Raw genomic sequence first — 115,343 nt, 5'->3', positions numbered from 1 at the left:
CCACGCCAGCCCAGCGTAAACTCGAAGCCTTTGTTGTCGACGGTACCAATGTTGCGGTACAGCGCCCCTACGGCTACCGGCACCTGCGTCACCAAGTCGTTGGTGCGACGGTCGAAGTAGTCAGCCTCGAAGGTCAGGCGGTTGTTGAGGAAAGCGGTTTCAAAACCAATGTCCAGCTGGTTGATCTTCTCCCAGCGAATCTGCGACACGGTGGGGTTGGTTTCGGTTTTGCCAATGTTCAGCGACTCGCCGGGGCCGAAGATGGCGTTCAGGTTGTTGTTGATGCGGGCGTAGTACTGGTAGCTGGGCACGTTCACGTTGCCCACTACCCCGTAGCTGGCGCGCAGTTTCAGGTTGTCAAATACGCCGAGGTCCTTGATGAAGTCTTCCTCCGACAAACGCCAGCCGGCGCCAATAGCGGGGAAGTAGCCCCACCGGTCGCCCTGCGAGAAGCGCGAGGATCCGTCGGCACGGAAGGTAGCCGTCAGCAGGTAGCGGTCCTTAAACGCGTAGTTGGCGCGGGCCAGGCCCGACTGAAACGCGTACTCGCTGGCCGAGTTGTTGGCGATGTTGCCCTGGGCGTTGCCCACGTTCAGGTACCACAGGTCGTCGTCGTAGCCGGGCACGTCGTTGCGCTGGCCGAAGAGACTTTCGTTTTGGTCGCGCTGCATGGTGTAGCCAGCCAGCAAGGTCAGGCGGTGGTCATCGCCAAACTGCGTATCATAGGTCAGCGTGTTTTCCCACAGCCAGGTAGAGTTGGTGTTGGTCCGGCGGCCCAGGCGGCTACGGTCGTTGCGCTGGTTCTGCGACACGAAGTAGACAGGGGCATACACGCGGTTTTCGGTGTAGCCCAGATCGGTACCGAAGCTGGTGCGGAAAGTCAGGTTTTTCAGCAGGTTGGCTTCGCCGAACACGTTGCCAATCAGGCGGCCGCCTTTGTTGCGCTCATTGTTATAAGCCAACTGCGCTACCGGGTTGGCCACGTTCTGGTTCAGCGAGTAGCTGTAGTTGCCAGTGGTGGGGTTGAACACCTGCTGGGCGGGGTCGGCGTTATAGGCGTTGCCGAACACCGAGCCAGGCGTGATGTTCTCCTGAATGCGGCTGATGGCCACGTTGGCGCCTACCCGCACGCGGTCGGTGAGCTTGTACTCATTGTTGACGCGGAAGTTGATGCGCTCAAAATCCTGGCCTTTCACGATGCCCTGCTGCTTGTTGTAGCCCCCGCTGATGCTGTACGTCGACTTCTCCGAGCCGCCCGAAGCGCTCAGTTGGTAATCCTGAATAACGCCCTTGCGCAGAACCTGATCAAACCAGTTCACACCGTTACCATAGTCGTAGCCGGGGCCGCGGAAGAGGTTGGTAGCGTTGGGGGTAGTGTTCAGAATGGCTTCGTTCAGCAGCGTCTGATATTCGCTGGCGTTGGCCATATCCACGCGCCTGGCAATTTCCTGGTAGCCCGCGTAGGCGTTCAGCGAAATGCGCGCCTTACCCGACTTGCCTTTTTTGGTAGTCACGATAATCACGCCGTTGGCGCCACGCACACCATAAATAGCCAGCGAAGAGGCGTCCTTCAATACTTCAATCGACGCAATATCGTAGGGGCTCAGAAACTGGATGTTGTTGGTGAACATACCATCTACCACAAACAGCGGCTGGTTGGCGGCGTTGTTGTCGTCGCCGGCCGTGCGCACCGACGTCACACCCCGGATCCGAATGTTAGGTGCAGCGCCAGGAGCCCCTGAGGTGGAAGTGATGTTTACGCCGGCAATCTTGCCTTGCAGGGCCTGCTCGGCGTTGGCTACCGGGCGGTTGGCAATTTCTTCTGCTTTCACCGAGCCAATAGCACCCGTTACGTCGGCTTTGCGCTGCGTGCCGTAGCCTACTACTACTACCTCGTTCAAGGTTTTCGTATCGGCGCCCATCGTGATGTTGATGGCCGTGCGGCCGTCTACGGGCACTTCTTGGGTGTTGTAGCCAATGAAAGAAAACGTGAGGGTAGCATTATCAGGTACCGTGAGGGAGTAGTTGCCCTCCGCATCAGTCTGGGTGCCGTTAGCGGTGCCTTTCACTACCACGTTCACGCCGGGTAGGCCACCCCCCTTTTCGTCCAGTACGCGGCCGGTTATGGTGATGTCGGCTTGGGCGGGCTGCAATACAATACCGTTGTCCACCACTTCGTACTTCACCGCCACCGGCGACAAAATCGTGCGTAGTACCTCTACCAGCGGCTGATTTACAGCTTTTACCGACACCCGCCGGGTTGCCTTAATCACCTGCGGGCTGTACATGAAGTGCGTGTTGGTCTGCGCTTCCAGCTGCCCGAGCAGATCTTTTACGGTTTCGTTGTTGGCCTGCACCGTTACGGGTTGGTTCAGGATTTCCTGGGCTAGCGCTGGCCGGCCCCAGGCAATGCTGGTGCAAAGCATCAGGCCAAACAGTTGCAATAGCAGCACGCTTTTGAAGCGTTTGCCCAGCGGTGGGATTTGTAGAAGAGGACTCATACAGCTTGTTAGGGTTGGTGAGAAGGTTTGGGAATTAAGCGAAGCAGTAAAAAGAGTTAAACACAGTCGCAATCGTTTGCGGAAAGCCCAAAAAGAGGAGGGTGATGAAAGGAGTTGGAACCGTATTAGGATTTGCAGCCCTGGCTATACAGCTGCACGTGCGTGTCTACTGACTTGTAGGTAGCGCCCAGGGTCTTACACAGCAAACTTAAGTTACTGAATAACTGATCTTTTTGCAGTACAACGCTTACTGTGCAGTTTGCTAAGGCTGCCTTGTCGTAGAGAATTTCTACCCCGTAGGCGTGCTCCAAGGTGGCAATCACGTCGGCCACGGGCTGGTCGTCGAAGGAAAAGGTAGAGGGCGGGGTGAGCAAGGCAGGCTGGGCTACCAGATCCTTATGCAACTCGTGTGCAGCGGGCGAATACACTACCTGCTGGTTGGGGAGCAATTCCACAGCGGCGGGTACCGCCGCCACGGTGGCTGCCGCCAGCTTGCGGGGCTGCACACGTACTTTGCCGCGCAAGACCTGCACCCGCGTGTTGGGTTGGCCAGCGTAGGCTTGCACCGTGAAACTCGTACCCAGCACCGTGGTCAGCATTTGCTCGGTATACACCTCAAACGGCTGCTGCGGATTGTGAAACACATCAAACGTAGCTTCACCTGATAGAAATACCTGCCGGCGAGCTGCCACAAAACGGCGTGGGTAGCGCAAACGGCTATGGGGTGCCAGCACCACCGTGCTGCCATCGGGTAGGGTGAGCCGGCCGGGCTCGGTGCGTATGGTCCATTCCATTTGAGCGGTGGCCACTCCCGGCACGGCGGGCTCTATCCAGGAGCTTGGTAGCTGCTGTAGTGCCGCTAGGCCAAGCCCTAGGGCCAAAGCCGCTGCGGCGGCCCAGCGGGTAGGTGCGCGCACGTACCACGGTTTGGGGGCAGCAGTTAGCGGGATAACCGGCGTTTCCAAGCAGGTTTGTTGGGCAATGCGTGCCCACAGTGCGCTTTGCAATGCTTCCCGCTCCTGCACGGTCAGGGGGGTGCTAGTGGGTACGTGTTGTTCCAGGGTAGCGTACCAATGCTCTACTTCGCGCTGCTCTGCGGGCGTGCATTCGCCACGCTGGTACCGCTGCAATAAGTTTTGAAAGTACGCGTCTGGCATAAGAGAAGCCTTGGTTTGCTCGTATAGTCGAACAACCGCGCTTTTACCCTAGTGCAGTCATAAAAAAACCTGCTACTCAGACACGCACTAGGCCACTAATCACCCATTAACTAATTGACTATCAATATAAAATATTCAATAAAAATTTTTACTTTATCAACCAGAAAAAAGGCAGCAACGTCAAAAAATCTTTCAACCGTACACGCAATAGCTTCAGGGCGCGCGTGAGATGATACTCCACCGTTTTGGGCGATAAGTGCAATTGATCGGCAATTTCCGCTACGCTCTGGTGCTCCAGACGGCTCAGCCGAAATACTTCCCGCGTCGATTCAGGCAACTGGGTGATGCTTTCTGCCAGGGCCACCGACAGGTCATCGGCCGCCACTACCTCCTCAGTGCTTCGGTCCAACGCTAGCGGCTGTGCCTGCCGGTAGCTCAGGTAGCCCGCGTGGGTGGTGCGCACCCGCAGGTAGTCGATAATCCGGTATTGCAGGGCTTTATTCAGGTAGTGGGGTAGCTTTTCAATCTGGCTACTGGCGCGCTTTTGCCAGAGCGCCGCAAACAGGTCCTGCACCAGCTCTTCGGCGGCCTCGCGCGAGCCCAACTTGCGTTGCGCGGTGCTAAACAGCTGCCACCAATACCGCTCGTAAATCTCCGCGAAAGCCCGCGCATCACCGTCGCTCAGCGCCTGTACCAGGGCTGCGTCGTCGGATATAGCGTGCGATTTTGGAGTCATAAGCTATTGAAAACGGAGAAGCGAATGTACGGTAAGTAGCAGATTCACAGCGCGTATCTGTTGATTAATCATTTGTATTTATCTCTATAACAGCACAACCATAAAAAGCACAAGCCCGCGCCGGGTGCCGGCGCGGGCTTGTGCTTTTAGGTTTCGCTGAGTTGCGTTTTAAAGCCCATCAGTTGTCCATTGGCTGTCTTGCCCAACACATACACCGGTATCTGAGGGCCCTCGCCGATGCGGTATACCTGCGTATCGTCCAGCTCCTGTTTCAAGAACATCTGCAACGCTTTGAAACGGTTGGCGGCCTCAACGGAGCCTTGGGGACCATTATCGGCCGTTTGCTGGCGCAGAAATACCGTTAGCTCTTGCGTCTGCACAGGCTCTTCAGATGGTGCGCCTACCAGTTCGCGCACGGTTTCCGGAGTCAGCTCGGCCTGGGGCGCGGGGTAACGCACGGCTTCCAAGGGCGCTTCGGTTTCGGCTACGTAGCGTAGGCCCTGTGTGAGTTGGCGCAACTGCGCGAAGGGGCCATCGTTATCGGAAGCAGGAGCCGCCGCAGCAACGTTGCTGCCCACAGTTTCGCGCTCGGCCTTGCTTTCCAAAGGCGGGGTGTCCGCTGACCCTACCCCATCGGTATCGGTGGCAGGCACTTGGGCGGCAATGGCCGCCGCCAACTCCTGCATGCGCTCCTCGGGTACTTTAATTTTAGGGTTGGCGAAGTTCATGTCCGCCACGTGGTTCATCGGGATCAGGTGGATGTGCGCGTGTGGCACTTCCAGGCCAATCACGGCTACCCCGATGCGCTTGCACGGCACGGCGGCCCGCACGCCTTTCGCCACGCGCTGGGCAAACAGGTTGAGCGCCGCCAGCTCCTGCGGGGGCAAGTCGAAAATGTAGTCGGTTTCCTTTTTCGGAATCACCAGCGTGTGGCCTTCCACCAGGGGCGTGATGTCGAGAAAAGCCAGGTGCGCGTCGTCTTCAGCTACTTTGTAAGCCGGTAGCTCGCCGGCTACGATACGGGAGAAAATAGAAGGCATGTGGTAGGGGCACCTTGTAGGCGTCCGTGGTTAGGTAGAACGATGAGTGAGTATATAAATACGAAAAGGGAAAGCCAACGTCTGACCTCCCCTTCTCCCATGCTATGATGATGCGCTACCCCAGACCGGGCGCGTACAACGCATCCCTACCGCGAAATTTCCAGAATCTCGAATTGCAGCTTGCCAGCGGGCACGGTAATCTCGGCCGTATCGCCGGCCGACTTGCCCAGCAGGCCTTTGCCGATGGGTGACTTCACGGAGATTTTACCGGCCGCCAAGTTGGCTTCTTCCTCGGCTACCAGCGTATAGTCTAGCACCATGCCGTTTTTCAGGTTTTTCAGCTTCACTTTGCTCATGATGAGCACTTTGCTGGTGTCGAGGTTGCTCTCGTCGAGCAGGCGGGCGTTGCCCACAATTTCTTCCAGCTTCGCAATCTTCAGCTCCAGCAAACCCTGTGCTTCTTTAGCGGCATCATATTCGGCGTTTTCACTCAGGTCACCCTTGTCGCGGGCTTCGCGCAGGTCGTCGGCAGCTTTAGCCCGACCACGAATTTTCAGGTCCTGCAACTCGTCTTTGAGTTTCTGCAAGCCTTCGGGGGTATAATAATTAACAGTAGCCATGTCGGGTTGGTGGATTAGCTAAAAAACAAGGAGAACGGTCAGCAGCGCCGACCGTTCTCCGAAACAGGTTTCCTGCAAATATACACATTCGCCACAAACCAAGCACGGGCACCGGCTCGATCTGGTAGCAGCGAGGCAATGCGTCTACCCTGCGTGCCGGCGCAGGAAATCGTGGATTTTGCGAGCTAAAACCTCATTAATGCGGTGGTAGGATTGGTGCGTCCAGCCGCCGATGTGCGGCGTAAATAGCACGTTGGGGTCGGCTTCGAGCGCATCAAGGGTAGCGCGCTGGGTAGGCGTGAGGGTCGCTAGCTTTTCATTTTCAAGCACATCGAGGCCGGCACCGCGCACCTGGCCAGTAGCCAGTTGGCGCACCAAGGCGGCGTGGTCCAGCACCTCGCCGCGCGCCGTGTTCAGCAGCCAGATGGCGTTGCGGAATCCCGTCAGCATTTCCTCATTCACTACATGATGATTGGCCGCCGAATAGGGAATGTGCAAACTCAGCACCTCGGCCCGCTGTTGCAGTTCAGCCAACGAAACAAGGGTAGCAAACTGGTCGGGGGCGCAGTTGGGGTCGTGGTCGTATGCCAACACGGTGCAGCCGAAGCCCCCAAGACGACGGGCAAACGCCTTGCCCATGTGGCCATAGCCTATCAGTCCGATTACTTTGCCGCCTACCTCCTCGCCGCGGTTGGCCTCGCGCCGCCACTGCCCGGCGCGCACCTCGCGGTCGGCCCGGCCAATGTTGCGCAACACGCTCAGCAGCAAGCCTACGGCAAACTCGCCCACGGCGTCCTGGTTGCCCTCGGGGGCATTCAGCAAGGTCACGTTGGCCGCGGCCAAAGCCTCTTCATCAATATTATCGACACCAGCGCCGGCGCGGGCTACCCAGCGCAGCGCCGGGCCGTGCGCCAGCAGCGCGGCGGTGATGCGCAGCTTGGAGCGCACCATCAGGCCATCATAAGGATGCGCAGCCAGGGCGGCAGGCACTTCGGCGGCGGTAAGGTCGGGCCGGTAGTGAAGCTGCACCCCAATTTCTGCCAGCATGTCGGGTAGGCTGGGGTGCATTTCGTCGATGCAGAGACAGGTTTTCAAGTTAAGAATGAAGAGTAAGGATTAAAAGATAGGATCCGCTTTGAGAGAGTAGCGCCGTTTGTAAGCTTTGTCATCCTGAGCATGTGGCTTGATGCGCCACATGCTCAGGATGACAGGCGAGGTAGGGTCTATTGCTTATGCTGTTCCACCCACTTCGTCAGTTCGACAAACTCCCCTACCCCTAGTTGCTCGGCGCGCTTGTCGAACACGGCATCCGTAGTAGCCTCGGCGGGCATACCGAAAGGCTTAAGAGCATTGCGCAGCGTTTTGCGCCGAGTTTGAAAGGCTTGCTTCACTACCTGAAAAAACAGTTTTTCGTCGCAGCCCAGGTGCTCGGTGGCGTTGCGGGTGAGGCGAATAACGGCCGACTGCACTTTGGGCGGCGGGTTGAACACGTGCGGCGGCACCGTGAACAGGTATTCAACTTCATAGAATGCCTGCAACAGCACGCTCAGGATACCATAGGTTTTGGATCCGGGTCCTTCGGCCAGGCGGTCGGCCACTTCCTTCTGTATCATCCCTACCACCTCGCGCACCTGCTGGCGGTGGGCCAGCACCTGGAAGAAAATCTGGCTGCTGATGTTGTAGGGAAAGTTGCCGATGATGCTCAGCGGCTCGCCGGGGAACAGCTCGTCAAGATTCTGGCGTAGGAAGTCGGCGGAGATGATGCGGTCTTCCAGCGCCGGAAAGTGCTGCTGCAAGTAGGCTACTGATTCGCGGTCGATTTCCACCACCGACGTGCGGTAAGCCGGGTTTTGCAGGAGCGTGCCGGTAAGTACGCCCATGCCGGGACCAATTTCGAGCACCTCGCGCACACCGTTGGGTAGGCGCAGCGCCTCCACGATGCGCCGGGCAATGTTGGGGTCGGCCAAAAAGTGTTGACCTAAGTGTTTTTTGGCTCTAACAGAATCCACGGGCGAGGCGTTTAGGGAAAAGGCCGGGCAAAGTGCCTACCTTGCGAATTGCCAAAGATACGCCCGAAACCGCCGTTTTGAGCGGCTCTGTTGTTCTCGCTTTCGACTTTCAGTACTTCTCCTACTGTCTTTATGTCTCTCCAACTCACCTACGCGGCCACCGCGCCCGCTGCTGCCGACACCGTTTTCATCCTACCCGCCGGCACCACCACACTGCCCGATGCTGCCGCTACCGACCTGCCCGATGTGGCTCGACAGTACGTCAACGACCAGCTCGCTGCGGACAGCAAGCTCATCAGCCTCAACCACTTCACGCACCAGCATTACTTCGTGGTGGCCGCCGATAAGGCTACCCCTGCCCTCGCGGCCGAGGCCCTGCGCAAAAGCGGCCACCAGATGTACGCCCGCCTGAAAACCGACAAAGTAGCCGCACTCTACGTGCAGGACCTCACCTCCGACTCGGCCGGCGCCCTACCCCTGGCCGAGGGCATCGCCCTGAGTGCCTACCAGTTTGCAGGCTATAAGACCGATGAGAAGTCGCAGCAAGCCCCTACCCTGGCGCAGGTGTACCTCACCGGTTCAGCCTTCACGACTCAACTGGTCCAGGAGCTGCAAGCAGTAGTAGAGGGTGTGTTCCTGGCCCGCGACCTGGTGAACGCACCGTATAATAAGCTCAACGCTACGCAGTTTGCTGAACGCATGGCTGCGGCGGGCGAAGAAGCCGGCTTCCAGACCGAAATTCTGGATTTGGTGCGCATTGAAGCCTTGCGCATGGGCGGCTTGTTGGGCGTGAACCAAGGTTCGCCCGAGCCGCCTACCTTCACTATTATGGAGTACAAGCCCGAGGGCGCCACCAACGCCAAGCCGTTTGTGCTGGTAGGCAAGGGCGTGGTGTACGACACGGGCGGCCTCAGCTTGAAGCCTACCCCCAACAGCATGGACATGATGAAGTGCGACATGGCCGGCGGCGCGGCCGTGGTGGGCACGCTTTACGCCCTGGCCAAAAACCAGGTGCCGCTGCACGTCATCGGCCTGGTGCCAGCCACCGACAACCGCCCCGGCGGCCCTGCCTTCGCCCCCGGCGACGTACTGACCATGTACAGCGGCCTAACCGTGGAAGTACTGAACACCGATGCCGAAGGCCGCCTGATTCTAGCCGACGCGCTGGCCTTCGCCAAGAAATACGACCCCGCGCTGGTGATTGATATGGCGACCCTCACCGGGGCTGCCGCTCGCGCCATCGGGCAGGAGGGCATTGTGGGCATGGGCACCACCGACGATTACATGCAGCAGCTCCAGCAGTCGGGCCGCCGCGTGCACGAGCGCGTGGTGGAGTTTCCGCTGTGGGAAGAATACGCCGAGCACATCAAGTCCGACATTGCCGACATCAAGAACCTGGGCCGCGCCGAAGCGGGTGCTATTTCGGCGGGCAAGTTCCTGGAGCGCTTCGCCGAGGGCTACCCCTGGATTCACCTGGATATTGCTGCTCCCGCCTACCTCATGGCGCCCGACAGCTACCGTGGCAAAGGCGGCACCGGCACCACCGTGCGCCTGCTCTACGATTTCCTGAAAACGCAGGCGTAAGCGGTTTTATAAGTCCTCAAAAAGCCCTCTGTCATCCTGAGCGGAGCGAAGGACCTTCTCACGTCTGAACAAGTCATTGCTACTATTATCGTTCAGACGTGAGAAGATCCTTCGCTCCGCTCAGGATGACAGACGATTTTCAGACGCTACCCCACGGAAACCGAAAACTCACAACCCACAACTTCACCATTTCCATGAGCCACCTCCCCCGCATCGGCATTTCCGTTGGCGATTTGGCCGGCATCGGGCCGGAAATTATTTATAAAACCTTCCTCGACGCGCGTTTGCTGAAGTATTGCACGCCTGTGGTGTATGGCATGGCTACGTCGCTATTCGACGATTTTCCGGTAGATGAGCAGATAGGACCGCTCACGTTCCGGCAGGTGCGCTCGGCCGCTGATATCGACCCCGGCAAACTCAACGCCGTGACGTGCTGGGAGGAAGACTTCGTGCTCACGCCCGGCCAGCCTACCCAGGCCAGCGGCACGGCCGCCCGCGAGTCGTTAGTGGCTGCTTGCCGCGACCTGAAAGACGGCCTGCTCGATGGCATCGTTACGGCGCCCATCAGCAAGGAGAATACGCAGTCCGACGAGTTTCGCTACCCCGGCCACACCGAGTTTCTAACTAGTTTCTTCGGAGCGCCCGAAAGCCTGATGCTGCTGGCCAGCGACGACCTGCGCGTGGCTACCCTCACGGGGCATATTCCATTGAAAGACGTGGCCGCCCGTGTCACGCCCGAGCTGCTGCGCACCAAGCTGCAAATCCTGCTGAACTCGTTGCGGCAGGATTTCGGGATTGAGAAACCACGCGTGGCCGTGCTGGGCTTGAATCCGCATGCCGGCGAAAATGGTCTGCTGGGCACGGAGGAAGGCAAAATTGTAACGCCCGTTATTCAGCAGTTTTTGCAGGAAGGCCACCTCGTGTACGGCCCCTACCCTGCCGATGGCTACTTCGGCACCGGGCAGTATCATCAGTTCGATGCCACGCTGGCACTCTACCACGATCAGGGCTTGGTGCCGTTTAAAACGCTGGCCTTCGAGCGCGGCGTGAACTACACGGCGGGCCTGCCCATCGTGCGCACCTCCCCCGACCACGGCACGGCCTACGGCCTGGCCGGTCAGTTCCGCGCCGACCCTACCTCCTTCCGCGAAGCCTTATATATGGCTTGCGACCTGGTGCGCCAGCGCGCCGGCCAAGTGGTAGTGTGGTAGCCGCCACCAGATACAGGACACTACCGGATAGTTTGTGCCCGGCTTAGTAGGTACTTTACCTACCAAGCCGGGCACGGCTTTTCCTCTCATTCCTATTCTACTTCCAGTGAAGCTATTTTTCGTTTTGCTGCTGATCCTCGGCGGATTTTGCGCCCAGCCAGCTCTGGCCCAGTCGGGCGCTCCGCAGAAGCAGGTACAGTATCTCTCGGGCCGCGACAACCGCCCTACCGTGCAGTGGGATTTCTACTGCACCGGCGGCCGAAAAAGCGGTTTCTAGACTAAAATTGCGGTGCCCTCGTGCTGGGAGCAGCAAGGCTTTGGCGCCTATAACTACGGCCGCGACTACAAAACCTACGGTAAGCATTTCCGCTTTGCCGATGAGCAGGGCAAGTACAAGCACACGTTTCGGGTACCGGCCAGCTGGCAGCAGAAGCGGGTATTTATTGTGTTTGAGGGCTCGATGACCGATACCGAGGTCAACATCAACGGGCAGTTGGCCGGCCCCATCCACCAAGGCGCGTTCTACGAGTTCAAATACGACATCACCGACAAGTTGCGCTCCAATGGTCAGGACAACCTGCTGGAAGTGACGGTGAGCAAGATGTCGGCAGACCAATCGGTAAACAACGCCGAGCGCCTGGCTGACTACTGGGTGTTCGGCGGCATTTTTCGGCCCGTGTACCTGGAGGCCTACCCCCAACAGTTCATCACCCGCACCTCGGTTGATGGGCAAGCCGACGGACGTTTCGGGATGCAGGCCTACCTACGCAACGTACCAACCAACACCCAGGTACAGGCCGAAATTCTGGATGCAGCGGGCAAAATCGTTGGAACGGCGCAGGCCACCACGGCTGCCAACGATACGGTCGTAACGCTTCGCACCACCGTGCGCAAGCCCTTGCAGTGGACTTCCGAAACGCCTACCCTCTACCGCGTGCGCACCAGCCTGAAATCGAACGGCAATACGCTGTACCAGACCACCGACCGGTTTGGGTTTCGCACCATCGAAATACGGCGGGGCAAGGGCATCTTCGTGAATGGCACGCAGGTGAAGCTGAAAGGCACCAACCGCCACAGCTGGTGGCCCGAAACCGGCCGCACCCTCAACGACTCCATCCAGCTGGCCGACGTGCGTCTCATCAAGCAGATGAATATGAACGCTGTGCGCATGTCGCACTACCCGCCCGACGTGAAGTTCCTAGACCTTTGCGATTCGCTGGGTCTCTACGTGCTCGACGAGCTGGCCGGCTGGCAAAAGGCCTACAGCACCAAGGCCGGCGCGCCGCTGGTGCGCGAAATGGTGACGCGCGACGCCAATCGCCCTAGTATTATCTTCTGGAGCAATGGCAACGAAGGCGGCACCAACAAGGAGCTGGACGACGATTATGCGCTCTACGACTTCTCCAAGCGGCCCGTCATCCACGCCCACCACCGCCCCGGCAACCAGCACAACGGCATCGACACCAACCACTATGAGAACTACTACAGCACTGAAAAAATCCTCCAGGACTCGCTCATTTACATGCCCACTGAGTTTTTGCACTCCCAGGACGACGGTGGCGGTGGCACCGCGCTGGCCGATTTCTGGGAGTTACACTGGAAGTCGCCGCGCTCGGGCGGAGGCTTTTTGTGGGCGTTGGTGGATGAGGGCATCGTGCGCACCGACCAGCGCGGCATCATCGACGTGAATGGGGTGAATGCACCCGACGGCGTGGTGGGGCCGCACCGCGAAAAGGAAGGCAGCTTCTACGCTATTCGCGACATTTATTCACCTGTTAAAATCAGCCTGACGGAGCTGCCAGCCAAGTTTAAGGGCACAGTACCGGTGGAAAACCGCTACCATTTCCTGAACCTGAATCAGTGCGCGTTTCGGTGGGAGCTGGTGAATTTTCGTAAGCCCACCGACCCGTTTACGGGTTACATCAGTCAGCAGAAAGGCACTGCTAAAAGCCCTGCCGTAGCTCCGCTGGCCACTGGTCAGCTCAAGCTGGACCTGCCCAAAAACTGGCAGCAGTACGACGCGCTAGTGCTTTCGGCCTACGATCCGCAGCAAAACCTGGTGCAGCGCTGGACCTGGAAAACCGGCTCCAACACGCAGTTGCTCAGCGGTGTGCTCCCTACCCCCGCCAAAGGCGCGGTACAGGTAGCCGAAACCGACTCGACCCTGACGCTGACGGCCAGCAACATCAGCGTAACCTTCAACAAAACTAATGGCCACATTACGGGCATCAAGGGCAACAACGGTGACAAACTGTCCTTTGCCAACGGCCCGGTGATGGTGAGCGGCAAGGCGGCCTTCACTAGCCTCATGCACCGCACCGAGGCCGACGGCGAGGTAGTGGAAGCCCGTTACACCGGCGACCTGAAAGCCGTGCGCTGGAAGATGCACAGTTCGGGCTGGTTGCAGCTCGACTACGAATATGCCCTACCTGCCGGCGACTACCCGTTTGAAGGCGTGAGCTTCACCTACCCCGAAAATTACGTGCTAGGGGCCAAATGGCTGGGCAAAGGCCCCTGCCGCGTCTGGAAAAACCGCTTGCAAGGCGTGGGCCTCAATGTATGGGAAAACCCTTACAACAACACCCAAACCGGCGCCGCGCCTTGGATTTACCCTGAGTTTAAGGGCTATTTTGCCGATGTGGTGTGGCTAGAAATGAACACCGTAGAAGGCAAGTTCCTGGTTGCCAGTCCCGACCCTGGCCTCTACGTGCGCCGCTTCGAGTTCTATGGGCTGTCGGGCGTGAAGTCGTTTGCGGCCCTACCCGTTGGCAACTTGTCGTTTCTGGATGCCATTCCGCCGCTGGGCACCAAGCTGGCCCTCAACATCGACACCAACACCCCGAACCTTGGCCCAAGTGGCGAGCTGAACCACGTACGCGCCGGCGACGCGCCGAAGAAACGTACGCTCTACTTCTACTTCGGCCTACCCCAAACGGATAGTAAACCCCAACCCTACACGGCGCCGGTAAAGGACGATCTGTTTTAACCGTATCGAGCCAACCACGTCACGGCACTTATGGCGTTGGGGTTGTTTAAAAGCCCTGAAGCCATGCTACTGAGTAAACGAATTCAGTTCTTTTTTCGATTTACAAACACCTTTTTGCACACATAACTTTCCGCGCAACGCGTTGTTTTATAACACACTATCATCTACACGAGCTTTATAAAATCTTTCCAAAATCGAAACTTTATTTCACGTCTGAAATTTATTCACGACCTTTGCACCAGCTTTTAAAAACCGGTTGCTCTTCAGTCGCATGACGCTTTCCACTCCAGCTCAATATCGCCAGGCGCTGCGCCGTTTGGATGCCTTGCTGGCGGTGGCAGATGCGGGGGAGGAAACGCAGGCACTGGTAACGGCACTGGCGCAGTACGAAACCCGACTGCAACATCTGCCCAGCCTACCCGTCACGCTGGCCGAAATGATTGAGCTGAAGCGCCAGCATTTGCAGCTCAAGCAAAAGGAATTGGCTCAGTTGCTGGAGGTGCCGGCCGGCCGGCTGTCCCAGATTTTGAGTGGCAAGCGACGCGTGACGCTGGACCTGGCCAAAAAGCTCTACGAACGCCTGGGCATTAGTCCGGAATTTATTCTGAAAACTGCCTAAGCCCTTTTCCGCGTCTGACCGCACCTTCACAAACCGCGGAAATCTTTCTACTTTTGCCCCCTGCTATTCAGTCGACCGTGAAAAAAGACTCTCAATTTGACCTCAACATCGCCAAACTGGCGGATAAAATGCATCACTATGCATTTGAGTTGGGGCCGGACTTCTTCGCCCGATTTGATCAGCAATTGATTCAGGAAGGCAACCTGCACGTGGATCTGGACTTGCTCAAGACGGACCGCCTGATGACCCTCGACTTTCACATCAAAGGTACCGTGCAGGTCACCTGCGACCGAAGCCTAGATGATTTCGATCAGCCGATTGACGTGCAACGGCAGCTCTTGGTGCGCTTCGGCGACACCTACGCTGAGCTGGACGAGGACGTACTGCAAATTACGTCCGACACGCAAGTGCTACCCATTGCGCAGCACCTATTTGATTATATCGGTTTGGCTATTCCGATGAAGAAGCTGCACCCGCGCTTCCAGAACGAGCCCGACGAAAATCCTGATGCCGACAGCAAACTCATCTTCACGACTCGCACCGAGGGCGAAGATGACGATGACGACGACTACACTGACCCCCGCTGGAACGCATTGCGCAACCTGAATTAGCGCTTGGTCATTCAACATTTAACACTCAACATTTAACATTTCAATACCATGGCTCATCCTAAGCGCCGCACCTCCTCCGCCGTACGTGACAAACGCCGTACCCACTACAAACTGACTCCTAAAGCTGTAACGGCTTGCCAAACCACTGGCGAACTGCACCTGCGTCACAAGGCCTACGTGGTAGACGGCGACCTGTACCTGAACGGTAAAGTAGCTATCAAGGACTACGCTCCGGTAGCATCGGCTGCGGCTCCGACCGAAGACGAAGAGTAGCCCCCACTGCCCCTCGCTGCTGGCCCCTCCCGGCCGATTAACCTGACCTTTGACTTCCTTAACACCCGTTCATGAAGATAGCCCTGGACGCAATGGGGGGCGATTTCGCTCCCCAAGCTGCCGTCGATGGTGCCGTGCTAGCCGCGCAGAAACTAGCCGGTAAAGCTCAAGTTGTGCTCATCGGCCAGGAGGAGGCTGTACGGCCGCTGCTCCAGCAACATGGAGCAGCGGCCGATAGCCTGGCTTTCATCCCCGCTACACAGGTAATTGCCATGGGCGAGCACCCTGCAAAAGCCTACCAGCAAAAGCAGGATTCGAGCATTGCCGTAGGCTACCGGATGCTACACAGTGGTGAGGTAGACGCATTCTGCTCGGCGGGTAGTACTGGTGCCATGCTAGTTGGTGCCATGTTCAGTGTGAAGGCAGTACCTGGTGTATTGCGCCCGGCTATTGCCAACTTTGTTCCGAAGCTGCACGGTGGCTATGGCATCTTTCTGGACGTAGGCGCCAATGCCGAGTGCAAACCCGAGATGCTGGAGCAGTTTGGCGAGTTAGGTTCGCTCTACGCACAATATGTATTAGGCATTGCTACCCCCAAGGTAGGCCTGATGAATTTGGGTGAGGAAGAAGGCAAGGGCACTGCTCTGCTGCAAGCCGCTCATCAATTGCTGAAAGTCAATCCGCATATCCACTTCATTGGCAATATCGAAGGGCGCGACCTGTTCAACGACAAGGCGGACGTGGTAGTATGCGATGGCTATACCGGTAACGTGATGCTGAAAATGGCCGAGTCGATTTATGATATTCTGGTTGAGCGTCATACCATCGTAGATCCGTTCTTCGAAAAGTTTAACTACGAAGCCGCTGGCGGTAGCCCTATCCTAGGCATCAACGACAATGCGATTATCGGCCACGGTGTAAGCACACCCACCGCTATTTGTAGCATGCTGGTGCAAGGCTATCAAATGGCCGAATCCGGTATTTCTGACCAAATCAAAGCTACCTTTAAGTCTTAGTGACGTTAGTCCGGCTCCGGCCGGACTTTGTGTTACCGCGCTTCTCTCTCCCCCAAAGATGAAGATAACTGCCGCCATTACCGGAGTAGGGTCCTACGTACCCGACTACGTGCTTACCAATCAAGAACTTGAAACTCTGGTAGATACTACCGATGAGTGGATCGTAAGCCGAACGGGAATCAAGGAGCGGCATATTCTGAAAGGCGAAAATCAGGGCACGTCAGTGATGGCTATCAAAGCCGTAGAACAGCTGCTTGCCAAAACCGGTACGCGCGCCGAGGAAATTGATCTACTGATTTGCGCTACTACTACGCCGGACCTGGTTTTTCCGGCCACTGCCAACATTATTTCGGCGGCCATTGGCACCACCAAAGCATTTAGCTTCGACATGCAAGCCGCGTGCTCGGGCTTTTTGTATGCCCTCACTACGGGTGCGCAGTTCATCCAAACCGGCACTTACAAGAAGGTAGTGGTAGTAGGAGCCGATAAGATGTCGAGCATCATCGACTACACGGACCGTTCTACCTGCATCATTTTTGGCGACGGCGCCGGCGCCGTATTGCTGGAGCCTACTACCGACGGCCTGGGCCTACTCGACCACGAGCTGTGCTCTGACGGCCGCGGCGAGCAGCACCTGCACCAAAAAGCCGGTGGCTCACGCCGTCCTCCCTCTGCCGAAACGGTGGCCAACCGTGAGCATTTCGTCTACCAGGAAGGCGCGGCTGTCTTTAAGTTTGCTGTGAAAAACATGGCCGACGTAGCCGCTCAGGTAGCTGACCGCAACCACCTCTCTGCCGACGACATCGCTTGGCTGGTGCCGCACCAAGCCAACAAGCGCATCATCGACGCTACGGCTCAGCGCGTGGGCATCGGCCCTGAGAAAGTGATGCTTACCATTCAAAAGTACGGCAACACTACCAACGCCACCATCCCGCTTTGCTTGGCCGATTACGAGCAGCAGCTCCGCAAAGGCGACAACCTCATTTTTGCGGCCTTCGGGGGTGGCTTCACTTGGGGCGCGCTCTATGTGAAATGGGCATACGACAGCGCTTCGCGCAATTAAGAATTACTAATTAGGAAGTATAAGATTGACCGTTTCAACAGGTTTTCACCCCATAATAGCGACCAATTTCACGTCCTGATTTTTTCAATTCTTAATTTTAAATTCCTAATTCCTAATTAAAAGAAATGGCTACTACCGCAGACTTCCGCAACGGGCTCGTGCTGAACTACAACGGCGACCTGCACGTCATCACTGAATTTCAGCACGTGAAACCCGGTAAAGGACCGGCTTTCGTGCGTACTAAAATGCGCAACATCAAAACCGGCAAAACGCTAGATAACACGTTTAATGCCGGGGTGAAGGTGGAAACCGCCCGTGTGGAGCAGCGCCCGCATCAGTACCTGTTTCAGGACGACTACGGCTACACTTTCATGGACAATGCTTCGTTTGAGCAGGTAGTGCTGCCCGAGGCTATGGTACCCTTTGCCGATTTGATGAAGGAAGGTCAGGAAGTAACTATTCTGTTCCACGCCGAAACCGAGCAGCCTCTCACGGCCGAACTGCCCACCACTGTAGACTTAGTAGTAACGTACACCGAGCCCGGTTTGCGCGGTGATACGGCTACCAACACCCTCAAGCCTGCCACTGTAGAAACGGGCGCCCGCATTCAAGTGCCGCTGTTTATTGATACCGACACCAAAATCCGCATCAAGACCAGCGACTACAGCTACGTCGAGCGGGTTAAGTAATTCTGCCAGCAACTCCACCTACCGTGCTCATGAAAGCCAAAGAACTACAAGACCTAATCGACTTCATTGCCAAATCGGGCCTGAACAAAGTCAACATTGAAACCGAGGAATTTAAAATCTCGGTTCAGCGCGAGCCTAGCTACAAGCCGGTGATTAGCAGCGCAGCCCCTGCTCCGGCGCCAGCAGCTCTGGCTGCCCCTGCTCCGGCAGCAGCCCTACCCGCCGCTCCTGCTCCAACTGCAACGACCCCGCCAGCTCCAGCCTCAGAACCTGCATCCGCGGCTGGCAACTACCAGCCGTTGAAAGCGCCGATGATTGGCACCTTCTACCGTAGCAGCAGCCCCGAATCACCCGTATTTGTGCAGGTAGGCGATTTGGTAGAGAAAGGCCAAGTGATCTGCATCATCGAAGCCATGAAGTTGTTCAACGAGATTGAAGCCGAGCAGGCAGGCCGCGTGGTGAAGATTATGGTTGACAACGCTACCCCCGTTGAATACGACCAGCCGCTGTTCCTGATTGAGCCGATGTAATTTGTTGGGGTCTTGGGGTCTTGGGGACGTAGGGTCTTGGTTTGTTGCCAGCTCTACGTCCGCAAGACCCTTTCCTTTTTCTACTAAGACCCCAAGCTCCTAAGACCCCAAGACCCCACTCATGTTTAAGAAAATCCTCATTGCGAACCGGGGCGAAATTGCCCTGCGGATTATTCGCACCTGTAAGGAAATGGGTATCAAGACGGTAGCCGTGTACTCGACTGCCGATAAAGACAGCTTGCACGTGCGTTTCGCCGACGAAGCTGTGTGCATCGGGCCGCCTGCTTCGTCGCTGTCCTACCTGAATATTCCGAGCCTGATTGCGGCCGCTGAGATTACCAACGCCGATGCTATTCACCCTGGCTACGGCTTCTTGTCGGAAAACGCGGAATTCTCGCGCATCTGCCAGGAAAACGGCATCAAGTTCATCGGGGCCTCGCCCGAGATGATCAACCAGATGGGTGACAAGGCCTCGGCCAAAGCCACGATGCTGAAGGCCGGCGTACCGTGCATTCCGGGCTCCGTGGGCCTGCTCGACTCGCTGGAACAGGGCAAGAAGGTAGCTACCAAAATTAAGTACCCCGTTATCCTGAAAGCTACGGCCGGCGGCGGTGGCCGCGGTATGCGCATCATCAACTCGGAAGAGGAGTTTGAGAAGGCTTGGAACGACGCCCGCACGGAGGCCAAAGCCGCCTTCGGTAATGACGGTGTGTACCTGGAGAAGTTCGTAGAAGAGCCCCGTCACATCGAGATTCAGGTAATTGGCGACCAGTACGGACACACCAGCCACCTCTCGGAGCGCGACTGCTCCATTCAGCGCCGCCACCAGAAGCTAGTGGAGGAAGCGCCTTCGCCCTTTATGACCGACGAGCTACGCGAGCGGATGGGCAAAGCTGCCGTAGCTGGAGCTTCGGCTATTGGCTACGAGGGGGTAGGGACCATTGAGTTCCTCGTAGACAAAAACCGAGATTTCTACTTCATGGAAATGAACACCCGCATTCAGGTGGAGCACCCCGTGACGGAGGAAATCATCAACTACGACCTCATCAAGGAGCAAATCAAGGTAGCCGCTGGCATCTCGATTACGGGTAATAATTACTACCCCCAGATGCACGCCATGGAGTGCCGCATCAACGCCGAGGACCCCACGAATGGCTTCCGCCCGTCACCCGGCAAAATCACGACGCTGCACATCCCTGGCGGCCACGGTGTGCGCGTAGATACGCACGTGTACGCGGGCTACACTATTCCGCCCAACTACGACTCGATGATTGCCAAACTCATCACCACGGCCCAAACCCGCGAGGAGTGCATTGTGAAGATGAAGCGTGCTCTCTCTGAGTTTGTGGTAGAAGGCGTGAAAACGACCATCCCATTTCACTTGGCCTTAATGGACAATCAAAATTTCCGGGACGGTGATTTCACCACTAAGTTCCTAGAATCGTCTTTTGATTTTTCGACGCTGTAAGTCATTTTAAGACGATGCAAGCAACACAAAGAAGCGCTGGGGATAGCCCTGGCGCTTCTTTGTGTTTAATCTTGCTATTTTACTAAGTATAAATACACTACCCTATGCCAACCCAGCCTGACTATACGCGCCGCTACACGGTGGAGGAATACTTTGCATTAGAAGAGGCGTCGGATATCCGGCACGAGTACTACCACGGCGATATTTTTCCGTTGGATACGCCTGAAAACAAAGTAGGCGGTACAAAGAGACATAATTTAATTATTCAGAACTGTGTAGTGGCTCTACGCGGAGCATTGCGCGGACGAGGATGCTCCGTCTTTGCTGAAAACGTGCGGGTAGCCGTGGATGAAAATCAACACTACAATTACCCAGATGTAGTGGTCAGTTGTGCCCCTAACGATGCTGATCCACGGACTGTGCATCAACCAGTGCTTATCATTGAAGTACTTTCAACTTCTACAGAGGCGCGCGACAGAGGCTGGAAGTTTCAACAATACCAGCAGATTCCTTCGCTTCAGCACTACGTGCTTATTTCACAGAGACGCCGGCTTGTGGAATACTACACACGTCATGCAGATGAAAACTGGTTGCTGACTTCTGCAAGAGATTTACAGCAAAAGATTACGCTGTCAGCTCTCGATATCCAGGTTTCGCTGGCCGTTATCTATGAGGATATCGAAACCGGACCGGATGAAGACTCGCCTTTACTTCGCCTACCGGATTAATCCTGCGCACTACCCTCAATCTCCTGCACCAGTTCGCTGTACCACGCTTCACCGTACTTCCGAATCAACGGCTCTTTCAGAAACTGGTACACGCGCACGCCTAGCTCGCCCCCAAAGGCACAGGCCGGATTACAAATGCCCCACCGGTCGTAATTCAGCGCCTCAAAATCTTCGTACTTGCTGATACGAATAGGGTAGAGATGGCAGCTAATGGGCTTTTTGAACGTGGTAGCGCCCGCCAGGTAGGCCTGCTCGATACCACATTTCAGGATGCCGCGCTCGTCGTAGAGGGCGTAGGCGCACTCCCGGTCGTTGATAGTGGTAGTGCTGAAATCGCCTTCCCAATCTTTGATGTAGAGACCTTGTTGCTCAATGGCATCGCGGCCAGCTTCGGTGAGGTAGGGCTTGATGGCCTCATATTCCTGCTCCAGAATTCGCAGTTCGTTTTCCTCCAGGGGGGCGCCCAGGTCGCCCTCTACGCAGCAGGCACCCTTGCAGGCTTCTAGGTTGCACACGAAAAAGTTGTCGCGCACATCGTCGGAAATGACGGTATTCTGAATGATGATCATAGCGTAGGTTTCTGCTGAGGTTCGCAGAGATAGGATAATGTACAAACAGCTCCTGAGTGGCGCGTTGTCACACAAAACAAAACGCAAAGATAACCATTCGTTGGCGGCTTTAGGTTACAACAACTGATACAGAATACCCTCCGTTAGTGCGCATTGCTGGTGGTGCGAGTAGGTACGTATGGCCGTTTGTTGGGCCCGCAGGCCCATTTCCTTCGCCTGTGCTGGTTGTTGCAGGCACCAGGCCACTGCGGTTAGCCACGCTTGCGTATCACCAAGCGGGTAGAGAATACCTGTCTCGTCGTTCACCAGAATTTCGGGGGTACCGCCTGCTTCTGTTGCCACGATGGGTAGGCCAGCGGCCATGGCCTCAATAGTAACCATGCCGTATGTTTCGTTGACAGAGGCCACCAAAAACACGTCGAGGGCGCGGTAGGCGACCTGGGGCTGGTCTGTGAAATCACGAATGTGCACGTAAGGCATCAGCTCTAACTCCCTTATTCGATCTAGCACTGTTGCTCGGTAGTGGCTGGCGGGCTGATTATTTTTGGTTACCTCTCCTACCAGCACCAAGTGCAACTCTTGCTCTGGAAACTGCCGCCGCAACTGGTGAAAGGCCTCCACCACAAATTGCTGCCCCTTCCCTTCGTCGAAACGACCAATCAGGCCGAGCAGTTGGCCCGTGGCCGGTAGTTGAAGCTCCTCACGCGCCTGCTGCGTAGTGAGACCCGGATGCAGGAAACGCTCCAATTCAATCCCCAACGGCACCACGTGCACACGGCGCATATCCATGTGGGTCTTCTCCCCTACCTGCTGGGCCAGACCAGGCAGCGGGGTTAGCCAGGCATCCAGCGCCCGGTAGCGTAATGTGTGCAACAAGTCGCGCTTGGCGAGGCCCAGCTGCATGTGTTGCTGATATACCAACCGCACGTGCGGCGCCCGCCACCGTTTGCAGAGCACCGCCAAAGGCAGGTCCTGATTTTGCGTAACGATAAGTACGCGCGCGCCGTGCCGCCGCAACGCGGTGCGCAACCGCCAGGCAGCGGGAACATCTACGGCGCGCAGGGGGTTGGACAAGTAGCAAATAGGCACTCCCTGCCGCTGTGCCTGTGCCGCTAGTGGCGAACCGGCCAACCCGATAAGCTCCACGGGCCAACCACGTTCGAGCAACCAGCCGGCTAGCTTAACGGTGTTAATTTCCAGACCGCCCCAGCTGGCCGAAAGACATAGAATGGTCAGCGGAACCGGTGTGGGAGCGTTGGCAAGACCAGCAGCAGACATAGGGTAGAAAGGCAATGACACAAGCGAAAAAGAACCGCAAAGATACTTCGTTTCGTCTGCCGCCCGCAAAGCCGTATCTTTGCTAACCCGCCAAAACGCTTAGCTTTTCGCATGGCCTTAGATTATCTTTCTTTACTGAACCCTTCGCAGGGCGCCGCGGTGATGCAGACCGAGGGCCCGTGCATGATTATAGCCGGCGCCGGTTCCGGCAAAACGCGTGTGCTTACGTATCGCATCGCCAACCTGCTCGAAAAAGGTGTTGATTCGTTTAACATTTTAGCCCTCACCTTCACCAACAAAGCGGCTCGCGAGATGCGCGCCCGTATTGAGAAGGTGGTAGGCCCCGAGGCTAAAAACCTCTGGATGGGCACGTTTCACAGTATTTTCGCCCGTATTCTGCGCTCCGAGGCCGACAAGATGGGCTACCCGCGCAGCTTTACCATCTACGATACCCAGGACTCCAAGACCCTGGTAGGGCAGATTTTAAAAGAGCTGGAGCTGGATGACAAGCTTTACAAGCCAGGAATGGTGCTGGGCCGAATTTCGGCCGCCAAAAACAAGCTGATTTCGGTGCAGCAATACCTCAACGACCCAGCCATTCGGGCCGACGACGAGGCAGCGTTGCGGCCCAAGATTGGCGTGATCTACCAACAGTACCAGCAGCGCTGCTTCAAGGCGGGCGCCATGGACTTCGACGACTTGCTATATCAGACCAACGTCCTGTTCAAAGACCACCCCGACGTGCTGAATAAGTACCAGAACATCTTCAAGTATGTGATGGTCGACGAGTATCAGGACACCAACTACTCACAGTACCTCATCACGCGCAAGCTATCGGCCAAGGACCGCAATATTTGCGTGGTAGGCGACGATGCGCAAAGTATTTACGCCTTCCGAGGCGCTGACATTCAGAACATTCTGAATTTCGAGAGAGACTACCCTGAGTTGCAGGTGTTTAAGTTGGAGCAGAACTATCGCTCCACTAAAAACATTGTACGGGCAGCCAACTCCGTCATCAAAAACAACCAGGCCCAGCTGCGCAAGGACGTTTTCTCGGACAACGAGGAAGGTACGCTGATTGAGGTGCTAAAAGCGGCTTCCGACAATGAGGAAGGCAAGCTGGTGGCGCAAAGCATCTACGAAGACAAGATGAACCAGCATCTGTCCTACGACGACTTTGCCATCCTGTACCGCACCAACGCCCAGAGCCGCGCCATGGAAGAATCCCTGCGCAAGCTCAACATCAAGTACAAGATTGTGGGTGGCTTGAGCTTCTACCAGCGCAAGGAAATCAAGGACCTGGTGGCCTACCTGCGTCTCACGGTGAATCCCAACGACGAGCAGGCCCTGCGCCGCGTGATTAACTACCCCAAGCGCGGCATTGGCGATACGACTATTGCCAAGCTGGTGGAAGCGGCCGAGCAGAGCAACCACTCCTTGTGGGAAGTGGTGAGCAACGCCGACCAGTTCCTACCCGCACGCGTGTCTAACCCAGTGGTGGGCTTCGGAGAAAAAATCAAGGAGTACACCGCCAAAGCGGCCATCCACGATGCGTATGAGGCCGCCAAGCAGATTGCCAAGGAATCGGGCATGATTGAGGAACTGTATGCTGATAAAAGCATTGAAGGCCTGTCGCGCTACGAGAACATTCAGGAATTGCTGAATGGCATCAAGGCCTTTGTGGAAGACCCCGAACGCGAGGAAAAGTCGCTGGGCGCGTTTTTGCAGGACATTGCACTGGTAACGGATGCCGATACCAAGGACGCGCAGGCTGAGGGCGAACAGGTGACGCTGATGACGATTCACTCAGCCAAGGGTTTGGAGTTTCGCAACGTGTACATCGTGGGCATGGAGGAAAACCTATTTCCTAGCCAGATGATGATTACCTCGCGGGCCGATCTGGAAGAAGAGCGCCGCCTATTCTATGTGGCCATCACGCGAGCCGAGAAAAAGCTCACGCTCAGCTACGCTACTTCGCGCTACCAGTGGGGTAACCTGCGCAGCTGCGAGAAAAGCCGCTTCCTGGATGAAATCGACCCGCAGTTTGTTGACTTCAAGTTTGCCGCTACGCCGGCCGGGCCGGGCGCGGGCGAGTCGCCGTTTGGGCACGTGTTTGAGCGGCGTTCCAATCTGGTGCCACCTGCTCCACGTAAGACTGTCGCTACCAAATACGTAACGCCTTCCGATTTCAAGCCCTCTGACACCAGCAGCCTGCAAACAGGCCAACGCGTAGAACATCCTAAATTCGGCTTCGGCACCGTAGCCAAGCTCGAAAAGCAGGATGGTACTACTAAGGCAACCATCAAGTTTGAGGAGGTAGGCGAAAAAACGCTACTCCTGAGTTTCGCTAAGCTGCGAGTGCATTGAGGAAATGTTGAGTTGAAAACTCAATACTTCCCTACCGTATATTTAACCTCGAATTGCACTAAATCGGAGTAGGGCATTTCTTGACTGGCGCACGGCAACCGCTGTGCGCTAGGTGTATCTCCTACCCTCCGGTTGTTTTCTTTCCTCATGACTATCCCTACTGAACATAATTTGCTAGTGCGCGAGTACGGCCAGAGCACCTACGAGCTGGTGCAGCAGCTGAGCACCATCGAAGACCGCGACGAGCGCACCCGCCGCGCCCAGCAGCTGGTGCAGCTGATGCTGCGCTTGCAACCCAGCTTGCGCGACCAGCAGGATGTGCAGCAAAAGCTCTGGAACCACCTCTACATTATGGCCGGTGAGGACCTGGACGTGGACGCACCCGTAACCATGCAGGGCACCCTCAACCAAGCCAAGCCTGCTCGCGTCCCCTACCCTGCCAAAGCCCCCAAGCTCAAAACTTATGGCCGCGGCGTGGAACTGATGATTGAGCAGGCGTCCGAGTTGGAAGACCCAGCGGAGCGTGAACAGGCCACCATCACCATCGGGCGGACCATGAAATTTTTGTACCGTTCCTACAATAAGGAAAACGCCAAAGACGTGACCATCCTGAAGCACCTGAAAGAGCTGTCGGGAGGTAAGCTCACGCTCGACCCGGCGCAGGTAGACGCGCAGAATCTCTTTGAATTTGCGACCAACGGCCGGCCGGCGCCTTTCATCGTGCCGCAGCCCCGCAACGACCGCAACGACCGGCGCGGTAGTTCCGGCAATAATAACCGACGCGATAAACAGCGCGGCCGCGGTAAAAAAGGCCGTCAGGAGCCGCAACAGCCGCCGCAGTAAGCTTTATTGTTAGCTGTTGGCTAATGGCAGTTAGCTGTTAGCTTTGTCCCCTCAATTTCTCTCCCAACGCCTTGAAAAGCCGATAGCCGACCGCTATCAGCTACTAGCTCCTAAAAAATGGCATCTTTTGAAGTAATCGGCGGCCAGCCCCTCAAGGGCGAAATCATCCCCCAGGGCGCCAAAAATGAGGCGCTCCAGATTTTGTGCGCTGTGCTGCTCACCGCCGAGCCAGTCACCATCAGCAATATTCCCGATATCCGCGACGTGAACAAGCTCATTGAGCTGCTGCGCGACATGGGTGTGAAGGTGGGCAAGATTGGCGTCGACACCTACGTATTTCAGGCCGACGACGTGCATTTAGACTACCTCGATACGGAAGCCTTTGTGGCCCAGGGTAGGGCGCTGCGCGGCTCGGTGATGATTCTGGGGCCGATGTTAGCTCGTTTCGGCAAGTGCCAGCTCCCACGCCCCGGCGGCGACAAAATTGGCCGCCGTCCGCTAGACACGCACTTCGTGGGCCTCGAAAAACTGGGTGGTAAGCTCACACTGGAAGGCAACGACTTCTACCGCATCAGCACCGACGGCAAGCTACAAGGCACCTATATGTTGCTGGATGAGGCCTCCGTAACGGGTACCGCCAACCTCGTGATGGCGGCCGTGCTGGCCGAGGGCACTACCACTATTTACAACGCCGCGTGCGAGCCCTACCTCCAGCAACTATGCAAAATGCTGGTACGCATGGGTGCCAAAATCAACGGCATCGGCTCCAACCTGCTCACTATAGAAGGTGTGGAAAGCCTTGGCGGCACTGAGCATCGCATGCTGCCCGACATGATTGAAATCGGCTCGTTTATCGGGTTGGCGGCCATGACGGGCTCCGAAATCACCATTAAGAACTGCCAGATTGCGGAGTTGGGCCTGATTCCGGATACGTTCCGCAAGCTGGGCATTCAATTGGAATTTCGGGATGATGACATTTACATTCCGGCCCAGGACCACTACGAAATCAATACCTACCTTGATGGTAGCATCCTGACCATCTCGGACCACACCTGGCCTGGCCTCACCCCCGATCTACTCAGCATCATTCTGGTAGTAGCCACTCAAGCCAAAGGTACGGTGCTGATTCACCAGAAAATGTTTGAGTCGCGTCTGTTCTTCGTAGACAAGCTGATCGACATGGGTGCCCAGATTATCCTCTGCGACCCGCACCGCGCCACCGTTATCGGGCTGGCTAAGCGCACGCGCCTGCACGGCATCAGCATGACCTCGCCCGACATCCGGGCTGGGGTAGCGCTGCTCATTGCTGCGCTATCGGCTGAGGGCCGCAGCGTGATTGAGAACGTGGAGCAAATTGACCGCGGCTACCAGCACATCGACAAGCGCCTGACGGCGTTGGGTGCGCAGCTGCGGCGGCTGTAAGTATATAGCGCTAAGCCAAAGAAAAAGCCGGCTGCTCTGTATGAGCAGCCGGCTTTTTCTTTGACTTTATTGATAGTTAGTCAACTACCTTGTCTACAACCGTAGTTACCAACGACAGCACTATGCTAAACAGTAGCGCTGCAAAGAAACCGCTGATTTCAAAGCCGCTCAGTAGATAGCTGGCCAGCATGATGATCAGGGCATTGATAACCAGCAGGAACAAGCCCAGGGTGATGATGGTGATGGGTAGGCCAATGAGTTGCAAAATTGGCTTCACAAACGCGTTGAGTAGTGCCAACACGATAACCAGCCAAATAGCCGAGCCGAACCCATCGATGTGCGCGCCGGGTAGGAACGCAGCCAGTAAGTACGTCAGAATGGCTGTCAGCAGTAGTTTGAGTATGAATCCCATGATTGGAGAGGGTTAGGGAGAGAAAAAAAGACCAGCCTGCAACCGCAGGCTGGTCCATTCATACGCAAATACAGCATTAGCGTTCGGCTATATAACCTATTCGGCTTTGCGCGCTTTCAAACGGCCCTGCGATACGGCCATCCAGTTGCACAGATTGTAGAGTAGTCGAGCACCTACAATGGCATTCCATTCGGTGTCGCCGGGGGCTACTTCGTTCAGATCGAAGCCAATGATTTCGCGGCCCGAGCGCACAATTTGCCGCACCAGATATACGGCTTCCTCAAACTCCAGTCCGCCAGGCACGGGCGTGCCGGTACCGGGGCACAGCTTGGGATCCAGTCCATCAATATCAAAACTGATGTATACTTTCTGGGGTAGCTGCGCGATAATCTTGCCGCACTGCTTTTTCCACGATTTCTTGGCGTACATCTCGTCGCGCAGGAAACGGTTGTGGAACATCACCACGCGTCCCCCCGACTGGTCGATGGTTTCGGCCTCCTGCTGGCACAAATCGCGGATGCCTACCTGCACTAGCTTCTTCACCTGCGGCAGTTGCAGGGCGTTGTGCATAATGGAAGCGTGCGAATACGTGAACCCCTCGTAGGCGGGACGCAGGTCGCAGTGCGCGTCGATTTGCAGGATACCGAACTCCTGGTGGCGCTCGGCTAGGGCGTGTAGGTAGCCTAGCGGCGTACTATGGTCACCGCCTAGCACGACCACGGCTTTGCCAGCGTCGAGATGGGCGCCGGTCTTGTTTTTCAGCCACGTGAGCAGTTCCTGGCCACGTTGGCTGATGGCGTTGGCTGTGCCGGCAAAACGCGTCGCATCGACGTCGGGTTGGCCCGCCTCCAGCCAGCCGATGTAGCTGGCGGCCTGCTCGCGTAGGGTACGACTTTCCTGAGCCCAGTGCTCATCCACTTCCTCCATCGCCAGACCTAGGCGCCAGGCATCCGGAATGTCTGGGTCATAGAGGTCTACTTGCAATGAGGCGTCGCGGATGGCTTCGGGGGCTTCGGCGGTGCCAGCACGGTAGGAAACAGTGACTTCCCACGGCACGGGCACAATTACCATTTGAGCTTCCTCCACCGTGAAGGGTAGCCCATACACCCCGCCCGCCGTGTCACCAAGGGCATTGGGGTCGAAGTTAGCCAGCTTTTGTTCCAGCGAAGAATCAGCGGAATATTCCATGAAAAAGCGGTAAAAAAACGAATGAAAACAAAACGCCGGCTACCGTCCGGCTGAGTACACTAGTAGTCAACCAAACAATAGCCAGCGCGAAAATACTTCGCAAACGGCGTACTTACGCCGGGGCTTGCCCGCCCATGAAATTATAGGTGCGGATAATTTCCAGCATTTTAGCAAACGTCTCGCGGTCAAAGAAAATCATCAGTGGCAATTCTACGGAGTTGTCCTTGTCGGAAAACTGGGTGATAACCGAGAAAATCAATGGTTGCACCATGGGCCGGTTGCTCATCAGGCTATTGAGCGAGTCGGCGATATTGCCACGGGGTGCCACGGGCGGCGCGCCGTAGATATTCGACTTTAGAATGTTAGCCAGCTGCGTTACCAAAGCCCCCGTAATAATGTTGCTTATTTCCAGTAGCAATGATTCCTGCATCGCGTCTATCTTGATGCTGTCGCTCACATTCATCCGCAGGCACACTTTGGAAAGTCGCTGCACATGCTGCCCCGAAAAGAACATGAGCGTGGTGCCGTTGAAGTCACCCTTAATATCAGACTGAATGATGACGTGCGTACCCTCGTACTCGTGCACGCGCCCTAGGATATTGCTGCCCGGCACTAGGTCCAGGTTGGGCACCTCTAGCAGCACCCGCTCCTGCGCAATTACCGCGAAGGAGTCAGCTGCTCTAGCCAGGCCAATGTTCAGAATCTCGCGGATGATGTCCCGCTCTAGTTCTGTCATGTGCAAATCCATAGGAATGTATCAATTAAGCGGCCTTTCTCAACGGTTGAGATTGTCCGGTGTCTGCAAGTACGTGTTTTATGGGCGCTTGGCTAAAAAAAGTCGGGTGAGGGCGGGTACATCCAGCACCAAGCAAACCTGGCCGCTTCCCAAAAGGGTTACCCCCCCGAACAAATCAATAGTATCAAGCGGTTTACTCATGGGCTTGATTACGATGCTCTGCTGACGCAGAAACCGGTCAATGATCAGGCCCAGCTTACGATTATTGTAATTGACGATGATGATGTCCTGCCGGCCTTGCAACTCGTGGCGGTTGGCGGGCGGCAATGGGCCGTCGCCATTATGCAACAAGCGGCGCAAGTCCACCACGGGCACGTTTTCGTCCTGTACCTCGGCCAGCAGCAAGCCGCCTACCACGTGCAAGTCCTCCGGCTGCAACGATACCACCGAGTCGGTGTGCATCAGCGGAATGGCGTAGCTGCGTGCATCCAACTCGAAAAGCAGGGCGCCTTTTACCGCAATAGAGGTAGGCAACACCAGCGTGAACGTGGTGCCTTTGCCTAGGGTAGAACTAACGCGCAATTGCCCCCCGAGCGAATCGATAGCCAGCTTCACAACATCTAGCCCTACCCCACGGCCCGAAATGTCGGTGATTTCCTTCGCCATGGAGAAGCCCGGCTCAAACAGAAACGCCCGCACGGCATCGTCGTCGAGCTGCTGAGCTGCTTCGGCACTTACCAGGCCACGTTCCACAGCCTTGCGGCGCACACTGTCTACGTTGATACCGGCCCCGTCGTCGGATACTTGAATCAAGACGTTGTCGCGCTCCGTTTGAGCAGCTAGTGTCAGTTGGCCTTGGGCTGGCTTACCGGCTTGTTCACGCACAGCTGGCGCTTCAATACCGTGTCCAATGGCGTTGCGCACTAAGTGCAGCAGCGAATCGGTAATGATTTGTAGGATGTTGCGGTCAATCTGGATATCTTGACCGTCTACCTCCAGCGCAATATCTTTCTTCTCGGCGGCCGCCACATCGCGCACCACTCGCGGAAACTTGTTGAATAATGAGCCTACATTCACCAAGCGCACGTCCATGATGCTGTACTGCAACTCATCGGAAATGCGGAATAAATGGGCAGCCGTGGCTTGCAACGCCGGGCTGTCGCTTTCCTTGCTCAGTGTCAGAATTCGGTCGCGGTCAATGATCAGCTCTCCTACGAGATTCATCAGGTGGTCGAGCTTCTTGATCTGGATATATACCAGATCCGACAACTCCAGTTTGCGGTTGGCATCGTCGTCATCGGCTTCCGGCTGGTCTTCCAGGATAGGCTCCTCACCGTTCACCAATCGGTCAAGATTCGCCAGCAGCGTGTCAGCGGAAGGCAGTTCGTTGCCGGCGCCTACTGCCCGAATCATTTCGCCTATGGTGTCTACCCCAGTGAATAGCACCGGCACCACGTTACCCTCAAAGGTGCGCTCTTTGTCGCGGATGAGGCCGAAGATGGTCTCCATGCGGTGCGCTACCTCGCTGATGGCAGGGTAGCCCATGGCGCGGGCGTTGGCTTTCAGGTTGTGCATCAGGCGGAACAACTCGTTGAGCGCCGCCGCATCTGCCGGATTTTTCTCTAATTCACTAATATGGCGGCTCATGGCGTCGTAGTACTCGAGCGCCTCCACCATAAATATTTCGCGGTATTCTTCTTCTCTCGATTTCATAGCTGACTAGCGGGAGAAACAGAAGAAACCAGGCGGCGGCCAGGCCGGGCCTGCAACGCAAAGCGATTGATATAACCAGGAATGTCTTTTAGTAACAGTTCCTGATCAGCATACCCCGCTTGCAGCACCGATTGGGGCATAGCGGCTACGGCAGCCCCACGCTGCACAATCACTTGCCCGCCGCGCTGGCGAATAGCACGGGCACCTTGCGTCCCATCGTTACCCAGGCCACTGAGAATAACGCCCAGTGTAGGTCGCCCCGTCGTCTGCACAGCAGATTGCATCAACAGATCGATAGAGGGTAGGTTATTGGGAGCACTAAGCTCCACCTCTGTGAAGCTGGTTTGCCAACTAATCCAAGGCGTGCCCGTGGCTGTTTTGATGGTGGTGTTGCCGCCACCGGGCACCACTATTATTTTACCGGGCGTCAGGATGGTGCCCGCTTTGCCGTTCACTACAGGCAGCGACGTAACGCGGCGCAGACGGTCTACCAGTGTTTGGGTGAAAAGGGCCGGCAGATGCACCGCCACTAAAATAGCACAGTTGGAAGGGAGTAGTTGATGCACTACGCTTTCCACGGCTGCCGAACCACCCGTAGAACCACCTAGCACCACAATACCAGTGGGTAGCGAGGTAGGCCCTGCCTCCGGCAATGCTTGGACAAATGTCTCAGGATGTGTAACGACCGACCGTAGTTTCTGCAACAATGATAACCGCCAATTGAAAAATGCCGGGCTTTCCTGCGGTACCCAAGGTCCAAAATAGTCGTGCACATTCCAGCGGGTAGCTTGCCGGAGACGGGCGCCCCCCAACGAGAAAGCACTGTATAAAACCACTGGCACCGGATGCACCTGTGCCAGCTCAGCTAGTTCCATCATGCCACTTTCATCGGCAATCACTAGGTCTACCTGGTATTGTCGGGCCGTGACGGCTATCCTACCCCGTGCCGGTTGCACCGGCACCACCTGCCAAGCGGGTTCGCTACGCAATAGGCACACTAATTCCGCCCGCACCAGCGGTGGCAAATTGCCAATTAGGACAGAAATAGGAGTGAAAGGACTAGACACGAAATGGGTACTACAAGTGACGGCACCATGGGCCGCGCACAAAGAAAACAGGCTTAGGCTTCGCTGGAACCGCTGGTTTGCAAAGCGCTGCCCACAATTTCCAGCACTTTCTCCTCCGAGAAAGGCTTGACGATGTAGGCCGTAGCACCGCTTTCCAGAGCTTCATTCACGATTACCTCCTGCCCCACGGCGCTACACATCACCACTTTCACGTCGGGTTGGTCTTCGCGGATGCCTTTCAGCACGTCCAGGCCCGTGTTGTCGGGCAGAATAACGTCGAGGGTGATGAGGTCGGGCCGGGTAGCGGCAGCCATTTCCAGGGCTTGCTGACCGTTTGCGGCTTCGCCTACCACTTCGTAGCCCGCGTCGGTGAGCATATTCTTGAGCATCGTGCGCATGTAGAAGGAATCGTCTACAATGAGAATGCGGTTTTTCATACGAAAAGAGTGCAGTAGTCTGAGTTTAGAGAAGAGGGAGCAGGACAATGAGCCGCCCCGGCTCTTGTACGTAGGGAAACAGGCGAAGATTAGCTTTTTGCGGGTAGCTGCATGATTTCGGCGGGCGTCAGCAGCTTCAACATATCCAATACCACGATAATGCGCCCATTTACCTTGGCAATACCTTCGATGTATTTGTCGTGAATGTTTATGTCCTGAATAAATTCAGGTGCTTTTTCAATGATGGAAGCAGGAATAGACAGCGGCTGCGGCACCTCACGCACCACAATCCCGATGGTATACTCCTTACCCTCAATCGCCATCGTATAGCTAACAGCAGGCATTTCCGTTCCGGCAGAGCGCAACTGAAACCGCTCTTCTAGGTCGATAATCGTGATGATATCCCCCCGCAGGTTGGCAATGCCCTTCACGAAATCCGGCGTTTTGGGCATACGCGCTATTTCAGGCGTCAGCGTCACTTCCTTCACCTGTTCAATCCGAATCCCATAGTCTTCGTCGCCCAGGCGAAATACGATCAGCTGAATTAGAGGCTCCTGCTTGGTGGTTTTCTTTTCGTTGGTGGCGTTATCGGTGTCTGCCATTCAGCAAATGCTTACGGATGCGGTGTATAGGCCAGCCTGCATTCAGACTGGCCCACTCCCTACCCCAGGAGGTTATTTATTTTGTGCGCGCCTTACGTGTCGGTTTGGCAGAGGCAGATGCTTCCGGCTTGGTAGCCTTACTATCAGCCGAGGGCTTCTCGGTGCGAGCTTTCGCGCGGGCCGTTTTTTTCTGACCGTTGCTATTCTCGGTTGGTTCGGCAGATGCAGCAGGAGCCGTACCACGCCGAGCGGTCGGCGCTTCGGGCTTGGTCGGCCGTGAAGCGGCTGCCTGAGGCCGTTGCGGCGTAGCGCCATTGGTTGATTGCGCAGCAGCAGCGGCAGCTTTCGCTTGTTCACGCCGCCGTAGACCCAGGCGTCGCTGTGGCTCTGGTTCGGGTTCGGGCTCTGGTTCCTCCTCTTCCATCAGCAGGAAGGCCGCCAGTCCGTCTTGTAGGTCATCGGCAATGTCAGTTAGGTTCTGGCTGGAAGTCGTTAGCTCCTGCATGGAGGTAGAGAGCTGCTTGGCTGTGCTGGCTACCTGCTGGGTGCCAGAGGCCGTTTGCTCGGCAATGGCTACCACTTCCTCCACGTACTTCACCACATCGCCAATTGAGGCCTTTTGGATTTCGGTGGCCGTGAGAATATCGCGGGAAGTGCGCAGGGTTTCGCCGCTGCTGGTTGCAATATTCTTAAAGGCAGCGCTAGCCTCGAAGGTGGCGTTCTTGCCTTTCATTACGCGTCCTTCCATAGTGGAAATAGCGGCGGCGGCCGTTGTAGTGTCCTTCTTCACATCATCTACCAGCGTGCTGATTTCGTTGGCTGAGCGACGGGAGCTTTCTGCTAGTTTCCGAATTTCCTCGGCTACCACCGCAAAACCACGACCAGCTTCGCCAGCGCGGGCGGCCTCAATGGCTGCGTTCAAAGCCAGCAGGTTGGTTTGGGCCGCAATGTCGGTGATAACGCCCAGCGACGTGCTAATTTCCTGCGAGCGGGTGCTCAAGACTTCAATGGTGCGCGAGGTTTGGGTAGCGGCGCTGGAAATCTCTTCCATGTTTTTCACCACTTCCGCCACCGTTTTCAAGCCCAACTGAGAGGTTTGCTCACCCAGAATAGCGGCCTTAATCCCCACATCGGCTTTGCCGGCGGTTTCTTTGGTGGCCTGCATAATCTCTTCGATCAGCTTGAAGGCCTGATCAGTTTTTAGGGCTTGGTTCTGCGCGCCTTCGGCCATTTGCTGCATGGCAAGGGCTACGTCCACCGTTACGCGGCTCATCTCTTGGCCTTTCATGGCCATTTCGCCCGAAGACTGCCCTACTACCTGAGCCGAGTCGTTGATTTCGCCCAACAGCTCGTTCAGGTTTTCCACGGCCAGGTTCAGGGCACTCGACATGGCTTCGATGTCGCCAGCGGTGGGTACTTCCACGTGCTGGGTTAGGTCGCCCTCGGAGATGCCCCGCACTACGCGGCTCACTTCCAGCACCGGCGAGGCAATGGATTCGAGCAGGTCGTTGAGCGTATCCACCAGTTCTTTCCAGGAACCGCTCACGCCACCCACGGTGGCGCGCTCGGTCAGCTTACCTTCTACCCCAGCTACCTTGGCTACGCGGCTTACCTCCACAGCTAAGCGGTTGAGGTCAGCCACCATGCGGTTAATAGTATCGGCTAGATCGGCTACTTCGCCTTTGGCATCCAGCTCTAGGCTCTGGGTCAGGTCGCCCTGCGATACGGCCGTTACTACCTTTACCAGCCCACGTACTTGGGTAGTGAGGTTGGCAGCCATGGTATTTACGTTGTCAGTCAGGTCTTTCCACACACCACTCACGCCGGGCACACTGGCCTGGCCGCCTAGGCGGCCTTCAGTGCCTACCTCCTGCGCTACGCGCGTTACCTCGCCCGCAAAGATGTTCAGCGAGTCCACCATGCGGTTGAGGTTCTCTTTGAGCTGGAGCAGCTCACCTTTCACATCAACCGTTACTTTCTGACTCAAATCACCTTTGGCTACAGCGGTGGCCACGTTGGCAATGTCGCGCACTTGACTCGTCAGGTTCGAGGCCATCGTGTTCACGTTGTCGGTCAGCTCCTTCCACGTGCCGGCTACGTTGGGTACCACGGCTTGCCCGCCCAAGATACCTTCGGTGCCTACCTCCCGCGATACGCGCGTTACCTCGCCCGCAAATACGTTCAGCGAGTCCACCATCTGGTCCAGAATGTCTTTCAGCTCCAGAATCTCGCCCTTCACGTTCACCGTCATCTTCTGGCTCAGGTCGCCGCGGGCTACGGCGGTGGCTACGTTGGCAATATCACGAACCTGACTAGTCAGGTTGGAGGCCATCGTATTCACGTTGTCGGTCAGCTCCTTCCACGTGCCGCTCACATTCGGCACCACGGCTTGCCCGCCGAGCTTGCCTTCAGTGCCTACCTCGCGTGATACACGCGTCACCTCGTCGCCGAACGTGTTCAAGGAATCCACCATTTGGTTCAGAATGTCCTTCAGCTCCAGAATCTCGCCCTTCACGTTCACCGTCATCTTCTGACTCAGGTCGCCGCGAGCCACGGCAGTTGCTACGTTGGCAATATCGCGCACCTGACTGGTCAGGTTGGCAGCCATATTGTTCACGTTATCCGTCAGGTCTTTCCACACGCCGGCCACGCCGGGCACGCTGGCTTGGCCGCCCAAGCGGCCCTCGGTGCCTACCTCCTGCGCTACGCGGGTTACCTCGCCGGCAAACAGGTTCAGCGAGTCCACCATCTGGTTCAGGTTCTGCTTGAGCTGGAACAGCTCGCCTTTCACATCAACGGTGATTTTCTGGCTCAAATCGCCTTTGGCTACGGCGGTGGCCACGTTGGCAATATCGCGCACCTGACTGGTCAGGTTCGAAGCCATCGTGTTCACGTTATCCGTCAGGTCTTTCCACACGCCGCCCACGTTGGGCACGTTGGCCTGGCCGCCCAGGCGACCTTCAGTGCCTACCTCCTGCGCCACGCGTGTCACCTCACCGGCAAATACGTTGAGGTTGTCGATGGTTTTGTTGATGGTTTCGGCCATCAACTTGAAGTCGCCCGACACCGGAATCTGGAAGGTCTCGTCCAGGTTGCCTTTCGAGATATTCTTCAACACCTTGCCTACTTCCAACACCGGCACCGCGATGCTGTCCACTAGGCCGTTGATGTTGTTGATCATGTCGCGCCAGAAGCCAGAGGCATTCTCGGCCGAGGCGCGGGCTTTCAGGTTGCCCTCTACCCCGGCTACTTTGGAAATGCGCGACACCTCGCCCCCTACCCCGCTAATCATCTCCACCATGGAGTTGTAAGCCTCGGCAATGTCGGCGAAGATGTCGTTGTTTTGCTTGGTCAGCCGCACCGATATGTCGCCTTTCTTAAAGGCATCGAGGGCGTAGAGCACACGGTTGAGCTGGTCGTCGATGTAGGCAGCTTCCTGGGCGCTGGTGGCTTGTCGTTGCAAGCCGCGGGTCTGGCCTACGCGTCGGGCCAGACCCGCAGCCTTCTTTTCATCAACGGGCTTTACCGCCTGATCGGACTCCGGTGCGGACGGAGCTGGGTTGACCGTCGATTGGATATTCTTACCTGATGCCATATAATACGAGATGGGCGGGCTGAGAGCAATTCGATAAATCCTATCAGTTTGCGTGAGCACGACGGTTTTACCTGACTGGCAAAGGTAGTAAATACGTTGTTGGGGCGCACAGGCTTTTTTTGGGGAACGGCTTTTGTCAAAATGAGCAACGGCTGAACTACTTACACCCTCGCAACTGTATTTATCGGTGATACGCCGACCTAATGCGGACGAAGGGTAGCACAGTACATGACGCGGCACACCGGATTATTCCAGCATCTTTGCCCCTAAATCAACTTTTACTGCCCCCACCCGTTTTCTTAGTTGATACCCACCTCCAGTACCCCACCTCCGGGCTTTCTTCCTATGATTAAAAATCTAGTTATTGTTGAGTCTCCTGCCAAGGCAAAGACTATTGAAGGATACTTAGGCAAAGATTTCATTGTGAAATCCAGCTTTGGACACGTTCGCGACTTGCCGAAAGACAACAACGCTATTGATATTGCCAATGGCTTCAAGCCTACCTACGTAGTTTCGCCAGACAAGCGCGAGTTGATTTCGGAGCTGAAGAAATTGTCGAAAGAAGCCGAAACGGTTTGGCTGGCCAGTGACGACGACCGCGAGGGCGAAGCCATTTCGTGGCACCTCGCCGAAACGCTGAATCTCACCAACGCGAAAACCCGCCGTATCGTATTTCGCGAGATTACGAAGAACGCCATTCTCAATGCCATCGACTCGCCCCGCGAAATCGACCTGAATCTAGTAAATGCCCAGCAGGCCCGCCGCGTGCTCGACCGTTTGGTAGGCTTCGAGTTAAGCCCCGTGCTGTGGAAGAAAATCAAAGCAGGCCTGTCGGCCGGCCGGGTGCAGTCGGTAGCAGTGCGCCTGGTGGTGGAGCGGGAGCGGGAGATTCAGCAATTCAGCGTGTCGTCGGCGTACCGTGTGGTAGCCCGCTTCGATGCAGGTCAGGGCGCCGTGCTGGAAGCCGAGTTGCCTACCCGCTTCAAAACCCGTGAGGAGGCCGATGCTTTTCTAGCCCGTTGCGCAGGTGCGGTTTATACCATTGAAAACCTAGAGAAAAAGCCTGGTAAACGCTCGCCTGCACCGCCTTTCACTACTTCTACCCTGCAACAAGAGGCCTCGCGCAAGCTAGGTTTCTCGGTGGCCCAGACCATGAGCGTGGCTCAGAAGCTGTACGAGGCCGGCAAAATCAGCTACATGCGGACGGACTCCGTGAACCTGTCGGCAGAGGCGCTGGCTGGGGCACGAACGGAAATTACGCGGGCATATGGCGCCGAATATGCGCTGGAGCGCCACTTCAAAACCAAGTCGGCCTCGGCGCAGGAAGCCCACGAAGCCATTCGCCCTACAGATTTCTCGCTGGCTAAGGCTGGTAGCGAATCGGCCGAACAGCGCTTGTATGATCTGATCCGGAAGCGCGCCATGGCTTCACAAATGGCCGACGCGCAGATTGAGCGCACAGTTGCTACCATTGGCATCAGCACCCAGCCGGGCGTGACGCTTACGGCCACAGGCGAGGTGATTACGTTTGAAGGCTTCTTGAAAGCCTATGCCGAAAGCAAGGACGAAGGCGACGAAGATGCAGACACTGAATCTTCGTTTTCGCGCGGCCTACCCCCTATCACGGTCGGACAGCGCCTACCCCTGCAACTGCTGCGGGCCACAGAGCGGTTTTCGCAGCCGCCAGCACGCTACACAGAAGCTTCGCTGGTGAAGAAACTGGAGGAAATGGGCATCGGTCGGCCTTCTACCTATGCGCCTACCATCTCTACCATTCAGAAGCGCGGCTATGCCGAGAAAGACTCTCGCGAGGGCAAGGAGCGCAAGTTCCACGTGCTGACGCTGGACGGCGACGCAGTGAAAACTGAAGTGAAGACCGAAACCTACGGCGCCGACAAAGCCAAGCTGTTCCCGACGGATACGGCCATGATTGTCAACGACTTCCTGGTTGACCACTTCCCGGTGATTGTGGACTATCAGTTCACGGCCAAGGTAGAAGACGAGTTCGACCAGATTGCCAACGGCCTGGAGCAGTGGGAGAAGATGATTGGTGACTTTTACGGCACCTTCCACGAAACTATTGAGCGTGGCCAGGATATTGAGCGCAGTACCTTGGGCTCGAATCGCGAGTTGGGCACGCACCCCGAAACCGGACAGAAGATTACGGCACGCCTGGGCCGCTTTGGGCCCTACGTGCAGATTGAGCCGCTGGAAGGCGCGCCCGAGGACGAAAAGCCGGTATATGCCAGCTTGCGTAAAGGGCAGTTCATCGAAAACCTTACCGTAGAGGAAGCGCTGGAGCTATTTAAGCTGCCACGTATAGTAGGGCAGTATGAGGATAAGGACATGACGGCAGCCGTGGGCCGCTTCGGTCCGTATATTCGCCACAACAGCAAGTTCTATTCCTTGGGCAAAACTCAGGACCCGCTATCCATCAGCGCTAACGAGGCCATTGACCTAATTGAGGCCAAACGGAAGGCCGATGCGGAGCGCTTAATTAAGGAGTTTTCGGAAAACCCGGAAGTACAGGTGCTCAACGGTCGTTTTGGACCGTACATCGTGGTAGGCAAGAAAAACGTGAAGATTCCGAAGGGTGAAGAGCCCGCCGACCTCACGCTGGAACGCTGCCTGGAGCTAGCCGCCGCTACCCCCGACAAACCCGCCAAAGGCGGGCGCTTTGCCAAGAAAACCACTCCTGCGGCCGACGCCACCGAAACCGCCGACAAGCCGGCGAAGAAGGCAGCTACAGCGAAGAAACCTGCCGCTAAAAAAGCAGCGCCAAAGAAGAAAGCGACGGGCGCTACTGCCAAGAAATCGGCAGCCAAGGCCAAATAACTTACCTCTTTCTGCGTATATAAAAGGCCCCAAGCAATTGGGGCCTTTTTCAATTTTAACTAAGTGAGTTGTTTGATGAAAAAGAAAATTGTAGCCCTAACGGGCGCCGGAATTTCGGCCGAGAGTGGCCTGGCTACCTTTCGTGGGTCCGATGGGTTGTGGGAAGGCCACCGTGTGGAGGACGTTGCCACGCCCGAAGGTTTCGCCAAAGACCCTACCCTGGTGCTGGAGTTCTACAACCAGCGTCGCCGCGCTGCCCGCGAGGCGCAGCCCAATGCGGGGCATTTGGCCTTGGCCGAGTTGGAAAAGGATTTCGACGTGGTGGTGGTAACGCAGAACGTAGACAACTTACACGAGCGGGCCGGGAGCAGTCACATCATTCACCTGCACGGGCAGCTATTTGAGTCGCGTAGCACGCGCCACGAAGAGTTGGTGTACCCTATGACGGGCGACCGGATTGAGCTAGGCGACCTGTGCGAGCGGGGGCACCAGCTACGGCCCAACATTGTGTGGTTTGGCGAGGCCGTGCCGCTGATGGAGCAAGCCGCTGCGGAAGCGGCCACTGCCGATGTCTTTTTGGTGGTCGGCACATCGTTGCAGGTGTACCCAGCGGCGGGCCTGGTCGATTATGCGCCGCGCTACTGCCCGGTATATGTTATCGACCCGCACCAGCCGCCCTTGACCAGCCGCCGCCATGTGCACTTTATTACGGAGCCGGCCAGTACGGGTATGGCTCGGGTAGCCACTCAATTGCGGGCTATGTTCTAATGAATTTCTAATCTACTTTTCAGTTGGCTTTTCGTAAGAACGGTTTCACCCTCCGTTCTATGCTAAAACTAATATCCTCCCTGTTGGCAGTTTTGCTACTGTCAACCAATCTCTTACATGCTCAATCTTCAGCTTCCCCTACCCATACGGTTTATCTACTAGGCAACACCGCCACGGCTAAACTGCCTACCACCAGTCATCTCCAAACGCTACGGCATACGTTGGAGCAAACGACGGGTACTTTCACGGTAGTGCACCTGGGCGACGTTGTGAGCAACAATGGCCTGGGCAGCAAGAAAGACTCGATGCGGGCCGGCGAAACCGAACGCATCGACGCGCTGATTGGCCTAGTGAAAGACCTACCCAACGGCCGCATCTACTTCGTGCCCGGCGATAAAGACTGGGACAACTCCGGTCGTGACGGTCTGAAGCGGGTGCGCCGGCTGGAAAAGTACATTGAAAAGCAATTGGGCGGGCAGGATGCATTCCTACCCAGCAACGGCTGCCCCGGCCCCGACATCATTGACGTGGCCCCCAATGTGCGCCTGGTTGCCATCAACTCACCCTGGTGGACGCATCCCTACCACAAACCCGAAGCACCCGATACGGACTGCAAAACCTTAACTCAGGATGAGTTTCGGGAAGAATTGCAGGATGCGCTGGAAGAAACCGACGGCCGCAACGTGCTGTTGCTGGGCCACCAGCCGGTGATTAGCAACGGCATTTACGGCGGGCACATGCCATTCAGCCGCCACCTGCTGCCGCCTGTCTTTGGTACGCTCTACGCTGCTTACCGCCAGAACGTGGGGGCTCCGCGCGACATGGCGAATCCGGCCTATAAGGAGTTCACCAAGCAACTGCTGGCTACACTCCAGGAAAACCCCGGCCTGATCTACGCCGCCTCGCACGACTACAGCCTACAACTCAATCAGTTCCAAGGCAACTACCATCTGATTTCGGGTAGCTTCGCGGAAAACAAGCACGTGGGCGTCAATGGCAAGTCGCTGTTCAACAAATCGGAGGAGGGCTTCTCGAAGCTGGAGTATTTCGCCGATGGCACCGTGAAGGCTTACTTCTACACATTTGATGCAGCTGGCTCCACTGCGAAGGAAGCGTATGCCAACACGGTATTTCAGTCGGCGTGCCAAGAGCCGCGCCTACCCAACGTGCCGGTGAATGCCTACATACCGGAGTGCCCTTCGGCGCCAAAAGGGGTAGCGGCTCCTAAGCCCGATGCTCCTGCTCAGGCAACCGTAACGGTAGCACCCGGCCCGCAGTACGCGGCCGGTGGGTGGCGGCGCTTCTGGATGGGGCCGCTGTACCGCACCTCCTGGACGCAGCCGGTGAAGGTGAAAACGCTCGATTTAACTACCGAAAATGGTGGTTTGCGGCCCTTCGGGCGTGGGGGCGGACGCCAAACTACCTCCCTCAAGCTTATTGCCGCCGACTCGTCGGAGTACGTGTTTCGGTCGGTGGATAAGGATGTGACGCGCATTCTGCCGCCGGAACTGCGCGGTTCTGTAGCCGCCGACATTCTGCGCGATATCACACCTACGGCGCACCCCTATTCGGCATTGGTTATTAGCTCGATGCTGGACAAGACAGACATTCTGCACGCCCGGCCGCACCTGTTCATCCTACCCGACAACCAGCAACTAGGCCCCTACCGCGAAGACTACGCCGACTTGCTGGGCACGCTGGAAGACCGACCCAAAGATCCTAAGCCTAACCTACCCGGCTTCGGCAACTCCGATAATGTGCGGCGCTCCGGCAGCTTCTTCCGACAGCTCTACAAGGATAACGACAACCGCGTAGATGCCTACCAACTGGGCAAGGCCCGCGCTTTTGATATGCTGGTGGCCGACTTCGGCAAGCACCAAGACAACTGGAAGTGGGCTGGCTATGACAAAGGCAAGAAGACCATCTACGAGCCCATTCCGCGCGACCGGGACCAGGCGTTTACCAAGTGGAATGGGATACTCACCTACCTCGCCAACCGTGAGTGGGCCGTCCCGAGCATCGAGGATTTTCAGGCCGAGTTTCATGATATGAAAAGCCTAAACTGGCCGGCTCGTCACCTCGACCGATTCCTGTTGCAGTCGCTGAACCGCGAGGACTGGCAGCAGATTGGCCAGTACATGCAGCAGACCATGACGCCTGCCGTCATCGATGAGGCCACCGCTACCCTACCCCCCGAGCTGAAGGAAATTTCCACGGATGAGCTGAACCGCAAGCTAAAAGCTCGCGTGCAGGAATTACCCAAAGCCCTGGACGAGTACTACTTACTGTTGGCCAAGCGTGTGGACGTAGTAGGCTCCAACAAAACCGAAGTGTTCCTGGCCGACCGCCTACCCGATGGCAACTTGCGCGTACGCATGTACGACAAGGACAAAGACAAAGCAGACCAGCTCGGCGAGCTGCTGTTTGACCGCACGTTCAAGCCCAACGAAACCAACGAAGTCTGCCTATACGGCCTCGATGGCAAGGATATTTTTCGGGTGACCGGCGAAGCGCGCAAGAGCGTTCTGCTGCGCATTATTGGCGGTGAGGGCAAAGACCAGATCGTCGATAACTCCCGTGTAACGGGCCTGCGCACGCTCACCAAAGTGTACGACGTGCCCGACACGGACCTGCAACTGGGCAAGGAAAGCGACAACCGCACCTCTACCCGCCCCGGTGTGAACCGCTACGACCGAGAGGGTTTCGAGTACGACAGCTACCGCCCTAGCGCTACGCTGGGCTACAACCGTAACGACGGTTTTATCATTGGCGCGGGTATCAGCTTGTTTCAACAAGGTTTCCGCAAGCCCGATTTCAAGAATATGTATACGCTGGATGTGCGCGGATCCAGCAACGGCAACTTCCAAGTAGGGCTGGCCACGCGCTACCGCTACGCCATCGGGAAGTGGGATATTGGCGCCCGCACCGAGTACGGCAACTATTTCCCGTACTACAACTTCTTTGGGCTGGGCAATAACTCGGCGAAGGATGAGGGCTTGTACGACGCGAAATACTACAAAGCACGCTATAAAGGCTTTACGCTCGGCGGCTTTTTGGAGCGTACGTTCTTCAACAACAAAAGCACGTTCCGCGTTGGCCCTACCTACGAGCAGTACACCAGCAGTTTTTCCGGCAATAGCTACCTGGGTGATTTATTGCGCAACCCCACCACCGATCTACCGATACCCAACACGGATTTTCAGCGTTTGATTGGGCTGAATGCCTTGTTTGATCTGGATTTGCGCGACCGGCAGACGTTTGCCCAGCGCGGCGTGCGCCTATTGGTGCAGCACGACAGCTACCACCAGCTCAACCGGGCCAAGGGCAACTTCGGCCTCACGCAGGGCTTCGCTGAGTACTATGGCACCGCTCGCATTGGTATTCCAGTGACGCTGGTGGTGAAAGGTGGCGGCGCCAAAAACTACGGCGACCGGGATGAAATTCCGTTCTACAAATACACCAGCCTGGGCCTAGCCGAAAACCTGCGCGGCTACTACCGCAACCGCTTCACCGGCGACGCCAGCCTATACCTGAACACGGAACTGCGCTTGGCGCTGGGTCACGTGCAAACGTCGTTCCTACCCTTCTCCTACGGCATATTTGGCTTCTACGACCAGGGCCGGGTGTACTACCGCGGCAGCTCGCCCGATGGCTGGCACCGCGGTACCGGCGCCGGTTTCTACGTGGCGCCCGTTACCGACCAATTGGCGTTGTCCATCTCATTTCAGCACTCCAAGGAGCAGAACGTGCTGTTCCGATTTGGGGTAGGCTTCCGCATCGATCAATAGCACAAGCGGGTCATTTTGGACTCAACGGCTATATTTGAGCACTTTTCTCTCACTTTCCCCTCTCTTTATGGAATATCCACTGCTGAAACTGGCCGCTATTGATATTGGCTCCAACGCCGTCCGTTGCCAGATTTCGGCAGTTCTCCTCTACGAAGGGCAGTTTCGGCTCAAGCGCGTGGAGTACGTGCGCTATCCCATGCGCTTGGGCGAAGACGTATTCGCCACCGGCCAGATTTCGGCGCCCAAGGAAGAGAAGTTTGTGAAGTTTCTGCACTCGCTAAAGCTGCTAATGGAGGTGCACGACGTGGCCCACCACCTTATTTGCGCCACGTCGGCCATGCGCACCGCCACCAATGCCCCCGGCATCGTAGAGCGGGTGCGCAAGGAGCTGGGGCTGGAAATTCAGGTGATTGATGGGCAGGCCGAAGCCGCCTACATCAACCGCGTGATGGAGCACCTGCTGGAAGATAAAAAGCACTACCTCCACATTGACGTGGGCGGCGGCAGCACCGAGTTCAACATTTACCACGACCGCCACAAGGTGGCTTCTCAGTCATTCGAGGTGGGCTCTATCCGGCGCATGCAGCAAGCCGAGCAAGGCGCTGACGGCGCCGCTCTGGAAAGCACCTGGGACCGGATGGAAGCCTGGGTGCGGGAAAATGCACGGCGCTACCACGTCACGCGGGCCATTGGCACGGGCGGCAACATTGGCAAGATTTACAACATGATCAAGCCCGCGGCCGGCACGCCTATCACTCGCAAAACCATTGCCGCTACCCTGCGCGGCCTCGAAGCCATGACCATGGACCAGCGCGTGAACGTGGCCATGCTCAACCCCGACCGCGCCGATGTTATTCTACCCGCTGGCAACATCTACCTCTCGGCCATGGAATGGGCCAATATCAACACCATGCAAGTGCCTGACATTGGCTTGAAAGATGGTATGATGCAAACCTTGTTTGAGGATCATTTCGAGGAAATGCGCCCCGCTTCCTACCACACCGGCCGCATGCCCTTCCCCAACCTGCAAAGCAATCCTACTACGGAGTAGTGGTGAAGTTGTGAGTTTGTGAATTTGTAAATGCAAAAGCGTCTGTCATCCTGAGCGGAGCGAAGGACCTTCTCACGCATGAACGACAGACGTAACAACGACTCGTTCTGCGGGCATAAGGTCCTTCGCTCCGCTCAGGATGACAGACGCTCTCGCATTCACCATCTCACCATTTCGCTACCTCACCTTTTAGTCCTTGCTCGGCCCTAAATGATGGTTTGGCGTTTCCAGCATTTCTTCCGATTCGTCGCATTCTTCTTCGCCCAGGGCGGCCACGGCCAGCGGGTCAAGCAGCTCGTCGGCGGGCACTTCGGGGGCGGTGCCGGCTACGGCGGCCTGCTGGGCGGTGGCCATCACCGACTCGGTGTGGCGGCGTTGCTTGTCCAGTAGTTCCAAGAGGCCTTCGGGCGTGGCATTGGCCAACAGCTCCGCATCAGGCACGTAGAAGGCCCGGTGAATGTCGATGGCCGCCTCATCAGCGCCCGGTTTGAGGCGCACGTAGGCCCCATCCTCGCGCATGAGGTAGGAATTCTGGTTGTCCAATAGGTTCATCATCAGAATGCTGATGGCCTCGCGCTTGAGCTGCGGGTTCACAATCAGGAACAGTGCCTCAATGCGCCGGTCGAAGGAGCGCACCATGATATCGGCCGAGCCGGCGTATACTTTCGGCTGCCCGGCCTGGTGGAAGTAGAACAAGCGCGAGTGCTCCAGGTAATCGCCCACAATGCTGCGCACCTCAATGTTCTCGCTCAGCCCTACCCTACCCGGCCGCAGGCAGCAGATGCCGCGCACCACAAACCGGATGGGCACACCGGCCTTACTAGCTTTGTAGAACTCGTCTATTATCTCTTTGTCTTCCAAGGAGTTCATCTTCATCACAATGCCGCTGGGCAGGCCCTTTTTGGCATTCTTCACTTCCTCCCGAATCAGGTGAATGAGCTGCTGGCGCATGTCTTTGGGCGCCGTGATGAGGTACTCGTAGTCGTCGGGCTGGGAGTGGCCGGTGATAACGTTGAAGAATTCCGACACGTCGTGGCCGTACACGTCGTTGGTCGTCAGCATGCTCACGTCGGTGTAGAGGCGCGAGGTTTGCTCGTTGTAGTTACCCGATCCGATGTGCACGTAGCGCGTGACCTTCTCGCCTTCCTTGCGGATGATCTGCAACATCTTGGTGTGGGTCTTGTACTTCCCTACCCCATAAATTACGAAGCAGCCAGCCTTTTCCAGCTTGGCGCCCTCGCGGATGTTGCGTTCCTCATCGAAGCGCGCCTTCACCTCAAACAGCACCGACACGTGCTTGCCGTTCTCGGCCGCCTTCAGCAGTGCCGCCGACACGCGCGAGTCCTCGGCCAAGCGGTAGATAGTTTGCTTGATACCCAGCACATACGGGTCTTCGGCGGCCTGCTCCAACAGCCGCACCATGGGCTCGATGCTGTTGTAGGGGTGGTGCAGCAGCACGTCGTAGTGCTTGAGGTACTCAAACAGGTTTTCCTCGGCACCTTCGGGTAGGCTAAGCGGGGGCACGGCCGAGGGCATTCGGGCTCCCTTACCCCGGAAATTGGGGTGCTTCAGAATCTGAAACAAGCCTTTCATATCCATCAATGAATTGATAACGAACACGTTGCCGTTATCAATCTTCCACCGTTCCTTCAGCACGTTCAGCAGTATCGGCGAGGCGTTTTGCTCGATTTCCAGGCGCACTACCCTACCCTTCTTGCGTGTCTTCAGTCCCGACTGAATTTCCTTGATGAAGTCCACGTCAATGTCGTCTGACTCTTCTAGCGTGAAATCACCATTGCGGGTGATGCGGAACAGGTTGGCCGCCAGAATGTCTACGTTGCGGAACAGCTTGGGCAGGTTGGCCCGCACAATCTCCTCGATGGGCACAAACAGCACCTTATCCTTGCGCGACAGCTCGAAGAAGCGCGCTAGGTTCTGCGGAATCTGCACAAAGGTGAGGCGCTCCTGCCCTTTTTCCAGGTCGCCGTCGCCTAGGCTGCCGCTGCCCGCCCGCGTCACTACCCCAAAGATGAGCATCTGGTTCATCATCATTGGGAAACCGTGGTAGGAATCGTATACCATGGGCGTGAGCAGCGGAAACACCGTGTTTTTGAAGTAGCCATCGGCTTTTTTCAGCTCGGTTTCCGTCAGATCCTCCATTTTCAGAATGTTGAAGCCATTCTTCTCGAACAAGGGCTTCAGCTCATTCAAAAACGTGAGCGACTGGTCGTTTACGAAGCGGTGGGCAAAGTCCAGCAGCTTGCGCCGGAAGGGCAGCTCGCGCAGGCCGGAGTAATCGATGCGCTCCTTGCCGTAGTCGAGGTAGTTGTACAGTGACCCTACCCGAATCATGAAAAATTCGTCGAGGTTGCTGGAAGTGATGGCCAGGAATTTCAGACGGTCGAACAGCGTGCGCGCCGTGTCCTTCGCCTGGTCGAGCACGCGGTAGTTGAAGCGCATCCAGCTCAAATCGCGGCTGATGTACTTGCTTTTGCGGATGAGATCGGAAGATTTAAAAAGCTTCATAGAGTAAATAGGGCGGGCTACGGAAAGAGAATTGGCAAGATACACGCTGTATTACCAGCTTCTGTTGTGCCAATCACAATAAATCATACGAAAGCGCAGCAGATACATCCAAAGAAAAAGCCCGCTGATCGGCGGGCTTTTTCGAATCACTATACGTCCAATTTGGCGTACTTGGCGTTTTTCTCGATGAACTCGCGGCGGGGTCCTACCTCGTCGCCCATCAGCATCGAGAACAGGTGGTCGGCTTCAGCGGCCGATTCCACCGTTACTTGCTTCAGGGAGCGGGTTTCGGGCTGCATGGTGGTTTCCCAGAGTTGCTCGGCGTTCATCTCGCCCAAGCCTTTGTAGCGCTGCACGTTCACCGATTCGGGCTTGCCTTTGCCCATTTCTTCCTGTGCGTCCATGCGCTCCTGCTCAGTCCAGCAGTAGCGCTCCTCCTTACCTTTTTTCACGAGGTAGAGCGGGGGTAGGGCAATGTAGATGTAGCCCCGGTCCACCAGCTCGCGCATGTAGCGGAAGAAGAACGTCAGAATCAGCGTGCGGATGTGCGAGCCGTCGATGTCGGCATCGGTCATGATGATGACCTTGTGGTAGCGCAGCTTGTCGATGTTCAAGGAGCTATTGGTGGTGCCATCGTCTTCACTCACCTTCTTCTCCATGCTCACGCCCAGGGCCGTAATCATATTCCGAATTTCCTGGTTTTCGTAGATGTGGTGCTCCTGCGCCTTCTCCACGTTCAGGATTTTACCGCGCAAGGGCAAAATGGCCTGGAAGCCCCGGTTACGGCCCTGCTTGGCGGTACCGCCAGCCGAGTCACCTTCCACCAGATACAATTCACAGATAGCAGGGTCCGTCTCGGAGCAGTCGGCCAGCTTGCCGGGTAGGGCCGTGGAGCCCAACACGGTCTTGCGCTGCACCATCTCGCGAGCCTTACGGGCCGCAATGCGCGCCTTAGCCGCCAAAATCACCTTCTCAATGATGATGCGGGCTTCCTTGGGGTTTTCTTCCAAGAACTGGTTCAGGATTTCGCCCACTACCGTGTTCACGGCGCCGCTCACGTCGGAATTACCAAGCTTGGTTTTGGTTTGGCCCTCAAACTGCGGCTCCTGCACTTTCACGGAAATAACGGCCGTGAGGCCCTCGCGGAAGTCGTCGCCCTGAATCTCAACCTTGGCCTTCTCCAGCATCCCCGACTTATCGGCGTAGGCCTTAAGCGTGCGGGTAAGAGCCGCCCGGAAGCCAGCCACGTGCGTGCCGCCCTCGTGGGTGTTGATGTTGTTGACGTAGCTGAAGATGTGCTCCTGGTAAGAGTCGTTGTACTGCAACGCTACTTCTACCGGGGTGCCACCCTTCTCGCTCTCCACGTGAATGGGGCGGGGCATGAGCACCGTACGACCATTGTCGAGGTACTGCACAAACTCCGACAGGCCACCGTGCGAGAAGAACTCCTCGCCCAGGTAGCTGCCATCTTCCTGCTGCTCGCGGCGGTCTGTGAGTACAATGCGAATGCCTTTGTTGAGGTAGGCCAACTCGCGCAAACGTCCGGCAATAGTTTCGTATTTGTAGACCGACTCGGTGAAGATGGTATTGTCGGGCAGGAAGTCAACCTGCGTACCATGCTCTTCGGTTTCGCCGATTTCTCTAACAGGATACTGCGGGAAGCCAATTTTGTATTCCTGCTCGTACATTTTGCCTTTGCGGCGCACGGTCACTTTCAGGTCCTGGCTGAGCGCGTTCACGCAGCTCACGCCTACCCCATGCAAACCGCCCGATACCTTGTAGCTGTCCTTGTCGAACTTGCCACCGGCGTGCAGCACGGTCATCACCACTTCCAAGGCCGAGCGGCCTTCTTTCTGGTGAAAGTCGACGGGAATGCCGCGGCCGTTGTCGCGGACGGTAATGGAATTATTTTCGTTGATGGTGACCTCAATTCGGTCGCAATAGCCGGCCAGGGCTTCATCAATGGAGTTATCTACTACTTCCCACACCAAGTGGTGGAGGCCTTTCACACCAATATCGCCAATGTACATGGCCGGGCGCTTGCGCACGGCTTCGAGTCCTTCGAGTACCTGAATGCTATCCGCGGTATACTCCACGGGGACTTTATTTTCGGTGGTTTCGCTCATGTGTCGCTTGTTGTTTCAGCGCAAAGTTTAATAGACAAAGATACCGATTTTATCCGGTTTTTGCCAGTTTTAGTCCGGTTTACAGCCCGTAAGCGTTGCTGTTAAATTGGGGGTTACTGCGGCCGCCAATCAGCTGTTTTTTCTGGGTAGGGAGCTGCTATCTGGGGCTGGCAACGGGTAAGAACGCACGGCTCAACTTGTAATTATAAAAGTATATCGATATATTAAGCTTCTCACCAAACTCCAACTGCCATGGCTACTCTACTCGCGCTTGCTGGTCGGCCCACGAAGGTTCGGCGTCTTCTGTCACTGAAATGGCATCGCTCGTCGCTGCTCACTACAGTGCACCAGCTCCATAAAGCAGAGCGCCTGCGAAAACAGCAGGCGTTGCAGGCGCAGGAAGAGTCGCGTTGCTTTGGCTATGCCTGGGTGAGTGCCTGCCAGGGCTTTGCCTCCATTTTCTGATTTCACTTTCCTGAGCTTATACGAAAGCCCGCTGCTACCTAGTGTAGCAGCGGGCTTTTGCGTGGTGGCCGTTTTCAATTGGCCATTCGTTTGGCTCTTACAGCTGGGCCAGGCGGCCGCCGTCTACCCGAAGTAGGGCGCCTTGTATAAACGCGGAGTCGTCGGAGGCGAGGTAGGCAATGGCGGCGGCCACGTCTTCAGGCTTGCCCACGTTAGCGGGGTCAATCTTTTCTACCCCACTTTTGATGTTGGGATTGTCCCAGAGCATGGGCGTGTCGATAGCGCCCGGCAGCACGGAGTTCACCCGGATGTTCTTAGGCTGTCCTTCCAATGCCGAGGAGCGCGTGAGCGACAGCACCGCCGCCTTAGCCGCTGCATAGGGCGCTACCAGCGGGCTGGTCTCTATGGCGTGAATGCTGGATACATTGACAATGGTGCCGCCCTTGGGCATGTGTAAAAACGCCTGCTTGGTGAAGTAGAACGTGCCGAGCAAATCTACGCTTAGTACGCGCATCCAGTCGTCGCCGGTGAGTTCTTCTAGGGGCTTAAAGTCCATCAGGCCGGCGTTGTTGATGATAACATCCAGTTGTCCGAAATGCTTCAGCGTACTAGCCACGGTGGCTTCCACCTTCTTTTCCTTAGCTACGTCGCATACGCTGGTCCACACGCCGGGGGCGCCGGCGTCTTTCACTGTTTGCGCCGCCGCTTTCAGTTTATCATTATCGAGGCCTACCAACATCAGGCGGGCACCTTCTGAGGCCAAGCGCTTGGCCACGGCTAAGCCAATGCCACTATCACCGCCGGTTACCAGCGCTACTTTATTTTCAAATCGCATGCTCTACTTGGTTCGTATTCTGAAAAGAATCGGGAGGGTAAACTCGACAGTACTACGGCTCCGGGGAAGGTGTGTTGGCCGGCGCGGTCGATTTATCGCGTTGCGCCTGTTTAGCCTGCGTTTTCTTTTTGCGCGCCCACTGCTCGTCGCTTTCGCTGGGTAGGATGATGGGCACCTGCAAGCACACACTCTGGGCGGGTAGTACTTGGCGCCAATCGTGGATGAGCTGCTTGTAGGCCTCCCCTACCGGCCGGATGTTGCGGTCGAGGTCGTAGAGGCCCAGGGGGTTCACATGGCCGTTATTTTCGCGCAGAGCCGTATCCCAGTCTACTTGGTCGGTGAGCGAGTACCAGGTGAAGCCCACAATGGGCACGCCGTCGTTGCGCACGCGCAGCACGTTGGCCCACTCCTTCCAGAGCCACTGCACGGCCTCGTCGCCGTTGGGGCCTTGCCAGAGGTTGGTTTCGGTGTGCATTACAGGGAGGCGGTACCGGTCGTGGTACTGTTGGGTGATGACGTGGTAGCCAAATATCTCGCCCGACGCGGTGGTGCTGCCATCGGCACGCACGCGATGCTCGTTGGTCTTGTAGTAGTCGTTGCCCATGATGCAATGGTGCTTGAGGTTGCTCTTCAAGAAGAAGTGGTATTCCTCGCGCGTCATGCCATTATCCAGCAGATACTCATACATCTCGGAGTCTACCCGCCGCCCGTAGTTCAGGTCCAGCGACAGAAACCGCTTGGCGTTCAGCAGCTCAGCGGGCTTGATGGCCGCGGGGTTCTCGGCGTGGAAATACTCCGACGACTCGCTCTGGATAAACAGCGCATCTGGGCGCACCTCTAGGATGGCCTGCATGGCTAGCACGTTGGCTTTCACAATGTATTTGAGGGCCGTTACGAAAGCCTGGTCGCTGGCCAGTTGCTCGTTCCACCAGCCATAGAGGGCCGAAAACTCGGCGCAGATATACATTTCATTGACCGGCGTATAGAGCTGTACCCACGGAAAACGCTCGGAAAACGCCCGCGCATATTGCGCGAAGAGGGCAGGAAAATCGCCATTCTGAAAGTTCCCTACCCAGTCGGGCACACCGAAGTGGCATAGGTCTACGATGGGCACAATGTCGCGCCGCCGCAACTCTCCAAACGTTTCATCCGCAAACGACCAATCGTACTTGCCCGGCCCTAGAAACGTGGTATGAATGGGCGGCCCATAGCGCAGAAATGAAATTCCCAGCTCTTGCACCAGGTCAAAATCGGTGCGCCAGTGCTTGTAGTGGCCGCATTTTTCCAGCTCATCTACCCGCTCTTTTCCGTTTTGGATAGTGGGGTTGCTGTTTTCGATGCCAGTAGCGAAGAGAAATTGGGAGGACATGGGCGGACGTAAATCGTGATGAGAAAGGGTAGGCAGTTCTCGGATACGTACCACTACCAGCAGTTTTCTTAGCAAATACTGCTTTTGTTTTGGTCACGCTGTTTTGCCAAACGCAGGTCCCTACCGCCGTGTGGTTTGGCCTCTAGAACCATAGCAGATTTTCAGCCGCAAGGCGTTACACTGCCTGTTTTCGCAAGAAATAATAGTAAATCCGATTAGGGGCTCAACAATAAGTGGTATCTATGGGTTTTCAAGCAATACACTGCCTACCCTTGGCGGTCATCACATCCCTCCTATCTCAATGATCCGATCCATCATTGCAGCTACGGGCAGCTATATCCCGGACACGGTCGTTGACAACCAGGACTTCCTAGCAACTCGTTTTTTTTCGGCCGAAGGCGCCGAAATACAACAGGCCCCAGCTACCATTCTGGAAAAATTCAGCGCCATTACCGGCATTCAAGCCCGGCGCTACGCCCACTCCGACCACACGGCGTCGGACCTGGGCTTTCTATCCGCACGAGAAGCCCTTACCAGCTCCGGCATTGACCCGGAAACGCTTGACTATATCATCGTTGCACACAATTTTGGTGACGTAGTATCGGGCAGCAACCGCGTGGATATGGTGCCGTCGCTGGCTTCGCGCATCAAGGCCCGGCTGGCCATCCGCAACCCCGATTGCGTGGCCTATGATATGGCCTTTGGCTGCCCCGGCTGGCTGGAGGCCTTGGTGCAAGCCAGCTACTACATTCGCTCCGGCGACGCTCGGCGCTGCCTCGTTATCGGCACTGAAACCCTTTCCCGCATCGTTGACCCACACGACCGGGACACTATGCTGTTTAGCGATGGTAGCGGGGCAGTTATTCTGGAAGCCACCGAGCAGGAAGGCATTGGCATTCTGTCCCACCACACCCAAACGCACGCCCACGAGTATGCCAGCCTCTTACAAATGGGCAAATCCTATAACCCGGAAAGAGCCAACGACCCAGACCGTTATATGAAAATGAACGGCCGCCGGCTCTACGAGTTTGCGTTGCAACACGTGCCGCTGGTTATTCAAACGGCACTACAGAAAGCCAACGTGCATCTTAATCAAGTGCGCAAAGTGCTCATTCACCAAGCCAATGAGAAGATGGATGTGGCCATTTTGCAGCGTCTCTTCAAGCTCTATGGGGAAGAATGCACCAACCAGGAGCTGATGCCCATGACCATCAGTTGGTTGGGAAATAGCTCGGTTGCCACCGTCCCTACCTTGCTCGATCTGCTTCAAAAAGGTCAGCTCCCCGGTCACCGCATCGACGCGGGTGACGTAGTATTGTTTGCTTCCGTGGGAGCCGGCATGAATATTAATGCACTGGTGTATCAGTTCTAACAGAACTTTTATAGCATATTTTTTATAGAAAAGGCCCTTAGCAGTGCGCTAAGGGCCTTTTTCGTTCTGCCGTGGCCCCGATGTGATTCGAACACATGACCGGCTGCTTAGAAGGCAGCTGCTCTATCCAGCTGAGCTACGGGACCAAAAACAAAAAGCCGGCCGTCCGGCTAGGCGGACGGCCGGCTTCAGCACGGGTCGGGGTGGCAGGATTCGAACCTGCGGCCTCCTGCTCCCAAAGCAGGCGCGATACCGGGCTACGCTACACCCCGAAAAACAATTAAGAATTATGAATTAATAATTAGCAATTAAAATCAACTCTGGTAGACCAGATGATTTTTAATTATTAATTCATAATTCTTAACTACAAACAGCGGAGAGAGGGGGATTCGAACCCCCGGTAGCCTTTAGAGCTACGGCAGTTTAGCAAACTACTGGTTTCAGCCACTCACCCATCTCTCCAGAAGACGGCTATTCCGTCTGATTGGTGCGCAAATATACGACTGGAATGGAGAAATCAAGCATTTTCAAAAAATATCTTCCTCGCGGCGGCGTTGTCGGAAAGGCCGTGCTACCTGGCAAGAGCTATATTTGCCAGTATGAGTAACGTGAGGGCAACCCCTTATCAAATGAGACCCAACGGCTTGGGCAAAATTCAATGAATTGGGCTTACCCTCTTGGCTGGCCCGAACTGACGGCGCTGCTGGTCTTTCTTTTTTTATACATGGGCTACGCCGTGCGTACGTGGCGCCTAGCCGCCCCGCTCCAACAGCGCGGTTGGCGGCTGGCGTGGAAGCTGGTGCTGCGCCTCACCTATTTCAGCTTGCTGCTGGTGGCGCTGCTAGGTCCAGCTTATGGACTCACCCAGCAGCCCGTACGCACGGCCGGCAAAGATGTATGGCTGCTACTCGATGTGTCGCGCTCCATGGATGCGCCCGACGTGTCGCCTACCCGCCTGCTAAAGGCGCGGGCCGAGCTGAGCGAATTGATCAACCGGTTTCAAGCTGACCGTATTGGGTTGGTGGTATTTGCGGCTGATGCTTACGTGCAGTGTCCGCTGACGTATGACCAGAGCGCGTTGCAGCTGTTTGTGAATACCATCCAGACGAATTTGCTGCCTGCTGGCACTACGGATCTGGCGCCGGCGTTGGACTTGGTGCTGGCCCGGCTAAGTGCCACGCCTCAGCCCGCGGGAAGCCCGCCCCGGGCCACGGCGTTGGTGCTGGTGAGCGACGGCGAAGATTTCGGGGAAAACCTGGAGCCCACGGTGCGCCAGCTGACCCGCTCGGGCGCCCGACTGTTTACAGTGGGGGTAGGCACGCCCGAAGGGAGCCGCATTCCGCGCAAAGGCGGATACGTGCGCGACGCAAATGGCCGCGACGCTGTTACGCGTCTGGAGCCTAAAACGCTGCGCCGCTTGGCGGAACAAACCGGCGGGCAGTATTTTGAGTTGACAGATCAGCGCAACGAGTTTCCGCTGCTCGTGAATGCCCTAAACCGGGTGGAAGGCCAGGCCGAGCAGGTACGTACCGTGTCGGTGGCTGACAACCGCTACCGCTACCCCCTGGCCCTGGCGCTATTGCTTTTGGGGGTTGATATCTTGCTGACTGTGAAAATAATTCGTCCGTGAAAATCTTTGCTCTGTTGCTGGTTTTGTTGCTCAGTGGAGCCGGTGGGCTAGATCAACTCACTCGCATTCATCATCGCAACGTGGCCGTGCAGGAGGCGCAAGCAGCCTACGCCCGGCAGGATTTTGCGGCGGCGGCGCGCGCCTACCAGGCGGCCGTGGTGCAGTATGGCGCTACGGAAGATGCCATCATTCTAAACCTGGCGCATTCTTGCCTGCGGGCCGGCCAGTCGGCGCTGGCGCGCGCTTACTACGGCCAACTGCTAGACAGCCCTACCCGCACCGTGCGCAGCGTGGCGCAGCAGCAGCTGGCGCTGTTGGCCAGTCAGCGCGGCGAGTATGCTCAGGCAGTGAGGTTGCTGCGCCAAGCGCTGCTTGCCTCTCCTACCAATGCGGATGCCCGCTATAATTATGAGTTGCTCCGCGATTATCTGGCTCGTCGGCAGCAGTCGCCGAACATACCGCCGCCGGCTGTGCCGCCTACTGCCCCGGCTCCCAAAAAGCCTACCCCACCTCAGGAGCAACAGCAGCAGCAACGCCAGGCCGACACCGGACAGCAAGGTCAGCGCAACGACCCTACCCTACCCGACGACCCGCGTAATGCACCCCAGCCCCGCGCCAACCAGCGGGGTCAGCCCAACGCCAACCAACCCGATGCAGCGCCCGGCTCCGTGGCGCGGGGCGGTTTTCGGCCGGGTGGCGGCACCCGGCGCGAGGTAGCCACGGGCAACGCACCGGGTACTGTGCGCGGCCTCAGCAACGACGAAACCGGCCCTACCGCACGTCAGGGCGCTAGCCGGCGAGCCGGCACCGACCTGGCCACCGACGAATCCCAATTGCAGACCCAACGCGCCCGCCTGGAGCAGATGAACCTCAGCCCCGACAAAGCACGACAGCTCCTAAACGCGTTGGGCGCCGCCGAACAGCAATATTTGCAGCAGATTCCGCACAAAGCAGAAAAGAAACCCGATTCCGACAAACCAGCGTGGTGATTGTTGATAGGTTGATTCTTGATGTGGCGATGTACGAATCAATTTTCGACACATTAATTAGTTAGCATATCAACTCATTTAAGAATCAACACGTCAATAATCACCACATTAAATCCCACCCCACCCTTTTGTTATGCAAATCAAAGACGTAGTAATTGTAGCCGCTGTTCGTACTCCTATTGGTAGTTTCGGCGGTAGTCTGTCCTCTCTCTCGGCTACGGAGTTGGGCGGTATTGCCCTCAAAGGGGCCTTGGATAAAGCCGGTGTATCGCCTGATCAAGTACAGCAGGTGATTATGGGCAACGTGATTTCGGCCAATTTGGGTCAGGCGCCCGCCCGCCAGGCGGCCCGCAACGCCGGCCTCCCCGACACGGTGGAGTGCACCACTGTGAACAAAGTGTGCGCTTCGGGCACCAAAGCTATCATGTTCGGGGCGCAGGCTATTATGCTGGGTCAGGCCGACGTGGTGCTGGCTGGCGGCATGGAAAGCATGAGCAACGTACCGTACTACCTCGACAAAGCGCGTTTTGGAGCGAAGTATGGTCATGGCCAGATGATTGACGGCCTGGTGCGCGACGGCCTCTGGGACCCCTACCACGATTACGCCATGGGCAACGCGGCAGAGAATACGGCCAAGGAAATGGGCTTCACCCGCGAGCAGCAGGATGAGTTTGCCATTGAGTCGTACACCCGTAGCGCCAAAGCGGCCCAGGAAGGCAAGAAAAAGGACGAGATTGTGCCCGTGACTATCACCAGCCGAGGCAAGACCACGGTGGTAGAAGACGATGAGGAATACCTCAAAGTAGACTTTGCGAAACTGCCCGGCCTGAAGCCTGCGTTCCTGAAAGACGGCGGCACCGTAACGGCCGCCAACGCTTCTACCCTCAACGACGGCGCCGCCGCCGTGCTACTCATGAGCCGCGAAAAGGCCGAGGAGCTGGGCGTAACGCCCCTGGCCCGCATCCGCGGTTTCGCCGATGCCGAGCAGGCGCCGGAGTGGTTTACTACCTCGCCTTCTTTAGCTATTCCGAAAGCGCTGAAGCACGCCGGCGTAGATGCGTCGGAGGTTGATTTCTACGAGATTAACGAGGCGTTTTCGGTAGTTTCGCTGGCAAATAATAAGCTGCTGAACCTGGAAGGCACCAAGGTAAACGTGTACGGCGGCGCTGTAAGCTTAGGCCACCCGCTGGGCGCCAGCGGCGCCCGCATCGTGACGACGCTGGTGAATGTGCTGCACCAGGAAGGCGGTAAAATCGGCGTAACCGGCATCTGCAACGGCGGCGGTGGGGCAAGTAGCATAGTGATTGAGCGGTTGTAGTCGATTAGCTGACGCCAGACCGTCATGCTGAGCTTGTCGAGGAATCTCGCGTGCTGACGACAGATAGTATCTCACATCAGCACGCGAGATTCCTCGACAAGCTCAGCATGACGGTCTTATTTTTTTCAAACCAACCTTAGCAACAATGGGCGCGTGCTACGCGCCCCTACTTATGCCTACTGGAACCATTCTGCTCATCGACGACGAAGCCGTGCTGCGCCAGGCCATTGCCCGCACTTTGGAGCTAGAAGGATACACCGTGCGCCAAGCCCCCGATGCTAAGCGCGGCCTGGAGGAGCTGCGCGCCCACACCGAGGAGGTGCTGGTAGTGCTGTCGGATGTGAAGTTGCCCGACGGCCGGGGCCTCGACCTACTGCCCCGCTACCGGGCGCTCGCGCCCCTGGCCGAGGTGGTGCTCATGACCGCCTACGGCACTATTGCCGACGGCGTGCGGGCTATGAAGGAAGGCGCCTTTGATTACCTCACCAAAGGCGATGCCGACGACCAGTTGGTGGTAGTGGTAGACCGCGCTGCCGACAAAGCGCGCCTGCAACACCGCGTGGCTACGCTGGAAAAAAAGGTAGGCACGCAGTACAGTTTCGACTCGATGATTGGGCACGCGCCGGCTTTGGAACAGGCCAAAACCGTAGCGCAGCAAGTGGCCCTCACAGATGCTACCGTGCTCCTGGAAGGCCCTACCGGCGCGGGCAAGGAATTGTTTGCCCAAGCCATCCACCAGGGTAGTCCGCGACGGGGCAAGCCGTTTGTGGCTGTCAACTGCTCGGCTTTTCCGAAGGATTTGCTGGAATCGGAGCTGTTTGGGTACAAGAAAGGTGCTTTCACGGGGGCGCTGACTGACAAGAAAGGCCAGATGGAAGAAGCCAGCGGTGGCACTCTATTTCTGGATGAGATTGGAGAGCTGGAAGCCGGCGCCCAGGCCAAGCTGCTGCGCGCCCTCGAAACGCAGGAGTTTACCAAGCTCGGCGACAGCAAGCCTACCCGCGTGAACGTGCGCCTGGTGGCTGCCACCAACCGCAACCTGCGCCAGGAAGCCGCCGACGATCATTTCCGCCCCGATTTGTACTACCGCCTGTCGGTGGTTACGATTCAGGTGCCAGCCCTGAGTGCCCGCCGCGCCGACGTGCCGGCGTTGGTGTCGCACTTTGCCCGACAGTTTGCGGTCAAGCTGCGTCGCCAGCCCTTGGAAATCAGCCCTGAAGCCATGCAGGCGCTGGCAGCCTACCCCTGGCCGGGTAACGTGCGCGAGCTGAAGAACGTGCTGGAGCGCGCCTCCATTCTTACCCCGCCCAACCATGCTCTTGCCGTGGATGACCTGCCACTGGAAATTCAGCTGGCCACCACCACCAACGCCCCTACCCCCGACGACCCGCGCAGCCTGCGCAACGCCGAAAAGCAGCACATCCAGCGCGTGATGGCGGAAGCGGGCGGCAACAAGGCCGAGGCGGCGCGGGTACTGGGCATCGCGCACACCACGCTCTACCGTAAGTTGCAGGAATACGGGTTGTAAGAAATTTGCCTTGCGTCCGAACGATGTAGAGACGCATACTTGCGTCTCGTCGTCCGCGCCGTGTGGCCGATATCGGTCAACGACGAGACGCATATTTGCGTCTCTACACCGTTCAGGCGCTTCTAAGATTTCGTTCAGCTGTTCGCGGCCACGCCTTACCCGGCGGGGCCGCACGCATTTAGCGGTAATCAACTCTGTTCAGCCACTAGCATTTCGCACACCGGACTAGCAAAACGCTAGTCCGGTGTGCTGCTTTATGGGGTAGCAGAATCCGCGCATTTTATTTTTTATTACTGCATATCAGCTAGTTATATATCACCTACACAAGAATCTATGGTGGTAGGGCTAGGAATTGCTCACTGGTTGGCATCACCAATACAAGCAAAAAGCATATGCCTACTCCCCTGCTTCTGCCGCTCCTTATGGCTACTGGTTGCGCCGGCTTCTGGCTGTTCTACCGTTCCATTTCCTTTTTCGAGCGCATCTGAAGGTGCGTTCTGACTTCTATCGCTACCCTACCATGATGCTTGCCCTGCTCCTGCTTTCTCTGGCCACCTTCGCCTACCTCAGCTACGTGCTGCTGAAGCCAGAAAAATTCTAGCTGCGAGTTGCCGGCTGTGAGCTGCGCGTCATCCACGCCAGGTCTCACCCCGACAACTACCACTTGACAACTACCCACTACAATGACTATTGAACTTCTCGGCATCCTCCTGATAATGGGTGCCACGATGCTGCTGGCGGTGCCGCTGGGGCGCTACCTGGCCACCATCTACCGCGGCGATACAAGCTGGTCGGACTTTCTGGCGCCGCTGGAGCGCTTGCTGTTTCGCCTGGCCGGCATCGATGCTACCCGCGAAATGCGCTGGCAGCAGCATTTGCTGGCCCTGCTCACCATTAATCTGCTGTGGTTTTTCTGGGCGATGCTGGTGTTGACCACCCAGGGCAGCCTACCCCTCAACCCCGACCACAACCCCTCCATGCCCGCCGACCAGGCCTTTAACACGGCCATATCGTTTTTGGTGAACTGCAACTTGCAGCACTACTCCGGCGAATCGGGCGTGACGTACTTCTCGCAGGTGTTCTGCCTGATGTTTCTGCAATTCGTGACGGCCGGCACGGGCATGGCGGCGTGCGTGGTGGTGTTCAACGCCCTGCGCGAAGGCACCACGGAAAAGCTCGGCAATTTCTACAACTACTTCGTGAAAAGCATCACGCGGGTGCTGCTGCCCCTGTCGTTGGCGCTGGCGCTGGTGCTGGTATTCCAGGGCACGCCCATGACGTGGGAGGGTAAAATGTCCCTCGTAACGGTGCAGGGCGACACCACGGCGGTGAGCCGCGGGCCGGCCGCTGCCCTCATCGGCATCAAGCAGTTGGGTACGAATGGCGGCGGTTTTTTCGGCGTCAACTCGGCCCACCCCCTCGAAAACCCTACCTACCTTACCAACGCCCTGGAAAACATGGGCATCCTGCTGATTCCGATGGCCATGGCCTTGGCCCTGGGGTATTACCTGCGCCGCCCGCGCCTGGGTTGGATGGTGTTTGGGGTGATGACAGCGGGTTACCTGCTACTCCAACTCCCTACCCTCTACCTGGAAATGCACGGCAACCCCGCCCTCACCGCCATGGGCGTTGATGCAAGCCAGGGCGCGCTGGAAGGCAAGGAGATGCGCCTGGGTGCGCCGGCCTCGGCGCTGTGGGCCATCAGCACCACCGTCACCAGCAACGGCTCCGTGAATGCCATGCACGACTCGCTGATGCCGCTCTCCGGCATGAACACGCTGCTGGGCATGATGACCAACTCCTTCTATGGAGGGGTAGGGGTAGGCTTCCTGAACTTCTTCGTGTTCATCATCGTGGCCGTGTTTATCTCGGGGCTGCTGGTGGGGCGCACGCCTGAGTTATTGGGCAAGAAGGTGGAAGCCCGCGAGATGAAAATTGCTGTTATCATCGCCCTGCTGCACCCGTTGCTGATTCTGGCCGGCACGGCCCTCACGGCCTACCTCTATGCCCGTAGCCCCGCAGATTACGCCGGCTGGCTGGCTAACCCCGGTTACCACGGCTTTTCGGAAATGCTCTACGAATTCACGTCATCGGCTGCCAACAACGGCTCGGGTTTCGAGGGGCTGGGCGACAACACGCCCTGGTGGAACATCTCCACCGGCGTGGTGCTGCTGCTGGCGCGCTACCTACCCATCATCGGTCCGGTAGCCATTGCCGGCCTGCTGGCCGCCAAGAAGTACACGCCCGAATCGGCCGGCACGCTCCGCCTCGACACGGCCACGTTCGGCCTGATGGTCTTCTTCGTCATCTGGATTATCGCCGCCCTGGCCTTCTTCCCGGCCCTGGCGCTGGGGCCACTGGCCGAGCACGTTTCAATTGGCTATTAGCTGCTGGCTGTTAGCTGTCAGCTTTCCTTCTAGCGACAAGCTACCCAATTCTCAACTGTCACTAGCTTCTGTTTTTTCTATTAAAAGCTAATAGCCAACAGCTATCAGCTAACAGCTTAATAATATGTCTTCTCTCTTTCAACCTGCGCTGGTAGCAGAGGCTACCAAACAGGCCTTCGTGAAGCTCGACCCGCGCACGATGTTCCGCAACCCGGTGATGTTTACCGTGGAGCTGGGCACGGTGGTGATGCTCGTTGTCACGCTCGGCCTGCTGTTTCGACCCGATGCGAGCCAGGGCAGCTTCGGCTACAACTTCACGGTATTTGTGGTGCTGCTGCTCACGTTGCTGTTCGCCAATTTCGCCGAGGCCATTGCTGAGGCGCGGGGCAAGGCCCAGGCCAACTCCCTGCGCAAAACCCGCCAGGACACGCCCGCTCGCCTGCGCCTCGACAACGGCACGACCCAGCAAATCAGCTCGGCCCAGCTCCAGAAAGGCCAGGTTTTCGTGGTGGAAGCCGGTGAGATTATCCCTACTGACGGGGAGATTATCGAAGGTCTGGCTACCATTGATGAATCGGCCATTACGGGTGAGTCGGCACCGGTGATACGGGAGGCCGGTGGCGACAAATCCAGCGTGACGGGCGGCACCACGGTGCTGTCGGACCGCATTGTGGTGCTGGTGACCACGGCGCCCGGCGAGTCGTTTCTCGACAAGATGATTGCCTTGGTGGAAGGCGCTTCGCGGCAGAAAACGCCCAATGAAATTGCCCTCACCATCTTGCTGGCAGGTTTCACGCTGGTGTTCATCATTGTGTGCGTCACGCTGAGTCCATTTGCCGATTACGCCCAGACGCCCATCGCCATTTCGGCTTTCATTGCGCTGTTTGTATGCCTGATTCCGACCACCATTGGCGGGCTGCTCTCGGCCATTGGTATTGCGGGCATGGACCGCGCCCTGCGCGCCAACGTCATCACCAAGAGCGGTAAAGCCGTAGAAACGGCCGGCGACATCGACGTGCTGCTGCTCGATAAAACCGGCACCATCACCATCGGCAACCGCAAGGCTACCCACTTCTGGCCCGCGCCGGGGGTAGACGCCCGGCAGTTTGTGGAGGGCGCCACCGTCTCGTCGCTCACCGACGAAACGCCCGAGGGCAAGAGCATTGTGGCCCTGGCCCGCGAGCAGCAGATCAGCCCCGAGCAGCTGCAAGGCAGGCTGGAAGGCGCCGAGCTAATCCGCTTCACGGCCGAAACCCGCAGCAGCGGCGTGACTCTCCCCGACGGCACGCGCATCCGTAAGGGCGCCGCCGACGCCATCCGTCAGCTCACCGAAAAAGCCGGCCACCCCTACCCCGCGGAAGTAGCCGAACGGGTGCAGGCCGTATCCGCCAACGGGGGTACGCCGCTGGTCGTCAGCCAAAACGACCAGGTGCTGGGCGTGGTGGAGTTGCAGGACATCATCAAGCCCGGCATTCAGGAGCGGTTTGCGCGCCTGCGGGCCATGGGTATCAAAACGGTGATGGTAACCGGCGACAACCCCCTCACGGCCAAGTTCATTGCGGAGAAAGCCGGTGTCGATGACTTCATTGCCGAGGCCAAGCCCGAGGACAAGATGCAGTACATCCGCGCCGAGCAGCAGCAGGGCAGGCTGGTGGCCATGATGGGCGACGGCACCAACGACGCCCCCGCCCTGGCCCAGGCCGACGTGGGGGTAGCCATGAACAGCGGCACCCAAGCCGCCAAGGAAGCCGGCAACATGGTCGACCTCGACAACGACCCTACCAAACTCATTGAGGTAGTGGAGATTGGCAAGCAGCTGCTAATGACGCGCGGCACGCTCACCACCTTCAGCATCGCCAACGATGTGGCCAAGTACTTCGCCATTGTGCCGGCCTTGTTCATGACAGCCATTCCGGCCCTGGGCGCGCTCAACGTGATGGGGCTGCACTCCCCGCAGTCGGCCATTCTGTCGGCCGTGATTTTCAACGCCCTCATCATTCCGGCCCTGGTGCCGTTGGCCCTGCAAGGCGTGGCCTACAAACCCCTGGGCGCGGCGGCGCTGCTGCGCCGCAACCTGCTGGTGTACGGGGTAGGCGGCGTGGTGGTCCCCTTCGTCGGCATCAAGCTGATTGACCTGTTGGTCGGCCTTTTTGTGTAGCTGAATTAAGATAAACAAGAACGTCATGCTAATAGCCTAATCGGCGCAAACGACGCGGTAGAGATACTTCAATTCCGCTTAGCATGACAGCTTCTATAAACATCCATATCCATGAAAACGCATTTGCTTCCTGCTTTCCGTCTCACGCTGGTACTCCTTATTGTATGCTGCGTACTCTACCCGGCCGTGGTATGGGCCGTAGCTCAAGCCGCTCCCGGCCACGGGCAGGGTGTACAGGTGTCGCATAAGGGCCGCGTGGTGGGCTTCGCCAACGTAGGTCAGAAGTTTGATCGTCCTGAGTACTTCAACTCGCGCCCCTCGGCCGTAGACTACCACGCCGACGGCTCGGGCGGCTCCAACAAAGGCCCCAGCAACCCCGAGTACCTAGCCACGGTACGCACCCGCGTAAGCGAGTTTCTGCGCCAGAACCCTACCCAGCAAGGCTCAGTACCCGCCGAGCTAGTGACGGCCAGCGGCTCCGGCCTCGACCCGCACCTGTCGCCGGCCGGAGCGTATGCTCAGGTAGGGCGCATTGCCCGCCTGCGCAACCTACCCGAAGCCCGCGTGCGGGCGCTGGTAGCAGCCCATATTCACGAGCCGCTGGTGGTATTTTTCGGCCCGGCCACGGTGAACGTGCTGGAGCTGAACCTGGCCCTCGACTCATTGGCTAATCGGTAGTTTAAAGTTCATATACCGACCGCACATTTGATGTAGCGGTTAGCTTCTAGCTCTTGTTCAACGAAAAGCGAACAGCTAACCACTGCATCAAATGTGAGGTACCCCTTACGCGCTTTACTTTGCGCAAAATCACTTCATGAAATACCTCGCATTTTTAGCGGCAGCGGCCCTCATTAGCCCCGCCGCCCTGGCTCAGACGGACACTACCCAGGCTACCCCTACACCTGCCCCCCTCTCCTACTACGGTTTCGTAGATGGCTACTACGGCTACGATTTCAACCACGCCGCCACCAACGACCGACCCGCGTTCCTCTATTCCCACGACCGCCAGAACGAGTTTACCATCAACCAAGCGCTGGTGGGCGTGCGCTACAACAACGACCAGGTACGCGGGGCCGTGGGGCTGCACGCGGGCACCTATGTGAGTGCCAACTATGCCGCCGAAGACCAGGTGCTCAAGCACGTATTCGAGGCGTACGCAGGCTTCCGGCCGTTTGCCAAAGCCTGGCTCGATGTGGGCATTTTCGGCTCGCACATCGGGTTTGAATCGGCGTTGAGTAAGGATAACTGGACGCTGACCCGCTCGCTGATGGCCGAAAACTCGCCCTACTACGAGTCGGGGGCGCGCTTTACGTACGAGGCAGCGCCGGAGCTTACGCTGACCGGGCTGGTACTCAATGGCTGGCAGAACATCCGCGAAACCAACCAGGCCAAGGCCCTGGGCACCCAGATTCAGTGGAAAATCACGGACAAGCTGCTCCTCAACAGCAGCACGTTCTACGGTAACGAGCAGCCCCAGGACTCCGTAATTCGCCGCCGCTACTTCCACGATTTCTACCTCACCTACGCCGCCACCAGCCGCTTGAGCCTAGCGGGCGTGTTTGATGTGGGCAAGCAGCAGAGCCAGGGCCGCCGCGGTTACGACACCTGGCACACGGGCGCGGCCTTCGTGAAGTACCAGCTCAGCGACCAGTTCTCGACCACCCTGCGCGGCGAGTATTACTATGCCGAGCGCGGCGTGTTCATCAACAACATCACTCCCGCCCGCATCGACGCCGACTTCCGCACCAGCGGCGGCTCTCTCAACCTCGACTACCTGCCTACCCCCAACGTAGCCGTGCGGGTGGAGGGCCGCTATCTGCGCGCCCGTAACGCCATTTTTCAGCACGACGACGGTTTCAGCCGCAACTACGGCAACGTGACCACCAGCGTAGCGCTGTCATTTTAAGCGGTAGGCAATTCGCTACCTTCTCATGAGCACTGCTGTTTCGCCCGTCGTCTCCCCTCCTGCTGCTACCTCCGTGCACGAGCGCGTGACGGCGGCGGGCTTGCTCGTGGCGCTGGGCATTGTGTACGGCGACATCGGCACGTCGCCGCTGTATACCGTGCGGGGCGTATTCGTGAATCAGCCCGTGACGGAGGCTGTAGTACTGGGCACCATCTCCTGCGTCATCTGGACGCTCACGCTGCTCACCACGGTGAAGTATGTGCTCATTGCGCTGCGGGCCGACAACCACGGCGAAGGCGGCATTCTGGCGCTGTACGCCCGGCTGCGGCAGTTGCCTGTGCGGCGGCTCTACCTGCCGGCCATTGTGGGGGCGGCGGCCCTGCTGGCCGACGGCATCATTACGCCGCCTATTTCCGTGGCATCGGCCATAGAAGGACTGCGCATCCTGAAACCCGACCTGAACACGGTGCCTATTGTGGTGGCAATTCTGGTGGCCTTGTTTGCGTTTCAACAATTTGGCACCCAAATCATTGGCAAGCTATTCGGGCCGGTGATGGCGCTGTTTTTCTCGATGCTGGCCGTGCTGGGCGTGGTGCATCTGGTACAGGAGCCCAGCATTTTGCGCGTCTTCAGTCCGCACTACGCCCTGGCGATGATAACGCAGGTGCCTGGCGCGTTCTGGTTGCTGGGCTCCATCTTCCTGTGCAGCACCGGGGCCGAGGCGCTGTACGCTGACATGGGCCATGTGGGCAGGCGCAACATCTACGGCTCCTGGACTTTCGTTAAAACGTGCCTGATTCTCAACTACCTGGGGCAGGGCGCGTGGTTGTTGCGGCACCTAGGGCCACCGCTGGGCGAACAGAATCTGTTCTTTCTGCTGCTGCCGCAGTGGGCCCTGCTACCCGCCATTGGGCTGTGCACGTTGGCTACCATCATTGCGTCGCAGGCCCTAATTTCGGGGTCGTTTACGCTGGTGATAGAGGCGCTACGGCTACACTTCTGGCCCAAGGTACGGGTGCAGTACCCTACCGAGCTGCGCGGCCAGGCCTACGTGCCCAGCCTGAACTGGCTGCTCTGCGCCGGCTGCGTGGGCGTGGTGCTCTACTTCCGCGAGTCGGGCCGGATGGAGGCCGCGTTTGGGCTGGCCGTTACCGTCACCATGCTCATGACCACCGTGTTGCTGGCCTATTACCTGCGCCTGCGCCGCACGGCCGTTGGCTGGATTGTGGCGCTGATTGGCACGTATCTCCTTATTGAAGGTTCGTTTTTGATAGCCAACCTGGCCAAGTTTGCCCACGGCGGCTGGCTGAGCGTGTTGCTGGCCGTGGTGTTGCTGCTGGTGATGCTGAGTTGGATAGCCGGCCAACGGATTCGCAACGAGCTGACCGAGTTTACGGGTCTGGCGGAGTGGGTACCCCTGCTCCGCCAGCTCAGCAACGACCCTTCGGTGCCCAAATACGCTACCCATTTGGTATACCTCACTAAATCGGAAAACCCTGTCTTGGTAGAGAACGGGGTGATTCACAGCATCTTCAAGAAGCGCCCCAAGCGGGCCGATGTGTACTACCTGGTGCACGTAACGACCACCGACGAGCCCTACACCCGCCGTTACCACATCACGCACGTGCTGCCAAATGAGCTGGTTCGCATCGACTTTTACCTGGGCTTTCGCGTCGACCACGCGCTGAACTACATGTTCCGCCAGGTGGTAACCGAGCTGGTACAGCGCCGCGAGGTCGACATAACGTCGCGCTTTGCGTCGCTGCGGGGGCAAGACGTAACCGGCGACTTTCAGTTCATCATCCTCAACAAAACCCTACCCTACCAGTACCTGCTGCGCGGTTGGCAGCGCATGGCCCTGCGCCTGCATGGGTGGCTAAAGCGGCTGGGCGCTTCCGAAACTGAAAGCTTCGGCCTCGACAACAGCACGTACACCGTGGAAAACGTGCCGCTGCACATGCCGCCGCGCCCCGAGCTACACCTCACCCGCGACTAATCTTTCCCCGATGACCAGCACCGAGCAAGCCCTGCGCGATACGTCTGCCGAGCGGTTTCTGCACCTTGTGCAAGCCAAGCGCCGCGGCACCCTGAAGGTGTACCTGGGCTTGGCCGCTGGGGTAGGCAAAACCTACCGCATGCTGCAAGAAGCCCACGACCTGCACCAGCACGGCGTGGATGTGCTGCTGGGCTACATCGAAACGCACCAGCGCGCCGGCACCGTGGCCCAGCTGCGCAACGTGCCCCTGCTGCCGCGCAAGCAGCTGTTCTACAAAGGCAAGGCGCTGGAAGAAATGGACCTGGAGGCCATTGTGCAGCGCCGCCCGCAGGTGGTGGTGGTAGACGAGCTGGCCCACACCAACGTGCCCGGCTCACGCCACGAAAAACGCTGGCAGGACGTGGAATACTTGGTGCAGCAGGGTATTTCGGTGATTACGGCCGTGAACGTGCAGCACCTGGAAAGCCTGCACGACCAGGTGCTGCGCATCACTGGCACCGACGTGACCGAGCGCATTCCCGACCGCCTCCTGAGGCAGGCCGACGAGGTGGTGAACGTGGACCTGACCGTGGGTGAACTGCGCACCCGCCTGGAGGAAGGCCGCATCTACCACGCCGCCAAAATACCCACTGCCCTCAACGGCTTTTTTCAGGCCGAAAACCTGTTGCAGCTCCGGCGCCTGGCCGTGCGCGAGGTAGCGCAGCTACTGGGCCAGCAGGTGGCTTCCGATGCCGGCGGCGCGCCCGCCGTGGCCGCCCCCCGCCGCACCGACGACCGGCTGCTGGCCTGCATCAACTCCAATGAGCGCGCGGCCCGCGAAATCATCCGCAAAACCTCGCGCCTGGCCGATCAATTGGGCGCGGCCGTGTGGTACGTGCTCTACGTGCAAACCGCCCGCGAAACCGCCGACCGCATTGGGCTGGCTACCCAGCGGCACTTGCTGAAAAACCTACAGCTGGCCACCGAGTTGGGCGCCCAGATTTTGCGGGTGAAGGACAACGACGTGGTGGAAGCCATCCGGCGGGTGGCGCAGGAAAAAAATGCTACCCTACTGATCTGTGGCATCACCGGCGAAAAAGGCTTTTGGGACCAGCTCAGTCGGCGCAGCGTGACGCACGACTTACTCCGCGCCGTGGCCCTCACCACCCCTACCCTCGACGTGTATCTGGTAACGTATTAAACACAGCGTTGAGCGTCGTGCACCGCAAGACCGAACCGACTTCCCGAACAGCATCATCATGAATCTTAAAACGAAAATCAACCTGGGCTTTTTGGCGATGCTGCTGCTGGTGCTCAGCATCGGGGGCTACGCGTGGTACTCGCTGCGTCAGCTCGACCGTAGCTCCCGCGATGCCCTCACGGCCAACGTATACTCTCTGGAGCTGGGCCACCGCATGCTCCGCAGCCTCGACCAGCTGGCTGGGCAGCCCATCCAAGACACCACCGGTACTGCCCAGCTGATGAAGCTGGTGCAGCAGGAAGCCCACAACATCACCGAGCCCGGCGAGCAGCAGCTAGCCGATGCGCTGGTGCGCGGCACGCAGCAGTTAGTGCTAGCCCAACAGGCTGCGCAAAATGTTCAATTGCAATCAGTTGCCGCATCTCCCTTGGTGGAGCTACGGGCGCTTACCTACCACGTCATTTCCCTGAACACGGAGGCGCTTACCCGCAAAACGGAAGCCGCCAACCAGCGCACCGACCAGGCCAATCGGAATCTTCTGGTGTTTATTACCCTGGCTACCCTGCTGGCCCTGGCACTGGCAGGTAGCGTGCCCGAAATAGCCGTGCAGCCTCTGCGCAAGCTCACGGCCGCGCTGGGCCACGCCACCGAGCGCAACTTTTCGGCCACCATTCCGCAGGAAAGTCGCGACGAGTTTGGGCAGGTAGCGCGGGCCTTCAACCAGATGCTGGCCCAACTGCGCGAGTACCGCACCTCCACCACCGCCGAGCTGATTACGGAGCGCAACCGCGCCGCCAGCATTGTGGACACCCTAGACGAGGGCTTGCTGCTGCTCGATGAAAATCGGCGCATTCTGCTGGCCAACCCCGTGATGTGCGAGTTGCTGGCCCTACCCGCCACCCGGCTCGTGGGCCAATCGGCAACCCAGGTGCGCCTCGAAAACGATTTGCTGCACACGCTCCTCCTACCTCTGGATGCGCCCAACCAGGCTGCGGCCGTGGCGGCAGCTCCTCTGCTGCACATTGCCCAGCGCGGCGAGGAAGCGTTTTATCAGCTGGCCGCGCAAGACCTCGTTTCTTATAATGAGGCCACCGACAAAACCGAGTTGGTAGGCCAAATGCTGACCCTGCGCAACGTATCGGATTTCAAAAAGCTGGATCAGGTGAAGTCTGATTTCTTAGCTACGGTGTCGCACGAGTTGAAAACGCCCCTATCGAGCATCAACCTGAACGCCCGCCTGCTTCAGGATGAGCGCCTACCCGCCGACGAGCGCCAGCGCGTAACCACCCACATCCGCCAGGAAACCCAGCGGCTGCAACGTATGGTGGCCGAGTTGCTAGCCGTGTCGCGCCTTGATGCCGGGGCCGGCATTCAGCTGGATATACGTCCTACCGGCCTGGCCGAAATCGTTGCTTATGCCACCGACACCGTGCGTCCCCAGCTCACTGACAAAAAGCTCCGGCTAGAGTTGGAACTGCCGCCTACCCTCCCCGCTGTGCGCGCCGATGTGGAAAAGACCACTTGGGTACTCATCAACCTGCTTGCTAATGCCATTCGCTACTCGCCCAGCGGAGAGGTGCTGACCGTAACTGCCGCCGCTGCCGGTGGCTTTGTACAGGTGCAGGTGGTAGACCACGGCCCCGGCATTGCCGCCGAGCACCACGAGCGCATCTTCCAGCGCTTTGCCCAAATTCCGGACAAGGCGGGCTACCGGGGCGGCTCGGGCCTGGGTCTAAGCATCGCCCGCGAGTTTATTACTACCCAGGGCGGGCGGCTGTGGGTGGAGAGCGAATTGGGCAGCGGCAGCCGATTCTGCTTCACGTTGCCGGTGGTGACTGGGTAGCCCGCGCACGCGCAAGCGGCACGTAGAAATAGCATAGACTTATTTTATTTGTTTACCCTGTTTTCAATAACTTTGTTTTATAATTATTTTCATTTCACCTCTTTTACCAATGCCCAGATTATTACCGTTTTTCTTACTTTTATTAACGCTTTTTGCTTGTCAAAAAGAAGATGATGCGGATGAGCCAAAAAGCTACTCCGACAAAATTGTATTGCAGGATTTAGTGTTGGCTGGCGACTCTATTAAACTGACTTGGTCCAAATTGGAAGATGCTACCCTAAAGGAGTACCGAGTAGTGCGACGTGAGGAAACAAATGGACCAGAAAGTATTTTAAATCGTTTTTATGCTCCTTCCGGCTCCTCACTGGCGACCAAATTTACGGATGACGCCGTGCCGTATGTACCTACCCTCGAATACCAGGTGGTGGGCGTATTGACTTCCGGACAGATGGTTACCAGCAACATCGTTACGCACAAGCGCCCGGAGATTAAAATTATCAACGCCGTTCCATTTGATGTTCAGTTTGACAGTCAGCGAAGAGTATTGTATTTCTTCGAGAATGACGGCAAAATATCACAATATGATCTTGCCAAAAGTCAAGTAACCAAATCCATTAAAACCGATGCCACTATCGGGTACTGTGATTTTGCTACCTACAACGGCACGCCGGAGCTGTATGTGCCGCGCAACGATGGCTGGATTTTTATCTATAATGCAGAGACGCTAGACAAGATTGATCAGTTTAACGTCGGCTCGCCGGCTACGTGCGTGGTAGCCAATCATGACCTGCTATTTGTAGCGGCCAACAACTCGTCTTGGCCGTATCGTCCTGTCCAAGTATACAGCCGGGCCTCCAAAACCCTGGTATCGCAGTCCACCGACTATACCAGCGGCACCTTGCGCCTTAAGCGTATTCCCAACACCGACACGGAATTACTGGGCATAGGCAATAGTAGCGGCCAGTACTACAATTTTTCCCCGCAAGGCGTGTTGCTCAACCAATTTCAGGGCTATTACAGCAACCACCCGCTGGATGCCAACGTCCTCGAGCTTTTTCCCTTGAGACGCAAGTACTTATCGTCTGCGTACGGCGCTATCTACTCCATTTCCCAGGGCTACGAAGCCAGCTTGCCGAAGGGCAATCTGACCTACACCAGCTTCTTTGTTGATGCCACCGAGCGGTATATCTACGCCGGCACTATCACCAAAAGCGTGGAGGTGTACACCGCCAGCGATTACGTACAAACGCGCTCCATCAAGACGAAGGCTTACCCCTACCGTTTATTCCAGGATGGCAGCAACGGCCTGCTCTGCATCAGTAGCACCATACCAGCCTCAGGCATGTACTATTATGGTATGCCCACCAAATTTGTAGTCGAGCAGCTGCGGTAGTCCTACCCTCTGGCCTTGCGCAGTCCACGCCACGCACTCTGCAACATAGCAGAGTTGCGTGGCGTTTTTTTAGTTACTGCTGTTACGCAGCGTCGTCGTTCCGGGAGCGCGCGAGAGCAGTTGACGGGCGCAACTGGAGGATGAGCAGCAGTATCTTCATCATGCTAAGATCACTTATAACTGAAGCATCATTTTATCGAAAAAACCCATTTTTATTGAAAATAATATAAATAATACCACTAAACCCAGCTACCCGTATGGCAAATCGAACATTTTGTTATAACTTAAATTTTTAGCTAGGCTGCACTACCTCTGGTTGCGGTATCAGGCTATTCTTTCGCGATGAAACTTACCGGTGATAACCAGCAGGGACTGTACCGTCCGGAATTCGAACACGACTCCTGCGGCACGGGCTTTATAACGGCCATTGACGGACAAAAATCCCATCAAACCATCTCCGATGCCCTCACCATGCTCGAGAACATGGAGCACCGCGGCGCCTGTGGCTGCGACTCCGACTCAGGCGATGGGGCGGGCATTTTGTTCCAGCTTCCGCACGAGTTTTTGCTCGATGAATGCATTGACCAGGCCGTGCGCCTACCCGAGCCGGGCCAGTATGGGGTAGGCATGCTGTTCCTACCCAAGCGCATTGCCACCTACGCCGCCTGCAAAACTATTATTACAGAAGTAGCTGCCCAATTGGGCGTGCCGGTGCTGGGTTCTCGCAAAGTGCCCGTTAACCCAACCGGTATTGGCGAAACGGCGCTTTCGGCCGAGCCGCACGTGGAGCAGGTGTTCTTCGGGCGCCCCTCCAGCCTGGCTACCGACGACGATTATGAGCGCAAGCTCTACGTGCTGCGCCGCGCCATCAACAAGCGCGTGAACGAGACGGTGGATTTGGGCAACGAGGCGTTTTACTTCACTTCGCTCTCTTGCCGCGTCATTGTATATAAAGGCCAGCTCACTACCTACCAGGTACGCTCCTACTACCCCGATTTGTCGGATGCGCGGGTGGTATCGGCGTTTGGCATGGTGCATTCGCGCTTCTCTACCAACACCTTCCCGAGCTGGAAGCTGGCCCAGCCCTTCCGGATGCTGGCCCACAACGGCGAAATTAACACCCTAATCGGCAACCTGAACTGGTTTTACGCCGGCTTGCGGTCTATTTCCTCAGCTTATTTCACGCCGGAGGAAATGGAATTGCTGTTGCCCGTCATCGACAACAACCAGTCGGACTCGGCTTGCCTGGATAACATCATTGAGATTCTGCTGCACTCGGGCCGCTCCCTACCCCAGGTAATGACCATGCTGGTGCCCGAAGCCTGGGATGGCAACGAGCAGATGGACGCGCTGAAAAAAGCGTACTACGAGTTCAACGCTACCCTGATGGCGCCCTGGGACGGCCCCGCCGCCCTCACCTTCACCGACGGCCACATCATCGGCTCGATGTTGGACCGCAACGGCCTGCGCCCCCTGCGCTACACCATCACCAACGACAACCGCATTATTGTGGCCTCCGAGGCTGGCGTGCTGGATATTCCGGCGCACACTGTTGTACGCAAGGGCCGCTTGCAGCCGGGCAAGATGCTGCTGGTGGATATTGAAGCCGGCCGCATCATCACCGACGAGGAAATCAAGCACCACATTGCCAGCCGGCAACCCTACGGGCAGTGGCTGGAGAACTATAAAATCCGGCTGGAGGAGCTGCCCGAGCCGCGTCTGGCTTTCACTGGCCTCAATGCGGAGGCCGTGTTCAAGTACCACCAGGTATTCGGGTACAGCCGGGAAGATATCGACACGCTCATCAAGCCCATGGCCCTGGAAGCCAAGGAGCCCATTGGCTCGATGGGTACCGATGTGCCGCTGGCGGTGCTGTCGGACCGGCCGCAACACCTGAGCAGCTACTTCAAGCAGTTCTTCGCGCAGGTAACCAACCCGCCCATCGACCCCATTCGGGAGCGGTTGGTGATGAGCCTGGCGACCTTCATGGGTAACAACGGCAACATCCTGGACGAGGACAAGATGCACTGCCACTGCGTGGCCCTGCAACAGCCGGTGCTCACCAACACCGAACTGGAAAAGCTGCGCAGTATTGATACGGGCATGTTCAATGCTAAAACCCTGCAAACCTACTTCCGCGCCGACGGCAAGCCCGGTTCCCTGGAGGCTGGTTTGGCCCGCTTGTGCCGCTACGCCGAGGATGCGGTGGAAGATGGTTTTGAAGTACTGATTCTGTCTGACCGCGCCCTGGACTCGGAGCACGCCGCTATTCCGTCGCTGCTGGCCGTGTCGGCCGTGCACCACCACCTGATTCGGAAGGGTTACCGCGGGGCCGTGGGCCTAGTAGTGGAAGCCGGCGACGTGTGGGAAGTGCACCACTTTGCCTGTTTGCTGGCTTTCGGCGCCACGGCCATCAACCCCTACCTGGCGCTGGCTACCATCAAGACCATGCAGGCCGCGGGGCAGTTTGAGACGAAGCTGGACGCACCGGCGCTGGTCAAAAACTACATCAAGGCGGTGTGCGATGGCCTGCTCAAGATCTTCTCCAAGATGGGCATTTCTACCCTGCAATCGTACCACGGCGCGCAGGTGTTCGAGATTCTGGGCCTCAACCAGGAGGTAGTGGACCGCTACTTCTGCGGCGCCGTGACGCGCATCGGTGGCCTGGGCCTCGATGAAATTGCCCGCGAAACCCTGTATAAGCACCACCATGGCTTCCACGACAACTCGCCCGAGCAGGTACGCCTGCTACCCGAGGGCGGCCTCTACCAGTGGAAGCGCCGGGGCGAGGCGCACTTGTTCAACCCCCAAACGGTGCACCTGCTGCAATACGCCACCCGCACCGACGATTACAAAACGTACCAGAAGTACGCCCGTCTCATCAACGAGCAAACCGAAAAGGCCTTCACCATTCGGGGCTTGCTGCATTTTGCCAAGCACCGCAACGGTGTGCCGCTGAGCGAGGTAGAGCCGGCTGAGAGCATCATGCACCGCTTTGCTACCGGCGCCATGTCGTTTGGCTCGATTTCGCACGAGGCGCACAGCACCCTGGCCATTGCCATGAACCGCATTGGCGGCAAAAGCAACACCGGCGAGGGCGGCGAGGACCCCATGCGCTACGAAAAAATGGCCAACGGCGACTCCATGCGCTCGGCCATCAAGCAGATTGCCTCGGCCCGCTTCGGCGTGACGGCGCACTACCTCACCAACGCCGACGAGTTGCAAATCAAGATGGCGCAGGGTGCCAAGCCCGGCGAGGGCGGCCAGCTGCCCGGCCACAAGGTAGACGAGTGGATTGCCAAGACGCGTCACTCCACGCCGGGGGTAGGGCTGATTTCGCCCCCGCCCCACCACGACATCTATTCTATTGAGGACCTGGCTCAGCTGATCTTCGACCTGAAGAACGCCAACCGCGCCGCCCGCATCAACGTGAAGCTAGTGAGCAAGGCGGGCGTGGGTACCATTGCGGCCGGGGTAGCCAAGGCCCACGCCGACGCCATCCTAATTGCCGGCTACGACGGCGGCACGGGCGCCTCGCCCATCAGCTCTATCAAGCACGCCGGCCTACCTTGGGAGCTGGGTCTGGCCGAAGCCCACCAGACCCTGGTGCGCAACCGCCTCCGCAGCCGCGTGGTGCTGCAAGCCGACGGCCAGGTGAAAACCGGCCGCGACCTGGCCGTGGCAGCCCTATTGGGCGCTGAGGAATGGGGCGTGGCCACGGCCGCCCTCATTGCCGGTGGCTGCGTGATGATGCGCAAGTGCCACCTCAACACCTGCCCCGTGGGCATTGCCACCCAAGACCCCGAGCTGCGCAAGCTGTTCACCGGCCAGGCCGACCACATCGTGAACCTGTTCCGGTTTATGACCGAGGAGCTGCGCGAGATTATGGCCGAGCTGGGCTTCCGCACGGTGAATGAGATGATTGGCAAGGTGCAGTACCTGAAAGTGCGCGACGACATCGACCACTGGAAAGCCCGCACTATCGACCTATCGGGCATGTTGCAGCTGGTGCTGAACCCCGGCGGCGGCACTCTCTACAACAGCGAAACTCAAGACCACGGCCTCGACAATATCCTGGATTGGCAGCTGCTGGAGCACTCCCAATCAGCCCTAGAAGAGCGCGAGCCGGTGTTTGCGACCTTCCCGGTCAAGAACACCGACCGCACCCTGGGCACGCTGCTTTCCAACGAAATCACCAAGCGCTACCACGCCGCCGGCCTCCCCGACAACACCATCAACTACAAGTTTACCGGCTCGGCCGGGCAGAGCTTCGGGGCGTTCTGCGTGAAGGGCCTGGCGTTTGAACTGGAAGGCGAGGCCAACGACTACGTGGGCAAAGGCCTGAGCGGTGCCCAGCTCACCATCTACCCCGACAAGAACAGCGGCTTTGTGCCGGAGCAGAACATCCTGATCGGCAATGTGGCGCTGTACGGCGCTACCAGCGGCGAGCTGTTTGTGCGCGGGCAGGCTGGCGAGCGGTTTGCCGTGCGCAACTCCGGCGCCACCGCCGTGGTGGAAGGGGTAGGCGACCACGGCTGTGAGTATATGACCGGTGGCCGCGCCCTTATTTTGGGCAAAACTGGCCGCAACTTCGCGGCCGGCATGAGCGGCGGCATTGCCTGGGTGTACGACGAAGACGGCACTTTCTCCGACAACTGCAACATGGAAATGGTGGAGTTGGAAGGCCTCGACACCGAGGATGAGGACCACATCCAGACGCTGCTGCGCAAGCACCAGCACCTCACTGGCAGCCAGCTGGCGGCCTACCTGCTGGGCAACTGGCAGGAAGCCGCCGGCAAGTTCCGCAAGGTGTTCCCTGTGGAGTATAAGAAGGTGCTGAAAATGGCCAAGTACGAGCCCGCGCGGTAGGGGCGCCTTGCAGGCGCCCCTACCGCGCGGGTGTTCACCCCACCCCCCGGCCCCCTCCCCTCCGGGAGAGGGGGAGCTAGCCGACGAAATATTATATAGTGAATGGTAAATGCTCGTTGAGCAGCATTCAATACAATACTTAAGTACTCAGAAAGCCCTATCGCCTGGCACCCCCACTCCCGGAGGGGAGGGGGCCGGGGGGTGGGGTGAACACCAGCACGACCCATGTCCCACATCACCGGTTTCAAAGAGTTTCCCCGCGTTCTACCCCCCAAAGTGGCTCCGACTGAGCGCGTGCGCCACTACCAGGAGTTTATTGGGATGTACTCGGAGGCGGAGCTGAACCACCAGGCGGCGCGCTGCATGGACTGCGGCATTCCGTTCTGTCACTCGGGCTGCCCGCTGGGCAACATCATCCCCGAGTTCAACGACGCCGTGTACCAGCAGGATTGGCAGGAGGCCTACCGCATTCTGGCTTCCACCAACAACTTCCCCGAGTTTACGGGCCGCATTTGTCCCGCGCCCTGCGAGTCGGCGTGCGTACTGAGCATCCATAGCCAGCCGGTTGCTATCGAGGAAATCGAAAAGCACATCATTGAAATTGCCTTCGAGAAAGGCTTTGTGCAGCCTACGGCTCCTTTGCTGAAAACCGGCCGGACGGTGGCTGTGGTAGGCTCGGGGCCGGCGGGGCTGGCGGCAGCAGCGCAACTGGTGAAGGCCGGCCACAGCGTGACCGTATTCGAGCGCGACGACCGACCCGGTGGGCTCCTACGCTACGGCATTCCCGATTTCAAGCTGGAAAAATGGGTGATTGACCGCCGCATTGAGTTGCTGGAGAAGGATGGTGTAGTATTCCAGTGCAACACGGAGGTAGGTAAGGATATTTCGGCTGATGAATTGATGAATTCCTTCGACGCCGTGGTGCTGGCCGGGGGCGCTACCATCCCGCGCGACCTCACCATTCCGGGCCGCGACTTGCACGGTATCCACTTCGCCATGGACTACCTCAACCAGCAAAACAAGCGCGTAAGCCAGCCCGACTGGGCCCACGACCCCATCCTAGCCACCGACCAAGATGTGGTCGTAATTGGTGGCGGCGACACCGGCTCCGACTGTGTGGGCACGGCCAACCGCCAGGGCGCCCGCTCGGTGCGGCAGTTTGCTATGATGATGGAGCCACCCACCGAGCGCACCAAGCACATGCCTTGGCCTACCTACCCCTTGCTACTGAGCACTACTAGCTCGCACGAAGAAGGCTGCGAGCGGCATTGGGGTGTGAACACCAAGGCCTTTTTGGGCGATATGCAAGGCAACCTGCGCGCCCTGTTGGTCACAGACATCACCTGGGAAACCGACGAGCGGGGCAAGCGCATCAAGTTCGAGGAAATTGCTGGCTCGGAGCGCGAAATTCCGGCCCAGCTGGCCTTCCTGGCTATCGGCTACCTGCATCCGCGGCACGATGGCTTGCTGGCGGACCTGAAGGTGGAGCTGGATGAGCGCGGCCATGTGCAGGCCACTGAGCGCGACTACCGCACCAACGTAGACAAAGTGTTTGTGGCCGGTGATGCGCGCCGGGGCCAGTCGTTGGTGGTATGGGCTATTTCGGAAGGGAGGGAAGCTGCCCGTCAGGTAGATCTGTTCCTGACCGGCAAGACGGCCCTACCCAGCAAGGACGCAGTAGGCATGTTTGCTTAAAATTATTTCCCGCCGAGGTTCGCGGAGGCAAAACGTAGAGGTTCGCAGTGTTCTAACGATAGTCGTCGTTGAACTCTGCGAACCTCTGCGTTTTGCCTCCGCGAACCTCGGCGGGAAATTTTCTACCCCAACTTTCCGTTCTTGTCAGCATGAAACGTTTGCTGTTCCTGCTGCTGCTGCTGCTGCCTACCCTCGCCTACCCCCAGAAACTGCGCCGCTTGGTCACGTACCAAGACTCGACTAAGACGAGAGTGCGCGAGGTGTACTCGGCCATTGTGGCCGGCGACACCGTGATGGAAGGCCCCTACAAGCGCTTCTACCGCTCGGGTGCGCTGGAAGCTCAAACCAGCTACCGCGCCGGTAAGGCCGATAGCGCCTATGTGGAGTTTTTTCCGGATGGCAAAAAGCGAGTAGAAGTGACCTTTCGGCAGGGCGAGCGGCAGGGCCCGTTCAAGACGTTCTATAACTCGGGCCAGGTGGCCCAGGAGGGCACCTACACCAACGACCAGCCCACCGGCACGCTGCGCTACTACCATCCGGATGGTAAAATCAAGATGGAAACCACCCTAGCTAACGGGCAGCCGGCGGGTACCGTGCGGGAGTTGTATCCGTCGGGCAAGGTGCGGTCCGAAATCACCTACGCCAACGGGCAGCCTAATGGACCCTCCAAAACCTACTACGAAAACGGCCAGCTACAAAGCGAGTCGATGTACCGGGGCGGCTTGCTCACGGGCTCCTACAAAACCTACTACCCCAACGGCCAGGTAGAAACCGAGGTGCAGGCCGATGCTAAAGGCAAGGGCACCTACCGCAGCTACTACCCTTCCGGCAAGCTCCGCACCGAGGGCAGCTATGCCGCGGCTACCCTCCAGCAACGAGCCGTATCGAACCCATTGGGCGACAACAGCACCAAAGCCCCCACGGCCAACCTGGGCGGCACCAGCAACCTCGATGGTCCCGCCAAATCGTACTACGAGAGCGGAGCTGTAAAAAGCACGATGACCTATAAGAACGGCACGCTGGTAGGCACCCAAAAGGATTTCTACGAGTCGGGGAAAGTGGAACAGGAAATCGAGTACAGCAACCAGGCCCGCGACCGGAAGCTAACCACTTACTACCCAAATGGCGCCCTGAAGGCCGAGCAACAGTTCAAAAACAACCAACCGGCCGGCACGTGGCGCACGTTTTTCCCCGATGGCAAGCAGCCCCATTTTGTAGACCCCTACCAAAACGGCAAGCTGGTAGGCGAACGGCTGGAATACTTCGAGAACGGCACCGTGCAAAGCCGCGTGACGTATGAAAACGGCCGCCCAACCGGCCTGAAGCAAGAGTTTTACCCATCGGGCAAGCTTAAGAGCGAAACCAACTACGCCAAAGGCCTGAAAGTCGGTCCCTACCGCCAGTTACGCGAGGATGGTACTTTAGAGGAAGCAGGCGCCTTCCGCAACGGCAAGCAAACCGGCGTGTGGACGTATTACAAAGCCGATGGCAAAGCGGTACAGGAAAAGAAAACCTTCCGCAACGGGCAGGTAGTAGCACCGGGAGCCAAATAGCCAATTTATTCCGTCCCGAAGCGAAGGAGCATAAAAGAGGGAGTGAAAGGGAGCAGGCTAACTGATCCTTTTCACTCCCTCTTTTATGCTTCCTTGGCTTCGTGTAAAATTCTTTAGTTAAAGTATATCAACTAAATAGCTATTCACAGGCAACCGTGCTGTGAAACCTCGCATCTACCATATCAAATACCATTTCTTCCGGTACATATATAGAAAAATGAAAATAAATTTACCTAGTACCTTGCGTTGCATAGTACCTTATACTACCTTTGAATCACTAACCTAAGATACCTGCTGTGGCGCCCGATTCTCTACCGGCGTCGCCCGCCACGGCCACCGGACACCGCCCCGCCAAACGGGTTGGGCTGCTGACTACGCTCTAAGAAAATTATATTCTTCTAAGTCGAAGTCTTTGTGTTTCGGGTCGTGGAGCTGCTTGTAAGCAGCCTCTCTCCTGCGTGTGTACTTACTCTGGTGGCAATGCCCCTCCCCCCTCTGACGGAACCGCGGCCGTTGGGCTGGCCTCGCATTGCCGGATTTTTCATCCAACTCACCACTCCGATGAACTCCTTCCTGACTTTTCGCCGGGCACTGCGGTGCCTGGGGCTCCTCGTAATGCTCTTTCCGCTGACCGCCTGGGCCCAAACTGCTGGCACGATAACCGGCACGCTACTCGATGCCGCCAACAACCAGCCCCTACCCTTCACGACCGTAGTGCTTCTGCAAGCGCGGGACAGCAGCCAAGTAGCCACCGGCACGCAAACCGCTGAAAATGGCACCTTTACCTTAGAGCCCGTGCAGCCTGGCTCCTACCTGTTGCGTACCTCGGCAGTGGGCTACGGCACCCTGCGCCGGGCGGTTACCATCACGGCGGCCACGCCTACCGTGCGTCTGGGCACATTGCGGCTGGCTTCCACGACCACCAAGCTAGGCGAAGTGACTGTGACGGGTGAACGGGCTGCTGTGGTGGATAACCTTGATAAGAAGGTGATTAACGTGGACAAGGACCTAAACAGCGCCGGCGGTACGGCCGTGGACGTGCTGCAAAATGTGCCCTCCGTGGCCGTGGACCAAAACGGGCAGGCTACCCTGCGCGGCGCCGACGTGGCCATCTACCTCGATGGCAAGCCGGCTCCATCCAACTTCCGGCTGGAGCAGTTGCCAGCCAGCCGCATCGAGAACGTGGAGGTTATTACCAACCCCTCGGCGCGCTACCCCGCGGCCGGTGCGGGTGGGGTCATCAACATCACGCTTAAAAAGCAGCAGAAAGACGGCTGGAATGGCCAGGCGGCCGGTATTCTGGGCACGCGGGAAAAGTATAACCTGTCGCTGAGCGCCAACCGCAAGCTGGGTAAGCTTAACTTCTTCGGCAGCTACGATGCCAACGACAACCACTACCGGGGCGAATCGGATCTGCGCCAGGCGGCTACGGTAGAAGGTCTTACCACGCGCACCGACCAGAACGGCCGCAGCCTGCGCCACCAGCAATACCACGGCGGCCGCTTCGGGATAGACTACGACCTCACAAAAGACCAGAAAATCACGGTTTCGGCCGATCTGAGCCAGAGCCGGGGTTCTTCGCGGGAAAATCTGAATACTATCCTCACCCGCGGCACCGATGCCCCGCTGGCCCTGCGCAACCTGGGCTACTCCAACGAAAAGCAGCACCAATCGGTGTACTCGGTGGACTACCGCCGCACCTGGGCCGAGCACAAAGGCCGCGAGCTGACCGCCAACGTTAGCCTCGTAGATGTAGGCGTAGATGTGCAGGTAGGGCAGCGCGTGCTGGATGGCCCCGCCTCCTACCCCCGCCAGGAACGCCGGCAGCTGTATGGCGTAGGCATCAACGTCCTGCAAGGTCAAGCCGACTACGTGCACCCGCTAGGCGAGAAAGGCCGCCTGGATGTGGGCCTGCGTAACGAGTCGTGGTGGTCGGATGGCACAACGGACTACCTTCTGCAAGCTGGTGAAAACGAAGCCTTTGTTCGACTTGATAATCAGTCGTTTGCTTACCGCTACCAGCAGCACGTGCAGGCCGGTTACGCCACCGCCCAGCAGGAATTTGGCAAGTGGAGCCTGCAAGGCGGGCTGCGGGCCGAGCACACTACCCTAGATGGGCGCGTACTACCCAACACCGGTCAGTTCACCCAGCGCTACCTCAATCTGTTCCCCACGGCTACCTTGGTGCGCACCCTACCCGGCGACCAGCGCCTGCAACTCAGCTACTCACGCCGCCTCAACCGGCCCAACTTCATGCAAGTGTTGGCCCTACCCATCTACAACGACCAGCGCAACTACCGCATCGGCAACCCCGTGCTGCGGCCCGAGTTCATCAACTCGGTGGAGCTGGGCCACCAAGCCACCTGGAAGCAGACCTCGCTGACGACCACACTGTTCTGGCGCCAGACCACAGATGCCATCCAGGCCATCCGCGCCATCGACACGGCGGCTACCCGCCTCAGTGGCCAACCCGATTTCATCACCCGCACCAGCTACCAGAACTTCGGCCAAACCAACAACTACGGCCTGGAAATGTCGCTGAATCAGCCCCTTGCAAAGTGGTGGAAAATCACGGCCAGCGGCTCGGTGTACCGCAATGAGGTGACCAGCTTCCTAGGCGACGGCCGCAACCGCAGCACCGTAACAGGCACGGCTCGCCTGATGAACAGCTTCACGCCCACCAAACAGCTTGATGTGCAGCTTACTGCTAATTATCGGGCGCCGCAACTCACGGCCCAGGGCCGCTTGGCTGCTTTCCACGGCATTGATGTGGCCCTGCGCCAGCGCCTGTTTGAAGACCGCGCCGCCCTTACCCTGCGGGTAAGCGACATCTTCAACACCCGTCGCAACTACACCCAACTGTATTCTGACGGCCTGGAATCCAACTTCCGCACCAAGTACGAAACGCGCGTGGGCTACCTCGGCTTCACTTGGTTCTTCGGCAACAGCAAGCCCTCCAAGAAAATCGACCAGGGGCCACAGGGCGGTGGCGGCGGTTTCGGTGGCTAAGGCTGATGAGTTGATGGGTTGATTATTGATGTGTTGGTGAGTTGATGTATCTGTGTCATCCTGAGCATTCCGCGCATCAAGCGGCGACGAAGGACCTTATCTTGTAAGAACGACTGGCGTACCAACGACTCGTTCAACTGGCATAAGGTCCTTCGTCGCCGCTTGATGCGCGGAATGCTCAGGATGACATAGGCACATCATCACACAAGCACATCAGCTTATCACCTCATCACCCCATGCCGCTTGCTGCCCTGGTTTTATTGGTGCTCACCGGCACGCTGGTGCCCATCAACCGGAAATTCCGCGAAACACCCGGCGGTATTCCGGTTTTTGTGGTATCCAACGGCCTGCATACTGATATAGTAGTGCCCACCCAGGAGGCGCGCACGGACCTCGACTGGCGGCCGCTGCTCACCGCGCCAAGCCAGCCGGCACGGCCGGCAGCCTACCCTTTCGTGGCATTTGGGTGGGGCAACGCCGGCTTTTACCGCAGTTCCCGTGGCGGGCACACACCGGGCGTGGGCACTACCCTGCGGGCCGCCCTACCCTCGCCTACCTTGCTGCACGTGAGTTGGTGTGCCGGACCACCGCAGCCCAGTACCCGCGTGGCAGCGTTGCGCATTTCGGCCGCGCAGTATGAGGCCCTGGCGGCTACCATCCGGGCCTCGTTTCAGGCTGATTCTGTGGGGCGCTTTGTGCCGGCCGTTATGCTTGGCTACACCGCTCAGGACCAGTTTTTTGAGGCACGCGGGCGCTACCATGTACTGCGCACTTGCAACGACTGGACGAACCGCATATTGCGGCGCGCTGGCCTGCGCGCTGCCCTTAAAGCGCCGCTAGCCGGTTCTGTACTTTACCAAGTACAACACGTTCCTAAAACAAGGAACCATTAAAGCACTTGAATAATAGTATGTTAGTTTTTATGCCGGTTTATCGGATTATTTTGATGAAAACTGATAATTTTCGATAAAAAGCTACTTTTACGTGCACTTTATATGAATCTAGCCGTTTAAGTATCATTATTCTCACTGCTCTTGCATTCGGGGTAGTAACGAATCGATCCAAATTACGATGCTGCATATTCACCGCGACCCACTGCCCGACCGCTTCCTGCTGATTCCGGCTTCCGATTCTTCGGAGTCGGCGGAGTTGGATTTATCACGGTCGTTGCACCGGGCTTCGCGTAGCGACAAACCCTCTATTTGGCTCGACTGTAGTCTGATTACGGATCAGCTTTCGGAAGATGCTGTGGACATTCTGTTGGCCTACTCTTTCATGCTACGCCAGCAAGGCCGGCAGTTGGTACTTTGCCACGCCAATGAGGCTATCCAGGCCGAATTTGCCCGACACGACGAGGCCTCCCAGCCCAGCATTGTCTCCACCCTCCTCGATCAGCCCGACACGGAATCCGGGCAGGTCCATCACATCAGCTTGTAGCCCCAGACATCGGTCTGCCGGTCGGGTTTGTGTACCTTCGCGGCTTCATTCACTTTAATGGATTAAAAGGGAAGAGTTGAAAATTAAGAATTAGCTAACTGGCCTATAGCCGGCTTTTTTAATTCTTAACTTTTGATTCTTAAGTTTTAATTGAATCAGATGAAACCCAGCATACCGCAAGGTACCCGCGACTTTGGACCGGCCGTAGTGGTCCGCCGCAACTATATTTTTGGCATCATTCGCCGCACGTTCGAGAAGTTTGGCTATGCTCCGCTCGAAACCCCTACCCTCGAAAACCTGTCGGTGCTGACGGGTAAGTACGGCGAGGAAGGCGACCAGCTGTTGTTTAAGGTGCTCAACTCGGGCAACTTCCTGAAAAAGCAGAAGGGCGATGTGGTGAAAGAGGAAGTGACGCCCGACGACTTGCTCGCTGGTGCCAAACAGGTGCTACCCAAAATCGCGGAGAAAGGCCTGCGCTACGACCTGACGGTGCCGTTTGCCCGCTACGTGGTGATGAACCGAGGCACGCTCACGTTCCCCTTTAAACGCTACCAGATCCAGCCCGTGTGGCGCGCTGACCGCCCCCAGCGCGGGCGCTACCGCGAGTTCTATCAGTGCGATGCCGACGTGGTGGGCACCGATTCGCTGCTCTGTGAGGCGGAGATTGTGCTGATGATGTGTGAGGTACTGAACGGTCTGGGCCTGACAGACTTCACCATCAAAATCAACCACCGTCGGGTGCTGAGCGCTATTTACCAGGCGCTGGGCGACGAGGGCACCGAAACGGCCCTGTTCACGGCCATCGACAAGCTCGACAAAATTGGGCAGGAAGGCGTAGAGAAAGAGCTGCGTGAGAAAGGCTTCAGTGACGACGCGCTAGGCCGGTTGTTTGCGTTACTGGGCGTAGAGGGCACTTTTGGCGAGAAGCTGGAGCGCTTGCAGGCCGCTTTCGTTACGGCTGGGGTAGCCCCCGAAAACGAAGAGGGCTACAAAGGCCTGGAGGATCTGGCACGTGTGCAGGAGCTGCTGCAAGGCTTTGGCTTCGCGCAGTTCGACCACCTGGATTTCGACGTAACGCTGGCCCGCGGCCTGAGCTACTACACGGGCTGCATCTTCGAAATAAAGATCAACAACGTGAACATGGGCAGCGTGTCGGGCGGCGGGCGCTACGACAACCTGACCGGGGCCTTTGGCCTGCCGGGCGTATCGGGGGTAGGGTTTTCCTTTGGCGTCGACCGGCTCTACGATTGTCTCGACGAGCTGCAACTTTTCCCCACCGACGCCACCACTACCACGCGCTGCCTGCTGGTTAATTTCGACGCCGAGAGCGAAACCGCCGTGCTCCCCGTGCTGCGCCAGTTGCGCGACGCTGGTATTGCCAGCGAGCTGTACCCGGAGGCCGGTAAATTGAAAAAGCAGTTTCAATACGCCGACCAGAAAGGTATTCCCTATGTGCTGCTGCAAGGCTCGGAGGAACGGGCGGCTGGGCAGTTCAAGCTGAAAACCATGCGTACCGGTGAAGAACGGACTGTTTCGCTGACTGATGCACTCGCGGAGCTAACAAAGTAAGACACGTATGGCCGAGGACTTCCTCCTTACTCCTACCACTCCGCTCACGCTGCCTACCCTGCGCACACTGCTAGCCAGCGATGCCCGCGTGGTGACGGATGCTGGCGGTGTTCCAACTTCCAGCCCGGACACTACAGCGTCGGCTGCACCGCTCCTGGCGGCCGCCTGCGGGGTAGGCGCCGAAGCGCCTGGCGAGTTGGTGCGCCTCATGTTGCTCCTCCAAGCCGGGCAGCAGCAGCGGCGCGGTGCTTCGGCCGCCACCGTGCGCCGCCTACTCGACTTCTACAACCGCGAGGTGCTACCCGTGGTCTACCAGCAAGGCGGCGACCAGGCTGGGCTGGCCCATTTGAGCCTGCCCCTGTTTGGCTTGGGCGAGGTGAACTACCAGGGCTACCGCCTGCAAACGAGCGACGTACTGGAGCTATTTGGCTGGGCAGCCCTGCCACAAGCTGATGCGGACGCGACAATGCTACTGACCGGAGCGAGTTTCACGCTGGCCTACGCGGTGCGGGCGTGGCTACGGGCTGAGCACCTGCTGTTGGTGGCTGACAACCTCAGCTCCTTGTCGTTGGCTGTGTTGCGGGGTGGTGAAGAGTTAATTGCTTCGCCTACCCATACAGCCTGCCATGCGGCGCTGGCCTATGTGCAGCAAGCCATAGAGGCAGCGTTTACTGCTCCTACCCCCGATAAGCAGCCTACCCTGGCAAGCAATCTTCCCACACCAGCCGCGGCAGACATTTCGTTGGCCCTGCGGACACTGTTGCTGACGGTAGCCGAGTTGGGTAGCCACTCGGCCGGGCGCACGGAACAGCTGCTACAAAGTGCATCTCATACGCTGGCCGGCCTACGCCACCCGGTTGGCAGCTTACTGCGGCAGAATAATCAGCTTTGCGCCGTGCTGCTGTCAGCAGATAGCCGCTATAGCAACCCCAGCGCTGATGTCGCACTCAGTACGTATCAGCTACTCGACAACGCGGAGCAATTGCTTGGTATTGAGTTAGTCTTGACTTCGCAACAGCTATCTGCGCAGTCGCCAGACGCGGCACACTTGGTACTGGATGCCCGCGAAAAACTACCGCCGCTCGTTGAGCAGCAGCCTGTGTACCCGGTAGTGCACGCAGCCGCTCAGTTTGTGCGCCGTTACGCTCATCCGGGTCAGGGTGTTTAAGTTGGGCTTATCTATTCTTCGACTGTTTCAGACACGCAATCAGGCTTGGCCGCCGTTACCACTCCGTGAAACTCTACCAACTCTTTTTGTGTGGATTGCTGAGCATCGTCGGGCTGACGGCGGCACGGGCGCAATGCCCTACCTCACCGCCTTTGGAGCAGGCGCGCTTCCGGTTTTTTGACGTCGAAACCAAACAGGAAATCACCGACCGGTTTTTGTGTGTGGGCAAGCGCATCCGGATTGTAGATGCCAGCAATCCGCGCCTCGTATCCGGCCAGGTGTTTTACCAGTGGCAAGCCAGCGTAGCGTGCCGCGGATTTACAGATACCACTTCGTTTTACACCCCTACCACCGCCGGCCCGATAGTACTGACGGTCAATATCAACCAGAACCAGACGGGTGGCGGCTCCTCGGGGTTATTGGTAGCCTATCCGGCTTTCGAGGTAAAAACCTCCCCGCCGCCTACCTTCTCGCTCGTGAGCTGCACGCCGGGCGCGGTGCAAGTCACCATCACCGACCCTACCTACGACCGGTATACGGTGCAGGTAGGCAGCGGCCCGGCCGTGGCGGCTACCCGCAATACAACGATTACCTACCCTGTTCCGGCCGGCAGCCCCAGCACCGTGACTGTGGCAGGCTACTACGTGGCGGCTACCCTGTGCAGCAACACGGCTACGCAGTCGTTTACGCCGCCCGCTCTGGCCCAGGCAGCGCAGTTTCAGCGGCTGAGCCTGAACGGCACCACGGCCCAGCTCACGTTTGCAGGGTTGCAGGCTGGGTATCAGTACAGCTTGCAGCTGCGCGACGCCAGCGCGCCCGGCGGCTACCGCACCCTGACGGCTCTTTCTGCGGCAGCTTCCACCTACTCGCTGCCCAATGCAACTGTGCCGGGCTGCTATCGACTACTGCAAACAGATGCCTGTCAGCCTTCCGCTACCAACCTACCATCCAACGAGCTGTGCACGGTGGCTCTCACTGCCACTGCCCAGAATAACCAGAACCTACTTACCTGGACTACCGACCAAGCCGGGCCTTTTGAGGTGGTGCGCGATGGGCAGGTAGTAGCGCAGCTGCCCGCCGGCACCACCCGCTACGATGATGCGGCCGTGACGTGCGGCATCAGTTACACCTACCGTGTGCGGGCCACTGGCGGTGGCCTGTCAGAATCCGGTGAGGTGCACGCAACGGCGGTTTCGACGGACGCGCCACCCGCGCCGGTGCTGCTGGCCAGCTATACGCTTCGCAATCAGGTAGAACTGTCGGTGAGCGGCCCTGCAAGCGGCAGTTTGCAGTATACCTACCTGCGCGATGCCGCTACGCTAGCTACCACCACGGCCCGTTCGTTGCGTGATTCCACGCAGGCGACGCCAGCGCGGGCGTGCTATACGGCCACCGTGCGCGATGCCTGCGGCAATACCTCAGCTCCCAGCGCAGCCGTATGCCCCGTCGTCCTGACGGCTGAACCTACTACCCCAGAAGGTACCACCGTGCGCCTGACCTGGATGGCTCTCGGTGCGCCTACCCCCGCCATGCCGGTCACCTACCGCCTGCTCACCTTAGCCCCCGACAATACGGTGCTTAATGCTCGCGTCGTGACGCTGCCTACTACCCTCGACCAGCCCACAGCCGACCAACAGGTACTGCGCTACCGGATAGAGGCCACAGGAGGCGGCCTGCCGGCGCCCAGTTATTCCAACGTGGCCACGGTGGCGCGTCGCCTGCAAGTGGTCATTCCCAACGCGTTTTCGCCCAATGGCGACGGCCAGAATGATGTCTTTGGCGTGAAAGGCCGCTTTCTCGGCCCTTTTCTACTGGTAGTGGTAGACCGAAGTGGCCAGGAGGTATTTCGGGCCACCGACCGTTCCCAGACCTGGGATGGCCGCATAGGCGGGCGCCTACCAGTACCTGCTACTTATGTATGGCGCTTCGAGGCAACGGATGCCACTGGCCAACGCACGGTAGACCACGGCACCGTCACGATTTTGCGGTAGTGTTTACGTTGGTTGTGTACTGGCCAATGGTGGGTATTCGCTGATGAGCTGTACGAGCAAGCGGCACAGGTCGTCTTCCTCAAAGGGTTTGGTCAAGCAGGCATTCATACCAGCAGCCAGATAGCTGGCTCGATCTGCTTCGAATGCATTGGCTGTCAGTGCAATAATAGGCACGCCGGCCCGCCGCTCATTGGTGCACAGCCGGATGGCCTGAGTTACTTCTACCCCACTCAGTCCCGGCATCTGGATGTCGAGAATAGCTGCGTTGTAGTCGTTTTCCTGTAGCTGTGCCAGCGCGTCGAGGCCATTACCCACGGCGTATACCAGCACGCCCCAGTGCTCCAGCATCACAGTAGCCAGCCATTGGTTCACCATGTTATCTTCGGCCAGCAGCACACGCACCCCATGCAGCTCCGGGTAGCCGGGAGCGGCTGGTTGCTCGGCTGGTTGGCTGGCGGCCGTAGTGTCTTCGGCGCGGGGCAGCGAGAGGACGAACGAAAACGTAGTGCCCTCGTTGGGTAAGCTGCTCAGCAACAGTGTACCGCCCATATAGCGCACCAGCTGTTCGCTGATAGCTAACCCCAGGCCGGTCCCCCCAAACCGCCGACTGGTTTCGAGGCTGGCCTGTGCAAAGGTCCCGAAAATAGCCTCCTGCTGCTCAGGCGCGATGCCTATGCCCGTATCTGTCACCCAGAAGCGAAGCGTTAGGGCTGCGCTATTTTCGGCCAGCACGGTTACCCTTAGCTGCACGCTACCCTGCTCCGTGAACTTGATGGCATTACCAAGCAGGTTGAGCAGCACCTGGCGCAGGCGGTAGGCATCGCCAAGCAAGCGAGGAACGGGGGCGCAGTCCAATGGCTGAATAATCAACTGCAACCCTTTTTCGATGGCTAAAGGGGCTACCGTTTGACTAACCGCTTCTAGCAGCACATCCAGGCTAAAGGCCGCCTGATCCAGCTCCAGATGGTTGGCCGTTATTTTCGCCATGTCCAACACGTCATTAACCAGCGCCAGCAAGTGCTGCCCAGCCCGCTGCATCGTAGATAGGTATTCCTGCTGTTGGCTGGTGAGCGGGGTTTTCTCTAGTAGGGCAGCCATGCCCAGTACCCCATTCAGTGGCGTTCGTATTTCGTGACTCATACGTGACAGAAACGCTTCTTTCGCGCGCGCGTTGTCTTCTGCCTCCTGCTGCGCCTTTTTTAACGCTGTGATATCGGTACTGACTATTAACAATTCTGGCTCTTTGCCCAGCTGCGGCAGAGGATGCATGTACGTTTGCAGTATGCACGTTTCACCCGAGGCCATTTCCAGTGGCATTTCCGTCGTCAGCGACTTCTGCGACGTTAAGACCTGTTCACCCAGCTTACGAATCTGCCGAAGCTGCTGCTTCACAACAGCAGTTTGCTGACTTGCGGGCAGCATATGCTGGCTACGGGCGGCCATTTCATCGAAAGCTGCATTCCGGAATACTACGTCATTGTTGGCATTCTTCACGTAGATAACGCTAGGTAGCGAGTCTACGATAAGCCGGATGAAGGCTTCCTGCGCCCGCATCTGGGCCTCGGCCTCGCGCTGTCGTTCTTCGGCCGCATACCGGGCCGTGATGTCAATCCCCGATCCTACCACCATCTGCAAGTCACCCACAGCGTTGATGACGGGGCGCAGGTGGCGCAAAATGCGTTTGTTGCCGGCAGGAATCTTAATGGTTTCTTCCCACAGCACATCCGTACGGGTTTCTAATGCCTGCTGGAAACGTTCTTTTCGTTCCTGTGCCAGTTCCATAGAGCGCCCCCGAAGGTTAAAATACTCGTCGCTGGTCAGGCCCAGTATCTGCTGGCGCACCCGTGCATCAGAGATGGACGAAGGATTGGTGAACAGGAAGCGGTGTTGATCGTCGAATACGGCTACGTCAACCGGCAGCAGATTCAGGATAGACTCGTAGAACTCTCGTTGCCGTGCTGCGGCTTCCTCCGCCTCTTTGCGCTCAGTGATGTTCAGGCCGGAACTGACGACCATGCGCACATTTCCATCGGGTCCCATGATGGCCCAGCTACGCCGCAGCCAGTATTGCAGTTTACCGGTGGTATGATCAAGCAAATGCTCCTCCCACACCGACTCGCGCCGGTTGCCTATTGCTTCGGCGAATGCCCGCTCGCGCTGTTGAATCACCTCTTCTGGCCGCTGCCGCATCTGGCACAACTCACGGGTAGTTTTGCCCAGCATCTGCTGCCGCCGAGCGGGGTCTGGCTCTACAGTAGGGTTCACGAACAGGTACCGATGTTCCACATCGAATACCACTACCCCTGCGGGTACCTCCATCAGAATGGTTTCGTAGAACAGTTGTTGCTCCAACAACGCCTGCTTGGCCTGTAAAATCGTAGTGACATCGGTTAAGTAATACGTAACGCTGGTTTCGTCGGGCGTGGCACCGTCTACCATCAGCACGTAATGCCGTTCGCCTACCGTCAGCTTTTGTATGGGCTGCTCCGAAGCTGAAGCCGCTAGCGCCCGCAGACGCTGTGGCAACCTATTGTTCGCCTGCAACAACGTATTGCCAGCTCTATTGGCCCAGCACAACGTATCATCCACATTCACCCGCAGAATTGGGTTGGGGTTTTGTTCTAAGACGTGCGTCAGCGTATGGAGAGTAGCAAATTGGGATGTGGTGGCAGCCAGTTGCTGTTCGAGTGCCGCTATACGGGCTTCAGCTGCAGCCAGCGCTTCTTCGGCCCGAAGCCGGCTGGCCTTCTCCACTGCGATATAGGCAGCGCATTGCTTAGGGGTGGGTGGTAGCATTGTATCCATAGGATGCGTAACATCTAGACTACTTCAAACATACCATTTGCAGACGCCTGCAGATGTATGGAGGACATTGTTTGCCCATAAACTACGCCAATACATTATCCAACTTCGCGATTTCCACCTATAGTACACTAAGGTGTACTACCGTCCCAATTTGGTTGATCCTTTTCGCCTGTATGAGTATATACTCCTTTAGTAGGCTTAATGGCTACGCATGAACCAAATAAGCAAGCATATTGGTCGGTCCAGAGGATTACCTAATTAGCTTGCTCGCTGTAATTTGCTGCTCATATCATATCCTAATTTTATTGCGGCTAAGGTGCTTACCACGGAACGTGACGGCCCCACAGGACCGCAGTTGTTTTCTCATTAGCGCATTTCAATTCCTTGAATTAGATACCTAATCCTGGGCTAGCGCCGTTATGGAGCGGTTGTATAGTAGAATTCCAACTCAACAATTGCCCGCACTACCTTAAAACGGCTCCCCGCTTATTGTATTGCTGATACTACTCTACCCTCAAGAGCTAACAAGCCATACGCATACGGCGTCCCGCTTCATTTCGCGTAAATTGCGCCCGCCGCAGCTTCCTTGCCACTTGGCGGATGGAGCATAGGCGGTTTGGGAGCTTTCGGTATGAGCACGGCTAGCACGGCTGCCACTTCTCGCCGTCAGCTGCGAGCTATTTCTTTTCAAGAACCGCGTTTCTAATGAATACGCACAGATTGTACGACTATGTTTGATATGATGGGCATGATGGGCAAAGTGAAAGAGCTGCAAGAGAAAATGCAGCAGGCCCAGGGTGAGTTGCAGTACCTGACCGCTACGGCCGAATCGGGTGGAGGCTTGGTGAAGGCTACCGCCAACGGCCAGCGCCGGTTGCTGAAGCTGGAAATTGATGAGTCGCTGCTGACGCCGCAGGACCGCGATATGTTGGCTGACCTAGTGGTAGCGGCCGTAAATAAAGTGATGGAGGATGTAGGCGAACAAGCCAAGCAGGAGCTGAAAAGCAAAACTTCCGGCCTGCTACCCAACCTACCCGGTCTCGACCTGAGCAACTTTGGCCTCTGATACCGCCTCCACGCCCGGCCCGTGCGCCGACGTGGCCGTAGTCATTCTGAACTGGAACGGGCGCCGCTGGCTGGAAAAGTTCCTACCCACGGTGCTGGCCCATGCCGACGGCGCCACAGTGGTAGTAGCCGACAATGCCTCTACCGACGACTCGGTGGAACTGGTAGGGCGTGCTTTTCCGCGGGTTCAACTCATTCAAAACGCTACGAACCTAGGCTTTTGCGAAGGATACAACCAAGCGCTGGAAGTCTTGCACACCACGGCAGCGTTTCGCTACTACGTGCTGTTGAACTCCGATGTGGAGGTGACGGCCAACTGGCTGCCGCCCCTGCGCGCGCTGCTGGAGCAGCAGCCCAGCGTGGCCGCCGTGCAGCCCAAAATCCGGCAGTATAGCGCCGATGTGGTGGAGCGGGCGCAGTTTGAGTACGCCGGTGCCGGCGGCGGCTACCTCGACCGCCTGGGCTACCCTTTCTGCCGGGGCCGCCTGTTCGACACGCTCGAAACTGACCGCGGCCAGTACGACGACTCGCGCCCTGTGGCGTGGGCTACCGGCGCGTGCCTGCTGGTGCGCGCCACGGCCTGGCACGCTATGGATGGACTGGATACCGCCTATTTTGCCCACATGGAAGAAATCGACTTGTGCTGGCGCCTCTGGAACGCCGGGCACGAGGTGTGGTACTACGGCGGCAGCACCGTTTTTCATGTGGGCGGTGGCACGCTGGCGAAGTCCAATCCGCACAAAACCTACCTTAATTTCCGCAACGGCCTCGCGCTGGTCTACAAAAACTCCACGGCGGCCGAGCTACCGGGCGTGCTGGTGCAGCGCCTCCTGCTTGATTGGGTAGCCGCTTTACGCCTACTCACCCAAGGGCAAGTAGCCGATTGCCGGGCTGTATTGCGGGCGCACTGGTATGTTGCGCGTCACGTACGCGGCTGGCAGCAACGACGGCGCCAGTTTCCGCCCCGGCTGCGCATCGACGAACGGCCCGGCGTGTACCTGGGCAGCTTGGTTTGGGCTTACTTTGCCAAGGGAAAGCGTGCATTCCCAGCGCTGAGCCGGAAGCTGTTCAACAAAGCGTAGCAGTAGTATGTACTGCTCAGCAATTTCTCAGACCGTCCTTCCAAACTTGTTGAGAAATCTTGCGTGCTGATGATGGATACTGTCTCTCGTCAGCACGCAAGATTTCTCAACAAGTTTGGAAGGACAGTTTGGGAACCAGACTTTCCAGCCATCCTTCTTTACTCATCTTTATCACGTTATGCCTTCTAGTTATTTTAAACGCATTGCCACCAAACAGCACGTTTTCGTCTGGTCGCTGTTACTAATCAGCGGCGTAGCGCAGGCGCAAGCACCCGAAAAAGATCTAGCGGCTTACGTAAACACGTTGCAGGGCACGAATTCCGACGCACATCTAACTCGCGGCAACACCTACCCTACTACGGCCTTACCCTTCGGTATGCACACCTGGACGCCGCAAACGGGCGAGAATGGGAGCGGCTGGAAATATCAGTACGACAAAAAAACCATCCGGGGCTTTCAGCAGGCGCACCAGTGTAGCTCCTGGACCCGCGACTATTGCGTATTTTCCTTTATGCCGGTGAGCGGGCCGCTGGTGGTAGCCGAGGACGTCCGCGCCACCGGCTTCTCGCACACCGACGAAACTGCCCGCCCCGACTACTACAAAGTAACGCTCGCCAACCACATTACCACTGAAATTTCGCCTACTGAACGCGGCGCTCACTTGCGGTTTCACTTTCCCAACGCGGCCAGCTACGTGGTGCTTGATGGCTATACCGGCATCAGTGAGTTGAAGATCTGGCCGGAGGAGCGGAAAATAACCGGGTACGTCAGCAACAACAAACACAACCGGAACGCGCTCAAGAACTACCTAGAAGTGGTATTCGACCAGCCCTTCACAGCCTACGGCACTTGGGAAAACCGTAAGAATACCGTGCAGGAAGGTCAGCAGCAGGGCGCCGGCGAAGGGGTAGGCGTCTACCTCCGCTTTGCGGACGGCGCCACGGTGCAGGCCAAAACCGCTTCGTCCTATATCAGTCCCGAGCAAGCCGGTGTGACGCTGCAAGCAGAGCTGGGCAAATTTGAAAATCTGGACGATACCAAAGCCGCCGCTACCACCATCTGGAACCAGCACCTGGGCCGGATTAAAGTGGAAGGTGGCAGCGAGGAGGATAAAGCCACGTTCTATTCCTGCTTTTTCCGGGCCAGCCTGTTTTCGCGGCAGTTTTACGAGTATGACAAAACGGGCAAACCCTACTACTTCAGCCCTTACGACCGGCAACTACACGACGGGTATATGTTCACGGATACGGGCTTGTGGGACACCTTCCGGGCGCAGTTTCCGCTGAACGCGCTGCTCTACCCCACTATGCACGGCCGCTACATGCAAGCCTTGCTGGCGGCGCAGGAGCAGTGTGGCTGGCTGCCGTCGTGGTCGTTTCCGGGCGAAGAGGGCGGTATGATTGGCAACCACGCTATTTCCCTGCTCACCGACGCCTGGATGAAGGGCATTCGTACGTTTGACCCCGAACAGGCGTTGCGCGCCTACCACCACGAGGCTACCAACAAAGGCCCCTGGGGTCGCTCCAACGGCCGGCATGGCTTGCCGGAGTACTACGAGCTAGGCTACCTACCCTACCCCAAATACCGCCAGGCTACGGCCCAGACCCTGGAATTTGCCTACGACGACTTCTGCGGCTACCAATTGGCTAGCGCCGTTGGCAACACTTTCTACAAAGATTTTTTCGCTCGCCAGATGTACAACTACCGCAACGTGTACGACCCGCAAACGGGCTTTATGCGGGGTAGGAAACCGAACGGCAAGTGGACAAAAAAATTCAACCCTTTTGCGTGGGGAGGCCCCTATACTGAGGGCAACGCCTGGCACTGGGAGTGGTCGGTGTTTCATGATATGCAGGGCCTCATCAACCTATTGGGCGGCAAGCAAAAGTTCACCAGCAAGCTCGATTCGGTGTTTACGCTGCCGAGCACGGTAGATATAGGCACCCATCACAAGCCTATCCACGAGATGACGGAAATGGTGGCGGCCGGCATGGGGCAGTACGCCCACGGCAACCAGCCCATTCAGCACATGCCCTACCTCTACACCTACGGCGGGCAGCCCTGGAAAACCCAGCAGCACGTGCGCGAAGTGATGCGCAAGCTCTACAACGCCACCGAAAACGGCTACCCCGGCGACGAGGACCAGGGTCAGACTTCCTCCTGGTACGTGCTCAGCGCCCTGGGCCTCTACAGCGTGTGCCCCGGTACCGACCAGTACGTGGTGGGCAGTCCGGCCTTTCCCAAGGCCACCCTTACCTTAGAAAACGGTCAGCAATTCACCATTGAAGCCAAGGACAACTCGCCGCGCAACGTCTATATCCAGTCGGCCACGCTCAACGGCCAACTCTACACCCACCATTGGCTCACATACGGCGACCTGACCAAAGGCGGCAAGCTGACGTTTCGGATGGCCGATACGCCCGCACTAGACAGAGGCCTTTCCCCAGCCGACGCCCCTTTTTCCCTATCGAAAAAATAAAGAAAGGCCCGCAAAATTCGTTTCGCGGGCCTTTCAGTAGTGGTGCCGAATAGATAACGTGTGCCTACAAATCCCACACGGTGTAGCGCTGGCGGCGCATGGCCTGGCGTACGTTCATCCAGAACGCCAGCACGAAATACAGCACGATGGGTGAGCCAAACGTGAAAAAAGATGCGTAGACAAACGACAGGCGTACGCTGCTGCGGGAAAAGCCTAAGCGGTTTCCCAATGCGTTGCACACGCCAAAGCTCTGCTTTTCGATGAAATCCGTAATTCGTCTCATGGTTTCTCGTTCGATAAGCGTGTATAGTACTCTAGCAGAAAGTCAAAATAACAGTATTTCAGCCAGGTCGCAAGCTCAACTGCGCAAATCGGGCAAAAACGCAGCCTTTAGGCAAGCTTTTGCGTTTGTTGACCGACCTTTCGTCTGCTTTATCCTCACCGTATGAGAAACTCGCTGCGCTTTGTACCTGCTTTGCTGACCGTAGCCGTCTGTGTGTTACCGGGTTGTACGTTGCCCCGGATGCTAAAGGTTGCGCAAAATGGGCAGCAAGTGCGCGTGGCGCCGAGTGTGCTGGAAAGCAACGGCGAAAATGTGCTGTTTGAAGTGACGGCCAAAGTGCCCGCCCAGCACCTGCACAAAGGCGCCGCCTACCAGTTGCAATTTGCCTACCGCTACAACAACGGCCTGTACCAAGACACGGTAGGCACGCTGCGCTTTATCTCGGGCGAGTACGTATACGACGACTCGGTAAAAAACCAGTTGGTCATTCGGCGGCAGTTGTCGTTTCCGTACGCCCAGCGCAAGTCGCCGGGCGAGTTGGTGGTGCTGCCCGTGGCGCGCGAGCTGAAGCCAGGCGGCAAGCAGCTGCCCGGCAAATCTTTTGTGGCGGCCCGCGGCATCGTAACGACGGACCGCCTGGTGGTGCGCGAGGATACGGCCATTGCCCTCCTACCTGAGTCGATAGACAACAATATGAGCGGCACGAGGGTGCTGCCGTTTTTCTTTGATGCGGGCCAGGCTAAAATTCGCAACTACCTGGGCACCAACGTAGCGGCGTTGGAAGATTTCATTGAGGCAAACCAGCAAACCGAAAAGGTGATGATTGCGGCCGGTCACTCACCCGATTCCCTTGACCGCCACGACCCGCACCTAGCCGACAAGCGCGTGCGCGTGCTGCTGGACTACTACAAGCACCGCGTCGACACGGATTCCTACCTCAACGCAGTCAAGAACATCGACTTCGAAACCCAGGCCTACCACCGCCGCTGGGACCTGTTCCTGACAAAGGTGCAAAGCTCGGCCCTTAAGCCTGCGCAGATAGATTCGGTGGTGCAGCTCATCAACGATACGCCCGGTACCTACGCTCAGAAAGAGCAGAGCCTGCACCAGCTCAGCTACTTCGACTACATCGAGCAATACATCTATCCGGTGATGCGCTTCGGCACGGTGGCCGTGAAGTACACCGCCCCCAAACGCTACGATTCGGAAATTTACCTGCTTTCCAAGAAGATAGTGGAAAAGCAGACTGAGCTGGATGCCCTCACGCCCGAGGAGCTGCGCTACTCGGCCCAGCTCACACCTCTGCTGGCCGAAAAGCAACGCATCTATGAAACGTCGGCCGCGGCCACGGGCAGCTGGCAGTCCTACCACAACCTAGCGGTGGTGCTATTGCAACGCGCAGAGAAGGAGCCAACTGACAAAGTGCGGCGGGCCTACCTACGCCGGGCGGCCGTCAACTTCACGCTGGCCGCGCACCGCAACCCCACGGCTCAGCAGTTTTTCTACGTAGCCACCGCCTACCATCGCGCCAACGACCGGCTAGAGGCCCTCCAGAACTACGACTATGCTATTAAGCTGGGCGGCCCGCGGCCGTTGCTGGAAAAAGTATTCGCTGATAAAGCAGCGTTGGAAATTGAAGTTGGCCAGCTCAGTGATGCTTATGCCAGCCTGGGCTACTCCGGTTCATCGTATCAAAACACCATGAACCGGGCGCTCATCTATCTGTTGAAAGGCAACTACCCCGACGCGGCCAGCATTTACCAGCAAGCGCAGGGAATGCGCTCCCAAGACGCACTGGTGCATTACTGCCTGGCCGTAGTAGCCGCCCGCCAACGTAACGAAGCCGCCGTGGGCACCTTGCTCCGCCAAGCCGTGCAGCTCGACCGCAGCTATGCCAACCGCGCCGTGGAAGACCTCGAATTTGCGGAGGTAGCGAAGTCGAAAGCATTTCTGGAAGCGGTGCGGTAGGAAATAAGCTGTCATCCTGAGCATGTGGCGCATTAAGCCACATGCTCAGAATGACAAGCGGGCGGTCATTAATCCGATTTGCCCAACCCGGCTAGTAGTCGTAGCTTTACGGGCCGGATATTGCCGGTTTTTCTGTTTTCTGATTGTTGTCATTTACTGTCTATGCGGACTATTCAATTCCGGGAAGCCTTGCGCGAAGCCATGACGGAGGAAATGCAGCGCGATGAGCGCGTGTTTCTGATGGGCGAAGAAGTTGCCGAATATAACGGCGCCTACAAAGTGAGCCAGGGTATGCTCGACGAGTTCGGCCCGGAGCGCGTGATTGATACGCCGATTGCCGAGCTGGGCTTTGCCGGCATCGGGGTAGGCGCGGCAGCCAATGGTCTGCTGCCTATCATCGAGTTCATGACGTTCAACTTCTCGCTGGTCGCTATTGACCAAGTGATTAACTCGGCCGCCAAAATCTACTCCATGTCGGGTGGGCAGTACTCCTGCCCCATTGTATTCCGCGGCCCTACGGGTAGCGCCGGCATGTTGTCGTCGCAGCACTCGCAGAACTTCGAGAACTGGTTTGCTAACACTCCAGGTCTGAAGGTAGTAGTACCTTCTGACCCTTACGACGCGAAAGGCCTGCTAAAATCGGCCATCCGCGACCCCAATCCCGTGATTTTCATGGAGTCGGAGCAGATGTACGGCGACAAGGGCGAGGTGCCCGAGGAAGAATACCTGCTACCCATCGGCAAAGCCGCTGTGAAGCGCGAAGGCAAAGACGTGACGCTGGTGAGCTTCGGCAAGATGATGAAGGTAGCCTTTGGGGCTGCCGAAGAGCTGGCCAAAGATGGCGTGGACGTGGAGGTAATCGACCTGCGCTCGGTTCGTCCTATCGACTACGATACCATCATCGAATCGGTGAAGAAAACCCACCGCCTCGTGATTGTGGAAGAAGCCTGGCCCCTCGCCAGCATCAGCGCCGACATCGCCTTCATGATTCAGCGCCGCGCCTTCGACCACCTCGATGCCCCCGTGGAGCGCATCACCTGCGCCGACGTGCCCCTACCCTACGCCCCTACCCTGATTGAGGCTTCGCTGCCGAACGTGTCGCGGGCTATCAAGGCTATCAAATCCGTGATGTACGCGGAGAAATAAAGGCGCATATAATCTCCCGTCATCCTGACGAAGGAAGGACCTTATCTCACCAGAACGGCGTGTCCGGCTGAGATAAGGTCCTTTTGTGTTACGTATAACGATAGAAGTTATCAGCAGAACGTCATTCCGAGCCTGTCGAGGAATCTCGCCTGCTCCCGCTAATACTCTAAATTAGTGCTGCATGCGAGATTCCTCGACAGGCTCGGAATGACGGCCTTTTTTATTCTTTGATTTCCTGCCCTACCCTCTTTTTCCTACACAATGAATTACCGCCTGAGCATCCGCCTGGAGCAACTGGAACGTGCTACTGAACGCTTAATTCAATCGGCGGAGGCGCTGGGTGAGCGGGCGCACCAGTCGCCGGGACCGGGGAAGTGGTCGGCGGCGCAGGTGGTGCAGCACTTGCTGATTTCAGAAACTGGCATCAATCAGTACCTAGAGAAGAAAGTTCTGGAGGCCGAGGGCTTGCAACACGCTGGGCTAGGGCATTTTTTGCGCAGCCGGGTGTTACGGGTGCTGCTGCGGGTGCCGTTTCTGCGTTTCAAGGCACCCACCTATCTCGCCTCCAAGATGCCTGTGTCGGCCCCGCCCCTCCCCGAGCTACGCCAGCAATGGGCCAGTGTGCGGCGGCGGCTGGAGCAGCTTTTAAATGAATATCCGGAACATCTAATGCGCCGCGCTATCTTCAGACACCCGCGTTCGGGCATGCTCACCATCGCGCAAACGCTGGATTTTATGGTAGATCATGTGCTACATCATCAGAAGCAGCTAGAGCGCATTGCAAAAGTGGTGAAGTTGTGATTTGTGGATTGCAGATAGAATTACAGTTGTCATCCTGAACGTAGTGAAGGACCTTATCACGCTAGAGGGACTGTCATAACAACGGCTCGTTCGCACGTGATAAGGTCCTTCACTGCGTTCAGGATGACAACTGTAATTATGTGCTCTCTTTCCTACTTCGCCTCTTTCACGATATCCTGGTAGCTCTCGTGGCGGGCGGCGCTGGCCATAGCGGCGGCTAGCTCGGCGGGTGGCACTGTGAGCTTGCGGCGCTGCAAGTCCAACCAAGCGCCATCTACGGTGACGGTGGCCACTACTACCCCATCGGGCTTGCGAATGGTGTGGATGATGCGCCAGCGCGAGCCGTCTGCGTTCAAGCCAGCCACTTCCGATGACACCGTGATGGACTCGCCCAGACGTACTTCACGCATGAAACGCGTGTCTTCCCGGAACAGAATTGGCCCCAGTTGGTGCTCCGCGAAATACTGCATCGTGAAGCCCGCTTCAGACAAATATTCCAGACGCGTGTGGGCGGCATAATCGGTGTAGGCCGAGTGGCGCATGTGGCCGTTGGGGTCCATATCAGCCCAGAGGGCGGTGTAGGTTTTTTCGTAGGCGGGCATAGATACAGAAGAGAATGTTGGGGAGTAAAACGGGGAAGTATTCTGGTTGTTCAAAAAACAGCCCCGTCGGGTTTCCGACGAGGCTGTTTTTCTTGAAATAAACTTTCGTTGCCTACCCTGGCTAAATAGCCGGATCTTCAGGTACGTTGGGGTTAGTCAAACGTTCTTGCTGGGGGTAAGGATAAAAGTTGCGGGTGCGCTCGATGAGTGCGGCGGGTGGCGCTGGGCGTCCCAGACGGCGGCTGTCGGGTAGGCGCAGGCCAGTCATGAATAATTCGGCGGCCCGCTGCCGGTAAATTTCCGTGAGCAGGGCATCGGCAGTTACGGCGCCAGCGTAAGCGGGCAGCGCGGCCCCTACCCCAAACGCGTCGTCACTGGGGGCCTGGGTGCGCACGGCGTCGATGAGCGTTACGGCCTGAGCTAGGTCGCCGTTCTGGCGCACAATGGCTTCGGCCTGAATCAGGCGCATCTCGTCGGGCAGATAGACGGGAATGGAGGTATTCTGCAACGCGAAAAAACCGGCCACCGAGCGCAGCGTATCGCTGCCCAGCAGCGGGTCTTGCACCACATTGGTAGGATTGGTTAGGTAAAAGCTCAGGCGGGCATCGCGGCGGTTGACCAGTGGAGCGGGTAGGCCAAACAGGTTGCGCGGCCGGAAATTCCTACCAAACACAATGCTTTGGTAAATTGGGTTGGGATTCTGCGCGTTGTAGACGAAGGCCGACTTACTTCCCAGGTTTACCAACGCGGCGGCCGCGGCGGCCGCGGCGTAGTTGCCAGCGGCCAGGTTGTAGCGCGCCCGGTGGGCATTGATAGTATTAGCCAGGTCCAGCGTGCCCGCCGTTACTTTGGTGGTAAACTCCGCCGAGGGCGCGGTGGTCGTAATGAGTTGTTGGGCCTCGTTGAGCAGGCGAATGGCCTCGGCCAGCAGTTGGGTGCGCGGCACAAACGTGGCTTGGCCTGAACGGTCGGAATTAAGCGGGGCCTGCTCGAAATTCTGCGCCAGCGTGCCCAGCGCAATAGCTTTGAATAGGTTGGCGTGGGCCAGCACCGCGTCGCGGGTGGCGGGGTCGGCACTAAGCACGGTAGGGGCGTTGGCCTGCAAGTCCTCGGCCATCGACATCACCCGGTAGAGCTGCGACCAGAGGTTGCCCACGTAGCTGTTGAAGTTGGGTAGGGCGGCAGTGCCGGTTTCAATTTCCAGCACGCTGGTGAAGGTAGCCACGCCGCGTAGCTCGCGGGTGGTAGCGCCCGGCCCCAGAATAACGGAGCCCAGTGTGTTGTTGGCGTAATACTGTCGCATGCCCACGCTCAGGGCCAGCAGGCCGTCGCGGGTGGTGAGCACCACGGCGTCGGAGGGGCTATTGGGGTTCGGAATGTTAAGGTCGCAGCCGGGCGCTGTGAGCAGCAGCAGACTGCCGGCCGCCAGTGCGGCCAATCGGGTTCTATAGCGTTTCATCAAGAAGAAAATCAGCAGGTTAGAAGGAAGCACTCAGGCCTAGGCGCACGGTGCGCGGAATGGGCACCTCCACGAAGTCGAAGCCGCGCACTACAGTGCTCTGGCCGGCCGCGTTTATCTCGGGGTCGTAGCCGCTGTAGTTTGTGAATACGAACAGATTGCGGCCCGTCACGGTGGCGCGTATATTCTTCAATCCCAGAAACTTCGGCGCAAATAGGTAGCTCACCGAAGCCTCGCGCACTTTCACGAAGGAGCCGTCTTCAATCCAGTTTTCAAAGATGCCAAACAGCGCCGCGCTGGTGCCCTTGGGTACGTCGCCACGCAACTCGGCTTCGTAGCCGGCTAGGCCGCCGTAGATGTCCCGGTCGCCCACACGCCGCGTGAAGTTGAACACATCGAAGCCCTGCACCGCGTCTAGCTGCACCCGGAAGGAGAGCTTCTCGTTCACCGTCACCTCGTTAATCAGCGAGGCCAGGTACTTGGGATTGGGGTTGCCAATGACTTTGTTGAGCACGGAGCCAGTAGGCTGGCCAGCCGCGTTGCGCTGAGGCACCCCGTTCACACCCAGCTCGCGTTGGGGTAGGCCGGCCGCGTTCAGCAGTAAAGAGCCGTCGGGGTTACGGGCAAAGTAGGTGCTATAGAACACACCCACAGGCTGACCATTTACAGCAGCCACTTGACCAAACCCGCCATCGAAGGGCAATACGCCATTGCCTTCTATGCCATTCACCTCGTTGCGGTTGTGGGTGAAGGTGCCCGTAATATTCCAGAGCACTTTAGATGTTTGAACAGGCACAGCGCGGACTAGCAACTCTACCCCACGGTTGTCCATGGTACCCACGTTTTCGTTGCGGTTCAGGTAGCCTGTGCTGGGTGAGAGCGTGCGGTTGAGCAGCAGGTCTGTCACGTGTTTATCGAAATACGTGGCCTCTAGCCCTACCCGGTTGTTGAACAAACCGATATCGAAGCCCAACTCAAACTCCCGTTGGCGCTCCGGGATCAGCTGGTTGCCCAGGCGGGCACCTGGATACAGCCCCTGCTGTCCGCCTAAGCTCACCGGCGCATACAATGTATATTGCCCATAGGGGTCTAGGGCCGTGAGGTTGCCGGCTTGGCCCCAAGAGCTGCGCAATTTCACCTGCGGAACCAGTTCGCCCAAGCGGCCTTCTTTCCAGAATTTCTCTTCTGAGAGGAGGTAGGAACCACTGGCTTTGAGGTAGCGCTGCCAGTTGCGGTCCTGGTTGAGGTTGTCGTAGAAGGGTGAGGCGGCATCGAAGCGAATGGCGCCTGTGAGGTATAGGCGCTGACCCAACCCAAAGGTTTGCTGCAAGAAATAGCCTTCTATTCGGCGCTCGGCCCGATAGTCGTTGGCCAGATACGTGCCGCCCGTAGACACCTCTACCCCCGTCACCAATTGCTGCGACGCAATACTGGTGAGCATAGTGCGGTCGTACTGCCAGGTGCCGCCCAGCGAAGTAGTCGACTCCAGCCAGTCGGCGAAGGTACGGCGGTAGCCTAGGGTCAGGTCGTTGTTGTATTGCAGCACCGTTTGGTCGCCGCGGCGAGCATAGCCGGCCGAGTAGGTAGGCGTAGTGTTGCCGGGCGGAATAAAGGCCGTACCAATCTGCGTGTAGGTATCAAAACCAAACACGTTGTCTACGGTAAAGCCTTCGAAGGGCGTGAGGTTTAACTGAACATCGCCAATCACGCGCGAGGTGCGCTGCTGAAACTTAAACCGGTTGATGGCCTCCAGCGGATTCGTGCGCGTTACGATGCTGGTAGGCGTGGTGCTGGGGTAGACGCCCGTGGCCTCATTGGGCTGCGGGTTGATGAAGTTGTTGCTGAAGATGAAGCCCGTTAGCGCCCCATAGGCCTCATTGATGCCGCCGTTGGGCACTTCGTTACTGGTACTGAGCGTGTAGCTGGCGCCGCCCGAAATGCTGGCCCAGTTGGTGAGCGTCTGTTGCAGGCGCACGCGGCCGGTGTTGCGGTTGAAATCAGTAGCATCGATGATGCCCTGGTTTTTGAAGTAGGAGCCCGACAGCGTGTACTTGGTGCTTTGGTTGCCGCCCGATATCGACGCGTAGTTTTCGGTGCCGATGGCCGTCCGGAAAATCTGGTCCTGGTAGTCGTAGCGCTCCACGGGCACCTGCGTCAAGTCGGTAGCAGTGGTGTTGGCAAAGCGGAACGGGTACCGGTTGTAGTCCAGCTTCTTGCGCAGTTTCGACACGATGAACTCGCTGGAAACCGTAACGGAAGGCTTGCCTTCCTTGCCGCGTTTCGTAAAAATCTGCACGACCCCGTTGGCCGCCCTAGAGCCGTAGATAGCAGCGGCAGCGGCGCCTTTAATCACCTCAATCCGTTCAATATCATTGGGGTTGATATCGGCCAAGCGGTTTTGCGCATAGCCACCCAAGTCTAGTAGCGCCGGCGAATCGTTGTTGATAATCACCCCATCCACCAAATATAGTGGCTCCGATGAGCCCAACACCGTGCTGGTGCCACGCAGGCGCACCGAAATACCCCCGGCCGGGTTGCCCGAGTTCTGCGAAATCTGTGCGCCGGCTATCTTGCCCTGCAAGGCCTGGTCAATCTGGGTAGGGGCACCGGCCGTCAGCTCGCGCCCGCCTACCGTGCTGATGGCATTGCCAAGCTGCTGCTTGCTAGTGGCTATGGAGGTACCCGTCACCACCACTTCTTTCAGTCCGATGAGGTCCTGCCGCAGCTGCACATTGGCCGTAACGGTAGGGTCGGCACCCAGCGTAATGGTTTGGGTGCTGTTGGCGTAGCCTACCGAGCTGACTACCAATTGATACGTACCTGGCGCAACGGCCGCACGCAGGTCGTAGACGCCGTCTGCGTTGGTAGCGCCGCCCAGCACCGTGCCCGTGAGGCGCACCGTGGCGCCCGGCACACCCTGGCTATTCGAAATATCCGTAACGGTGCCTCGGATGGTATACGTAGTGTTCTGCGCCCAGGCAGGCATACTGCTAAGTAGCAATAGCAGCAGCCACCAACCGGCAGCCCTCCGTGGCGGACTGCCTAAGCTTTTGGAAAGGGAAGCGTAGTGTTTGGTCATGCAGTAAAAGATTGGGGTGAAAGAAAGATAAACTGGTTGCGTGAGCCACTACTGTATGGCGTACATTCTCAGTCAATTGCTCAATGTAAGTGGTTTTGCCTTTTCTTGCAGCGCTTTCCCGGTACTTCCTTCCTCCTTTTTTCATGAATCCTAATCTACTTCACCTCCTCCGTATTGCCCAACAGCCCGCACGTCGGATCATCGGCCTGATGTCGGGCACCTCTCTCGATGGGTTGGATGTGGCCTTGTGCCGGTGCGAGGGAAACGGCCTCCACACGCGGGTGCAGGTGGAGCATTTCCACACAGTGCCCTACCCCGAGGAAGTGAAAAAACAGATTAGGCAGGTGTTTGCGAAGGCCGAAATCAGCTTCGAGCAGTTGTGCCTGCTACACCCCTGGATTGGCAACCTACACGCCGATATGGTGCTGGACTGCCTGCGCCAGTGGCAGGTAGCGCCTACCGAAGTCGACTGCATCGCAAGCCACGGCCAGACCGTCTACCACGCGCCCCGCCACCAGCACGGCCGCCCCGATTTTCCCAATGCTACCCTCCAACTCGGCGACGGTGACCACGTGGCCGTACGCACGGGTATCCTCACCCTCAGCGACTTCCGACAAAAGCACCTAGCCGCAGGCGGCGAGGGTGCACCCCTAGCCGTGTACGGCGACTACCTTCTGTTTTCACAGCAAGGCGAGGACCGAATCTTACTGAACATGGGTGGTATTGCCAACTTCACTTATTTACCTGGTTCCCTGCAATTAGCCGAAATATTTTCCACCGATGTTGGTCCCGGCAACACCTTGCTCGACGCTTTCACACAACACTACTTCCCTACCTTCAGCTACGACGCCAACGGCGCGTTGGCCGCCCAAGGCCAAGTGCACGAAACCTTGTTGGCCGCCCTCCTCAACCATCCTTTCTTTCAGGCTGATTTTCCAAAAACTACTGGCCCCGAACTATTCAATAAAGAGTATGTGCAGCAAGCACAGACGCGCAGCGGCACACTGGCTCTCTCGCCCCACGATTTACTGGCTACCCTCACCCAATTCAGCGCCGAGGGCATCGTGCGGGCTTTGGAGCGGTGCTTTCCTGTTCCCAATCTTACTGTTTACGCTAGCGGTGGCGGTATGCACAATCCCGTGCTGATGGCCGCGCTACGCCAGCGCCTACCTCAGTGCCGTTTCACCACCACCGATGAGCTGGGCATCCTGCCTGATGCCAAAGAAGCCGTACTATTTGCCGTACTAGCCAACGAAGCGCTGGCTGGTACGCCAGAAACCTTTCAGGGCGGCCAAGCTGGCAATCCTGCCGTGAGTATGGGTAAGATTTCTTTTGCTTGGTGAGGTGATGAGTAAAAAGACGTGTGTCATCCTGAGCGCAGCGAAGGACCTTATCACAATAGAACGACAATCATAACAACGACTCGTTCAACGGGCACAAGGTCCTTCGCTGTGCTCAGGATGACACACGTCTTTTTACTCACCACCTCACAATCTTACAGCAGCGTAAGGCGAACCAAGTACTGGTCCTGCTCGTCGTGGTCCAAGAATTCGACGGTGTAGCCGGCGGCTTCGGCGTAGTCTTGTAGAATGCTGGCATCGGCAAACAGCCAGTGGAAGGGCGCGCCGGTTTCCTCCTTATAACTCATGCTATATTCTACCTCGCCGTAGTAAGGACCGTTGAGGTTGATAACCAGAGCGCCTTCCTCATCCTCGTAGAGGTAGGCAATGTCAGCAGAGGTAGCCAGGATTTGTCCGCCGGGTGCCAGCAGGGCACGAGCGTGTATCAGGAATTTTTCGAGGCCATCGAGAGTACCCACCAGCCCCAGGCCGTTCATCAGCATCAGGATGGTATCATAGGGTAGGTCGTTGGTGAGAATAGGGTCGAACAGGTCGTGGCAAGCTACCTGCTGCACGCCGCGCTGCTGCATCACTTGCACTGCGCCTGGCGAGGCATCTAGGGCTTTCACCGAATAACCGCGCTGTTGCAATTCTAGTGCGTGACAGCCGGCACCGGCGCCCAAGTCCAATACCCTACCCTGGCAGGCTTCCAGAGCGGTGCGCTCTAGCTCAGGCATTTCCCAAAGGGTACGAAACAGATAGCTAGCCGGTAGGGGCTCGTCTTCGGCTACATTGCTGTGCACTGTAAGTGTAGCGGCTGTTTGGCCGTGGTGAAAGTCGAGCAGAGCGTGGCCCATGGGGTCGTGGGCAGAGGCAGGAGAAGAAGGCATAGAAGTAGGCAAAAGACGCGGCAGGAGATAGAAGAACTATTCCCATCCGAGGCCGCAAGTTACGCCGCGTTGCGCGAGTGCGCCTGCACTTTTGCGGGTTGCTGTATCCTTCGCCGGGCACGTTGCGTTTGCGAGAAGTACACTCACTCCTACATTATACTCCTCCGGCCATGGCCAGCAACCTCGACTACCTGAATCCCAATCTGCTACCCCTCGAAGAAAAACTGAACGCCTACCTCGAAGCCGAGCAGGAATTTCGCCGGGCTGCCACGCAGGCTACCAACCTGCCCATCGACCATGCCGCTGCACCTGGCCCCAACGATTCGTTTGAGCAGCGTCCCGCCACGGGTAGCTTCGATCAGGAAACCAACGAAGTGCAGCAGGCGCTGGATAACACGCGTGCCGACCTAGACGCCCTGCGCCGTGAGATTGTGGAGATGCTCCCTGTGCGAGACGAGTTTATAAAGGTAAACCTAGGCTATGGTCCTAGCCGGGTAGGGGCGTTCCGCTTACCTAGTTCTGCGACAAATACGCCAGAGTACGAGCTGCGTATCGTGCATTAATAAATCTGCTTTTTCTTACCCCACCTGCTTCAATAAGTAAAAGCCCCGCTACTCCTGTAGATAATACAGAAGCAACGGGGCTTTTACTTATTGCTTTAAGAATAGCTCCCATATCAGGAAACGACCCAATCAAGCATAAAAAAAGCGGAACCAACGGCTCCGCTCTTTCCCACAACCAAAACACCTAAAAACTATTCTTTCGTGATAGGTATTGTCAATCTCCGTGCCAAAAAATAGGGTTCTTATAAATATAAATATTCCCAGCATTCTTATTTATATAATACAATTATTCAATTTACATTTCATCCCGGCATAGTCAGGAATTATATTTGATTAGATCCGCCTGTATTTGAAACACATTTTTTATATATGTTTATGAAACAGATAAGTATGTATAAAATATAATTTAAAAATACCATTTCTAAGTATTCTAAATATGGGAAAAAATTCTATAATATAGAATGTGAATATATTAAAAATACAATCAATCATATACACTATTTCAATGCAGCATTAACTTCCTTCTACCAGCAGCTTCACAGTAGATGATAACCGATACGACGCCTTTTTCCTACGCTATGTTTTATGCTTTCTACTCCCTCATAGCAATAATGCTGCTGTCTACTTCCTGCTCTTTTGTCAAACGCTTCCAACATTCTTCCACTACGCTTCATCCACCACGCTTATGAAAAGAAAGATACTCGATACGTATGTATTGCACAGTACTGCACGCATCAGGCAACTATTGACCCTGCTGGTGCTACTACTAGCCAGCACAACGGTATTCGCTCAGTTTCCGCGCCAGGTTAGCTTTACCACTAACGCTGCTTCTGGCTTCAGGGTAGGCGGTAACGCTGTGCTTACCGGTACTAGCACTACTAGTACTGATGGCGTTTTACGCCTTACTAGTAATAATACGCACGAAGCTGGATTTGCAATTGACGACTTTAGCTTTCCGGCACCCTCTGGTTTTAGTATTTCGTTTGAGTTCTTTTCTTATGGTGGAACAGGTGCTGATGGTTTCTCAGTGTTTCTGATTGATGCCGACAAAACTTCTTCTACAAATTTTACCAGTGGCGCATCTGGCGGTGCTTTAGGCTACGCACAGAGAAATATTACCCCTATTAATAAGGGCGTTCCAAATGGCTATATCGGCATTGGCTTGGATGAGTTTGGCAACTTCTCAAGTGGTACTGAAGGTCGTGTAGGCGGACCGGGTGTTGTACCAGATGCTGTTGTTATCCGTGGTTCTGGTTCAGGACAGGATGCAGCAAGTACTACTGACTATCCTTATTTAGCAGGTAACGGCAGACTACCCTTCAGCCTAGATGTCAATTCAACTGAACGCGTAACAGATCCGCAAAACCCAAACTACCGCCGTGCCTACATCGATGTGGTGCCCCAACCTGATGGCACCTATAAAATACGTGTACAAATACAGCATGGCACTGCTATTCAGACAGCTATTGAGAACGTAACAGTGCCAAAGCCTCCGGCAAACCTGCGTATTGGCTTTGCCGGCTCCACAGGGGGCAGCACCAACTATCACGAAATCCGAAACCTGGCTGTGTTACAGTCCCCGGTTGCCATGGATGATAGGGCGGGTACCCGGTATGATCAGCCAGTTTCCTTTAGCGTCATTGCCAACGACCTGTTTCAATACAGCACCTACAAGCCGGGCGGCGTTGACCTTGACCCTTCTACTGATGGTATTCAATCAACGTATACTGTAGCTGGTAAAGGCACTTTCATTGTGAGTACCGAAGGGCAGGTGACCTTCACACCCAGCGGCACTTATGCAGGTATTGTTACGATTCCGTACACGGTGCAAGATCTAATAGGTAGTAAAACTAGCCCCGCCTACCAGTCAAACCCAGCCAATATTACCGTAGTAGTGTCTGGTGCCGATGTAGCTACTACTATTAGTGGCCCTACAGCAGCAAACCCGGGAGCATCGGTTACATACACTGTTTCGACTCTCAACATCGGTCGGGAAACGGCTCTGAACGTAGTACCCACGTTGCAATTGTCAACCTCGGCAACTAATATCGTGCTGCCCGACGGCGCCACTAGAAGCGCCAGCAACCTGATTACGTTTCCTGCCATTGCCAGCCTGGAAAGCAGCGCGGCTCCTATGACCTACGCGGTTACGTTTACCTTGCCCACCAGCGGCAGCATAACGGGCACGACAAACTTTACGGCCACCACGCCCGACCTCAACCTTGGCAACAACTCGTCGGCACTGACTACGAATACTGTAGGCATCAGCAATGTAGCCAGTGGTTGCGCTGCGCCCGGCCAGGATGGCGCCGTAACGCTTACCAGCACCGCGCAGCCTAACACCTACTACCCAGGCCTGAGCGTTGCAGCCGATAAGAAAAGCATCAAGCTAGGCCAAGTGCGCAATACTGCCGGCACGCCTATTACCGCTGGCGACCTGTTGTTGGTGATGCAGATGCAGGGCGCAGATATCAATACGACCAGCGGAGACGCCACTTATGGCACTGATATCATTAGTGCAACTGGCCACACAGCCGGCCAATATGAGTACGCTATTGCTACTGGCCCAGTGGCTGTGGATGGCACCCTGCCTTTGCAAGCAGCATTGCAGAATACTTATACCAATCAAGATTACACAACAGCAACGGGCGGTCAACGGCGCTTTCAGGTGATTCGGGTTCCTCAATATGCATCTCTCACCATCAATGGCACTGTTACTGGCCTAAGCTGGGATGGTACTACCGGTGGTGTACTAGTGGTAGATGTAGCAGGTGAGACGAAGTTTGCGACCAACGCAGTATTGGACATGAATGGGCGCGGTTTCCGAGGTGGCGCCGGCAAACGCTACCTGGGCAATGCAAGCTATACTAAGACCGACTACTACAATGTAGCCGTTGCTGGCACAGACGGAGCCCACGGCTCGAAGGGGGAAGGCTTCGCGGGCGCTCCCCGCTTTACCAATGATGGCCTTGATAATGGTGTGGAAGGCTACGTAAATGGTAGCGTAGGTGCAGGTGCCCCTGGCAATGCCGGTGGCGGTGGTACCGATGCTGCAGCAGCCAACGGAAACTCTTCTAATGCTGGCGGCGGCGGCGGCGGCAACGGCGGCAACGGCGGTAGCGGCGGCAAATATGGTAGCATACTAGGCCTAGGACAAACATTGTCGTTAGATGGTATTGGTGGGCAATTTGGTCGTGCCGCTTCCTTGGCCTCCTCTAGCCGCTTGTATCTGGGTGGCGGCGGCGGTGCAGGTAGCACCAACGCTACTGACCCAAGTACGAGTCGCGGTGCCAATGGCGGCGGTATTATTATTCTGCGTACCGGCACGGTTAGTGGCACTGGTACAATTAAAGCCGATGGCAACGCGGGTGCAAGCGGTTATAATGGCGGCGGCGGCGGCGGTGCGGGTGGCACAGTAGTAATCAACACGCAGGTAGCCACTAGCCTATCTAATATTACTGTATCAACTGTCGGCGGCAATGGCGGTAAAGTATCTGATCCTAACCCACTTGTGGCGCTACTTTCGTATAAAGGTGGCGGCGGCGGCGGCGGCGGCGGCCGGATTTATGCCAACAATACTCTTAATGCAGCTACCTCAGCAGCTGGTGGCTCGTTGGGAAGTGGCGTTAATGTTGGGACCAACGGCGTAGTAGGCGTTTCGGGTACTGTGCAAGCAGCAACGACCACCAGCATTCCTACAGGCATCTCTAGCAACTTCAGCTGCCTACCCATGCTTACTGCCTCGCTTACTACTTCCACGCCGCAGCTCAGCCGCAGCAGCACCGGCGTTAAGCCGGCTATCTACACCATCACGGTGACCAATTCGGGCGGTCAGGCAAACAATGTTTCGGCGATGGTGACGATGGGCAACGGCACCAGCCGTACGACTGGTGGTTCTGCAACTGGTACGGCCAACGGTCTGATTAAATACAAAGCAGGTAGCGCAGTAGTGAAACTTACGTCGGCCAACGGCACTGTTACTGAGTTGCTAGCAGTAGCTGGACGCGGACAGGCTGTTTCCGACCGATACACCCAGCCCACGGCAGACTCATCTACGCCTACGTTCAGCAATATTACAATGCCAGCAGGCTCTACGCTCACTATTACGTACGTAGCTGACGTGGCATCCTTAGCAGTGAATAACACGCCGTATCAGTCGGGCGTGCAAGTGTCGTACCCCGACCCTACTCGCACCAGCGACGCAAACTGGGCAACCCCAGGTACAATGTATACGGCCATGCCAAGCACCGCCGTACCCGGCAGTAACTACGTGAGCACTAGCTCGGCAGCTGAGGATATTATCATTGCCCAGCCCCTACCCGTCGAGCTGAAGCAGTTCAACGTAGCCGCAGTTCGGCAGGACGCACAGCTGACGTGGAGCACGGCTTCGGAGAAGAACAACGACCGGTTTGAGGTAGAGCGTTCGTTGGATGGAGAAGTGTTTGCCCGTATTGGTACGGTAAAAGGCATCGGTTACAGCACGCAGACCCAAACTTACCACTACTTCGATGCAAACGTTGCTCGCCTGAGTGCCGGGCACCCGCTGTACTACCGTCTGCACCAGGTAGACACCGACGGCACGGATACCTACAGCCCAGTACGAGTCATCCGGTTTGAAGCGGCTTTAGAAACCACCGTTAGCGTGTATCCCAACCCTACCCAAGCGCAGGCCACCCTGGAGTTGACGAGCCTACCGGCCGGCAACTACCAGGTACGGATTCTAGATATGACGGGCCGCGTGCTGCGTGAGCAGACACTGACGGGCCAGCAGCAGCACCAACTCTCCGTGGCTGAGCTGCCAATGGGCACCTATTTAGTGCAAGTGCGCGGAGCTAACACCAGCGTAACGCTGCCGTTGCTACGGAACTAGTCTACCCTGCTGACAGGTTGAAAAGCGGTCCGGCACCTTGCCGGGCCGCTTTTTTTGTGCATTTTGGCCTGCTTCTGCCCCTTTTAAGGATAGAACAACGCTGTTTTACTACATCTGTTTTCTCTGATTTCTTATCCTGATGGATTCTCCCCGACCCGAGTTCATGCGCGAAGCCATTCGCCTTTCTATTGAAAAAATGCAGGCTGGCCACGGCGGGCCATTTGGCGCCGTGGTGGTAAAAGATGGGCAGATCATTGCCCGCGGCTTCAACCAAGTGACTAGTACTAACGACCCTACCTGCCATGCCGAGGTAGATGCTATTCGGAAAGCCTGCACGGCACTGGGCACGCACCAGTTGGATGGGTGTGACCTGTACACTTCTTGTGAGCCGTGCCCCATGTGCTTGGGCGCTATTTACTGGGCTCGTCCTCAGCGTGTTTTCTATGGCAACACCAAACAGGACGCCGCCGCCGTAGGTTTCGACGACCATTTCATCTATGACGAAATAGAAAAACCTCTCGCCGAGCGTAGCATTCCGATGGAGCAAGTACTACCCGACGAAGCGATTGAGGGCTTTCGGGCGTGGCAGCGGCATGAGAGTCGCACAGCATATTAGCTTCAACCGATTACACGGCTGGATGTAAAATATAATTTATCATATTTTACATCCAGCCGTAATTCGTGTTTAAACTTATTATAATACCATAATAATCAGCTTTATGGCTTTCTAATTGATACGAAATGGTCTGAACGTTCTATCTACCAGACCAGCTTGAAAACTTCTCTACTTTATCTTTTCCTTCTGTGCTTTGCATGCCAAGCTGTGGCGCAGCAAGGCAGCTGGATGCCAGCCAACGCAGACTTTTCCTACCCTCGCACGCTGCTGAAAGCGGCCGAACTGCCCGCCGTGCGAACGTCCCTGACTGTATCGGCAAACTACGTGCTCTATAGCGGGCTGTTCAACAGCATCAACACTGCACCGCCTACCGATACGGCCAGTACCAATGGCCGGCGCGACCGGGCTACGTTTGCTAAAAACACGGCCTTTGTGCTGCTGCTGGACCGACGCCCAGTCTCCCCTGGCGAG

82 protein-coding genes and 3 tRNA genes (2 of these 85 cut by a window edge) are annotated in these 115,343 nt (G+C 57.3%); 55 read left to right on the top strand and 30 right to left on the bottom strand.

Features of this window, described 5'->3' with window-relative positions; genetic code table 11:
- The 7 genes from J4D97_RS01815 to rsmA all read right to left on the bottom strand — a co-directional run.
- Positions 1 to 2,501: the 5' portion of a TonB-dependent receptor gene (locus tag J4D97_RS01815; protein WP_208306115.1), read on the bottom strand. Its footprint begins 793 nt before the window's first position; the window shows 2,501 of its 3,294 coding nt (coding positions 1-2,501); it begins with the start codon at positions 2,499 to 2,501; the stop codon falls past the left edge of the window.
- A gap of 125 nt (positions 2,502 to 2,626) precedes the next feature.
- On the bottom strand, positions 2,627 to 3,658 hold the full coding sequence (locus J4D97_RS01810) for a FecR family protein (protein WP_208306114.1): 1,032 nt from the start codon (positions 3,656 to 3,658) through the stop codon (positions 2,627 to 2,629).
- A gap of 148 nt (positions 3,659 to 3,806) precedes the next feature.
- Positions 3,807 to 4,394: an RNA polymerase sigma factor gene (locus tag J4D97_RS01805; protein ID WP_208306113.1), complete on the bottom strand. Its 588-nt coding sequence runs from the start codon at positions 4,392 to 4,394 to the stop codon at positions 3,807 to 3,809.
- A gap of 146 nt (positions 4,395 to 4,540) precedes the next feature.
- Complete coding sequence (locus J4D97_RS23815) at positions 4,541 to 5,434, bottom strand: nuclease A inhibitor family protein (RefSeq protein WP_208306112.1); 894 nt, start codon at positions 5,432 to 5,434, stop codon at positions 4,541 to 4,543.
- Between the two features lie 146 nt (positions 5,435 to 5,580).
- Entirely contained in the window at positions 5,581 to 6,054 is a 474-nt protein-coding gene (gene greA, locus J4D97_RS01795; RefSeq protein WP_185283340.1) for a transcription elongation factor GreA, read from the bottom strand.
- A gap of 144 nt (positions 6,055 to 6,198) precedes the next feature.
- Positions 6,199 to 7,149 carry an NAD(P)-dependent oxidoreductase gene (locus tag J4D97_RS01790; protein WP_208306111.1) on the bottom strand — a complete coding sequence of 317 codons (951 nt, stop codon included), beginning with the start codon at positions 7,147 to 7,149 and terminating at the stop codon, positions 6,199 to 6,201.
- 128 nt (positions 7,150 to 7,277) lie between these two features.
- On the bottom strand, positions 7,278 to 8,063 hold the full coding sequence (gene rsmA / locus J4D97_RS01785) for a 16S rRNA (adenine(1518)-N(6)/adenine(1519)-N(6))-dimethyltransferase RsmA (protein WP_208306110.1): 786 nt from the start codon (positions 8,061 to 8,063) through the stop codon (positions 7,278 to 7,280).
- Positions 8,064 to 8,195: 132 nt separating this feature from the next.
- Here rsmA and J4D97_RS01780 point away from each other — a divergent pair, with 132 nt between their 5' ends.
- The 13 genes from J4D97_RS01780 to J4D97_RS01720 all read left to right on the top strand — a co-directional run bounded on the left by J4D97_RS01780 (position 8,196) and on the right by J4D97_RS01720 (position 20,841).
- Positions 8,196 to 9,647: a leucyl aminopeptidase family protein gene (locus tag J4D97_RS01780; RefSeq protein WP_208306109.1), complete on the top strand. Its 1,452-nt coding sequence runs from the start codon at positions 8,196 to 8,198 to the stop codon at positions 9,645 to 9,647.
- A gap of 194 nt (positions 9,648 to 9,841) precedes the next feature.
- Positions 9,842 to 10,858, top strand: coding sequence for a 4-hydroxythreonine-4-phosphate dehydrogenase PdxA (gene pdxA / locus J4D97_RS01775; RefSeq protein WP_208306108.1), 1,017 nt, complete (start codon positions 9,842 to 9,844; stop codon positions 10,856 to 10,858).
- 106 nt (positions 10,859 to 10,964) lie between these two features.
- A complete protein-coding gene (locus tag J4D97_RS01770) occupies positions 10,965 to 11,135 on the top strand; it encodes a hypothetical protein (RefSeq protein ID WP_208306107.1) in 171 nt (56 codons plus the stop codon).
- A 12-nt stretch (positions 11,136 to 11,147) separates the two neighbouring features.
- The gene (locus J4D97_RS01765; protein WP_208306106.1) at positions 11,148 to 13,844 is read left to right on the top strand and encodes a glycoside hydrolase family 2 protein; all 2,697 of its coding nucleotides are present in this window, start codon (positions 11,148 to 11,150) and stop codon (positions 13,842 to 13,844) included.
- Between the two features lie 271 nt (positions 13,845 to 14,115).
- Positions 14,116 to 14,463 (top strand): helix-turn-helix domain-containing protein, encoded by a 348-nt coding sequence (locus J4D97_RS01760; protein ID WP_185283335.1) that lies wholly within the window; start codon positions 14,116 to 14,118, stop codon positions 14,461 to 14,463.
- 77 nt (positions 14,464 to 14,540) lie between these two features.
- On the top strand, positions 14,541 to 15,074 hold the full coding sequence (locus J4D97_RS01755) for a YceD family protein (RefSeq protein ID WP_185283334.1): 534 nt from the start codon (positions 14,541 to 14,543) through the stop codon (positions 15,072 to 15,074).
- 48 nt (positions 15,075 to 15,122) lie between these two features.
- Positions 15,123 to 15,347: a 50S ribosomal protein L32 gene (gene rpmF / locus J4D97_RS01750; protein ID WP_185283333.1), complete on the top strand. Its 225-nt coding sequence runs from the start codon at positions 15,123 to 15,125 to the stop codon at positions 15,345 to 15,347.
- Positions 15,348 to 15,418: 71 nt separating this feature from the next.
- The gene (gene plsX, locus J4D97_RS01745) at positions 15,419 to 16,363 is read left to right on the top strand and encodes a phosphate acyltransferase PlsX (RefSeq protein ID WP_185283332.1); all 945 of its coding nucleotides are present in this window, start codon (positions 15,419 to 15,421) and stop codon (positions 16,361 to 16,363) included.
- Positions 16,364 to 16,421: 58 nt separating this feature from the next.
- Complete coding sequence (locus tag J4D97_RS01740; RefSeq protein ID WP_208306105.1) at positions 16,422 to 17,426, top strand: beta-ketoacyl-ACP synthase III; 1,005 nt, start codon at positions 16,422 to 16,424, stop codon at positions 17,424 to 17,426.
- Between the two features lie 125 nt (positions 17,427 to 17,551).
- Positions 17,552 to 18,115 carry an elongation factor P gene (gene efp, locus J4D97_RS01735; RefSeq protein WP_187317753.1) on the top strand — a complete coding sequence of 188 codons (564 nt, stop codon included), beginning with the start codon at positions 17,552 to 17,554 and terminating at the stop codon, positions 18,113 to 18,115.
- Between the two features lie 29 nt (positions 18,116 to 18,144).
- Positions 18,145 to 18,645, top strand: a complete 501-nt coding sequence (gene accB / locus J4D97_RS01730; RefSeq protein WP_208306104.1) for an acetyl-CoA carboxylase biotin carboxyl carrier protein — start codon at positions 18,145 to 18,147, stop codon at positions 18,643 to 18,645.
- Positions 18,646 to 18,766: 121 nt separating this feature from the next.
- Complete coding sequence (accC, locus tag J4D97_RS01725) at positions 18,767 to 20,113, top strand: acetyl-CoA carboxylase biotin carboxylase subunit (protein ID WP_208306103.1); 1,347 nt, start codon at positions 18,767 to 18,769, stop codon at positions 20,111 to 20,113.
- Between the two features lie 104 nt (positions 20,114 to 20,217).
- Complete coding sequence (locus J4D97_RS01720; protein WP_208306102.1) at positions 20,218 to 20,841, top strand: Uma2 family endonuclease; 624 nt, start codon at positions 20,218 to 20,220, stop codon at positions 20,839 to 20,841.
- Here J4D97_RS01720 and J4D97_RS01715 read toward each other — a convergent pair.
- Together J4D97_RS01715 and J4D97_RS01710 are read right to left on the bottom strand one after the other, a co-directional pair.
- The gene (locus J4D97_RS01715; protein ID WP_208306101.1) at positions 20,838 to 21,410 is read right to left on the bottom strand and encodes a DUF3109 family protein; all 573 of its coding nucleotides are present in this window, start codon (positions 21,408 to 21,410) and stop codon (positions 20,838 to 20,840) included. The genes J4D97_RS01720 and J4D97_RS01715 overlap by 4 nt on opposite strands.
- Before the next feature lie 114 nt (positions 21,411 to 21,524).
- Positions 21,525 to 22,688 (bottom strand): glycosyltransferase family 4 protein, encoded by a 1,164-nt coding sequence (locus J4D97_RS01710; protein WP_208306100.1) that lies wholly within the window; start codon positions 22,686 to 22,688, stop codon positions 21,525 to 21,527.
- 111 nt (positions 22,689 to 22,799) lie between these two features.
- Here J4D97_RS01710 and J4D97_RS01705 point away from each other — a divergent pair, with 111 nt between their 5' ends.
- The 3 genes from J4D97_RS01705 to murA all read left to right on the top strand — a co-directional run bounded on the left by J4D97_RS01705 (position 22,800) and on the right by murA (position 27,320).
- The gene (locus J4D97_RS01705; RefSeq protein ID WP_208306099.1) at positions 22,800 to 25,055 is read left to right on the top strand and encodes an ATP-dependent helicase; all 2,256 of its coding nucleotides are present in this window, start codon (positions 22,800 to 22,802) and stop codon (positions 25,053 to 25,055) included.
- Between the two features lie 147 nt (positions 25,056 to 25,202).
- On the top strand, positions 25,203 to 25,898 hold the full coding sequence (locus J4D97_RS01700; RefSeq protein ID WP_185283323.1) for a DUF4290 domain-containing protein: 696 nt from the start codon (positions 25,203 to 25,205) through the stop codon (positions 25,896 to 25,898).
- Between the two features lie 117 nt (positions 25,899 to 26,015).
- On the top strand, positions 26,016 to 27,320 hold the full coding sequence (murA, locus tag J4D97_RS01695) for a UDP-N-acetylglucosamine 1-carboxyvinyltransferase (RefSeq protein WP_208306098.1): 1,305 nt from the start codon (positions 26,016 to 26,018) through the stop codon (positions 27,318 to 27,320).
- Positions 27,321 to 27,396: 76 nt separating this feature from the next.
- Here murA and J4D97_RS01690 read toward each other — a convergent pair whose 3' ends face one another.
- From J4D97_RS01690 to J4D97_RS01655, 8 genes are all read right to left on the bottom strand, one after another.
- On the bottom strand, positions 27,397 to 27,732 hold the full coding sequence (locus tag J4D97_RS01690) for a phage holin family protein (protein WP_208306097.1): 336 nt from the start codon (positions 27,730 to 27,732) through the stop codon (positions 27,397 to 27,399).
- Positions 27,733 to 27,828: 96 nt separating this feature from the next.
- A complete protein-coding gene (locus J4D97_RS01685) occupies positions 27,829 to 28,920 on the bottom strand; it encodes an agmatinase family protein (RefSeq protein WP_208306096.1) in 1,092 nt (363 codons plus the stop codon).
- 112 nt (positions 28,921 to 29,032) lie between these two features.
- Entirely contained in the window at positions 29,033 to 29,656 is a 624-nt protein-coding gene (locus J4D97_RS01680) for a chemotaxis protein CheC (protein ID WP_185283319.1), read from the bottom strand.
- 78 nt (positions 29,657 to 29,734) lie between these two features.
- On the bottom strand, positions 29,735 to 31,369 hold the full coding sequence (locus J4D97_RS01675) for a chemotaxis protein CheA (protein WP_208306095.1): 1,635 nt from the start codon (positions 31,367 to 31,369) through the stop codon (positions 29,735 to 29,737).
- The gene (locus J4D97_RS01670) at positions 31,366 to 32,436 is read right to left on the bottom strand and encodes a chemotaxis protein CheB (RefSeq protein ID WP_208306094.1); all 1,071 of its coding nucleotides are present in this window, start codon (positions 32,434 to 32,436) and stop codon (positions 31,366 to 31,368) included. Before J4D97_RS01670 ends, J4D97_RS01675 begins: the two co-directional genes overlap by 4 nt.
- 53 nt (positions 32,437 to 32,489) lie before the next feature.
- Positions 32,490 to 32,873 (bottom strand): response regulator, encoded by a 384-nt coding sequence (locus J4D97_RS01665; RefSeq protein WP_185283316.1) that lies wholly within the window; start codon positions 32,871 to 32,873, stop codon positions 32,490 to 32,492.
- A gap of 89 nt (positions 32,874 to 32,962) precedes the next feature.
- Positions 32,963 to 33,475, bottom strand: coding sequence for a chemotaxis protein CheW (locus J4D97_RS01660; protein WP_185283315.1), 513 nt, complete (start codon positions 33,473 to 33,475; stop codon positions 32,963 to 32,965).
- A 76-nt stretch (positions 33,476 to 33,551) separates the two neighbouring features.
- Entirely contained in the window at positions 33,552 to 37,070 is a 3,519-nt protein-coding gene (locus tag J4D97_RS01655; protein WP_208306093.1) for a HAMP domain-containing protein, read from the bottom strand.
- Positions 37,071 to 37,415: 345 nt separating this feature from the next.
- Between J4D97_RS01655 and topA the strand changes: the two genes are divergently transcribed.
- The 4 genes from topA to J4D97_RS01635 all read left to right on the top strand — a co-directional run bounded on the left by topA (position 37,416) and on the right by J4D97_RS01635 (position 45,512).
- The gene (gene topA, locus J4D97_RS01650; protein WP_208306092.1) at positions 37,416 to 39,905 is read left to right on the top strand and encodes a type I DNA topoisomerase; all 2,490 of its coding nucleotides are present in this window, start codon (positions 37,416 to 37,418) and stop codon (positions 39,903 to 39,905) included.
- 75 nt (positions 39,906 to 39,980) lie between these two features.
- Positions 39,981 to 40,673: an SIR2 family NAD-dependent protein deacylase gene (locus J4D97_RS01645; protein ID WP_208306091.1), complete on the top strand. Its 693-nt coding sequence runs from the start codon at positions 39,981 to 39,983 to the stop codon at positions 40,671 to 40,673.
- A gap of 59 nt (positions 40,674 to 40,732) precedes the next feature.
- On the top strand, positions 40,733 to 44,461 hold the full coding sequence (locus tag J4D97_RS01640) for a hypothetical protein (RefSeq protein ID WP_208306090.1): 3,729 nt from the start codon (positions 40,733 to 40,735) through the stop codon (positions 44,459 to 44,461).
- A gap of 67 nt (positions 44,462 to 44,528) precedes the next feature.
- Positions 44,529 to 45,512 (top strand): phosphatase, encoded by a 984-nt coding sequence (locus tag J4D97_RS01635; RefSeq protein ID WP_208306089.1) that lies wholly within the window; start codon positions 44,529 to 44,531, stop codon positions 45,510 to 45,512.
- A gap of 189 nt (positions 45,513 to 45,701) precedes the next feature.
- Here J4D97_RS01635 and ppk1 read toward each other — a convergent pair whose 3' ends face one another.
- Positions 45,702 to 48,038, bottom strand: coding sequence for a polyphosphate kinase 1 (gene ppk1, locus J4D97_RS01630; protein ID WP_243900086.1), 2,337 nt, complete (start codon positions 48,036 to 48,038; stop codon positions 45,702 to 45,704).
- A 149-nt stretch (positions 48,039 to 48,187) separates the two neighbouring features.
- On the bottom strand, positions 48,188 to 50,164 hold the full coding sequence (gene gyrB, locus J4D97_RS01625; RefSeq protein WP_185283311.1) for a DNA topoisomerase (ATP-hydrolyzing) subunit B: 1,977 nt from the start codon (positions 50,162 to 50,164) through the stop codon (positions 48,188 to 48,190).
- Between the two features lie 252 nt (positions 50,165 to 50,416).
- On the opposite strand from gyrB, the gene J4D97_RS01620 reads away from it, so the two are divergent.
- Positions 50,417 to 50,629: a hypothetical protein gene (locus tag J4D97_RS01620; RefSeq protein ID WP_208306088.1), complete on the top strand. Its 213-nt coding sequence runs from the start codon at positions 50,417 to 50,419 to the stop codon at positions 50,627 to 50,629.
- A 97-nt stretch (positions 50,630 to 50,726) separates the two neighbouring features.
- Here the strand turns inward: J4D97_RS01620 and J4D97_RS01615 are convergent, their stop codons facing one another.
- Entirely contained in the window at positions 50,727 to 51,464 is a 738-nt protein-coding gene (locus J4D97_RS01615; protein WP_208306087.1) for an SDR family NAD(P)-dependent oxidoreductase, read from the bottom strand.
- A 52-nt stretch (positions 51,465 to 51,516) separates the two neighbouring features.
- A complete protein-coding gene (locus J4D97_RS01610; protein WP_208306086.1) occupies positions 51,517 to 52,833 on the bottom strand; it encodes a family 1 glycosylhydrolase in 1,317 nt (438 codons plus the stop codon).
- A gap of 301 nt (positions 52,834 to 53,134) precedes the next feature.
- On the opposite strand from J4D97_RS01610, the gene J4D97_RS01605 reads away from it, so the two are divergent.
- Complete coding sequence (locus J4D97_RS01605; protein WP_208306085.1) at positions 53,135 to 54,205, top strand: 3-oxoacyl-ACP synthase III family protein; 1,071 nt, start codon at positions 53,135 to 53,137, stop codon at positions 54,203 to 54,205.
- Between the two features lie 72 nt (positions 54,206 to 54,277).
- On the opposite strand, the gene J4D97_RS01600 is transcribed toward J4D97_RS01605, so the two are convergent.
- From J4D97_RS01600 to J4D97_RS01590, 3 genes are all read right to left on the bottom strand, one after another.
- Positions 54,278 to 54,351: transfer RNA gene (locus J4D97_RS01600), tRNA-Arg, on the bottom strand.
- Between the two features lie 52 nt (positions 54,352 to 54,403).
- Positions 54,404 to 54,477 (bottom strand) — tRNA-Pro (locus J4D97_RS01595).
- 102 nt (positions 54,478 to 54,579) lie between these two features.
- A tRNA-Ser gene (locus J4D97_RS01590) sits at positions 54,580 to 54,667 on the bottom strand.
- Positions 54,668 to 54,863: 196 nt separating this feature from the next.
- On the opposite strand from J4D97_RS01590, the gene J4D97_RS01585 reads away from it, so the two are divergent.
- The 22 genes from J4D97_RS01585 (at position 54,864) to J4D97_RS23810 (ending at position 89,824) form a co-directional block, all read left to right on the top strand.
- On the top strand, positions 54,864 to 55,835 hold the full coding sequence (locus tag J4D97_RS01585; RefSeq protein WP_208306084.1) for a VWA domain-containing protein: 972 nt from the start codon (positions 54,864 to 54,866) through the stop codon (positions 55,833 to 55,835).
- Positions 55,832 to 56,824 (top strand): tetratricopeptide repeat protein, encoded by a 993-nt coding sequence (locus J4D97_RS01580; RefSeq protein ID WP_208306083.1) that lies wholly within the window; start codon positions 55,832 to 55,834, stop codon positions 56,822 to 56,824. The genes J4D97_RS01585 and J4D97_RS01580 overlap by 4 nt, the downstream gene beginning before the upstream one ends.
- Positions 56,825 to 56,957: 133 nt before the next feature.
- Positions 56,958 to 58,142: an acetyl-CoA C-acyltransferase gene (locus J4D97_RS01575; protein ID WP_208306082.1), complete on the top strand. Its 1,185-nt coding sequence runs from the start codon at positions 56,958 to 56,960 to the stop codon at positions 58,140 to 58,142.
- A gap of 172 nt (positions 58,143 to 58,314) precedes the next feature.
- Entirely contained in the window at positions 58,315 to 59,670 is a 1,356-nt protein-coding gene (locus J4D97_RS01570; RefSeq protein WP_208306081.1) for a sigma-54-dependent transcriptional regulator, read from the top strand.
- A 490-nt stretch (positions 59,671 to 60,160) separates the two neighbouring features.
- Positions 60,161 to 60,271, top strand: coding sequence for a potassium-transporting ATPase subunit F (locus J4D97_RS01565; RefSeq protein WP_195809197.1), 111 nt, complete (start codon positions 60,161 to 60,163; stop codon positions 60,269 to 60,271).
- 82 nt (positions 60,272 to 60,353) lie between these two features.
- A complete protein-coding gene (gene kdpA / locus J4D97_RS01560; protein WP_208306080.1) occupies positions 60,354 to 62,057 on the top strand; it encodes a potassium-transporting ATPase subunit KdpA in 1,704 nt (567 codons plus the stop codon).
- 124 nt (positions 62,058 to 62,181) lie between these two features.
- The gene (kdpB, locus tag J4D97_RS01555; protein ID WP_208306079.1) at positions 62,182 to 64,215 is read left to right on the top strand and encodes a potassium-transporting ATPase subunit KdpB; all 2,034 of its coding nucleotides are present in this window, start codon (positions 62,182 to 62,184) and stop codon (positions 64,213 to 64,215) included.
- A gap of 111 nt (positions 64,216 to 64,326) precedes the next feature.
- On the top strand, positions 64,327 to 64,893 hold the full coding sequence (kdpC, locus tag J4D97_RS01550) for a potassium-transporting ATPase subunit KdpC (RefSeq protein WP_208306078.1): 567 nt from the start codon (positions 64,327 to 64,329) through the stop codon (positions 64,891 to 64,893).
- 136 nt (positions 64,894 to 65,029) lie between these two features.
- On the top strand, positions 65,030 to 66,121 hold the full coding sequence (locus J4D97_RS01545; RefSeq protein WP_208306077.1) for a porin: 1,092 nt from the start codon (positions 65,030 to 65,032) through the stop codon (positions 66,119 to 66,121).
- A gap of 25 nt (positions 66,122 to 66,146) precedes the next feature.
- Positions 66,147 to 68,117 (top strand): KUP/HAK/KT family potassium transporter, encoded by a 1,971-nt coding sequence (locus J4D97_RS01540; RefSeq protein WP_208306076.1) that lies wholly within the window; start codon positions 66,147 to 66,149, stop codon positions 68,115 to 68,117.
- Between the two features lie 10 nt (positions 68,118 to 68,127).
- A complete protein-coding gene (locus tag J4D97_RS01535) occupies positions 68,128 to 69,297 on the top strand; it encodes a universal stress protein (RefSeq protein WP_208306075.1) in 1,170 nt (389 codons plus the stop codon).
- A 58-nt stretch (positions 69,298 to 69,355) separates the two neighbouring features.
- Entirely contained in the window at positions 69,356 to 71,140 is a 1,785-nt protein-coding gene (locus J4D97_RS01530) for a HAMP domain-containing sensor histidine kinase (protein WP_208306074.1), read from the top strand.
- A 109-nt stretch (positions 71,141 to 71,249) separates the two neighbouring features.
- Complete coding sequence (locus J4D97_RS01525) at positions 71,250 to 72,533, top strand: hypothetical protein (protein WP_208306073.1); 1,284 nt, start codon at positions 71,250 to 71,252, stop codon at positions 72,531 to 72,533.
- A 342-nt stretch (positions 72,534 to 72,875) separates the two neighbouring features.
- Positions 72,876 to 77,402: a glutamate synthase large subunit gene (gene gltB / locus J4D97_RS01520; protein WP_208306072.1), complete on the top strand. Its 4,527-nt coding sequence runs from the start codon at positions 72,876 to 72,878 to the stop codon at positions 77,400 to 77,402.
- 225 nt (positions 77,403 to 77,627) lie between these two features.
- Positions 77,628 to 79,097: a glutamate synthase subunit beta gene (locus J4D97_RS01515; RefSeq protein WP_208306071.1), complete on the top strand. Its 1,470-nt coding sequence runs from the start codon at positions 77,628 to 77,630 to the stop codon at positions 79,095 to 79,097.
- Positions 79,098 to 79,246: 149 nt separating this feature from the next.
- Entirely contained in the window at positions 79,247 to 80,650 is a 1,404-nt protein-coding gene (locus J4D97_RS01510) for a toxin-antitoxin system YwqK family antitoxin (RefSeq protein WP_208306070.1), read from the top strand.
- Positions 80,651 to 81,130: 480 nt separating this feature from the next.
- A complete protein-coding gene (locus J4D97_RS01505) occupies positions 81,131 to 83,659 on the top strand; it encodes a TonB-dependent receptor domain-containing protein (RefSeq protein WP_208306069.1) in 2,529 nt (842 codons plus the stop codon).
- A gap of 236 nt (positions 83,660 to 83,895) precedes the next feature.
- Positions 83,896 to 84,552, top strand: coding sequence for a TIGR02117 family protein (locus J4D97_RS01500; protein WP_208306068.1), 657 nt, complete (start codon positions 83,896 to 83,898; stop codon positions 84,550 to 84,552).
- Between the two features lie 178 nt (positions 84,553 to 84,730).
- A complete protein-coding gene (locus J4D97_RS01495) occupies positions 84,731 to 85,096 on the top strand; it encodes a hypothetical protein (RefSeq protein WP_185283247.1) in 366 nt (121 codons plus the stop codon).
- A gap of 150 nt (positions 85,097 to 85,246) precedes the next feature.
- Positions 85,247 to 86,665 carry a histidine--tRNA ligase gene (gene hisS, locus J4D97_RS01490; protein ID WP_208306067.1) on the top strand — a complete coding sequence of 473 codons (1,419 nt, stop codon included), beginning with the start codon at positions 85,247 to 85,249 and terminating at the stop codon, positions 86,663 to 86,665.
- 7 nt (positions 86,666 to 86,672) lie between these two features.
- On the top strand, positions 86,673 to 87,833 hold the full coding sequence (locus J4D97_RS01485; RefSeq protein ID WP_208306066.1) for an aromatic amino acid lyase: 1,161 nt from the start codon (positions 86,673 to 86,675) through the stop codon (positions 87,831 to 87,833).
- Between the two features lie 65 nt (positions 87,834 to 87,898).
- Positions 87,899 to 89,824, top strand: coding sequence for a gliding motility-associated C-terminal domain-containing protein (locus J4D97_RS23810; protein ID WP_208306065.1), 1,926 nt, complete (start codon positions 87,899 to 87,901; stop codon positions 89,822 to 89,824).
- A gap of 3 nt (positions 89,825 to 89,827) precedes the next feature.
- Here the strand turns inward: J4D97_RS23810 and J4D97_RS01475 are convergent, their stop codons facing one another.
- Positions 89,828 to 92,620, bottom strand: a complete 2,793-nt coding sequence (locus tag J4D97_RS01475) for a PAS domain-containing hybrid sensor histidine kinase/response regulator (protein ID WP_208306064.1) — start codon at positions 92,618 to 92,620, stop codon at positions 89,828 to 89,830.
- 739 nt (positions 92,621 to 93,359) lie between these two features.
- Here J4D97_RS01475 and J4D97_RS01470 point away from each other — a divergent pair.
- The 3 genes from J4D97_RS01470 (at position 93,360) to J4D97_RS01460 (ending at position 97,255) form a co-directional block, all read left to right on the top strand.
- Complete coding sequence (locus tag J4D97_RS01470; RefSeq protein ID WP_185283242.1) at positions 93,360 to 93,695, top strand: YbaB/EbfC family nucleoid-associated protein; 336 nt, start codon at positions 93,360 to 93,362, stop codon at positions 93,693 to 93,695.
- Positions 93,685 to 94,776, top strand: a complete 1,092-nt coding sequence (locus J4D97_RS01465; RefSeq protein WP_243900085.1) for a glycosyltransferase family 2 protein — start codon at positions 93,685 to 93,687, stop codon at positions 94,774 to 94,776. The genes J4D97_RS01470 and J4D97_RS01465 overlap by 11 nt, the downstream gene beginning before the upstream one ends.
- A 178-nt stretch (positions 94,777 to 94,954) precedes the next feature.
- A complete protein-coding gene (locus tag J4D97_RS01460) occupies positions 94,955 to 97,255 on the top strand; it encodes a GH92 family glycosyl hydrolase (protein WP_208306063.1) in 2,301 nt (766 codons plus the stop codon).
- A 64-nt stretch (positions 97,256 to 97,319) separates the two neighbouring features.
- Here J4D97_RS01460 and J4D97_RS01455 read toward each other — a convergent pair whose 3' ends face one another.
- The gene (locus J4D97_RS01455; RefSeq protein ID WP_185283241.1) at positions 97,320 to 97,538 is read right to left on the bottom strand and encodes a PspC domain-containing protein; all 219 of its coding nucleotides are present in this window, start codon (positions 97,536 to 97,538) and stop codon (positions 97,320 to 97,322) included.
- 162 nt (positions 97,539 to 97,700) lie between these two features.
- Between J4D97_RS01455 and J4D97_RS01450 the strand changes: the two genes are divergently transcribed.
- The 3 genes from J4D97_RS01450 to J4D97_RS01440 all read left to right on the top strand — a co-directional run bounded on the left by J4D97_RS01450 (position 97,701) and on the right by J4D97_RS01440 (position 101,453).
- A complete protein-coding gene (locus J4D97_RS01450) occupies positions 97,701 to 99,506 on the top strand; it encodes a hypothetical protein (RefSeq protein ID WP_208306062.1) in 1,806 nt (601 codons plus the stop codon).
- A 162-nt stretch (positions 99,507 to 99,668) separates the two neighbouring features.
- Positions 99,669 to 100,652 carry a pyruvate dehydrogenase complex E1 component subunit beta gene (locus J4D97_RS01445; protein ID WP_208306061.1) on the top strand — a complete coding sequence of 328 codons (984 nt, stop codon included), beginning with the start codon at positions 99,669 to 99,671 and terminating at the stop codon, positions 100,650 to 100,652.
- A gap of 261 nt (positions 100,653 to 100,913) precedes the next feature.
- Positions 100,914 to 101,453, top strand: a complete 540-nt coding sequence (locus J4D97_RS01440; RefSeq protein WP_208306060.1) for a DinB family protein — start codon at positions 100,914 to 100,916, stop codon at positions 101,451 to 101,453.
- A 152-nt stretch (positions 101,454 to 101,605) separates the two neighbouring features.
- On the opposite strand, the gene J4D97_RS01435 is transcribed toward J4D97_RS01440, so the two are convergent.
- From J4D97_RS01435 to J4D97_RS01425, 3 genes are all read right to left on the bottom strand, one after another.
- Positions 101,606 to 102,055, bottom strand: a complete 450-nt coding sequence (locus tag J4D97_RS01435; protein ID WP_208306059.1) for an acyl-CoA thioesterase — start codon at positions 102,053 to 102,055, stop codon at positions 101,606 to 101,608.
- A 121-nt stretch (positions 102,056 to 102,176) separates the two neighbouring features.
- Positions 102,177 to 103,514 carry a RagB/SusD family nutrient uptake outer membrane protein gene (locus tag J4D97_RS01430; protein WP_208306058.1) on the bottom strand — a complete coding sequence of 446 codons (1,338 nt, stop codon included), beginning with the start codon at positions 103,512 to 103,514 and terminating at the stop codon, positions 102,177 to 102,179.
- Between the two features lie 19 nt (positions 103,515 to 103,533).
- Positions 103,534 to 106,593, bottom strand: coding sequence for a SusC/RagA family TonB-linked outer membrane protein (locus J4D97_RS01425; RefSeq protein WP_208306057.1), 3,060 nt, complete (start codon positions 106,591 to 106,593; stop codon positions 103,534 to 103,536).
- Between the two features lie 143 nt (positions 106,594 to 106,736).
- On the opposite strand from J4D97_RS01425, the gene J4D97_RS01420 reads away from it, so the two are divergent.
- Positions 106,737 to 107,936: an anhydro-N-acetylmuramic acid kinase gene (locus J4D97_RS01420; protein ID WP_208306056.1), complete on the top strand. Its 1,200-nt coding sequence runs from the start codon at positions 106,737 to 106,739 to the stop codon at positions 107,934 to 107,936.
- A gap of 152 nt (positions 107,937 to 108,088) precedes the next feature.
- On the opposite strand, the gene J4D97_RS01415 is transcribed toward J4D97_RS01420, so the two are convergent.
- The gene (locus J4D97_RS01415) at positions 108,089 to 108,823 is read right to left on the bottom strand and encodes a class I SAM-dependent methyltransferase (RefSeq protein ID WP_208306055.1); all 735 of its coding nucleotides are present in this window, start codon (positions 108,821 to 108,823) and stop codon (positions 108,089 to 108,091) included.
- A gap of 170 nt (positions 108,824 to 108,993) precedes the next feature.
- On the opposite strand from J4D97_RS01415, the gene J4D97_RS01410 reads away from it, so the two are divergent.
- From J4D97_RS01410 to J4D97_RS01395, 4 genes are all read left to right on the top strand, one after another.
- Entirely contained in the window at positions 108,994 to 109,386 is a 393-nt protein-coding gene (locus J4D97_RS01410; protein WP_208306054.1) for a hypothetical protein, read from the top strand.
- Positions 109,387 to 110,071: 685 nt separating this feature from the next.
- Positions 110,072 to 114,256, top strand: coding sequence for a T9SS type A sorting domain-containing protein (locus J4D97_RS01405; RefSeq protein ID WP_208306053.1), 4,185 nt, complete (start codon positions 110,072 to 110,074; stop codon positions 114,254 to 114,256).
- 139 nt (positions 114,257 to 114,395) lie between these two features.
- A complete protein-coding gene (locus tag J4D97_RS01400; protein ID WP_208306052.1) occupies positions 114,396 to 114,872 on the top strand; it encodes a nucleoside deaminase in 477 nt (158 codons plus the stop codon).
- Between the two features lie 156 nt (positions 114,873 to 115,028).
- A protein-coding gene (locus tag J4D97_RS01395; protein ID WP_208306051.1) for a heparinase II/III domain-containing protein crosses the window boundary here: on the top strand, positions 115,029 to 115,343 show its start. It continues 2,601 nt past the right edge of the window; the window shows 315 of its 2,916 coding nt (coding positions 1-315); it begins with the start codon at positions 115,029 to 115,031; its stop codon lies beyond the right edge, outside the window.

This window comes from Hymenobacter defluvii, assembly GCF_017589435.1.
GTDB classification, from domain to species: Bacteria; Bacteroidota; Bacteroidia; order Cytophagales; family Hymenobacteraceae; genus Hymenobacter; species Hymenobacter profundi.
The sequence above is the reverse complement of the archived record's forward strand: the minus strand, read 5'-3'. Positions and strand labels throughout refer to the sequence as shown.

Coding starts and splice junctions, on each gene's coding strand:
- J4D97_RS01810 (WP_208306114.1), bottom strand. CDS start 3,658: ATGCCAGACGCGTACTTTCAAAACTTATTGCAGCGGTACCAGCGTGGC.
- J4D97_RS01805 (WP_208306113.1), bottom strand. CDS start 4,394: ATGACTCCAAAATCGCACGCTATATCCGACGACGCAGCCCTGGTACAG.
- J4D97_RS23815 (WP_208306112.1), bottom strand. CDS start 5,434: ATGCCTTCTATTTTCTCCCGTATCGTAGCCGGCGAGCTACCGGCTTAC.
- greA (WP_185283340.1), bottom strand. CDS start 6,054: ATGGCTACTGTTAATTATTATACCCCCGAAGGCTTGCAGAAACTCAAA.
- J4D97_RS01780 (WP_208306109.1), top strand. CDS start 8,196: ATGTCTCTCCAACTCACCTACGCGGCCACCGCGCCCGCTGCTGCCGAC.
- pdxA (WP_208306108.1), top strand. CDS start 9,842: ATGAGCCACCTCCCCCGCATCGGCATTTCCGTTGGCGATTTGGCCGGC.
- J4D97_RS01760 (WP_185283335.1), top strand. CDS start 14,116: ATGACGCTTTCCACTCCAGCTCAATATCGCCAGGCGCTGCGCCGTTTG.
- rpmF (WP_185283333.1), top strand. CDS start 15,123: ATGGCTCATCCTAAGCGCCGCACCTCCTCCGCCGTACGTGACAAACGC.
- plsX (WP_185283332.1), top strand. CDS start 15,419: ATGAAGATAGCCCTGGACGCAATGGGGGGCGATTTCGCTCCCCAAGCT.
- J4D97_RS01740 (WP_208306105.1), top strand. CDS start 16,422: ATGAAGATAACTGCCGCCATTACCGGAGTAGGGTCCTACGTACCCGAC.
- efp (WP_187317753.1), top strand. CDS start 17,552: ATGGCTACTACCGCAGACTTCCGCAACGGGCTCGTGCTGAACTACAAC.
- accB (WP_208306104.1), top strand. CDS start 18,145: ATGAAAGCCAAAGAACTACAAGACCTAATCGACTTCATTGCCAAATCG.
- accC (WP_208306103.1), top strand. CDS start 18,767: ATGTTTAAGAAAATCCTCATTGCGAACCGGGGCGAAATTGCCCTGCGG.
- J4D97_RS01720 (WP_208306102.1), top strand. CDS start 20,218: ATGCCAACCCAGCCTGACTATACGCGCCGCTACACGGTGGAGGAATAC.
- J4D97_RS01715 (WP_208306101.1), bottom strand. CDS start 21,410: ATGATCATCATTCAGAATACCGTCATTTCCGACGATGTGCGCGACAAC.
- J4D97_RS01710 (WP_208306100.1), bottom strand. CDS start 22,688: ATGTCTGCTGCTGGTCTTGCCAACGCTCCCACACCGGTTCCGCTGACC.
- J4D97_RS01705 (WP_208306099.1), top strand. CDS start 22,800: ATGGCCTTAGATTATCTTTCTTTACTGAACCCTTCGCAGGGCGCCGCG.
- J4D97_RS01700 (WP_185283323.1), top strand. CDS start 25,203: ATGACTATCCCTACTGAACATAATTTGCTAGTGCGCGAGTACGGCCAG.
- murA (WP_208306098.1), top strand. CDS start 26,016: ATGGCATCTTTTGAAGTAATCGGCGGCCAGCCCCTCAAGGGCGAAATC.
- J4D97_RS01690 (WP_208306097.1), bottom strand. CDS start 27,732: ATGGGATTCATACTCAAACTACTGCTGACAGCCATTCTGACGTACTTA.
- J4D97_RS01685 (WP_208306096.1), bottom strand. CDS start 28,920: ATGGAATATTCCGCTGATTCTTCGCTGGAACAAAAGCTGGCTAACTTC.
- J4D97_RS01680 (WP_185283319.1), bottom strand. CDS start 29,656: ATGACAGAACTAGAGCGGGACATCATCCGCGAGATTCTGAACATTGGC.
- J4D97_RS01675 (WP_208306095.1), bottom strand. CDS start 31,369: ATGAAATCGAGAGAAGAAGAATACCGCGAAATATTTATGGTGGAGGCG.
- J4D97_RS01665 (WP_185283316.1), bottom strand. CDS start 32,873: ATGAAAAACCGCATTCTCATTGTAGACGATTCCTTCTACATGCGCACG.
- J4D97_RS01660 (WP_185283315.1), bottom strand. CDS start 33,475: ATGGCAGACACCGATAACGCCACCAACGAAAAGAAAACCACCAAGCAG.
- J4D97_RS01655 (WP_208306093.1), bottom strand. CDS start 37,070: ATGGCATCAGGTAAGAATATCCAATCGACGGTCAACCCAGCTCCGTCC.
- topA (WP_208306092.1), top strand. CDS start 37,416: ATGATTAAAAATCTAGTTATTGTTGAGTCTCCTGCCAAGGCAAAGACT.
- J4D97_RS01645 (WP_208306091.1), top strand. CDS start 39,981: ATGAAAAAGAAAATTGTAGCCCTAACGGGCGCCGGAATTTCGGCCGAG.
- J4D97_RS01640 (WP_208306090.1), top strand. CDS start 40,733: ATGCTAAAACTAATATCCTCCCTGTTGGCAGTTTTGCTACTGTCAACC.
- J4D97_RS01635 (WP_208306089.1), top strand. CDS start 44,529: ATGGAATATCCACTGCTGAAACTGGCCGCTATTGATATTGGCTCCAAC.
- ppk1 (WP_243900086.1), bottom strand. CDS start 48,038: ATGAAGCTTTTTAAATCTTCCGATCTCATCCGCAAAAGCAAGTACATC.
- gyrB (WP_185283311.1), bottom strand. CDS start 50,164: ATGAGCGAAACCACCGAAAATAAAGTCCCCGTGGAGTATACCGCGGAT.
- J4D97_RS01620 (WP_208306088.1), top strand. CDS start 50,417: ATGGCTACTCTACTCGCGCTTGCTGGTCGGCCCACGAAGGTTCGGCGT.
- J4D97_RS01615 (WP_208306087.1), bottom strand. CDS start 51,464: ATGCGATTTGAAAATAAAGTAGCGCTGGTAACCGGCGGTGATAGTGGC.
- J4D97_RS01610 (WP_208306086.1), bottom strand. CDS start 52,833: ATGTCCTCCCAATTTCTCTTCGCTACTGGCATCGAAAACAGCAACCCC.
- J4D97_RS01605 (WP_208306085.1), top strand. CDS start 53,135: ATGATCCGATCCATCATTGCAGCTACGGGCAGCTATATCCCGGACACG.
- J4D97_RS01585 (WP_208306084.1), top strand. CDS start 54,864: ATGAATTGGGCTTACCCTCTTGGCTGGCCCGAACTGACGGCGCTGCTG.
- J4D97_RS01575 (WP_208306082.1), top strand. CDS start 56,958: ATGCAAATCAAAGACGTAGTAATTGTAGCCGCTGTTCGTACTCCTATT.
- J4D97_RS01570 (WP_208306081.1), top strand. CDS start 58,315: ATGCCTACTGGAACCATTCTGCTCATCGACGACGAAGCCGTGCTGCGC.
- kdpA (WP_208306080.1), top strand. CDS start 60,354: ATGACTATTGAACTTCTCGGCATCCTCCTGATAATGGGTGCCACGATG.
- kdpB (WP_208306079.1), top strand. CDS start 62,182: ATGTCTTCTCTCTTTCAACCTGCGCTGGTAGCAGAGGCTACCAAACAG.
- kdpC (WP_208306078.1), top strand. CDS start 64,327: ATGAAAACGCATTTGCTTCCTGCTTTCCGTCTCACGCTGGTACTCCTT.
- J4D97_RS01545 (WP_208306077.1), top strand. CDS start 65,030: ATGAAATACCTCGCATTTTTAGCGGCAGCGGCCCTCATTAGCCCCGCC.
- J4D97_RS01540 (WP_208306076.1), top strand. CDS start 66,147: ATGAGCACTGCTGTTTCGCCCGTCGTCTCCCCTCCTGCTGCTACCTCC.
- J4D97_RS01535 (WP_208306075.1), top strand. CDS start 68,128: ATGACCAGCACCGAGCAAGCCCTGCGCGATACGTCTGCCGAGCGGTTT.
- J4D97_RS01530 (WP_208306074.1), top strand. CDS start 69,356: ATGAATCTTAAAACGAAAATCAACCTGGGCTTTTTGGCGATGCTGCTG.
- J4D97_RS01525 (WP_208306073.1), top strand. CDS start 71,250: ATGCCCAGATTATTACCGTTTTTCTTACTTTTATTAACGCTTTTTGCT.
- gltB (WP_208306072.1), top strand. CDS start 72,876: ATGAAACTTACCGGTGATAACCAGCAGGGACTGTACCGTCCGGAATTC.
- J4D97_RS01515 (WP_208306071.1), top strand. CDS start 77,628: ATGTCCCACATCACCGGTTTCAAAGAGTTTCCCCGCGTTCTACCCCCC.
- J4D97_RS01510 (WP_208306070.1), top strand. CDS start 79,247: ATGAAACGTTTGCTGTTCCTGCTGCTGCTGCTGCTGCCTACCCTCGCC.
- J4D97_RS01505 (WP_208306069.1), top strand. CDS start 81,131: ATGCCCCTCCCCCCTCTGACGGAACCGCGGCCGTTGGGCTGGCCTCGC.
- J4D97_RS01500 (WP_208306068.1), top strand. CDS start 83,896: ATGCCGCTTGCTGCCCTGGTTTTATTGGTGCTCACCGGCACGCTGGTG.
- J4D97_RS01495 (WP_185283247.1), top strand. CDS start 84,731: ATGCTGCATATTCACCGCGACCCACTGCCCGACCGCTTCCTGCTGATT.
- J4D97_RS01485 (WP_208306066.1), top strand. CDS start 86,673: ATGGCCGAGGACTTCCTCCTTACTCCTACCACTCCGCTCACGCTGCCT.
- J4D97_RS01475 (WP_208306064.1), bottom strand. CDS start 92,620: ATGCTACCACCCACCCCTAAGCAATGCGCTGCCTATATCGCAGTGGAG.
- J4D97_RS01470 (WP_185283242.1), top strand. CDS start 93,360: ATGTTTGATATGATGGGCATGATGGGCAAAGTGAAAGAGCTGCAAGAG.
- J4D97_RS01460 (WP_208306063.1), top strand. CDS start 94,955: ATGCCTTCTAGTTATTTTAAACGCATTGCCACCAAACAGCACGTTTTC.
- J4D97_RS01455 (WP_185283241.1), bottom strand. CDS start 97,538: ATGAGACGAATTACGGATTTCATCGAAAAGCAGAGCTTTGGCGTGTGC.
- J4D97_RS01450 (WP_208306062.1), top strand. CDS start 97,701: ATGAGAAACTCGCTGCGCTTTGTACCTGCTTTGCTGACCGTAGCCGTC.
- J4D97_RS01445 (WP_208306061.1), top strand. CDS start 99,669: ATGCGGACTATTCAATTCCGGGAAGCCTTGCGCGAAGCCATGACGGAG.
- J4D97_RS01440 (WP_208306060.1), top strand. CDS start 100,914: ATGAATTACCGCCTGAGCATCCGCCTGGAGCAACTGGAACGTGCTACT.
- J4D97_RS01435 (WP_208306059.1), bottom strand. CDS start 102,055: ATGCCCGCCTACGAAAAAACCTACACCGCCCTCTGGGCTGATATGGAC.
- J4D97_RS01430 (WP_208306058.1), bottom strand. CDS start 103,514: ATGAAACGCTATAGAACCCGATTGGCCGCACTGGCGGCCGGCAGTCTG.
- J4D97_RS01425 (WP_208306057.1), bottom strand. CDS start 106,593: ATGACCAAACACTACGCTTCCCTTTCCAAAAGCTTAGGCAGTCCGCCA.
- J4D97_RS01420 (WP_208306056.1), top strand. CDS start 106,737: ATGAATCCTAATCTACTTCACCTCCTCCGTATTGCCCAACAGCCCGCA.
- J4D97_RS01415 (WP_208306055.1), bottom strand. CDS start 108,823: ATGCCTTCTTCTCCTGCCTCTGCCCACGACCCCATGGGCCACGCTCTG.
- J4D97_RS01410 (WP_208306054.1), top strand. CDS start 108,994: ATGGCCAGCAACCTCGACTACCTGAATCCCAATCTGCTACCCCTCGAA.
- J4D97_RS01405 (WP_208306053.1), top strand. CDS start 110,072: ATGAAAAGAAAGATACTCGATACGTATGTATTGCACAGTACTGCACGC.
- J4D97_RS01400 (WP_208306052.1), top strand. CDS start 114,396: ATGGATTCTCCCCGACCCGAGTTCATGCGCGAAGCCATTCGCCTTTCT.